Source organism: Roseateles chitinivorans, from assembly GCF_050632235.1.
Taxonomy (GTDB): domain Bacteria; phylum Pseudomonadota; class Gammaproteobacteria; order Burkholderiales; family Burkholderiaceae_C; genus Roseateles; species Roseateles chitinivorans_A.
Genome location: NZ_CP192584.1, coordinates 402,119 through 512,035, shown reverse-complemented (window position 1 = coordinate 512,035; position 109,917 = coordinate 402,119). Strand labels below are relative to the sequence as shown.

Genomic DNA, 109,917 nt, shown 5'->3' with positions numbered 1-109,917 from the left:
CAGCCGGTCGGACTGGGCGACGCGGGGCAGTACTGGCACTCGGACCTCTCGTACAAGGAACGTCCGAGCCTGGGCTCGCTGCTGCATGCGCAGGAGCTGCCCTCCGAAGGCGGCGACACGCTCTTCGCCAACCAGCACCACGCCTACGACGGCCTGCCGCTGGCGCTGAAGACGGCGATCGCCGGCAAGCGCGCCGAGCACAGCTACCTTGCGAAGTACGAGGAGCTGCGCGCGCGCAACCCGTGGCGCCCGAAGCTCACACCGGAGCAGATCGCCGAAGTGAAGCCCGCGTCGCAGCCGATCGTGCGCACGCATCCGGAGACGGGCCGCCGCGCGCTCTTCGTCAGCGAGCACTTCACGACGCGCGTGCTCGACGTGCCCGAGGACGAAAGCCGCGACCTGCTGGAACAGCTCTTCGAGCACAGCAGCCGCAAGAGCATCGTCTACCGCCACCAGTGGCTGCCGCACGACCTCGTGTTCTGGGACAACCGCTCGCTGCTGCATCTCGCCACCGGCTGCCCCGATCACCTGCGCCGACACCTCTACCGCACCACCATCGAAGGCGACCTTCCCGCATGAAACCCCACCGCCCCGCTCTCCTGAAATCCCTGCTCATGGGCGCGCTGGCGGCCGGGCTGTCGCTGTCGACGCTCTCCGCGCACGCGGAAGGCAAGATCCGCATCGCCGAGCAGTTCGGCATCGTCTACCTGCTGCTGAACGTCGCGCAGGACCAGCAGCTGATCGAGAAGCACGGCAAGGCCGCAGGCGTCGACATCCAGGTCGAACGGGTGCAGCTCTCCGGCGGCCCGGCGATCAACGAGGCGCTGCTGTCCGGCAGCATCGACATCGCCGGCGCGGGCGTCGGTCCGCTGCTGACGCTGTGGGACAAGACGCAGGGCAAGCAGAACGTGCGCGGCATCGCGTCGCTGGGCAACTTCCCGTACTACCTGACCAGCAGCAACCCCGCGGTCAAGACCATTGACGACTTCGGCGACAAGGACCGCATCGCATTGCCCGCCGTGGGTGTGTCGGTGCAGTCGCGCATCCTGCAGCTGGCCTCGGCCAAGCGCTGGGGCGACGCGCAGTTCAACAAGCTGGACCGGTTGCAGGTCGCGTTGCCGCACCCGGAGGCGACTGCGGCATTGATCAAGGGCGGCACCGAGATCAACGCGCACTTCGGCAACCCGCCGTTCCAGGAGCAGGGCCTGGCGGGCAACCCCAACGTCCACATCGTGCTGAACAGCTACGAGGTGCTGGGCGGTCCTGCGTCGGCGACGGTGCTGTACACGACGGAGAAGTTCCGGCGCGACAACCCGAAGACCTACAAGGCCTTCATCGGCGCGCTGGCCGAGGCGGCGGACTTCATCTCGAAGAACCCGGAACGCTCGGCCGACATCTACATCAAGAACGAGAACTCCAAGGTGCCCAAGGAGCTGCTGCTGAAGGTGATCAAGAACCCGGAAGTGCAGTTCAAGATCACGCCGCAGAACACCTTCGCGCTGGCGACATTCATGCATCGCATCGGCGCGATCAGGAACAAGCCGGCGTCGGCGAAGGATTACTTCTTCGACGATCCGCACAACGCGGCCGGCAGCTGAGCATGAGCGCGGTGCTGGAGCAGCTCGACTCGGTGCCCGCCTGCGAGGCGTGCGACGGCGTGGCAGGTTCGCTCCCGCAGGAGCGCCAGGCGCGCTTGCGGGTCGATGGCGTCAGCCTCGACTACAAGAGCGATCGCGGCGTGGTCCGCGCGACGCACCGCGTCGGATTCGACGTGCTGCCGTCGGAACGCTTCGTGCTGCTCGGCGCGTCGGGTTGCGGGAAGTCCTCGCTGCTGAAGGCGGTCGGCGGTTTCGTCACGCCGGCGGAAGGACGCATCCTCGTCGACGGCAAGCCGGTGAACGGACCGGGGCCGGACCGCATCGCGGTGTTCCAGGAATTCGACCAGCTGCCGCCGTGGAAGACGGTGCTGGAGAACGTCGCGTTCCCGCTGGTCGCGTCCGGGACTGCGTCGCGCAAGCAGGCGCTGGATCGTGCGCGCGATTGGCTGTCCCGCGTGGGGCTGAGCGACTTCGCATCGGCGTATCCGCATCAGCTGTCCGGCGGGATGAAGCAGCGCGTCGCGATCGCGCGCGCGCTGGCGATGAAGCCGCGCGTGCTGCTGATGGACGAGCCGTTCGCGGCGCTCGATGCGCTGACGCGCCGGCGGATGCAGGACGAGCTGCTCGCGCTGTGGGAGCAGGAGCGCTTCACGCTGCTCTTCGTGACCCATTCGATCGAGGAAGCGCTGATCGTGGGGCATCGCGTGCTGGTGCTGTCGCCGCATCCGGGACGGGTGCGCGCCGAGCTGAACGCGCAAGGCCTGACACCGGCGCAGCGTGCCGCGCAGGCGCAACGCATCGAGCATCTGCTCTTCGGCGATGAGCCGATCGCGGAGTCGACGGCTGCGGCCGAAGCCACCGCGGCGGCTGCCTCTGCCGCAGTGGCCCTGAACTGAGGATTCATCGATGACCGTCACCGTGCTGCCGACGCAGCGGCCGCTCGATCCGCCCCTGCGCGCGGAGCGTGAGGAAGCGCTCGCCGATTACGTGCCTGTGCAGGCGACGTCGATTCCGCTGTGGCGCCGCGCGCTGGATTCGAGCGCTTGGCGCCAGGCCGCCTTGCTGGCGCTGCTGGCCATGCTCTGGGAAATCGCTGCGCGCGCGGCGGACAACGATCTGCTGTTCCCCTCGTTCGTCTCCGCGGCGCGGGCGCTGTGGGAAGGCTTGTACGGTGGCGAACTGCTGGTGCGGGCGGGGATCTCGCTGAAGCTGCTGTTGCAGGGCTACGCGCTGGGTGTGGTACTGGCGCTCGGGCTGACCGCGCTGGCGACCTCGTCGCGCTGGGGTCGGGACTTGCTGTCCAGCCTGACGGCGATGTTCAACCCGTTGCCGGCGATCGCCTTGCTGCCGCTGGCGCTGCTGTGGTTCGGCCTGGGTTCGGGGAGCCTGATCTTCGTGCTCGTGCACGCGGTGCTGTGGCCGCTGGCCTTGGCCGCGTCTGCGGGTTTCTCGTCCGTGCCGGAGACGCTGCGCATGGCGGGTCGCAACTACGGACTCACGGGACCGCGCTACGTCGCGCAGATCCTGCTGCCGGCGGCGCTGCCGTCGATCTTGTCAGGCCTGCGCGTGGGCTGGGCCTTCGCATGGCGGACCCTGATCGCCGCCGAACTGTTCTTCGGCGCGTCCTCGGGCCAGGGCGGTCTGGGCTGGTACATCTTCCAGAACCGCAACGAACTGCAGACCGATCGGGTCTTCGCAGGTTTGGCCTTGGTCATCCTGATCGGCTGGCTCGTCGAGCGCCTCGTCTTCAGCACCATCGAGAAGGCGACGGTCACGCGGTGGGGCATGCAGCGATAGGTCCCTGGTCAAAGGGCAGAACACGCATTCGATTTCGGAGCCGCTAGCTTGATCCCAGCACCCTCTCCCGTCACTGACTGGTTCTTGTGCTCCTTGCCAGCGCGCTCACTGGATTCCGTAGTCCCCCTCGCATGAATGCGTGGAACCGATCGATCGCCGAGGGCGCGGTGACAGGTGTTGCGCGCTGTCGGCTGCTTCTCCGCTCGACCGCGTGCGCGAGCCGCGACAGCCCGAAGCACATCACGAAGTAGCACCCGGCCAGCATCCCGTACACCGCCACCGGCTGCACCAGCACCTGCGCGTTGACCTGGCCGGCGATGAAGGACAGTTCCGACAGCCCGATGATCGTGCCGAGCGAAGTCTCCTTGATCGTCGACGCGAACTGGTTGACCAGCGAGGGCAGCATGTGGCGCAGCGCCTGCGGCAGCAGCACCAGCCGCAAGGACTGGCCCCGCGACATGCCCAGCGCCTCCGCGGCCAGGCGCTGACCCGAGGGCAACGACTGCAGACCGGCGCGCACGATCTCGGCCAGGTAGGCGGCGTCGAAGATCACCAGCGCCGCCAGCATCGTGTTGAACTGGTCCGTCTTGTGACCGGTCACCGCCGGCAGGAAGAAATACGCCCAGAACACCACCATCAGCAGCGGCGTGCCGCGCACGACGTAGACCAGCGCGGTCACCGGCCAGCGCAGCCAGGCGCGGCGGCTCACGCGAGCGACGCCGAGCAGCACGCCCAGCGGCAGCGCGAGCAGCAGCCCCAGCGCCGCCAACACCACCGTCAGCGCCAGTCCGCCGAGCGGTCCGTTCGGGTACTGCCCCACCAGCACGTAGAGCCAGTAGGTGTCGATCATCTCGGCGATGCTCATCGCGATGCGCTCCTCGTGCTCCAGGTCATCACGATCGCCTCAATGGCCGGCCGGCCGCACCGGATAGCGCCGCTGGTACAGGACGCCCGCGCCGGTGATCAGCATCGACACGCCTAGGTAGGTCGCCGTCGCCATCGCGAAGGTCTCGAAGCCGCGGAAGGTCGCGGACTCCACGCGCTGCGCCTGGTACATCAGCTCGGCGGCGCCGACGACCGTCGCGATGCTGGTGTTCTTCCAGAGATTCAAGGTCTGCGAGATCAAGGGCGGCACCGTCGCCCGCAGCGCCTGCGGCAGCACGACCCATCGCACCGAGCCGGCGAAGCGCAGGCCCATCGATTTCGCGGCTTCCCATTGTCCCGGCGGCACCGATCGCAGCCCGGAGCGCACGTCCTCGGCCATGAAGGCCGCCGTGTAGACCACCAGCGCGGCGAGCGCCGCCGCGGCCTCGACGTTGCCGGCGTAGAGCCACGCCTTCACGCCGTCGGGCAGCAGCTCCGGCACTGCGAAATACCAGAACAGCATGTGCGCCAGCAGCGGCACGTTGCGCACGGCTTCGACGTAGGTCCAGGCCAGCGCGCGCAGCGGCGGGAACGGCGCCAGGCGGGCGAGCGCGATCAGCGTGCCGAGCGGCAGCGCGATCACCAGCGCGAGCACCGTCAGCGTCAGCGACAGCCGCACGCCGGCCAGCAGCCAGTCGAGGAACTGCCCTTGCAGCAGCACCGAGAAATCGAGATGAGGCATGGAATCGACGCTTCCCGCAATAAACAACGCCCCGGCCTAGGCCGGGGCGTGCTCGCATCGGATGACAAGGTAGATCAGTTCATCTGGGTCGTGCTCAGCCCTCCACTTGGTCGCTATCGATCTTGAAACTGCGCGTCTGGAACTTCAGACGCGTAGCCGGTCCGTACCACTTGTTGAACAGCTGCTCGGCGGTGCCGTTGGCCTCGAGCTCGCGCAGCGCGCCGTCCACCTGCGCCTTCAACTTGGTTTCGCCCTTGCGCAGGCCCAGCGCCAGCGGTTCGACGCTGAGGTTGGCCGACAGGATCTCGTACTGCGACGCCGTCGGGCCGAGCTTGGCGTACTGGTCGAGCAGCGACACCTCGTCGTTGACGAACGCCACGCCCTTGCCCTGCTGCAGCGCCTGGAAGGCCTGCGGTCCGGTGTCGAAGGTGACGACGTCGACCGACGGCACGGCCTTGCGGACGTTGGGTTCCTGCGTGCCGCCCTTGATGGTCACGACCTTCTTGCCGGCCAGCTGGTTCAGCGCCTTGATGCCGCTGTCCTTCTTGACCAGCACCTTCTGGCCGGTGACGAAGGTGGTCAGCGAGAAGTCGATCACCGCCTCGCGTTCCTTGTTGTGCGTCAGGCTCGCAGCCAGCACGTCCACATGGCCCTGCTGCAGCTCGGGGATGCGCGCGGCGACCGCCAGCTGCTTCAGGCGCAGCTTCACGCCGAGCTTCTGCGCGACCGCCTTCGCCAGATCGACCTCGTAGCCGACGATCTCACGCGTCTTCGGATCGATGAAGCTGTTGGGCTCGTCGGTGCCGAGCACGCCCACCACGAGCTCGCCCTTCTTCCTGATGTCGTCCAGCTGGTCCGCATGGGCCATGCCCAGCATGGCAGCCGAGGTGGCGATCACGAGCAGGGCGCGGCGGGTCACGGTCAGGGTCATGGCGTCGGTGTCCTTTTTGGGAATCGGTTGAGCGGTGGTTCGCGATGGACATCAGCTTAGGAACCGAGGCCTTCACGCGGAACGAACGGATGGGCATATGCATGCGCGGCTTTCGCACGTCCCCTCCCCATCCCCTTCATCGACTCGGAGTCGCGCTTGCGGCATGCTCGGTCCATGACCCTCCTCCACGACCGCGTGCCCGTCATCGACATCTCGGGCCTGCACGACCCGGCGAGTAGTGATCCGGCCTCGCCGGGTGGTCATCGCGCGGCCCTCCAGATCGGCGAGGCCTGCCGCGCGCACGGCTTTTTCTATGTGAGTCACCACGGCGTCGATCCGGCGCTGATCGAACGGCTCGACCGGCTGTCCCGCGAGTTCTTCGCGTGGCCCGAGCCGGAGAAGCGCCGCTGGCCGATGGCCGACGGCGGTCGCGCCTGGCGCGGCTACTTCAGCGCCGGCGGCGAGCTGACCTCGGGCCGGCCGGACTGGAAGGAAGGGCTGTACCTCGGCGCCGAACTGCCGCCGCAGGATCCGCGCGTGCTCGCCGGCACGCCGCTGCACGGCGCCAACCTCTGGCCCGACGTGCCGGGATTGAGGGACACGGTGCTCGAGTACCTCGACGCCGTGACCGCCGTCGGCCAGCGCGTGCTGGGCGGCATCGCGCTCAGCCTGGATCTGCCGGCCCACTACTTCCTGTCGCACCTCACCGCCGATCCGCTGGTGCTGCTGCGGCTCTTCAACTACCCCGTGGTACCGGCCGACCCCGCCGTCGACGCGCCCTGGGGTGTCGGCGAGCACACCGATTACGGCCTGCTCACGCTGCTCTACCAGGACGACAGCGGCGGCCTGGAGGTCCACGGCCGTCGCGGCTGGATCGCCGCGCCGCCGATGCCCGGCACCTTCGTCTGCAACATCGGCGACATGCTGGACCGCATGACCGCCGGGCTCTACCGCAGCACGCCGCACCGGGTGAAGCTCAACCGCGGCACGCGCGACCGGCTGTCGGTGCCGCTCTTCCTCGATCCGTCCTTCACCAGCCGCGTCCAGCCGATCGCCGGCCTGCCGCCCGCCGAGGACGACAGCGCGTCGCGCTGGGACGCCAGCAACGTCCACGTCTTCGCCGGCACCTACGGCGACTACCTGATGGGCAAGGTCGGCAAGGTGTTCCCGGAACTCGGCGCGTCGGTGCTGCCTTGATCGCCCTGAAGTGATCGGTGATCGCCTCGTCGCAGCCGTCCCGCCATGACGACCCTGGCCGCTCATGCCATCCGCGGATAAGCTGCTGCGACAACCGCGCTTGGAGGCCATCGCTTCCAGCGGATAACCTACGCGGTTTGCCCGCGCCTGGCACCACCCCCGCCGGACGCGTCGCCCGACCATCCCACCAGGATCACAAGGAGCGCCCATGAGTGCCAAGGAGACCTCTTCCACCCCGCTGCAGCAGCCGCCTGAACGGCCCGCCGTGCTGGACCTGATCGGCAACACGCCGCTGGTCCCCGTGCACCGGCTCGACACCGGCCCCTGCCAGCTGTTCCTGAAGCTCGAATCGCAGAACCCCGGCGGCTCGATCAAGGACCGCATCGGCCTGTCGATGATCGAGGCCGCCGAGCGCGACGGCCTGCTGCCGCCCGGCGGCACCGTCGTCGAGGCGACCGCCGGCAACACCGGTCTCGGGCTCGCGCTGGTCGCGCGGGCGAAGGGCTACCGCGTCGTGCTGGTCGTGCCGGACAAGATGTCCGCCGAGAAGGTGCTGCAGCTCAAGGCGCTGGGCGCCGAGGTCCACATCACGCGCTCCGACGTGGGCAAGGGCCATCCCGACTACTACCAGGACCGTGCCGCGCGCCTGGTCCAGGACATCCCCGGCGCCTGGTACGCCGACCAGTTCAACAACCCCAACAACCCACTCGCCCACGAGACCACCACCGGTCCGGAGATCTGGCAGCAGGTCGGCCACCGCATCGACGCGCTGGTCTGCGGCGTCGGCTCCGGCGGCACGATCACCGGCCTGTCGCGCTTCTTCGCCAAGGTGCGCCCGGGACTGGACGTGGTCCTGGCCGATCCGGCCGGCTCCATCCTCAAGGACTTCATCGAGACCGGCAGCTTCGGCGAGGCCGGCTCCTGGGCCGTCGAAGGCATCGGCGAGGACTTCATCCCGCCGATCGCCGACCTGAGCGGCGTGCGCCACGCCTACTCGATCACCGACGAGGAAAGCTTCGCCACCGCGCGCGACCTGTACCGCGCCGAAGGCATCCTGGCCGGCTCCTCGACCGGCACGCTGCTGGCCGCGGCGCTGAAGTACTGCCGCGCGCAGACCACGCCCAAGCGCGTCGTCACGCTGGTCTGCGACACCGGCACCCGCTACCTGTCCAAGGTCTACAACGACCCGTGGATGTTCGACCAGGGCCTGCTCAAGCGCGCCACCAAGGGCGACCTGCGCGACCTGATCGCGCGCCTGCCCGAGGACGGCGCCGTCATCAGCGTCAGCCCCGAGGACACGCTGGCCACCGCTTTCTCGCGCATGCGCCAGGCCGAGGTCTCGCAGCTGCCGGTGCTGAAGAACGGCAAGCTCGTCGGCCTGCTCGACGAGTCCGACCTGCTCGCCCAGATGCACATGGACGCGCGCCACTTCAAGGACAGCGTGGACAGCGCGATGAGTCATGATGTGCAGACCCTGCCTCCCGGCGCGCCGCTGTCCGACCTGATCGCGCAGCTGCGCAAGGGCCTGGTGGCCGTGATCGCCGACGATCACGCCTTCCACGGTCTCGTCACCCGTTTCGATCTCTTGAACCACCTGCGAAAGGGCTTGTCATGAGCCACAACGACAAAGACAACCAGGGCCACGCGCCTTTGCACGGCGCCGACCTGCGCTTCGACACCCGCGCCATCCACGGCGGCCAGCACCCCGATCCGACGACCGGTGCGGTGATGCCGCCGATCTACGCGACCTCGACCTACCGCCAGCAGAGCCCCGGCGTGCACCAGGGTTACGAGTACGGCCGCACGCACAACCCGACCCGCCAGGCCTATGAGCGCGCGATCGCCAGCCTGGAAGGCGGCGTGCAGGGCTACGCCTTCTCGTCGGGCCTGGCCGCGATGGCCACGATCCTGGACACGCTGGACGCCGGCTCGCACATCGTCGCCGGCGACGACCTCTACGGCGGCAGCTACCGCCTGTTCGAGCGCGTGCGCAAGCGCAGCGCCGGCCTGCAGGTCACCTACGTCGACAGCAGCAAGCCGGAGAACGTCCGCGCCGCGCTGCGTCCCGAGACCAAGATGATCTGGATCGAGACGCCCAGCAACCCGCTGCTGACGCTGACCGACCTGGCCGCCGTCGCGAAGATCGCGCGCGAGCACGGCGCGCTGGCCATCGCCGACAACACCTTCGCCAGCCCCTGGTCGCAACGTCCGCTGGAGCTGGGCTTCGACGCCGTGATGCACTCGGCCACCAAGTACCTGAACGGTCACAGCGACGTGATCTCGGGCGTGGTGGTGGTCGGCGGCGAGCAGCGCCAGGCGGCGCTGCGCGAGCAGCTCGAGTTCCTGCACAACGCCGTCGGCTCGGTCGCCGGCCCGTTCGACAGCTTCCTCGCGCTGCGCGGGCTGAAGACGCTGGCGCTGCGCATGGCGCGCCACAACGAGAGCGCGCTGGAACTCGCCGGCTGGCTGGAAGCCCAGCCCAAGGTGCGCCGCGTGTACTACCCGGGTCTGGAGAGCCATCCGCAGCTCGCGCTGGCCAAGCGCCAGATGCGTGGCGGCGGCGGGATGATCAGCGTGCAGCTCGACACCGACCTGGCCGGCGCGCGCCGCTTCCTGGAGCGGGTGCAGATCTTCTCGCTCGCGGAAAGCCTGGGCGGCGTCGAGAGCCTGATCTCGCTGCCCGCGCTGATGACGCATGCATCGATCCCGGTCGAGACGCGCAACCGTCTCGGCATCACCGATTCGCTGGTCCGGATCTCCGCCGGCATCGAGGACATCGAAGACCTGCGGGACGACCTGAAGGCGGGTCTCGCCGCCATCTGACGACACCGATCCGACGATTCCTTCGGGACTCTTTGAACGCGCCGAGGCCGGGAGGCCTTCGGCGCGTTCTGCTTTTCCGAACCGCAGTCCGCACAAGAAACGAAGTACGACGTGAAGAATGCGTGAAGATATGCGCGTCAACCGCGCGCTGAGGTGAACCGCCAGGGGCATGGACTCCACCTGATCGGGTCGAAGCGCTGTCGGAAAAACCTTCGCTTGGCTCGTCTTAACTTCCGTTTAAGCGAAGCTCGTTATCATCCAGGTTCGTTTTTCTCGGAGGCCCCGCCATGTCCACCCTCAACTACCGTCACCTCCACTACTTCTGGGTCGTCGCCAAGGAGGGCGGCTTCGCCCGGGCGGCCGACCGCCTGGGCATGGCCGTGCAGACGATCAGCGCGCAGGTGCGGGAGCTGGAGCGGTCGCTGGGCCATCAGCTGCTCAAGCCGGAAGGCCGCGGCCTGGTGCTGACGGAGGCCGGCCAGGCCGCCTTCGCCAGAGCCGAGGAGATCTTCCAGATCGGTCAGATGGTGCCGAACGAGGTCCATGAGGCCGCCACGCAGCGCGTTCAGCGCCTGTCGGTGGGCCTGTCGGACGGCTTGTCGAAGCTGGCCGCGCACGCGCTGCTCGCGCCGGTGCTGGACACCCCGCAGTTGCGCCTGGTGTGCCATGAGGGCGAGGTCGACCAGTTGATCGGCGAACTCGCGCTGCATCACCTGGACCTGGTGCTCACCGACCAGCCCGCGCCGGTCAACCCGACGCTGCGCATCACCAGCCAGTTGCTGGCGAGCACCACGGTGGACTGGTACGGCCCGGCCGAACTGATCGAGCGTGCCAAGCGCGCGCCGAACAAGGGCTTCCCGTACGTCCTCGAGACGCTGCCGGTGCTGCTGCCGACCCGCCACGCCTCGCTGCGCTCGGGCCTGGAGCGCTGGTTCGAGCAGCACCACATCCGCCCGCAGATCGTCGGCGAGTTCGAGGACAGCGCGCTGATGAGCGTCTTCGCCGCCCGCGGCCTGGGCGTGTTCCCGGTCAGCCGCCTGGGCGCCGACGACCTGTCGCTGATGGCCGGCCTGCACCTGCTGGGCCAGACCGAGGTGGTCGAGGACGTCCATGCGATCTACTCGCGCCGCGGTCAGAACCACCCGCTGGTGGCCAAGCTGCTGGAACGTCGCGGTACGCCGATCAACCTGAACGAACTGGAAACGGAAATTGCTGCAGCAAAATGAGTTTTAAGCAGGTTTATTCGATGTGATGGTGGCGTTAAGGTCAGCCCCTCATGCGCGCGCGAGCGTGCTTCCCGTTCGACGGCTTGCTCGGTGCAAGCGGCCTGAACGGCTTCAACGACTTCCCCAGCTTCAGGAGAACTTCTCATGAGCGACTTCCAACGACAACCGGCGTCTCCCCAGAGCTGGACGCCCGCCACCGCGAACGGCGGCGATTCGGTCTTCACCCAGCGCGCCGACGTGGCGCGCGTGCTGCGCAACACCTATGCGCTGCTGTCGATGACGCTGCTGTTCAGCGGCGCCGTCGCGGCCGCCGCAGTCGCGTACAACCTGCCCGCGCCGGGCATGATCATCACGCTGATCGGCTACTTCGGCCTGCTGTTCGCGATCCACAAGACGCAGAACAGCGCCGCCTCGGTGCCGCTGGTCTTCGCGCTGACCGGCTTCATGGGCTACACGCTGGGCCCCTTGCTGGGCGCCATCCTGAAGATGGCGGGCGGCGCCAGCATCATCGCCATGGCGATGGGCACCACCGGCGCGACCTTCCTGGTGCTGTCGGCCTACGTGCTGGCGACCAAGAAGGACTTCAGCTTCATGGGCGGCTTCCTGTTCGCCGGCATGATCATCGCGATCCTGGCGTCGCTGGCCAACCTGTTCTTCCAGCTGCCGATGCTGTCGGTGGTGGTCTCGGGCGTGGTCGCGCTGCTGTCGGCCGGCATGATCCTGTTCCACACCAGCATGATCGTGAACGGCGGCGAGCGGAACTACGTGATGGCCACGGTCAGCCTGTTCGTGTCGCTGTTCAACCTGTTCACCAGCCTGCTGAGCATCTTCGGCTTCGCCGGTTCCAGCGACGACTGATGCCGCTGGTGGTGCAAGCTGAGCAGGACAAGCGATGAAGACCTTCCTGTGGTCCGTGACCGGGCTGTTCGCGCTGCTCTGGAGCGGCCTGGCCTGGGCCACGGCGGGCCTGGTGCGCTGGACGGTGGAGGCCCTCTCCACCGGCCGCGCGGCCGAACTCGGCAAGAGCGCGGTGGAGTTCAAGTTCCCCGCCTGGCTCGAGCCCTTCCTCGACACCGGCCTGCTCGAGGCCGTGCAGGCCGCGGTGCAGTGGCTGCTGGAGATGGCCGGCACGGGCGCGCCGATGGCGGGCACGGCGATCGGCTGGCTCGTGCCGGTGGTCTGGGTGACCTGGGCCTTCGGGCTGACGGTGCTGCTCGTGATCGCGCTGGTGCTCAATCATCTGATCAAGCGTCTGCCGAGCGCCGGGACGACCGGACTTCGCGCGGCGGTACTGCGCTGAACGGCGCAGGCGACACGCATTGAACGACGAGGCGCCCACGGGCGCCTCTCCTGTTTCAGGCGCCGGCAGGGAGCGCGACCATGAAGCGATAGAGACAGCACTCGTCCTCGTGGAGGGTGCGGATCTCGCGGGTGATGTCGCCGACGGCCCGGCCGCGGATGACACCTGGCCAGAACTGCACGGCCGGCGTGTTGGCCATCAGGTGGTAGACCTCCCAGCGGCCGGGGAAGCGGGCCAGCACCTCGCCCGCCGCACGCGCCGCCAGGCCGTGCCCGCGGTAGCCGCGTGCGAGGAAGAAGTAGCCCATGTTGTGATCCGAGTCGGGCTGCTCGCACTCGCCGTCGACGACCGCGAAGCCGGCGAGTTCGTCGCCGACCCAGATCAGGAACGGATGCACGTCGTCCTGGGCCCAGTACGGTGCCTTGGGACGCAGCTGGTACCGGCCCTCGTGCGCGAACGCCACCGGCGTCCATTCGCTGAGGTCGTAGTTGTAGAACTGCATGAGGTTCTCGATGCGCGGCAGGTCGTCGGGCGCCGCGCGCTCGATCCGGAGCGCCGGACTGTCCGGCAACGGGACCGGGATCGAGTCGTCGAATGCTGAGGGTCTTGTCTCCATCGTCGCTTTCTTGTGGCGCTCTTCAGGCGCTTGTGGGGAACGCGTCGTCGAACGGCGATCTCACGCCCGCCAGCGCGCGGATGCGGTCCATCCAGCCCAGCACCGCCAGCGTCTCCGCATGCGGCACCACGGGGCTCTCGATCTCGCCGGCGCGCGCGCAGCGCATCGTTTCGCGGATCTCGTTCTCGAAACCGTTGATCTCGAACGGGCGTTCGATCGTCTCGGACGTGCCGCGGGCCGGCAGCCACTGGGCGCGCGTGGCCTGCCAGAAGGTCTCCGGCAGCACGATCGCACCGGACTCGCCGAAGATGTGCATCGTGTTCGGCGCGAAGGTGTCGATGGCGCACTGGAACTGCGAGGTCAGCCCGTCGCCGAAGTCGAGCGTCACCGCGAGTCCCGCCTCCACGCCGGTCGGCGCGAGCCGCGCTTTCACCGCCAGGTCCACCAGCGGCGGCACCTCGCCGAGCGCGTACTGCAGCACCCAGCGCGTCGACGTCAGGTTGTAGATGCCGACGTCCAGCAGCGCGCCGCCCGCCAGCGCGGGGCTGAAGATGCGGCTGCCGGGGTCGTAGGGCGCGGGGAAGCAGAAGCTCGACTGCATGCCGCGCAGCGCGCCGAGTCGGCCGTCGCGCAGCCAGGCGGCGAGGTCCTGGTACAGGGGCAGGAAGCGCGTCCACACCGCCTCCATCAGGAAGGCTCGGTGCGTGTGCGAGGCCGCCACCAGGCGGCGGCCCATCTCCTGGTTCGGCACCAGCGACTTCTCGCAGAGCACGGCCTTCCCGGCCTGGAGCGCGGCCAGGACGTACTCGTAGTGCTGGCCGTGCGGCGTCGCGACGTAGACGCCGTCGACGGCGGGATCGTTCATCACCGCGGCGGGGTCGGTGTGGGCGAGCACCGCGGGCTCGCCGGGGCTTGACCAGCGTTCGGCGAAGGCGGACGCGCGTTGCGCGTCGCGGCCGCAGACCGCATGCAGGCGGCAGCCGTCGAGCTGCGCGACCGCCTCGGCGAAACGATGGGCGATCGAGCCGGGGCCGATCACGGCCCAGTGGAAAGTGCGTTCAGACATGTGCGGTGATGCTAATCGGGCGGACCCGCCGCGGACGGCTGGCGGTCCTTGATCGCGGGGCTCTCAGGGTTGTCCCGGGGCGGGTTCTCCACGGGGCGGACGGCGCCCATGGCGTTCGGATCCGGCAGGGGCATCGGCTAAGGTGACGACCTCGCACAACACGCATGCCCGCCCACAAGACGGGCCCCGTTCCCATGAGGATTCCCTTCGTCCTGGCCGCCACCGTGGCCCTCGCCGCTCCCGTGATGGCCCAGACGGCGCCGCCCGTCGCGGCCCCCGTCATCAACAATGCCGCCACTGCCAGACCGGCTGGGGACGCGGTCGCGGCGAGCGCACCGGCCGTGGCGAACCTGCTGCTCGCGCCGAGCACGCTGCCGCTGCAGTACCCGCCCTTCGACAAGATCTCCGATGCCGACATCGGTCCCGCGATCGACCAGGGCATGAGCGAGCAGCTCGCCGAGGTCGCCGCGATCGCGAACAACCCCGCGGCGCCGACCTTCGACAACACCATCGTCGCGCTGGAACGCGGCGGCCGCACGCTGGGCAGGGCGACGACGCTGCTGATGAGCCTGACCGGCGCGGACGCCAACCCCGCGCGCCTGAAGCTGCAGGCCGACTACGCGACGAAGCTGGCCGCGCATCGCGACGCGATCCAGCTGAACCCGATGCTGTTCGCGCGCATCGAGTCGCTGTACCAGCGCCGCGCCGCGCTCGGCCTGGGCGCGCAGGAGCAGCGGCTGATCGAGCGCCAGTACAACCAGTTCCTGCGCGCCGGCGCCAAGCTGGACGAGGACGGCAAGGCCCGCATGAAGGCCATCAACGCCGAGATGGCGCAGCTGGGCGCGCGCTTCAACCAGAACGTGCTGGCGGAGGTGAACGACTCGGCCGTGACCGTCGACAGCCTCGACGAGCTGAAGGGCCTGAGCGACGAGCAGATCTCCGCTGCCGCGACCGCCGCGAAGGAGCGGGGCCTGGACGGCAAGTACCTGATCGCGCTGCTGAACACGACCGGCCAGCCGGTGCTGGCGCAGCTGGAGAACCGCGCGCTGCGCCAGCGGATCTACGAGGCTTCGGTGGTGCGTGGTTCGCGCGGCAACGCCTACGACAACACCGCGCTGGTGTCGCGCGTCGTGTCGCTGCGTGCCGAGCGCGCGAAGCTGCTCGGCTTCGCGACGCATGCGGACTTCGTGCTGAAGGACGAGACCGCCCGCAACCAGCAGGCCGTCAACGGCATGCTGCGCCAGCTGGCGCCGGCGGCGGTCGGTGCCGCGCGCCGTGAAGGCGCGGACCTGCAAGCCATCATCGATCGCGAGCAGAAGGCGAACAAGCAGCCGACCTTCCAGCTCGCGGCCTGGGACTGGAGCTTCTACAGCGAGAAGTTGCGGGCCGAGAAGTACGGCTTCGACGAGTCGCAGCTCAAGCCCTACTTCGAGATGAAGAACGTGCTGGAGAACGGCGTGTTCTACGCAGCCGGCCAGCTCTACGGCCTGAAGTTCAAGCAGCGCCACGACCTGCCGGTCTATCACCCGGACGTGCTGGTCTACGACGTGTTCAACGCGGACGGCTCGCAGCTGTCGATCTTCATCGCCGACATGTACGCGCGGCCATCCAAGCGCGGTGGTGCGTGGATGAATGCCTACGTCGACCAGAGCGGGCTGATGAACCAGAAGCCGGTGGTGGCGAATCACCTCAACATCCCGAAGCCCGCGGACGGCAAGCCGACGCTGCTGACGTGGGACGAAGTGACGACGATGTTCCACGAGTTCGGGCATGCGCTGCACGGCATGTTCTCGAACGTGAAGTACCCGAGCATGGCCGGCACCAAGGTGCCGCGCGACTTCGTCGAGTACCCGTCGCAGGTCAACGAGATGTGGGCGGACTGGCCGAGCGTGCTGGCCAACTACGCGAAGCACTACAAGACCGGACAGCCGATGCCGCGCGCGTTGCTGGACAAGGTGCTGGCGGCCAAGCAGTTCAACCAGGGCTTCGCGACGACGGAGTACCTCAGCGCCGCGAGCCTGGACCAGCGCTGGCACCAGCTGCCGCTGGACCAGGTGCCCGGTGCCGACGGCGTGATGGCCTTCGAGGCCCAGGCGCTGCGCGAGGACGGTTATGACTACGACGCGGTGCCGCCGCGCTACCGCACGCCTTACTTCAGCCACATCATGGGCGGCTACGCGGCCGGCTATTACGCGTATGTCTGGTCGGAGGTGCTGGACGCCAACACCGTGCAGTGGTTCAAGGCCAACGGCGGCCTGAAGCGCGAACTGGGCGACGCGTTCCGCGCGAAGCTGCTGTCGCAGGGCGGCAGCCAGGATGCGCTGACGCTGTTCCGCGGCGTCGTCGGCCACGAGCCGCAGATCCAGCCGCTGCTGGAGCGCCGCGGCCTGGTCATCGAGAAGACCAAGACGGCCGGCAAGCCGCAGGCATCGACGCCACAGTAAATGGGGGAGATAGCCCACCCGGAGGTGGGTTGTCACCTGTGATTCGTCAAAGGGCGCTCATCGAGGCGCCCTCTTTCGTTTCTGGGAGGAACTTTCCGCACCAGACTTTCCGCCATGTTGTCGTGGTGGGGCGGTGCGGATGGATGAGATTACGAAGAAGTGGTTTGATGTGTCGACGGTGGAAGTACGTCGGGCGGCGGAACTGGACGGATGGCGCTCAGACGATCGAGCTCCTTGAGGCCAAGCGGCTCGGCAACTTCTCGAGGGTGACGGTCCATGCAGTTGGCGATCGCAGCAGCTTGGACGGACCCATGGCAATGAACGGCTACTTCGTGTGGGCGCGCATGGGGTTCAACGCAGTTCTCCCGGAGGACTTGAAGGAGCATCCGTCGATGCCGCGGGCTGCCTTGGGAAGCTTGGATCTGAAGCAACTCCTCCGAAGCCCTGGGGGTGAGGAATTCTGGTTGCGCTTCGGGCGCAGCATGCATCTAGAGTTCGCACTGAAGGAACCGTCCGACTGCTGGGATCAATTCGAGCGCTACGCTCGCAGCCATAACATTGAGGTCACACCATGAACCCCTGGGAAATCGCCGCGCGCGTATGCCGGCCCATGTCGACCGAAGAGGCGAGGCGTCTTACGCAACAGGAGTGTGGGTCCAAAGAATATGGCGATACCGACCCTTTGCTGGAGGCTGAGATCCAGGAAATGCTCGCTCGCATCAGGGTCGCTGAACGCGAAGATCGCGAGCGCGCTGGCAAGTCTTGAGTGAGGCGACGGGCGCTGAACTCACCCGCCCGTCTTGTCCAGATCGCTCGTGTCCTCCGTCCCCTGCTGCGTGATCAGGCGCTGCATCAACGCGAAGAACCGGTCGTAGAACTGCCCGGCGGGGATGGTTTCCGAGGCGACCTTGACGAGCGACTCCGTCGACGACGACAGCGGCACCGAGATCGAGCCGATCGCGCTCACGCCCAGGCTGGTGGAGTTCGCGCTGCGCTTGACGTTGTAGCGGTCCTGCAGCGCCGACACGTAGGCCGTCGCGAGCTTGCCGCTGCCGCCCTCCGGCACGCACACCACCGTGAAGCTGATCTCCACGTGCACTTCGCCTTCCGGCTGGAAGCGCTTCGTGCCCGAGATCGAATCCGGCAGCGCGATGCCGATCACGTACCCCTGGCTCAGCAGCGCGCGGCGCGCGGCCTCGCAGGTGTCCTGAACGCTCGCATCGAACAGGCGCGAGAAGGTCTCGTCCGAAGCGAAGCGTTCGTTCTGATAGACGGAGTTCTTGCGCTCGGCGGCGGTCGGCCCGAAGGTGCCGCAGCCCGTCATGAACGTCGCAGCGATGGCAGCCATCGCGAGCGGGCGGAACGTGGCGGAGAAAAGGAAGCAGGGCGTCGGATCATCATCGTCGGGCCGTGATCGGCCAGCGACGGATTATCCGCGCCCTGTCTTAGGGAAGTTTGAGGGTGCCGCTCAGTGCGTCGTCTGTGCCGTCAGCACCGTCTGCCATTCGCCATCGACGCAGGCCGACAGGTGTCGGGCACTGCCGCGGCAGCGCTGCCAGTGCTCCGTCGCCGCCGACAGCAGCGCCGGCCAGTACGGATGGTCGCCGGCGCAGCGGCTGCGCGGGATGACCAGGGCGAGCTCCTGGACGTCCGCCCGGCCATCGGCGTCGATGTAGGACAGCTGCGCCTTGACCACCACCGTCAGCGGCGTGGAGAGCAGCAGCTCGGCGTTCACGCAATGGGAAGGGCGGAAGTCCGGATGGGCGGGAGCCGGCGCCTGGGCGGCGCTTCCAACGGCGGCGGAGAAGGTGTTCATCTTGTTCTCGTCTCAGGTCTCTTGTTCGATGCCTGCATCCTAAGAACAGGGGCTCGCCCACCCTGTGGGGGCGTTGCGCGACGCCTTGTAGGACAACGCCTCATTCGACCCGTCGGCATTGCCATTTCCGCTTGTCCTACAAGACATCGCGGACGCGGACGACAGGGCCGGCTGTTCGGCATCCGTAGAGTTGATCCCAGCGCACCACGGGGTGCACAAGGAGCTGACAGATGGGCATCGCCGACCACCATTCCCTCGCCTTGCACGTTCATGAATTCGCCTGCCAGGTCCAATGGACCACGGTCAGCGACCACGAACCGGTGCTGGGTCTGGAAGCGGCGCTTCCTTATCTGCTGGACCATGCCCCCGCGACGTTCGCCGAGCCGGCCCCTGCTGTCGTGTCGTCAGACCGCCACGCCGCGTGAGTCCGAGCCTTTTCATCAATCGAAGGAGATCAACATGATGATTCGAGCCACCGTTCTCGCCCTGGCCACTGCTGTGGGCGCCCTGACCCTGCTGCCCGGCTGCGCCGTGACGCGCGGTCAATCCTCCGTCGGCGAATACGTCGACGACGCGGCGGTCACCACCGCCGTGAAGTCCAAGTTCGTCGAGGCCAAGTCGGTCGACGCCTCCTCCATCCACGTGGAGACGCTGCAAGGCGAGGTGATGCTGTCCGGCTTCGCCAAGAACGCCAACGAGAAGGCCGATGCCGAACGCCTGGCCCGTGAAGTCAAGGGCGTGAAGCGCGTCAAGAACGAGATCGCGATCCGCAACTGATGCGCTGACGCGATTCACCGATCGTGTGTCCGAGGGCGGCCTGACCACCCGTCCCTGGATACACCGCGCAAACGGACGGTCTGCCTGGGCAACCCGTCCGTTTGCGCGTACCCGCTTGTGGTTCCAAGCAGTACGCGAGTCTTTCCATGGACGCCCAGCCCGCCAGCGCCGCCCTCACCTGTTTCCTCGTCGAGGACAACGCCGTCATCCGGGAGAACCTGGTGGCGACGCTCGAGGAGATGGTGGACCTGCGCGTCCTCGGCCATGCGGTCGACGAGAACGGCGCGCTGAACTGGCTGTCGCAGGAGCATGCCGACTGCGATCTGCTGATCATCGACATCTTCCTGGCGCAGGGGACCGGCCTCAACGTGCTGCAGGCCGCCAGCCAGCGCATGCCCGGCGCGCGCCGCGTCGTGCTCAGCAACTACGCCACCCCGGACATGCGCCAGCGCTGCTTCGCGCTGGGCGCCGACAAGGTGTTCGACAAATCGGCCGAGCTGGAGGACCTGCTCGCCTACTGCGGCGGCCTGGCCGACGCGGCCCACCGCGACGCCGGCGATGCCGCTACTCGATCAGCCCGTTCTTGAGGGCGTAATACGTCAGCTCGCTGTTGGTGTTGAGCGAGAGCTTCTCCAGCACGCGCGACCGGTACGTCGACACCGTCTTCACGCTCAGCGACATGCCGTCGGCGATGTGACCGACGGTCTCGCCGCGCGCCAGGCGCAGGAAGACCTGCAGCTCGCGCTCGGACAGCGTGTCGTGCGCCGCCTGGTCGGCCGGGGAGCCCAGGCCCTCGGCCAGCAGCTCGGCCACGGCCGGCGTGATGTACTTGCGGCCGCGGAACACCGTGCGGATCGCCGTGGCGATCTCTTCCGGGTCGCATTCCTTGTTGAGGTAGCCGCTGGCCCCCTGGCGCAGCAGCGTGGTCGCGTAGTGCGTCTCCGGGAAGCCGCTGAGGATCAGCACCGGCAGTTCCGGCTTGCGGGCCTTGATGGCGGCGAGGGTCTCGACGCCGCTCTGGTCGGGCAGCGAGAGGTCCATCAGCATCACGTCGAGCTCGCCGGCGCGCACGAGGTCCAGCGCCTCGCGGCCCGATCCGGCTTCGCCGGTGACGCGCAGGTCGACTTGTTCGGAGAGGAATTGCCGCAGCCCGGCGCGGACAATCGCGTGGTCGTCGACGATGGCGATTCGGATCATGGTGGCGATGGTCAAGTGAGCGAAATCGCTCAGGGAGTGTAGAGGATGAGCCTGAAGGACACCGTCACGAACCTGGGTCGCAAGACGTGGGCGATGCCGCTCGGCGTATTCGTGGCCCTGTTGATGATCCTGATCAGCGAGCTGGCCTACTTCGGCGCCATCTCGCAGATGGACCGTCTGGACACGCTGGGGCGGGCCCGGATGGAACTGCTCCGGCTGATCGCCCGCGTGACCGACGCGGAGTCAGGGCAACGGGGATACCTGATCACCCGCCGACCGGAATACCTGGATCCTTACCGCTTCGCGGCCGAGGACGCCTCGCAGGGCCTGAGCTCCCTGCAGCGGATGTACGCGCAGGTCGGCGCCGACGATGCCGAACGCCGCAGCAAGGAGATCGCCGTCGCCGTCAGCGCCAAGCTGAGCGAGCTGCAGGAGGTGCTCAAGCTCTACGAGAGCGGCCGGGAAACCGCCGGCCGCGAACTCATGATGACCGACATCGGCCGCGACCAGATGGAGCAGATCCGGCGCCGTTCGGCCGAACTGCTGACCGACGAGACCCGGCGGATCGCGCTCGGCACCGGTCAGGTTTACGACACGCTGATGATGAGCCGCATCGGCGTGGCCGGCATGACGCTGCTGAGCCTGATCGTGTTCGTGCTGTTCGTGCGCAAGAGCCGGGCGCTCGACGTCCAGCGCGCCGAGCAGGCGCAGGAGGTGCGATCCGAGCGCGACCGGCTGGAGGTCGAGGTGTCGCGCCGCACCGCCGAGCTGACGCAACTGGCCCGCCACCTGCAGACCGCGCGCGAGGACGAGCGCGCCCGGCTCGCCCGCGACCTGCACGACGAGCTCGGCGCCCTGCTGACGGCGGCCAAGCTCGACGTCGCGCGGCTGCGGCCCAAGCTGCAGGCCGGAGCGCCTGACCTGATGCAGCGCCTCAACCACCTGACCGAGACGCTCAACAGCGGCATCGCGCTCAAGCGCCGGATCATCGAGGACCTGCGCCCGTCCACGCTCGACCAGCTGGGCCTGGTGCCCGCGCTGGAGATCCTCAGCCGCGAGATGTCCGAGCGGCTCGGCGTGCCGATCACGGTGGAACTCGATCCGTCGGTCGATCTGGTGCCCAGCGCCCAGCTGACCGCGTTCCGCCTGGTGCAGGAGGCGCTGACCAACACCGCCAAGTACGCCCAGGCCACCGCGGTGACCGTGGCGCTCAAGCGCGAATACGCGCAGGCGATGGTGATCGTCACCGACAACGGGCAGGGGTTCGACCCCGCCCGCCTGGCGCTCGGTTCTCATGGGCTGCTGGGGATGCGTTTCCGCGTCGAGGCCGAGCGCGGCCAGCTGCGATTGCGCAGCGCGCCGGGGCAGGGCACCGAGGTGTGCGCCTGGCTGCCGCTCAAGCGCGACGAGCCGGACATCCCGCGGATCGATTTCCCGATGCCCGGCCTGTCGGGGGCGCCTGAGGTGGCGACACCGCCGGCGCCTGCCGCGGGTCCCGCGCAGGGCGGACAGTCGCCGGCCGGCGGCGGGCTGTAGCCGGACCGCCGTCGCGCCGTCGTCAGGCGGTGATGGGCTGTAGGTCGGCTCCTACGTCCGGCCGGGACGCCGGGCGACCGCCGCTTCCGGCGGGCACCGACCGGTTGTGGACGACGGGCTGACTAGAGTGAAGTCATGGATCCGCGGCCACCCGCGGAATGTTTGCGGAAGTTCCGCACCCGCGAAAGGAACCTCGCCATGAAGCACTCTTCCCGCCCCGCCGCCCTGTCCCTGCTGTTGCCCGCCGTGGTGGCCGCCGTCGCCCTGACCGCCTGCGGTCGCGAGGATGACGGCCGCACCGCCGGCCAGCGCCTGGACGACGGCATCTCCAAGATGGAGCAGAAGTCCGAAGCTGCCAAGCAGGACACCCAGCAGGCCATGGACAACGCCGGCGCCAAGATGGAGCGCGCCGCCGACAAGGCCGGCGCCGCCATCGACGACGCGCAGATCACGACGGCCATCAAGGCCTCGCTAGCCGGCGATCCGAAGCTGAGCGCGCTCGACGTGAAGGTCGAGACCGAACGCGGCCACGTGACGCTGGACGGCAGCGCGCCGGATTTGGCCGCGCGCGACCGCGCGGGCTCGATGGCGTTGGCCGCCAAGGGCGTCCAGTCGGTGAACAACCGCATCAAGGTCAACGGTTGATCCAGGCCGACGGGCGAACCTCCTCTGCCGCCCGTTGACCGGGGCCCCGGACCGCGTCCCGTGACGCGGCGCCGGGGCTTTCTGCTTTCCAGCCCGCTTGCCGGCGGCCCGAGCGCGTATGCCGTTGCGCTGGACGGGCCCCTGGGGAAATCCCGCCTTCGTGTCGTATTCGTGTCGATTCGTGAAGCCGCTTAACAGCGTCGTCATCAGCGCTGACTAGCGTGCCGCCCTGTCCCGTCGGGCGTGGCCGCGACGGACTTCCTCGATCCACGAAAGCACGACATGAAGAAGACGACCGTCCATTCGGCCGCCGGCATCCGCCGGCTGGGGCAGCCCCTGATGACGCTGATTGCCGTCGCGGCGCTCGCCGCCTGCGGCAGTGGCGACGATCAACCCACGGTGCCCACGATCCAGTCGCGTCTGGTCGACGCGCCGGTGGAAGGCGTCAGTTACACCCTGGCACCGAGCGGCACCAGCGGCAAGACCGCCGCCAACGGCGTCTTCACCTGTGCCACCGGCGACACGGTCGCCTTCACCGTCGGCGGCGTGGCGGTGGGCAGCGCGAAGTGCGGGGAGACGATCTCCGTCGGCGACCTGGCCGGCACCGCCGCGTTGACGGACGACAAGCTCGGCAACCGCCTGGTGTTCCTGCAGGCGCTGGACGAGGACGACGATCCCACCAACGGCATCAGGATCCCGGCGGCGGTGCACGACGCCCTGGCGGGCAAGACGCTGGACTTCGCCGCCGCCGCGGCCGACTTCGACAAGGCCTTCGCCGCGCTGCTGCCGGCCGGGCAGACCGACGTCTACGGACAGGCCTATGCGGCGCGCGCGATGAGCGACAAGCGGCGCGCGGCGGCCGTCGAGCACTACGAATCGACGCTGGCCACGCTGCTGGGCAAGACCGAGACGAGCAGCGCCACGCAAGCCACCGCCGGCGGCGCCGTCGCGATCACCAAGTTCCAGATCAAGGCCGCCGACAACCAGTACGTGCCCTACGAGGGCGCCAACGCCGACGCGAAGAAGGACTTCCCCAAGGGCTTCTATCCGGCCGTCGGCTCCGGCCTGGTCTACAAGGGCAAGAACGCCGCTGGGGCGCTGGAGTTCTGGGGCATCACCGATCGCGGCCCCAACGGCGACAGCCCGAACGCGCCGCGTCCGGACAACGGCGCCGTCGTCACGACGAAGATGTTCCCGGCGCCGAGCTTCTCGCCGTCCATCGGCCTGATCACGCTGGGCAAGGACGGGGCGGTCATCTCCGCGCTGAATCCGCTGAAGAACGCCGACGGCTCCGCCGTCACCGGCCGTCCGCTGCCCTTCGGCACGGTCGGCAGCAGCGCCGAGGTGCCGCTGTCCGACACGCTGAAGTACGACGGCACCAAGGGCGCCTTCGACGCCAACGGCCTCGACAGCGAGACGCTGGTCTACGACGACGCCAACAAGGTGTTCTGGACCTCGGACGAGTACGGCCCCTTCATCGTCAAGATCGACGCCGCGACCTTCAAGATCATCAAGCGTTATGCCCCCGGCACCACCGCGGGCAGCTTGCCGGAGGTGCTGAAGAACCGCCGAGCGAACCGCGGCATGGAGGGCCTGGCGATGGATGTCGCCGGTGGCAAGCTGCACGGCTTCCTGCAGAGCCCGATCGACCCGGTGGACAACGCCGGCAAGAGCATCGAGGTCGTCGACAGCGCCGACATGGACCAGGACACCAAGAACACCGACAAGGTGAAGGTCCGCGATTTCGCGCAGTTCGCGCGCTGGATCGAGTTCGACCCGAAGACCGAGACCTCGAAGCTGTACGCCTACCCGCTGAGCTATCCGCTCGCCGCCAAGGGCGAGAAGTGGGATCGCAACCGCACCGGCAGCGCCAAGCTGGGCGATCTCGTGTCGCTGGGCAACGGCAAGTTCATCGTGGTGGAGCAGGGCGCCGACGCGACCGGCGCGGTGCGCAACTTCCTGATGCTGGTCGAGGTGCCGGCCACGGCCACCGACATCGCCGCGATCGGCATCGAGCTCGAGAAGAACAGCATCGACGGCGTGACCGCTTCGGCAGTGAGCTGGGCGAACGTCGTGAAGCTGAAGAAGACGGTGCTGCTGGACCTGAACGCCGCCGGCTGGAAGGCCGAGAAGGCCGAGGGCCTCGCGATCGTCGACGGCAGCACGCTGGCGCTGATCAACGACAACGACTTCGGCCTGAAGACGGTGCTGGTCGATGCCAAGGGCAAGGTCGTCGCCGGCGATCCGACCGAGTGCACGGTCGACGTCAACGGCGTGATCGCCCAGGACGGTGTCTGCGCGGCCGGCGCGGTGCTGTCGCGCGTGACGCGCGGCAACGAGGTCGACCGCCTCACCCACCTGTGGCTGTTCAAGTTCCCGAAGGCGCTCGCTTCCTTCAGCGTGCAGTGACGGCCGGCGGCGCAGCGCGCACGGTCCGCCGTGCCGCGCGGCGCTTCCGGGGCTAGCATGGGTCCATCCCATCCGATGGAGCGACAACCATGTACGCCAAGATCCTGGTTCCCGTCGACGGCAGCCCCACCTCCAACGCCGGCCTGGCGGAGGCGATCCGGCTGGCCAAGCTCAGCGGCGGCGAGATCCGCCTGCTGCACGCGCTGGACCTGCAGGCCTTCGCGATGATGTCCAGCGCCGGGCTCGGCATCACGCCGGACAACTTCGAGCAGATCCGCGCCGGCGGCCAGAAGGTGCTCGCCGATGCCTCGGCCGCCGTCGGCGCGGCGGGCCTGCGGGTGTCGACGCAACTCAGCGAAAGCCTCTCGTCCCGCGTCAGCGACCTCGTCGCCGAGGAGTGCCGGAGCTGGGGCGGCGAGGTCATCGTGCTCGGCACGCATGGCCGCCGCGGCCTGTCGCGCGCGCTGCTGGGCAGCGATGCCGAGCTGATCGTCCGCTACGCCGAGGTGCCGGTGCTGCTGGTGCGCGGGCCGAAGGAGGGCTGATCCCGGCGCAGGCCCCGCCTGCCAAGACGGGTCTACCCGAGGTGTCGTCCGGCACCCCGCGGGGGTGGGCGGCTGGCGGAGAATGCCCGGCAGCACCCACTTCCCGCTGTCGAGCATGACCTCTCACCTCCTCGCCCGCACCGCCGCGGCCGCGCTCGTCGCGGCCGTTTCCTTTGGCGCCGCCGCCGACGCGCGCGCACAGAACGCCGCTCCGGCTCCCGCCGCGGCGACCCCGGGCCCCGCCGCGGCGCCTGAAGGGCCGCTTGACCAGCTGCCCTACACGCCCAGCCTCGACACCGCCGCGATGGACCGCGGCGCCGATCCCTGCGAGGACCTCTACCAGTACGCCTGCGGCGGCTGGATGGCGGCCAATCCGATCCCGCCGGACCAGGCGCGCTGGTCGGTCTACGCCAAGATGGCCAATGAGAACCAGCGCTACCTCTGGGGCATCCTGGACAAGCTCTCCGCCGCCGATCCGCAGCGCAGCGCGAACCAGGTCCGCATGGGCGACTACTTCGCCGCCTGCATGGACGAATCCGCCGCCGATCGCCACGCGCTCGCGCCGCTGCGCCCGCTGCTCTCGCGCATCGAGGCGCTGAAGGACCGCCGCGACCTGCCGGCGCTGCTGGCCGCGCTGCACCTGGCGACCAACAACGAGCGCGTGCTGTTCCACTTCACGTCGGGCCAGGACATGGCCGATTCGACGCGGGTGATCGCCTTCGCCTACGCGGGCGGACTGAGCCTGCCCGACCGCGAGTACTACTTCAAGACCGACGAGAAATCGCGCACGCTGCGCGAGCAGTTCATCGCCCATGTGGCGCGCAGCTTCGAGCTGCTCGGCGACGCGCCCGAGGCGGCCCGCGCACAGGCCAAGCAGGTGATGGCGATCGAGACCGCGCTGGCGCGGGCCTCGCTGAGCCGCGTCGACAAGCGCGATCCCTACAAGGGTTTCCATCCGATGAACGCGGCGCGCCTGCAGGCGCTGACGCCGGGCTTCGACTGGGCCGCGTACCAGCGCGGACTGGGCCTGGACCCGCAGGCGGCCTACAACGTGACCGAGCCGGCGTTCTTCAAGGCGCTGTCGAAGGAACTGCGCCAGCGCGACCTCGCGCCGCTGCGCCACTATCTGCGCTGGCAGCTGGTCAGCAGCCAGGCGCCGACGTTGTCCGGCGCCGCGGTCCAGGCCAACTTCGAGTTCTTCGGCCAGACGCTGCAGGGCGTGCCGCAGGTGAAGGCCCGCTGGAAGCGCTGCGTCGAACTCGTCGACGCGCAGCTCGGCGAGGCGCTGGGCCAGGAGTTCGTCGCGCGCAACTTCAGCCCGGACCTGAAGGACAAGACGCTGACGATGACCCAGCAGATCGAGGACGCGATGGCCGCACGCATCCAGTCGCTGGCCTGGATGAGCGCGACGACCAAGCAGCGCGCGGTGGAGAAGCTCCACGCGATCGTCAACAAGGTGGGTTATCCGGACCGCTGGCGCGATTACGGCGCATTGACCGTGGCGCGTGACGACTTCGCCGGCAACGTGATGCGCGGCAACGACTTCGAGCTGAAGCGCCAGCTGGCGAAGATCGGCAAGCCGCTGGACCGCGGCGAATGGGGCATGACGCCGCAGACGGTCAACGCGTACTACGACGCGCAGATGAACGACATCAACTTCCCCGCGGGCGTGCTGCAGCCGCCGCTGTTCGACCCGAAGCTGGACGACGCGCCCAACTACGGCAACACCGGCGGCACGATCGGGCATGAGCTGATCCACGGCTTCGACGACGAAGGGCGGCAGTTCGATGCCAAGGGCAACCTGCGCGACTGGTGGACGAAGAAGGACGGTCAGGCCTTCGAGCAGCGCGCGGCCTGCGTGACGAAGCAGTACGCGCAGTACGTGGTCGTCGACGACATCCGCATCAACAGCAAGCTGACGCTGGGCGAGGACCTGGCCGACCTGGGCGGCCTGGTGCTGGCGCATGCGGCCTGGAAGGCGCAGATCGCGGACATGTCGACACCGCCGGGAGACCGCGACGGACTCACGCCGGAACAGCGCTTCTTCGTCGGCTTCGCGCAATGGGACTGCAGCCATGCGCGGCCTGAGTATGCGCGCGTGCATGCATTGACCGACCCGCATTCACCCGGGCGCTACCGGATCAACGGCGTCGCGGTGAACATGCCCGAGTTCGAACAGGCGTTCCACTGCAAGCCGGGGCAGAAGATGGTGAAACCCGACGCGGAGCGCTGCCGGGTCTGGTGAGCCGGCGAGAGCGCCGGGAGGCGCTCTCGCCCCGACTGGCCGATCGTTCGGCCAATCAGCGCGTCAGCCGATCAGCAGGTCCTCGGCCGTCTTCCCGGCGGCCAGGGCGTCCTTGAACCAGTTGGGCCGCTTGCCCACGCCGGTCCAGGTGTGGCCGGCGCCGTCGTGGTACTTCGGGGCGCCCGCACCGCGCGGGGCCTTGACCTTGCGCGCGCCCGCGGAGGCCTTGGCGGTCTTGGCCGCTCTGCCCCGGCCGGCCGGCTTGGTGGCGCCGGCGCCGAACAGCTCCTCAGCCGTGAGTCCGTAATGATCGATGGCCTCGCGGATGCGGGCGACGACGCCGGAGATCTCCTTCGCGCGCAGCGAGTCGGCTTCCTTCTTCAGCTTCTCGATCTGGGACAGGACTTGCTTCAGGGACTTGGCCATTCAACGGGCTCCATTCGGGTGTTTGACATCGGGCATTCGCCTCTGCGTCGCAGACCTCCCGGTCGCGACTGTAGCGCTTGATGGTCACCGATGCGGAAACGACACAGGCCCTGCCCTCGATTCGGGACCGATTCGACTCAATTCAGTAGGCGTCGGCGCGACAAATGCGCCGATGAGGCAGTCGATCCGATGTCCCATTGCGCATTCATTGCGCTTCGGCAAAAACGCCGATTCATGGCCGATTCAATGCGGCGACAGCCGACGACTCCTCCGTAGAGTGAACCGTGATTCACCACATTCACCGGACGGAGTGCCGCGATGGTTCGTTCCACACACCCGATCAATACGCCGACCTATCTGCGGCTGCGCGACCAGATCCGCGCCGACATCGAGGACGGTTGCTGGCGGCTGGGGCAGCACCTGACGCTGCATGAGCTGAGCGTGCACTACCGCGTCAGCAACGTCCCGGTGCGGGAGGCCCTGCTGCAGCTGCAGGGCGACGGCATGGTGGACATGCGGATGAACAAGGGGGCGGTGGTGCGGGCGGTCGACGCGCGGTTCATCGACGAGTACTTCGATGTCCGCGAGGCCTTGCAGGCGATGCTGCTGTCGCAGGCCTGCCGGGCGGCATGGACCGGCTCGGCGCAGACGCTGGCCGGCGTGACGGCATTGCTGCGCCCGCTGGAGGAGGCCACGCGCTTCGGCCGCGTGCGGGAGCTGCTGGCGGCGGACGATGCGTTGCAGGAGCACCTGGGCCGGCTGGGCGGCAATGGCCAGGCCCTGGGCATGCAGGCGTCACGCGGGCGGCTGCTGGAAGCCTTCCGGCGCGCGCGGGTGGCGCTGTGGGCGCCTGAACTCGAAATCCTCGTCGTGCAGGGCGAAGCGATGCTGCAGGCGCTCCGGCACGCCGATCCCGTCATTGCCAGCGAAGCGGTTCGCCGTCACGTGGCGGCGTCGCGCACCTACATGACGAGGTTGCTGAAGGTGCCGGAGACGCCGGCGCCGAAGTGACGACGACCGCTTCAGAGCGGCAGCGAACTCGCCTTCAGGCAGCGCAGCACGAAGCTCGACTTGCTGTGCCGCACGCCGGGGATCTTGTAGAGCTTCTCGCGCAGCAGCCGTTCGTAGTCGCGCGTGTCGCGGACGGACAGGCGCAGGACGTAGTCGTAGTCCCCGGACACGAGATAGGCGTCGATCACCTCGGGGATCGCCTCGAGGTGCCGCGCGAACTCGGCCATCGCGGCATCGGTGTGCTTGTTCAGCGTGAGCTGGACGATCAGCTGCTCCGGGCGGCCGACCTTCTCGGCGTTCACCTTGACGGTGTAGCCCTCGATCACGCCCGATTCCTCGAGGCGCTTGATGCGCGTCCAGCAGGGCGACGTCGTCAGTCCGACCTCTTCGCTGACCTCCTGCAGGCTCGCACGCGCATTGCGCTGCAGGGCCCGCAGGATGGCGCGGTCGAACTTGTCGAGCTTGATTTCCTGATCCATGGCAACTCTGAAGGAAAGTTTGCTGCGATGGCCATTCTAGGAGGTAAGAACGGCAACGCTTCCCGGGGAGGCCCGGGATACTGACCCGCATGAACGCATCGATCGACAGCGCCGTGCTGGGCGCCCCTGAAGTCATGACGCGCAACGGCGCGCAGACGCTGCTGGACACGCTGGTCGCCTGCGGCGTGGACACCGTCTTCGGTTATCCCGGCGGCGCGGTGCTGCCGCTTTACGACGCGCTGCATGGCGAGCCGCGGCTGCGCCACATCCTGGTCCGTCACGAACAGGCGGCGGTGCACGCGGCCGAGGGTTACGCGCGCAGCACGGGACGGCTGGGCGTGGTGCTGGTGACCTCGGGGCCGGGGATGAGCAACACGACGACCGGGCTGCTCGATGCCTTGTGCGACTCGGTCCCCGTGCTCTGCATCAGCGGGCAGGTGAACAGCGCGGTGATCGGCACGGATGCGTTCCAGGAGTGCGACGCGCTCGGCATCTCGCGCCCGGTGACGAAATGGAATGCGCAACTGCGTCCTGGGGACGATGTGGCGGCTCGCGTGCGCCAGGCCGTGGACATCGCGCGCGGCGGACGCCCGGGACCGGTGCTGCTGGACGTGCCGAAGGATGTCCAGCTGGCGCCGACGCGGTCGACGGCGAACCGGCCGATCAAGACGCTCAGGGAAATGCCGGCCGTGGACGTGCGCGCGGTCGAGCTGGCCGCGGACTGGATCGCAGGTGCGCAGCGGCCGGTGTTCTATGGCGGCGGTGGCCTGATCAATGCGGGCGAGACGGCCTGTGCGGCGTTCGCCTCGGCGGTGGCCCTCAGCGGCGCACCGTGCACGCTGACGTTGATGGGCCTGGGCGCGTTGCCGGCGTCGTCGCCGCAGTGGCTGGGCATGCTCGGCATGCACGGCACGCTGGAGGCCAACCTGGCGATGCACCACGCGGACCTGATCGTCTGCGCGGGCGCGCGTTTCGACGACCGGGTGACGGGCCGCCTGGAGAGCTTCGCACCCGGTGCGCGGGTGATCCACCTGGACGTCGATCCGGCGTCGATCGACAAGGTCCGCCGCGCGGATCTCGCGCTCTGCGGCGATGCGCGCGTGCTGCTGCCGCGACTGCGCCATGCGCTGGAGCGCCGCGCGATGCCGCGGGAGCGGCTCGCCGGCTGGTGGACGCGCATCGACGCGTGGCGGGCGCAGCGCTCCCTGGCTTTCGAGGACACCCCCGACGTGATCGCCCCGCAGGCGCTGATGACGCGACTGCAGGCGCAATTGAGGGGCCGTGACGCCATCGTGTCGACCGACGTCGGCCAGCATCAGATGTGGGCGGCGCAGCACCTCGCCTTCGAGCGGCCGCGACGCTGGCTGACGTCCGGCGGCGCGGGCACGATGGGCTACGGCCTGCCCGCCGCGATCGGCGCCCAGGTGGCGCATCCGGACCGGCTGGTCGTCTGCGTCAGCGGCGACGCGTCGATCCTGATGAACCTGCAGGAGATGGCCACGGCGCGCCAGCATCGGGCGGCGGTCAAGGTCGTGCTCTGCAACAACGGGCACATGGGCATGGTGCGCCAGTGGCAGGAGCTGCACCACGGCGAGCGCTACAGCCACAGCTACAACGCGTGCATGCCAGACTTCGTCGCGGTGGCGAAGGGATTCGGCTGGCAGGCCCGTCGCGTCGAGCGGCGCGAGGACCTCGACGCCGCGCTCGCCGGGTGCCTGGCGAGCGACGGGCCGTACTTCCTCGACGTCGCCGTCGCGCCGGCGGAGAACTGCTTCCCGATGATCCCGGCGGGGAAGGGGCATCACGAGGTGATGCTGGGTCGCTGATGCCCTCCCGGGACTCAGTCCGACAACGCCCTCATCACCGCATACAGATCCGACTTCCCCTCGAACCCGATGCCCGGAAGATCCGGCAGGGTGACGTAGGAGTTCTCCACCTTCACGCCGTCCGGGAAGCCGCCGAAGGGCTGGAACAGGTCGGGGTAGGACTCGTTGCCGCCCAGGCCCAGGCCGGCCGCGATGTTCAGCGACATCTGGTGTCCGCCGTGCGGCACGCAGCGGCTCGCGGACCAGCCGTGTTCCTTGAGCATGTCCAGCGTGCGCAGGTACTCGACCAGCCCGTAGCTCAGCGCGCAGTCGAACTGCAGCCAGTCGCGATCCGGCCGCATGCCGCCGTGGCGGATCAGGTTGCGCGCGTCCTGCATGGAGAACAGGTTCTCGCCCGTCGCCATCGGGTTGGCGTAGTAGTTGCGCAGCGTCGCCTGCAGCTCGAAGTCCAGCGGATCGCCGGCTTCCTCGTACCAGAACAGGTCGTACTTCGACAGCGCCTTCGCATACGCGATCGCCGTGTCCAGGTCGAAGCGGCCGTTGGCGTCGACGCACAGCTTCTGGCCGTCGCCGAGCACGCTCAGGATCGAGTCGATGCGGCGCAGGTCCTCGTCCAGCGAGGCGCCGCCGATCTTCTTCTTCACCACCGAGTAGCCCCGGTCGATGTAGCTGCGCATCTCGTCCTTGAGCTTGCCGTGGTCCTGGCCCGGGTAGTAGTAGCCGCCCGCGGCGTAGACGAAGACCTTGCGGTCGGGCGTGCCGGTGCCGTAGCGCTCGGCCAGCAGCTGGAACAGCGGCTTGCCCTCGATCTTCGCGACCGCGTCCCACACCGCCATGTCGATGGTGCCGATGGCGACCGAGCGCTCGCCGTGGCCGCCCGGCTTCTCGTTGGTGAACATCGCGTCCCAGACCTTGTGCGCGTCGAGGATGCCGCGGCTGTCGAGCAGCGAATCGGGGTCGGCCTCGAGGATGCGCGGGATGAAGCGCTCGCGCATCAACGTGCCCTGGCCGTAGCGGCCGTTGGAGTTGAAGCCGTAGCCCACCACCGGCTTGCCGTCGCGGATCACATCCGTGATGACCGCCACGAGGCTCAGGGTCATCTTGCTAAAGTCGATGTAGGCGTTGCGGATGGGGCTGCTGATCGGCAGCGTCTTTTCTCGGATCTCGACGATCTTCACGGGGAACTCCACTTCGGGTTGGCTGGGAACGGGTCGCATGATCCCGCCGGGCCCCCTCGCCAGGCCAATTCAGTTTTCTTAGCTTTTGATGCTTTGCGGGCACCGCCCCGCCCCGCGCCGCCACTCCCCCGCCACGACCGCAACGACCGCCGTACCTTCTCCATGACGCTGAACCTGAGCTGGATCGATGACTTCATGGTGCTGGCCGCCAGCGGGAACTTCTCGCGCGCCGCGGAAGAGCGCCACATGACCCAGCCCGCCTTCAGCCGGCGCATCCGCGCGCTGGAGGAGTGGCTGGGCACGGACCTCTTCGACCGCAGCTCGCAGCCCGCGCGGCTGACCGACGCGGGCCTGTGGTTCCGCAAGACCGCGCAGGAGCTGCAGGCGCAGGTCGCCCGCGTGCCGGGCGAGGCCCGCGCGATCGCGGAGGCTAGCTCGCAGACGCTGCGCTTGGCGGCGACGCATGCGCTGTCGTTCTCGTTCATGCCGCGCTGGCTGCGCGCGCTCGAGGCCCGCACCAGCGTGGGTCCGGTGAACCTCGTCTCCGACACGCAGCAGAAATGCGAGGCGCTGCTGCTGCAGAGCCAGGTGCAGTTCGTGCTCGCGCACGGTCACCGGCAGGTGCCGGGGCCGCTCGACGAGGCGGCGTTCGCCTGCGTCGTCGTCGGCCACGATCAATTGCTGCCGGTCTGCGCGCCCGACGCGACCGGGGAACCGATCCATCCGCTGACGGGCGGCAAAGGCCTCAAGGGTGCCGCGGTGCCGCTGCTCGCCTACAGCTCGGAATCGGGGCTGGGGCGCGTGCTGCGCGAGGTGAAGGGCGCGGCGCTGGACCGGCTCAACGTGCAGCCGGTGTTCACGGCGCACCTGGCGTCGGTGCTGCGCACCATGGCGCTGGACGGGCGCGGCGTGGCCTGGCTGCCGAAGATCCTGATCGGGGACGACCTGGCCGCCGGGCGCCTGGTGGTCGCGGGGGACAAGGACTGGCACCTGGACCTCGACATCCGCCTGCACCGCGACCGCGGTGCCATGGGCGCGGCGGCGGAGACGTTCTGGACGGCGGCGGCCGGAGACAACGGCGCTTCGACCTGATCCCGGGATGAATGCCGCATGAACGCGCGCGTCGCGCAGCGCCCCCGCAGTGCCGGGGCGGCATCAAAGCCAACAAATCCGGCATTGGTGTGAAGCGGTGCGGGTCTCGATGATCGGTGCTGGCCGGGGCGGTCGCCTCGGGCAGAGCCACAGATCCCATCAGAGGACATCGAGGAGACACGCATGAAGAACATCCGCAGGCGGCTGGCGCTGACCGGCCTCGCGGCGGCGCTGGGCGTCGTGACGACGCTGGCGCGGGCCGAGTTCCCGGACAAGCCGGTGACGCTGATCGTGCCGTTCGCGGCCGGCGGGCCGTCGGACAAGATCGCCCGCGACCTGGGCGAGGCGCTGCGCAAGAAGCTCGGCCAGACCGTGATCGTCGAGAACGTCGGCGGCGCGGGCGGCACGCTGGGCACCTCGCGCGTGGCCAAGGCGCCGCCCGACGGCTACACGCTGCTGGTGCACCACATCGGCTTCGCGACCGCGCCGTCGCTCTACCGCAAGCTGCCCTACCAGGGCATCAACGATTTCGCCTTCCTCGGCCTGATCAACGAGGCGCCGTCCACGCTGATCGCCAAGCCGTCCATGCCCGCGAAGACCTTCGACGAGCTGCGCAAGTTCATCGCCGCCGACCCGACGAAGATCAACCTCGCGCATGCCGGCGTGGGCTCCGCGTCGCAGCTGTGCGGGCTGATGCTGCAGTCGGCGCTGAAGACCAACCTGACCTCGGTCCCGTACAAGGGCACCGGACCGGCGATGACCGACCTGATGGGCGGGCAGGTCGACATCATGTGCGAGCAGGCCACCAACGCCGTGCCGCAGATCGAGGGCGGCAAGGTCAAGGCCTATGCGGTGACCAGCTCCCAGCGGATGACGCTGCCCGCGCTCGCGGCGCTGCCGACGCTGTCGGAAGCCGGCCTGAAGGACTTCAGCGTCACCGTCTGGCACGGGCTCTACGCGCCCAAGGACACGCCCGCGCCGGTGCTGAAGAAGCTCAACGACGCGCTCAAGGCGGCGTTGAAGGACCCGGACCTGATCAAGCGCTCGGAAGCGCTGGGCATCAGCGTCGTCAACGACGGCCGCCTCGAGCCGGCCGGCCACAAGCACTTCGTCGAGACCGAAGTCGCGCGCTGGAAGAAGGTGATCGAGGCGTCGGGGCAGTACGCCGACTGAGGCCCGATGCCGCCGCGTCCGACGGAGCGGCGGCTGCTTTCAGCCCATGCTGCGGAGCACGTTCTCCGCCGCCTGCTTCACATGCTCGCCGCACAGCCGCGCGGCGAGCTCGCCGTCGCGCTGCTCGATGGCCGTCACGATCGCGTCGAGTTCCCGCAGCGTCTCGGGCAGCCGTCCCGGCTGTGCCATCGAGATCCGGCGCAGCACCGTCACACGGTTGTTCAGCTGCTTGAGCATCTGCCCCGCCACCGTGTTGCCGCAGCCCTCGACCAGCACGTCGTAGAACTGGTTCTTGATCGTCAGGATCCGGGCACGGTCGCCGGCGCCGTGCGCCTGCGCCAGATCGGTCAGCGTCGCGCGCAGCGCCGCGCGCTGGGCGTCCGACGCGTTCGTCGCGAAGCCGCGCCCGGCCAGGCTTTCCAGGCTGGCGCGGACCTCGTAGATCTCGCGCACCTCGTCGCGGGAGATGCTGGTCACCTCCGGCCCGCGGTGCGGAATGATCGTGATGAGCCCCTCCGCCTGCAGATGCTGCAGCGATTCGCGCACGCAGGAGCGGCTGACGTCCAGGCTCTCGCAGAGCTCCCGCTCCGACAGCTTCTGGCCCGGCGCCAGCACGCCGTCCAGGATGGCGGTGCGGAGCGCTTGCGTCGCGCGCTGGCGCAGTGACGTCTCTTCCCGGGCAACTTTCACGAGGCTCATGGGCCGGATCCTACCTGTGGGCGGGCGATGTCCGGACGTCCGGATCACCTGATGTTCATACAGACTGATTGTCATACAACACGACCAGCCTGCTTTCAATCCACGTATTCCCAATGTCGGATTGTCAGACAATCCGACTACATTGACCCATCGACGCGCGGCAGGCGACGCGTCCCTTCCACCCCCATCACCAGGAGTTTCCGATGACCCGTGCGTACGCCCCGAAGAACCAGGCCCTGTTCGACCAGGGGCTCTCGACCCGGCGCGAGGTGCTCGGCGCCGAGTACGTCGACAACTCGATCAAGAACGCCACCGACTTCAACATCGACATGCAGGAGCTGGTCACGCAGTACTGCTGGGGCGACGTCTGGAACCGCCCGGGCCTGGACCGCCGCACGCGCTCCTTCCTGAACCTGGCCATGATCACCGCGCTGAACCGACCGCACGAGCTGAAGCTGCACGTGCGCGGCGCCATCAACAACGGCCTGACGCGCGACGAGATCAAGGAAGTCTTCCTGCAGACGGCGATCTACTGCGGCGTGCCGGCGGCGATCGACTCGTTCCGCGTTGCCGCCGAGGTGTTCAAAGAGATGGATGCCTGAGGAGCCGCGGCCATGACACAGATCGGATTCATCGGCCTGGGCATGATGGGCACGCCCATGGCCCACCTGCTGCACGCCGCCGGCCATGCGCTGGTCGTGCAGGACGCGCGGCCCGAGGCGGCGGCCCTCTTCGCCGAGGCGCATCCCGGCACCCGCATCGCGAGCGGCGCCGGCGCTCCGGACGACTACGCGGCCTGCGACGTCCTCATCACCATGCTGCCGAACTCGGACATCGTCGATGCCGTCGTCGGGCCGCTGGCCTCGCAGCTCAAGCGCGGCGCGGTGGTCGTGGAGATGAGCTCCGCCGATCCCAACCGGACCCGCGCGCTCGCCGAGCGCCTGGCGGCGTCCGGCATCACGCTGATCGACGCGCCGGTCTCGGGCGGCGTCAAGAAGGCCGTCGCGGGCACGCTCGCCATCATGGTGGGCGGCGACGTCCCGGCCTTCGAGCGCGTCCGTCCGGTGCTGGAGACGCTGGGCAAGGCCATCACGCACGTCGGACCGGTCGGTGCCGGTCATGCGCTGAAGGCGTTGAACAACTACGTGTCCGCCGCCGCCCTGATCGCGACTGCAGAGGCGATCCACGTCGGTGAAGCCTTCGGCATCGCCCCGGCCACGATCGTCGACGTGATCCAGGCCTCGACCGGCCGCAACAACACGACCGAGAACAAGGCCCATCAGTTCATGCTGAACGGCGCCTTCAACTCGGGCTTCTCGCTGGCATTGCAGGCGAAGGACGTCGGCATCGCCGCGTCGCTGGGACGCGCGATGGGCCTGCCGATGGCGCTGGCGCAGGACGTGTATGCGATGACCGCCGAAGCGTCGGAGTCGCTGGGCGCCGGCGCGGACCACACCGAGCTCTACCGCTTCGTCGGCAAGGCCTGAGGCGATGAGCGCCGTGTTCGACGTCGTCAATCCCGCCACCGGCGAGCGCGTCGCGCAGGTCCGCAAGGACTCGGCGCAGGACACGCTGGCGGCCGTCGAGGCGGCGCGCATCGCGCAGGTCGAGTGGCGCCGGCGCGGCGGCCACGCCCGCGCCGAGGTGCTGCTGCGCTGGTTCGATCTCGTGATCGCGGAGACCGAGGACCTGGCGCGCGTCATGGTGTCCGAGCAAGGCAAGCCGTTGGCGGAAGCGCGCGCCGAGATCGTGTATGCCGCGAGCTACATCCGCTTCTATGCGGAGGAGGCCAGGCGGCTGCATGGCGAGACGATCCCGGCGGCCTCGCCGGACCGGCGCCAGCTCGTGGTGCGCGAGCCGGTCGGCGTCTGCGCCGCGATCACGCCCTGGAACTTCCCGGCGGCGATGGTCACGCGCAAGGTCGCACCGGCGCTCGCGGCCGGTTGCACGATGGTGCTCAAGCCGTCGGAGCTGACGCCGTTGACCGCGTTGCGGCTGGCGGACCTCGCCCTCGAAGCCGGACTCCCCGTCGGCGTGCTGAACGTGGTCGTCGGCGACGCGGTCGAGATCGGCGCGGTGCTCACGTCCTCGCCGGCGGTCCGCATGCTCAGCTTCACCGGGTCCACGCCGGTGGGCCGGCTGCTGATGGCGCAATGCGCGCCGACGGTGAAGAAGCTGGGACTGGAACTCGGCGGCAACGCGCCCTTCATCGTCTTCGACGATGCGGACCTCGACGCCGCGGTGGAGGGCGCCATCGCCTCCAAGTTCCGCAACGCCGGCCAGACCTGCGTCTGCGCCAACCGGCTGTTTGTTCAACGCGGTGTCTATGAAGACTTCGCCAGGCGCCTGATCAAGCGCGTCGGCGCGCTGCGGACCGGCAACGGCCTGGACGAGGGCGTGACGCAAGGTCCGCTGATCAACGAGGCGGCGCGGCGCAAGGCGCTGTCGCACGTGCGCGATGCATTGGATCGCGGTGCACGCCTGGGCATCGGCGGCGAGGCGGTCGACGGCCCCGGCTGGTTCATGCAGCCGACCGTGCTGCTCGACGTGAAGGCCGGCATGCGCTGCCTGGACGAAGAGACTTTCGGCCCGGTCGCGCCGCTGGTGGCCTTCGACACCGAAGCCGAGGCCGTCGCCTGGGCCAATGCCAGCGAGTTCGGCCTGGCGAGCTACTTCTACTCGCGCGACGTGGCGCGCTGCTTCCGCGTCGCGGAGGCGATCGAGTCCGGGATGGTCGGCATCAACACCGGCGCGATCTCGAGCGAGACGGTGCCGTTCGGCGGCATCAAGCAGTCCGGGCTGGGGCGTGAGGGCTCGCGGCACGGCCTGGACGAATACACCGAGCTGAAGCTGATGAGCTTCGGCGGCATCGGCGCGGCCTGACAGGTCGCGCCGGGACGCCCTTCACTTCCTGCATCGACAGACACGCAGCAGCCGGCGATGGACCGGCGGCGCACTTCCTTACCCCCTTGGAGCGAGACATGCGAAAGATTGCGAAGAAGGTCCTGGCCGTCACGGTGACGACGGTCTCGATGGCGGTGGCGACGGCAGCGTCCGCCGCCTATCCGGACAAGCCGATCACGATGGTGATCCCGTACGCGACGGGCGGCTCGACCGATGTGATCGGCCGGCTGATCGCGGAGGCGATGACGCGCGACCTCGGTCAGCAGGTGATCGTCGAGAACGCCGGCGGTGCCGGCGGCACGATCGGCACGGCGAAGGTGGTGCGCGCCGCGCCGGACGGCTACACGGTGCTGCTGCACAACATGGGGATCGCGACGGCGCCTGCGCTGTACCCGAAGCTGACCTTCGACGCCAACAAGGACCTGGTGCCGATCAGCCTGGCCGGCGACGTGCCGATGATCCTGGTCGGGAACAAGAACTTCGCGCCGGCGACGGTCGCCGAGGTCATCAAGCAGATGAAGGCCAAGCCGGGCGAGGTGCGCTTCGCCCATGCGGGCGTCGGCGCGACCTCGCACCTCTGCGCGATGCTGTTCAGCCAGACCACGAACACGACGGTGACCATGGTCCCGTACCGCGGCACCGGTCCGGCGCTGCAGGACGTGATCGCCGGCAACGTCGACCTGATCTGCGACCAGCCGGTGGCGACCGGCCCCCACGTGGCGGCGGGGGCATTGAAGGCCTATGCGATGGCGACCAAGGCCCGCGTGCCGCAGCTGCCGAACGTCCCCACCTTCGCCGAGAGCGGCCTCCCGGGCTTCGAGCTGGCCGTCTGGCACGGCGTGTACGCGCCCAAGGGCACGCCTGCGGCGGTGGTGACGCGTCTGAACACGGCGCTTCGCAACGCGCTGGCCGATGCCAACGTCGCGAAGCGCTTCCAGGAGATGGGCGTCGTCGCGCCGCAGGGCGACCGGCTCAAGCCGCAGGCGCTCGGCGCGCAGACGGCCACCGAGATCAAGAAGTGGGATCCGGTGATCAAGGCCGCAGGCGCGAAGGCGGAGTGACGACGGACTGACGGTGTAGCCGACGCCTCAGCCGGCGGTGCCGCGGCACACCGGCGTGTCGCGAATGACCGCCGGGATGTCGCGGTCGACCGTGGCGTCCGGCCCGCCGACCGCCTAGAGTCCAGGCGCATGAACATCGCGCCGACCTCTCCCGTCCCGACGCCGTCCGACGATTCACTGCTCGACCATGTGGTCTGGCATGCGCTCACGGGGAGGCAGGCCGTGCTCGCTGCCGGGGAGGCCGACGCCTGGCGGTTCGCGTCGGACGTCGGTCCCTTCGGCGCCTTGAGGCCCTCGACGATCGGCACCCCCGCGCAGCTCACCGGGCTGCTTCGCATCGGGTCGCCCGTCGTGCTCGTGGTGGCGGAGGACGACCGTCCGTTCGGCGGCCTCGTGCCGTTCAGGCGGGCGCCGGTCGATCAGATGGTGCTGGTGGATCCGTCGGCGATGGCGTCCGTGCCCGACATCGGGACGCTGACGATGGACACGGCCGACGTGCCGGACATCCTCGAACTTGTGCGCGCGACGCAGCCCGGCCCTTTCGGGCAACGCACCCTTGAGCTGGGCCGCTACCTCGGCGTCCGGCTGGAGGGGCGGCTCGTGGCGCTATCGGGCGAGCGGATGAAGGTGCCCGGCTTCACCGAGGTCAGCGCGGTCTGCGTCGACCCGTCCTGTCGCGGCCGCGGATTCGCCGCGTCGTTGATGAAGGCGGTCGCGCAGGGCATCCTCGCTCGCGGGGAGACGCCCTTCCTGCACGTGTTCACCGACAACCTCTCGGCGATCGCGCTCTACGAGCGCCTGGGCTTCCGCCTGCGGCGCCGGTTCAGCGTGAACTTCTTCGACGAGCGTGCGTTCAGCACCGCCGACGCGCCGGATGCGCCCCATGCGCTCAGTGCGCCATCGGATCCATCAGGTACACCCCGTCCGACAGCGCCTTCTTGACCTGGCGCGTCGAGTCATCGACGGTGATCTCGACGGCACCCTGTTCGATCTCGTCGAGCGACTGGCGGACGACGTCCTCCGGCCGGGCCTTCGGCACCTCGAAGTCGCGGATCATGTCCGTGTCGATGAAGCCGCCGTGGAAGCCGGCGACCAGCGTGCCCTGCGGCGCGAGTTCGGCGCGCAGGCTGTTGGTCAGCGCCCAGGCCGCGGCCTTGCTGACGCCGTAGGCGCCGAGCATCGGCGTGTTCACCCAGCTGAGGATGGACAGCATGTTCAGGATCGCGCCGCCGCCGTTGCGGCCCAGTACTGGCGCGAACGCGCGCGCGACGTGGAAGATGCCGAACAGGTTGGTCTCGAGCTGCTCGCGCAGGACGGTCTCCGCGTTGTCGCCCGCGATGCCGCCGACTCGGCCGATACCGGCGTTGTTGATCAGCAGCGTCACGTCGCCGCAGGCACGCGCGGCGGCGGCGGCCTGTTCCGGCCGGGTCACGTCGAGCTGCACCGGCACGACGCCGGGCAGCGTGATGGTCGAGACGTCGCGCGCTGCGGCGTAGACCTTCTTCGCGCCGCGTGCGAGCGCCTGTTTCGCGAATTCGAGCCCGAGGCCCCGGTTCGCGCCGGTGATGAAGACGACGGCATCCTTGATCTGCATGGAACTTCCTTCTGCGCCGCGGCGCGTAGTTTCATATGACGACTGTCATATTGATGGGCAAAGAGAAGGGACCCGGAGGTCCCCGATGGAAAAAGGATCAGCGTGCCGGGCGGATCGGCTGTGAGGCGGCTTCAGCGTGTTGAGCCAGCAGCGAGCGCTTCGTGCTGTCGAGGATGGCGATCGCCTGTTCGCGATCGCCGATGGCGCGGGCCATCTGGAGGGCGCCGACCAGCGTCGCGGCGATCGGCCAGGCGAACTCCGGCGAGGCGCCTTCGCCCAGCGCGTCCAGCACGAGGCCTTGCATGCCCAGCAGCAGTCCGTGGCCCTGGCCGCGCACGGCGTCCGATTGGCGGGGCATCTCGGCCACCAGCGCCGCGACCGGGCAGCCGCAGTCGACATTGTCGATGCCGCTTTCATGCAGATAGGTTTCCACCAGGGCGCGGAACGGCGGCACGCCGGCAGCCACGAGCCGATCGGCATGGCTGTGGTGCACTTGGCGGCTGTCCTGTCCGGCGCGCAGTGCGGCGGCGCACAGCAGGTCGTCGCGGGACGCGAAGTGGGCGTAGAAGCCGCCGTGCGTGAGCCCGGCCTGCTTCATCACGTCGGCGACACCCACGCCGTCGAAGCCGGCGCGGCGGACGGTGCGGGCGGCGACGTCGAGGATGCGGTCGCGGGATTCTTCCTTGCGGGTGGAGCGGGAGGACGACGAGGCGTTCATGGAGCGGAGCGTAATATGATTATCATCATATGTCAACGAGGATCCTCGCGTCCTCGCCGAGCCCGGTCTGCAGGGGCGGCGGTTCGTCCTCGGCGCCCGCCTCGGAGGCTCAGTGGCCGAGCTGTTGCGCGATCAAGTCCCGCATGCGGATCGGCGGGCGACCGAGCAGGCGCTCCAGGGCCGGGTCGACCGTCGAGAACTCTCCCTTGCGGGCGGCGTCGTAGAAGCCCAGCGAGATCGCCACGATCGCCGGAGGCAGACCCCTTTCCTGGAGCTTGGCCCGCAGTGCGTCCACGGGATGGGTGCATCGGACCACGGGCTTTCCCATGAGGGCGGAGGCGATGGCCGCCAGGTCCGACAGGTCCAGCGCCTCCGGACCGGTGAGTGGCGGCGTCGGGCCGCTGTCCCGGGACGTGTCGATCAACACGCGCGCGGCGGCTTCAGCGAGGTCCGCATGGGCCGTCCAGGACACCGGCCCGTCGGCCGCCGTGTCGAAGGCGCCGGACCGCATCCCCTCCGCCAGCATCGCCAGGCCGCTCGATCCGTAGAAGCCGTTGCGCAGTGCGGTCCACGCCAGCCCGCTGGCGCGAAGCATGTCCTCGGTGGCGGCGTGCTCGTGCATCGGCGGAAAGGCGGAGTCATGGCCCGCGGCCATATGACTCGTGTAGACGATGCGCTCGACCCCTGCGTCCCGTGCCGCGGCGAGGGCCACGCGATGCTGTCCGAGCGAGTCTCCGCCGTAAGCCTTCGCATTCGAGGAGATCAACAGGAGCTGCTTTCCACCCTTGAAGGCGGACGCCAGGCTGGGCGGATCCGCGAAGTCGCCCTGCCGGACATCGACGCCGAGCGCGGCGAGGTCCGCCAAGGCGATGGGGTTGCGGCTGACCGCGACGAGGCGCCCGACGGGCACTCGCTGCGCGAGCTGATGAACGATGGCGCGGCCAAGCTTTCCGCTGGCTCCAGTGACGACGAACATGGCTGATCCGATCAATGTTTCCGTTGATAACAGTTGAATGATGCCATTGATACATCAAAGATAGCAAGCGGCTGTTATCGGCGGAAACATCGTGAGGTATCGTGCGAGCCTATGAAACGAGTGCAGCCTGTGGGCGACGATCCGAGTCCCGCCGATCCCAGCCAGGCGGACATCAACCGGGCCCGGATCCTGGAGGCCGCCATGGCCCTGATCGACCGGGAAGGCCAGGAAGCGGCGACGACGCGTGCGGTGGCTGCCGCCGCGGGCGTGCAGGCGCCGACGATCTACCGGCTGTTCGGCGACAAGCGGGGGCTGTTGGACGCCGTGGCGGTGCATCGGCTGAACATCTACGTCGCCGAGAAGTCGACGAGGATGCCGGACCCCGATCCGCTGGAGGAGCTGCGCGCGGGATGGGACCTGCATGTGGCCTTCGGCCTTGCGCATCCGGCGCTCTTCGCGATCCTGAACGGGCAGGGCACGGCCGGCGCGACCGCCGAGATCACGCAAGCGGGATTGGCGGTCCTTCAGCGACGGGTGAGGAACCTCGCCTTGGCGGGGCGCCTGAAGACCAGTGAGGCGCGCGCCATCGACCTGATCAAGTCCGCCGGGACCGGCACGGTGCTGACCTTGCTGTCGCAGCCGGAAGGCGAGCGTGACCCCGGGTTATCCACGGCCGCCCGTGAGGCGGTCATCGCCGCGATCACCGGGGAGGCGGGGGCCGTGTCGGATGCGGGACCGAGCGCGGCGGCGGCGGCGCTTCGGGCGTCGCTGGATCAGACGATGGCACTGAGTGCCGGGGAGCGGCTGCTGCTCAGTGAGCTGCTCGATCGCATCGCCCGGGGTTCCGGGTCTTGATCAGCGGCCTCAGCGCAGCAATTCCGCCAGCGAAGGATCCACACCCGGCGGGGGCGCGTCGCAGTCGCTGCTGATCCACTTGTGAACGGAGGACGAGTCGTAGCTCAGCGGCTGGCCTTGCACGGTCGATCCCTTGAAGGAGACCTTCACCGTGGCGGTCGACTTGTCCTTGACCTCGTAGGTGCCGGCGCCGGTGCCGCTGACCATGTCGCTCTTGCAGCTCATCGTGAAGGTGCCGCTGGCGGCGTCGGCGGGCTTGAGCTGCGTGGTGCATTGCTCGACGCTCTCGGGTTTCGGGAGCGCGAACTCAGCGGACTTCTGGCAGTCCAGGTGCGGGCTGCCGCCTGCGGGCAGACCGAGCTGCGCCATCGCGGCCGACAGGCTGCTCTTCTGCTGCGCGGTGAGCGCGCCCTTGATGTCGAAGATCGTCGGCATCTTGCGGCCGTTGAGCGTGTTGACACTCGCGCTGGCCCACAGGCCGGGCTTGACGCTGATCGACTGGGCCTGGACAGGTGGCGTCGCGGCCAGCAGGCCGAGCGACAGGGCGATCAGGGAAAGGGACGCGGAACGGAAAGCGAGAGCGCACATGCAGATGATCTCGTGGATGTCCGGGGAGGACGACGAGGGCAGTCTACGGAGCGGTCTCGTGCGCGTCCGCCACCGCTGAACCCTTCACAGGGGGCGCGCATGACGGAGGTCATGTCGGCCTCAGGCCCTTGGCGAGCTCTGCAACAAGCGTCAGATGAACCGACCGGAATTTCCGGATGGTTGAAACCTCGATCAGGGCGTCTCGAGCGACGACGGTCCGTCGCAGGACGTCTCCTGGATGCCGCAGATCTTGTCGAGCCAGGCACGGAAGCGACCCTTGGGGAGACCGGTGCGTGCGGAGGGCGAGACCTGCAGCAGCGGCCGTAGGTCCGCGGGGAATCGTGCCTCGTCGTAATCGATCTGCACCCAGGCGCCGCGGCAGTCCACGGGACGACCGGCTTCGATGGCCCCGTCACTGTCGAAGAGCAGCTCGTCCTTGAATCTGACGGACGCGGCGGCGTCCTTCGACGGACGCGTGCGACCCGCACTGGCCTGCGACTTCACGACCAGCTTGCGCCCGCTCACCCAGCCTTCGCCGTCATAGACCGGGCGAGCGGGTTGGCCGGTCAATGCCTCGTCGTCCGCTGCATCGCGGATACGGAACCAGCCATTGGAGGCGGCAGTGACGGTGACGCGGATGCGGACCTGCCAGCCCGTACCGTCGGACCAGACAGGCGGAAGCGTCCCCAGCACGGGCGCCGTGCTCGAAGGGGCCGCGCGCACATTGAGCCCGGCCGCATCGGTCTCTTCGACGAACGCGGAGAAACGACAGCTCGCCGGTTCGGGCGGACCGCCAGACGCGCGGGCCGCGTCGGCGAACACTGCGCAGCCCGCCAATGCCGCCAGCAGCGAGGCGGCGGCGCGGAAGTGTTCATTGACCATCGACCAGCACATAGAGGTAAGAGGGGTTACCTCGTTGATCGGACGGCGGTCACTGGTCATCGGTGCGGTTCATCGTGCCTGTGGAGAACTCATCGGCAAGATGCCGACTGCATCTTGAGCAGGCCACTCGGAGCGGCAGTGGAGATGACCGTGCATTCGCGGTATCCCGCCAGAGGACGGACCAGCGACTGTGTTGTTGCGCGATACAGGCAGATTGCGTATGCGTCTTCGTACTGAGCGACGTTCCAGGTCAACCTCTCTGTCAGGCCGCCTCGCGCATCGCGCTTGTTCGATGCCTTGTCGTTGATCGTGGCATCGGAGACATCGACCGGGCCGAGGTTGACACGAAAACCGGTGAGTTCGTGTCTTGGATAGGGCGTCGACGTCGTCACTGTGAACCCCTCGGGCACCTGGTCGAGCTTCTGCTCGGTCTTCGGCAACTCGACCGGGCACTCGAACGGGGTCGGTGCAGCATGCAGAGGAGACGTCACCAGACTGAGCACGAGCAGCACCGCAACGGACGAAGGCAGAGCGCTCACCATTGGATGGTCGCGTAGGCGCGTCCGTTGTGGAAGTAGCGTTTCGAGCCCTTTGACCATCGTTATGTCCGCGCCCGTTGCGGATTCCAGGCTTGCAACAAGGCCCACAACGCAGCCACCGTCAGCAGGAGCGAGCGTGCCAGATGCGCCAACTGCAACTGCTGGAAGGCGGCGTCGGTGAAGCCGTGCTCCTGCATGTCGCCCTGCGCACCAGCGGCCCAGGGGGTTGTGGCGACGGACAGCAGCCACAAGGTGGCGATGCCCCACAGCGCGCGCCGCGAGAAGCGGCCCGGCGAGGCCCATAGGCCTATCGCGGCGGCCAACGCGCCTACGCCATAAGGCAACACCACCACCGGGAGCTTGCGCGTGTAGCCGCGCGCGAAGGCCTGGAAGGCGGCATCGCTGACGCCGGCCATGTCCACATGGATGCGGTATACGTTGAAGTACAGCAGCCAGCCGACGCCGACACAGGACCAGATCAGCGCGAGATGGGCGGCCTGGAGTGCGTCGGCCGCGCGGCCATTGACGAGGAGCGGCGGCGCCCTGCGGGTGATTCCCGCCGTGACCAATGCGCATGCGTAGAGCAGCAGCGCCGCTCCGAGCATGACCAGAAAGCAGATGAAGTAAAGCGGCATGCGACTCTTTCTTCCGCGCTGAGGCGCCGCGGATGATAGTCGCGCCCTCTTCGTGACGGTCTTTTCTGCAGGCCCTCTTCGAGGGGGTCTACATCCCTGTTGTCGACGACGGGTGTAGCCAATGTGCGGGACCGGGCTCAGTCCCTGTGTCGCGTGCTCAACTGCTTTTCGAGCCCGCTCAAAGCTTCCAATTCGATGCGATCAGCCTCGACGGCATCCGCCTTTCGCCGCATGGAATCGAACCTTTCATAACGCTCGTGCGCGATCTCGGTCATCGTTTGGTGACTGACGCGACCAGCGCCCTGAAGCACGGCTTGCTCGTTGAACTCCATGAAGCTGTCGACGTATTTGCGCCAGTCCGCCATGCGGAGGCTCTTGCGCTGCTGCGCTCGGAGTTCCGCGAATTCGAGGAACGTGCTCACAATGCGGTTGAGGTGTTCGAGTTCGTCGTTCGCCAGATAGTTCTTGGCGACGACGACATCCGATTTCCGAATCCTCTGGCCCTGCCACGAAGTCAGCGCCATTTGCGGATGCTCCGGATCAGCGCGCTGAACGACCAGTTCAGCAGCGGTTTTGCCCGTGACCGCGAAGAACATCTTGTTCTGAACCTCCGCGAAGAAGATGCGAGTCACCTGCTCGTCGTCGGCGTAGTCGACGGAGAGCGAGAAGAGATCTCGCACCTTTTGATAGAAGCGCTTCTCCGACGACCGAATGTCGCGGATGCGTTGAAGCAACTCGTCGAAGTAGTCCGCCTGCTCCGCCCCTTTCAGGCGCTCGTCGTCCATGACGAAGCCTTTGAGGAGGTATTCCTTCAGGTGGGTTGTCGCCCACTGGCGGAACTGCGTGCCGCGCGGGGATTTCACGCGGTAGCCGATCGCCAGGATCATTTCAAGGCTGTAGAGCTTGACGGGTCGCCGGACCTGGCGGGTACCCTCCACTCGAACTATTAAGTCCTCCTTAATAGTTGCCGAACCTTGGAGTTCCCCCTCGTCCAGCACGTTCTTGATGTGGATGTTGATGTTCGGAACCGAGGTCTCGAAAAGCTCTGCCAACTCCAATTGGCTTAGCCAGAGACTGCCTTCTGTGGCCCGAAGGAAAAAGCGGGCAGCGCCATCCGCTGTGGCGTACAGGACCAGTTCGGCTTCAGGCTTTTGCTCGCTCACACCATGACTCCCACGTCGGGCAGAAATGCAGCACTCTGCCGTGACCAGTTTTCACAACCACTACCCAAGAATGCAGAAATGGCCCATCCCGCTAGAGATGAGCCATTCGTTGTAGCAGCGCAAGCTCTGCTGAGTGCCAGGGATGGCCGGGCCGACGATCACACGTCGATATTCGCCGCCCTCAGCGCGTTCTGCTCGATGAACTCGCGGCGCGGTTCCACCTCGTCGCCCATCAGCATCGTGAACACGCGGTCGGCCTCGATCGCGTCCTCGATCTGCACGCGCAGCAGGCGGCGGACCGTCGGGTCCATCGTCGTTTCCCACAGCTGCGCGGGGTTCATCTCGCCCAGGCCCTTGTAGCGTTGGCGGCCGACGCTGGACTCGGCCTGCGTCATCAGCCACGCCATCGCGGCGCGGAAGTCCGCGACCTTGCTTTCTTTGGCCTTCTCGCCCTCGCCCTTGCGGATCACGGCTTCCTCGCCCACCAGACCCTTGAAGGTCTTGCCGGCCTCGGCCAGGACTTCATAGTCCGCACCGTGCACGAAGTCCGCCGTGATGATGCTCGAGCGCACGTTGCCATGGTGACGGCGGCTGATGCGCAGGAACTGCTTGTCGGTGCGCGGATCGACCTCCGCATGCACCACCGCGTCGTGCAGCGCGACCTGCAGCGCCGTCGCGGAGATGTCCGCCGCTTCCTTGGTGTCCAGCCCGAGCGTCAGGCCCGAGGCCAGCAGATGCAGCGCCTCGCCGTCCATCCAGGCAGACAGGCGCTCGATCACGTTCTGCGCCGCCACGTACTGGCGCGCCATCGTCTCGAGCTGCTCGCCCTTGAGCACCGGACCCGTGCCGACGCCCGCCGTGTGCAGCTCGGCGTCGTTCAGCGCGACCTTCAGCAGGAAGCCGTCCAGCTCGTGGCCGTCCTTCAGGTACTGCTCGTGCTTGCCGACCTTGACCTTGTACAGCGGCGGCTGCGCGATGTAGATGTGGCCGCGCTCCACCAGCTCCGGCATCTGCCGGTAGAAGAAGGTCAGCAGCAGCGTCCGGATGTGCGCACCGTCCACGTCCGCGTCGGTCATGATGATGATGCGGTGGTAGCGGAGCTTCTCGGGATTGAAGTCGTCGCTGCCCGCGCCGCGGCCGATGCCGGTGCCCAGCGCCGTGATCAGCGTGATGATTTCATTGCTGGTCAGCAGCTTCTCGTAGCGCGCCTTCTCGACGTTCAGGATCTTGCCGCGCAGCGGCAGGATGGCCTGGAACTTCCGGTCGCGGCCCTGCTTGGCGGAGCCGCCGGCGGAGTCGCCCTCCACGATGTAGATCTCGCACAGCGACGGATCCTTCTCCTGGCAGTCCGCCAGCTTGCCCGGCAGGCCCATGCCGTCCAGCACGCCCTTGCGGCGCGTCATCTCGCGCGCCTTGCGCGCCGCCTCGCGTGCCCGCGCGGCCTCGACGATCTTGCCGCAGATGATCTTGGCGTCGACCGGGTTCTCCAGCAGCCAGTCCGTCAGCTTGCTCGCGACGATGTCCTCCACCGGGCCGCGCACTTCGCTCGACACCAGCTTGTCCTTGGTCTGCGAGCTGAACTTGGGCTCCGGCACCTTCACGCTGATCACGCAGGCCAGGCCTTCGCGCATGTCGTCGCCGGTGACGTCGACCTTGGCCTTCTTGGCCAGCTCGTTGTCCTCGATGTACTTGTTGATCACCCGCGTCATCGCCGCGCGCAGACCCGTCAGGTGGGTGCCGCCGTCGCGCTGCGGGATGTTGTTGGTGAAGCAGAGGACGCTCTCGTTGAAGCCGTCGTTCCACTGCATCGACACCTCGACACCGACGTTGGTGTTCTGGTCCGACATCTTGTCGCCCTGGGCGTGGAAGATGTTCGGGTTCAGCGGCGTCTTGCCCTTGTTGATGAACTCGACGAAGCCGCGCACGCCGCCCGCGAAGGCGAAGTTGTCTTCCTTGTTGTTGCGCTCGTCGACCAGGCGGATCTTCACGCCGTTGTTCAGGAACGAGAGCTCGCGCAGGCGCTTGGCCAGGATGTCGTAATGGAACTCGGAGTTCTGCGTGAAGATCTCCGTGTCCGGCAGGAAGTGCACCTCGGTGCCGCGCTTGTCGGTCTCGCCGACGATCTTCATCGGGCTGGTCTCGAAGCCGTCGCGGACCTCGATCACGCGGTCCTGCGGGAAGCCCTTCTTGAACTCCAGCTGGTGGACCTTGCCCTCGCGGCGCACCGTCAGGCGCAGCGTCTTGGACAGCGCGTTCACGCAGGACACGCCCACGCCGTGCAGGCCGCCCGAGACCTTGTAGCTGTTCTGGTTGAACTTGCCGCCCGCGTGCAGTTCCGTCAGCGCGATCTCGGCCGCCGAGCGCTTGGGCTCGTGCTTGTCGTCCATCTTCACGCCGGTCGGGATGCCGCGGCCGTTGTCGATGACTGAGATCGAGTTGTCCGTGTGGATGGTGATGACGATGTCGTCGCAATAGCCGGCCAGCGCCTCGTCGATCGAGTTGTCGACGACCTCGAACACCAGGTGATGCAGACCCGTGCCGTCCGAGGTGTCGCCGATGTACATGCCGGGGCGCTTGCGCACCGCCTCCAGCCCTTCCAGGATCTGGATGCTGGACTCGCCGTACCCCGCGCCGTCGTTCTGCGGCACAGGCGTCGGGGTGTTCTCAGGAGTGCTGTTATCGGTCATCGGAAGGCTGTTCAAGGCCGCGAGCGGCCGTTTGTCAAACTGTCTGGAACCCCCGCTTGGCGGGGGCCGGGGGTGCGCAACATGCCCGCTCTGCGGAGCGAAGGTTGCGCAGCAACCTTAGATTCGCATCGGCATGACGACGTACTTGAAGCCGCTGTGTTCGGGGATGCTGAGCAGCGCGCTCGACGAGCTGTCGTTCAGGTCCACGCGCACCATGTCCTGCGACATGTTGGCCAGCACGTCCATCAGGTAGGTGACGTTGAAGCCGGTCTCGATCTGGTCGCCGCCGTAGTCGATCTCGAGCTCTTCCTTGGCTTCTTCCTGCTCGGCGTTGCTCGAGGCGATCGACAGCAGGCCCGGGTCGAAGGACAGGCGCACGGCCTTGAACTTCTCGCTGGTCAGGATCGCCGCGCGCTGCAGCGCGGCCAGCAGCGGCTGGCGGCCGATCAGCACATGGAAGCGGTGGTTCTTCGGGATGACGCGGTTGTAGTCGGGGAACTTGCCCTCGACCAGCTTGGTCACGAATTCCATGCCGCTGAAGCTGAACTTGGCCTGGTTGCCGGCGAAGCGCATCTCGATCGGCGCGCTCTCGTCGTCGCCCTTGCCGCCGTCCTTCAGCAGGCGCATCAGCTCCAGCACCGTCTTGCGCGGCAGGATGACTTCCTGCTTGGGCATCTCGGTGTCGGTCTCGGCCTGGGCCAGCGCGAGGCGGTGGCCGTCGGTGGCGACCAGCGTCAGCATCTTGCCTTCGGCCACGAACAGGATGCCGTTCAGGTAGTAGCGGATGTCGTGCACCGCCATCGCGAAGTGGACCTGGTTGATCAGGCCCTTCAGCGTCTTCTGCGGCACGTTGAACGCGGGGCCGAAGTCGGCCGCTTCCTGCACCAGCGGGAAGTCGTCCGACGGCAGCGTCTGCAGCGTGAAGCGGCTCTTGCCGCCCTGCAGCGTCATCTTGCTCTGGTTGGACGTCAGGCTGACCGTCTGGTCCGACGGCATCGAGCGCAGGATGTCGATCAGCTTGCGCGCGCCGATGGTCGTGGAGAAGTCGCCGTCGTCGCCGTCGAATTCGACCGTGGTGCGGACCTGGATCTCCAGGTCGCTCGTGGTCAGCTCGACCTGGCGGCCCTGCTTGCGGACCAGCACGTTGGCCAGGATGGGCAGCGTGTGGCGCCGTTCCACGATGCCGGACACGGCCTGCAGCGCGGCAAGCACTTTGTCCTGGCTGTCTTTCAACACGATCATGTCAACCTCTCTCCACTGTTGGCTGTACGGGCGAACGCGGCATTTTCGCTGAAGGCGAAGGCGTTTTTCCTCATCCCTTCAGCGTTTGCTCCAGGACGTGCAACTGCTGGTTCAACTCGGTGTTCTTCTGGCGCTCGCCGCCGATCTTGCGGACCGCGTGCAGCACCGTGGTGTGGTCGCGGCCGCCGAACAGCTCGCCGATCTCCGGCAGGCTCTTCTGCGTCAGTTCCTTGGCCAGGTACATCGCGATCTGGCGCGGGCGGGCGATGCTCGCCGGGCGCTTCTTCGAGTACATGTCCGCGACCTTGATCTTGTAGAAGTCGGCCACGGTCTTCTGGATGTTCTCGACCGAGATCTGCCGGTTCTGGATCGACAGCAGGTCCTTGAGGGCCTCGCGCGCCAGCTGGATGTTGATTTCCTTGTGCGAGAAGCGGCTGTAGGCCAGCACCTTGCGCAGCGCGCCTTCCAGCTCCCGCACGTTGGCGCGCACGTTCTTCGCGATGAAGAAGGCCACGTCCTCGGGCATGGGCGCGTTCTCGGCGTCGGCCTTCTTGATCAGGATCGCGACGCGCATCTCCAGCTCGGGCGGCTCGATCGCCACCGTCAGGCCGGCGTCGAAGCGGCTGGTCAGGCGCTCGTCGATGTCCACCAGGCCCTTCGGGTAGGTGTCCGACGTCATGATGATGTGGGCGCGCTTGGCCAGCAGCGCCTCGAACGCATTGAAGAATTCTTCCTGCGTCCGGTCCTTGCCGGCGAAGAACTGCACGTCGTCGATCAGCAGCAGGTCCAGCGAGTGGTACTTCGCCTTGAGCTCGTCGAAGGTCTTGCGCTGGTAGTTCTTGACGACGTCGGAGATGAACTGCTCGGCGTGCAGGTAGAGCACGCGGGCGTCGGGGCGGTCCTTCAGCAGCGCGTTGCCGACGGCATGGATCAGATGGGTCTTGCCCAGGCCGACGCCGCCGTAGATGAACAGCGGGTTGTACATCTGGCCCGGCGCGCCGGCGACGTGCAGCGCTGCGGTGCGCGCCATCTGGTTGGCGCGGCCCGGCACCAGCGTGTCGAAGGTCAGGCTGGTGTTGATGCGGTGGCGCGTGGCGCTGGGCGGGAGATTGGCCGGGACATTGGGGGCCGCGCCCTGGATCAGGCTGGCGGCGGTCGCCGGCGCGGCGGGCGCGGCCGCCGCGGCCGGACGCGCCGCAACCGCCGCGTGGTCGGGGGCCAGTTGCGCGGCGCCGGGGCCGCCACGCAGGCCGTGCTGCTGAAGCACCTGGCCCATCGTCATGCCGGACGGCGAGGTGCGGGGCAGCGGCGCGATGGCCTCGCGCGGCGCCAGCGACAATTCCAGGCGCGCGGGTTTTCCGGCGAGTTCGGTCAGGATGGCCTCGATCCGGCCGGCGTACTGGCTGCGGATCCAGTCCAGCTTGAATCGGTTGGGAACGCGGAGCGACACCAGGACGGCCTCGTGGCCGTTCTCGTCCTGCTGGGCGACCTCCGCGGGGGCAGCGGCCGGATCCAGGTATTGAATTGCTGTTCAGGCAGTTCGGCGGCCAGGCGTTCGCAACCGCGCTGCCACAGGGCCGCACCTGACAAGTCTGCGCTCATTGTGGAAAACTTATTCTTCGAGCGGCCCGATTGTACCGATCCGGTGCCGCGGAGTCTGGGTTATCCACAGATTTTTTCCCCCGGTCAAGTGCTGGTAATCCCCGTGGCGACCTGCATCCGGATTGACCCTGACGCAAATCTTTGCTGTAATCGCGGGTTTTCCGGACGCCCGGACGTAGCTGCGTGGACTCTCGCCTGGGTTCGTTGCTTGGGCCTCCGCTTTTTCGAGCGGCTTCCGACATCCCCCGATGTCCGTGCGCGGTGCCACAGGCCAACAGGCCAGTGGCGCGAGGCGGCGGGAAGTACCGAGATTTCCTAGAGGTTGAACATGAAACGCACTTATCAAGGCTCCAAGACCCGTCGCGCCCGTACCCACGGCTTCCTGGTTCGCATGAAGACGCGTGGCGGCAAGGCCGTCATCGCTGCTCGTCGCGCCAAGGGCCGCAAGCGCCTGGCCGTCTGAGCGACACGCCAGACGTCCTTGCCCGCACCGTGATCGGCCGCGTCGTACGATCGGCCGATTTCGAGCGCGTGCTGGGTACGCCCAGCCGCGCACGCAGCGCGCACTTCGCCGTGCACCACCTGGCCGACAGCCCCACGCTGCCCAAGCGCCGTCCATCCACAGGACCGGCTGACTTGTCCACAGGTGATGCACCGATTCATCCCCAAGCTGTGGATGAAACGCCGATGGCGACAGTGCCGCCCACTTCTGCAGCACCCGCTCCAGCCGCGCCCGACCGGGCCTGGCTGGGTTACGTCGTGCCCAAGCGGCATGCGAAGCGCGCCGTCACGCGGACGCTGCTGAAGCGCCAGATCCGCGCGGTGTTCGGCGATCTGCCTGAACTGCCGCCCGGCCTGTGGGTGGTGCGCCTGCGCATGCCTTTCGACCGCAAGCAATTCCCCAGCGCCTCTTCGGACGCGCTGCGCACGGCTGCGCGCGCGGAACTGCTGCAGCTGACGCGCAAGCTGGCACGACCGCCGGCTTCGGCGCCGGTCGGCTGACCGGACCCGGGTTCGGAAAAACGACCATGGATCCCCGCCCCGGCCTGTCGACGCGTTTGCTGATGGGGCTGGTGCGCGGCTACCAGTTGCTGTTCAGCGCCTGGCTGCGAGCGGGTTGCCGCTACAGCCCGAGCTGTTCCAACTACGCGATGCAGGCGCTCCGGCAGCACGGCGCCGCCGCCGGCACCTATCTGGCGGCCGCACGGATCCTGCGTTGCAACCCATTCTGTCTGGGCGGACACGATCCCGTGCCCGACAATCCGCCCCGCCTGTTCACCCGATTGCTGCGTCCGTCCGGATGCCGGCCGGGGGCAGCCTCTTCAACCGCCAATCCAAAAGCTTCCCATGACTGATATTCGCCGCACCATCTTGTGGGTGGTGTTCACGATGTCGCTGGTCCTTCTGTGGGACGGCTGGCAGCGGCACAACGGACAGCCGTCGCTGTTCCACCCGGCGCCGGCGAAGGTCGCCACCGCGCCGGCCGGTCCGGCGTCGGCCGCTTCCGCCGCCGCGTTGCCGGCGGCTGCCGGCGCTTCCGCCGCCGGAACGACCGCCGCGGCCCCGGCCCCGATCAAGAACGAGCTGGTCACCTTCACGACCGACGTCGTCAAGGCCACGATCGACACGCGCGGCGGCAGCCTGGTCCGCGTCGAGCTGCTCAAGCACGCCGACGACACCAACGCCAGCGGCCACGTCGTCATCCTGGACCCGATCCGCAACTACAGCGCCCGTTCCGGCCTGCTGAACGTGCCGAACGCGCCCAGCGACCAGACGGTGCTGACGCTGGTCGACGGGCCGCGCGAGCTCAAGGACGGCCAGGACGCGCTGACCGTGCGTCTGGAAGCCGACCAGGGCGGCGTGAAGCTGGTCAAGACCTACACCTTCAAGCGGGGCGACTACGCCATCGGCGTGAACCACGAGGTGACCAACACCGGCGCCGCGCCGGTGACGCCGCAGCTGTACCTGCAGCTGGTGCGTGACGGCCACATCGACCACACTGGTCCGTCGTTCGCGCCGACCTCGTTCTCGGGCCCGGCGATCTACACGGACAAGGCGAAGTACCACAAGCTGTCCTTCGACGACCTGAAGAAGGGCAAGGCCGAGTACGAGAAGAACGCGGAGGACGGCTGGGTCGCGATGGTCCAGCATTACTTCGTCAGCGCCTGGATCCGCAACGACGCCGGCCCGCGCGAGTTCAACGTCCGTCCGCTCAACGAGAACCTGTACACCGCCGGCGTGGTGATGAACTTCGCCACCGTCGCGCCTGGCGCGTCGGCCAAGCTGGACGACGTGCTGTACGTCGGTCCCCAGGAAGAGAAGAAGCTGGAAGTCCTGGCCCCCGGCCTGGAACTGGTGAAGGACTACGGCATCTTCAAGATCCTGTCCAAGCCGCTGTTCTGGCTGCTGGACGTGCTGCACTCGCTGCTGGGCAATTGGGGCTGGGCGATCATCCTGCTGGTCGTGATGCTGAAGGCCGCGTTCTACGGCCTGAACGCCAGCGCGTACCGCAGCATGGCCAAGATGAAGGCGGTGAACCCGCGCATCCAGGAAATGCGCGAGCGCATGAAGGACAAGCCGCAGCAGATGCAGCAGGAGATGATGCGCATCTACAAGGAAGAGAAGATCAATCCGCTGGGCAGCTGCCTGCCGATCTTCCTGCAGATGCCGTTCTTCATCGCGCTGTACTGGGTGCTGCTGTCGAGCGTCGAGATGCGCGGCGCCCCCTGGGTGATGTGGATCCACGACCTGTCCAAGCCGGACAGCCTGTTCGGTCACCTGTTCGGCGCGCCGATCGGTCCGCTGCCGCTGCTGATGACGGCGTCCAGCCTGCTGCAGGTGTGGCTGAACCCGCAACCGGCCGACCCGGTGCAGGCCAAGATGATGTGGATCATGCCGTTGGCCTTCAGCGTGATGTTCTTCTTCTTCCCGTCCGGCCTGGTGCTGTACTGGCTGGTGAACAACATCCTGTCGATCGCCCAGCAATGGATGATCAACAAGCAGATCGGCGGAGCCGCCGTGAAGAAATAAGGGCGACCGGCGCGGGAGGCATTCGGCAATTCCTCACGCGCTTCCCCGAGCCCCCGCACCCCGGGGGCTTTTTTCGCCTGTTCACGGGCGCTTAATGGGGGCCATGCGGGGGTCGCTTCTCCACCCGGCTTGAGGTGGTGGAGAACCGGAGGCGCCAGGCGCCGGCTCACGAGAGTCGGCGACGAGGCCTACCCCGCGCCATTCACGACAACGGCGATGCCGCCCCTGGGCGCATCGCCGTTTTTCATGGGCGCTGCGAGACAATCGCGGCCATGCTGTCGCGCCATCAGGATCCCATCGCCGCCATCGCCACCGCGCCAGGACGAGGGGCGGTCGGCATCGTGCGGGTGTCCGCGCCTCAAGACCTGACCCCGCTGGTGATGGCGATCTGCGGTCGCGCGCTGAAGCCGCGCGAGGCGACCTATCTGCCGTTCCGCAGCGCGCAGGGCGAGGCGATCGATCACGGCCTGGCGCTGCTGTTCCCGGCGCCGCACTCGTACACCGGAGAGCATGTGCTGGAACTGCAGGCCCACGGCGGTCCGGTGGTGCTGCAGCTGCTGCTGGCGCGCTGCCTGGAAGCCGACCCCGCGCTGAGGATGCGCCTGGCCGAGCCCGGCGAATTCACGCGGCGCGCGTTCCTGAACGGCAAGCTGGACCTCGCGCAGGCCGAGGCGGTGGCCGACCTGATCGATGCGAGCACCGAGGCGGCCGCCCGCAGTGCCGGCCGTGCGCTGGCCGGCGCGTTGAGCGGCGAGGTCGGCGGGCTGCGCGATGGACTGATCCAGTTGCGCATGCTCGTCGAGGCGACCTTGGATTTTCCGGAGGAAGAGATCGACTTCCTGGAGCAGGCCGACGCACTGGGCAAGCTGCGCCGCCTGCTGGTCCGCGTGGAAGCCTTGCTCGACCGCAGCCGGCAGGGTGCGATCCTGCGTGAGGGCATCAAGGTGGTGCTGGCGGGACAGCCCAACGTCGGCAAGAGCTCGCTGCTGAACGCGCTGGCCGGTGCCGAGCTGGCGATCGTGACGGCGATTCCCGGCACGACGCGGGACAAGTTGAGCCAGACCATCCAGATCGAAGGCGTACCGCTGCACATCAGCGACACGGCGGGCCTGCGCGACACCGAGGACGAGGTCGAGCGCATCGGCGTGGCGCGCAGTTGGGATGCGATCGCAGATGCGGACGTGGTGCTGTTCCTGCACGACCTGACGCGGGTCGGCCATGCTGACTACGAGTCGGAAGATGCCGAGATCCGCCGACGGCTCGCGAGTGTCGATCCGGCGCGGATCCTGCAGATCTACAACAAGGCCGATGCGCACGCACCGGCGTCCTTGCCGGCGGGGGCGCTGACGCTGTCGGCGAAGACGGGCGAGGGCCTGGACGTGCTGCGCCGCCAGCTGCTGCAGCAGGTCGGATGGCACGCGGTGCCGGAAGGGCTCTTCATCGCCCGCGAGCGCCATGTGCAGGCGCTGCGTCGCACGCGCGAGCACATCGAGCTGGCGCTGCTCCAGGCCGAGGCGCAGCCGCCGGCGCTGGATCTGATGGCGGAGGAATTGCGCCTCGCGCATGACGCGCTCGGCGAGATCACGGGCGCGTTCACCGCCGACGACCTGCTGGGGGAGATCTTCAGCCGGTTCTGCATCGGCAAGTGATCCGGGCTCAATGTCCGTCGAAGTCGACCAGCGAGAAGACCTTCAGTCCCCCGTCACGCAGCCGCTTCGAGCCGCCCAGCTCCGGCAGGTCCACGATGGCCGCCCCTTCGATGACTTCGGCCCCCAGGCGCTCCAGCAAGCGCTTGCCGGCCATCATCGTGCCGCCGGTCGCAATCAGGTCGTCGATCAGCAGCACGCGATCGCCCGCCTTCACCGCGTCGGTGTGCATCTCCACGGTGGCGCTGCCGTACTCGAGCTCGTAGGTCTCCTGCACCGTCGTGAACGGCAGCTTGCCCTTCTTGCGGATCGGCACGAAACCGACATTCAGCTCATACGCCAGCACCGAGCCGATGATGAAGCCCCGCGCATCCAGGCCGGCGATCGCATCCGGGCGCTCGTCGAAGTAGCGGTGAACGAACTGGTCGATCAGCACCCGGAAGGCGCGCGGATTCGAGAGCAGCGGCGTGATGTCGCGGAACTGCACGCCTGCGGACGGCCAGTCCGACACGGTGCGGATCTGCTGCTTCAGGAAAACGATCGGATCCTGGGTGGGGTCGGCGTGCGGCATGGACGCGATTGTCGCGCCGTGGCCGCGTGGGCGGTTCAGGCCGTCTGCTGCTGGCAGATGAGGCGCGCCCTGCCCGCCTGCTTGGCCTCGTAGAGCGCCGCGTCCGCCGTCTGGATCAGGCGCTGTGCCGCGTCGCCGTTCTGCGGGATGAGGGACGCCACCCCGATCGACAGGCTCACCGAGCGTCTCACTGGCGAGCCCACATGCTCGATCGCCGCCAGCCGCACGCTGTCGAGGCAGCGCTGCGCCACCACCTGCGCGCCCGCCAGGTCGGTGTCGACCAGCAGCACCGCGAATTCCTCGCCGCCGTAGCGGCAGATCGATTCGCCGCCGCGGCCCGCGCAGCTGCGCAACAGCGTGGCGACGCGTCGCAGGCAGTCGTCGCCGGAGACATGGCCGTAGCAGTCGTTGTATTGCTTGAAGTGGTCGATGTCGACCATCAGCAGCGCCAGCGGCCGGTTCGCGCGGGTGGCGCGGTGCCATTCCGTCTGCAGCAGCTGGTCGAAGAGCCGCCGGTTGCCCACGCCCGTCAGGCCGTCGGTCGTCGACTGCCGCGCGAGCAGCTCGTTGGCGCGACGCAGCCGCTCCTCCTGGCGCTTGCGCTCGGTGAGGTCGGTGACGATGCAGACGTACAGATGGATCGTCTCGGTGCGGACCTCGGCGATCGCCAGCTGCAGGTGCAGCGCCTCGCCGCTGCGATGCCGCGCGGTGAATTCGCGTGGCTGGCCGAGCAGCGCGCGCGGGTCCAGCGGCGCCTCCGGCGTCGCGCCGGGTTCGGGCACGGTCGAAGCCGCCGTCCCCAGCAGCATGCCCAGGTGCACGCCTTGCAGTTCAGGTGCCGTGAAGCCGAACAGCAGCTCGCAGCTCGGGTTGGCCTCGAGCACGTGCCCGCCCGAATCCAGCGTCAGGATCCCGTTGGCCGCCGATTCGATCGTCGCCCGCAGCTGCGCCCGGCTGGCGGCCAGCCGCTGCTGCTCATGGATCAGGTCCGTCACGTCCATCCGGACGCCGACGATGCCGCCCGAGGGGGTGCGCGACTCGTAGATGCGCAGCCACATGTCGTCATGCACGCGCTGCAGCAGGGGCGTCATCTGCTGGCCGCGCGCCTGCTTGCGCTCCTCCAGCCATTCGGGCTCGCGGCCGCGGGCCTCGGGGATGCCGCCGCGGGCCAGCGACTCGCGCACCAGGTCCTCGAAGGTGCTCTTGTGCTGGAAGTGCCGCAGCATGTGCGGATAGATCTCGACCAGCCGCTTGTTGTAGGCGATCAGGCGGTCGCCGGCGTCGAAGATCTCGACACTGGCCGGCAGGGCATCGATGGCTTCCTCCATCGTGCGCTGCGCGAGCTTCGCCCGGGCCTGCGCGCGCGCCAGGGTCGACACCACCGCGACCGCCAGCACCACCGTGAGCACCAGCGAGGCCATGCCGACCCAGGCCAGCCACCCGTCGACCGCATATCCGCCCAGCGTGACCGTCAGCACGATGGCCTGCAGGCCGACCAGCAGCGCGAACGCGAGCAGCGGCCAGGTGCGGACTTCGGCGAATCGGTTCATCGCGGGAGCGGCGCGTGGGAAGGCGCCCGGAAAAATGGGTGGCTGATCCTAGCCACCGGGCCCCGTGATGAAAACCGCTCTCCCGGGGGAGAAGCAGGTTCCTGCGACGTCCCCCCGTTGGTGTGATGCCACGCTTTGTGCGTGACGGTGTACGACAGTCTCAGCCGCCGCGGGTGATCGGCATGTCGCCGGCGTTGGGCAGGGTCATGTGACGGGAGAGTTCCAGCTTCGCCAGCGAGTTGCGGTGGACCTCGTCCGGACCGTCGGCGAAGCGCAGCGTGCGCTGCCCGGCCCACATGTAGGCCAGCGGCGTGTCGTCGCTGACGCCCATCCCGCCGTGCACCTGCATCGCCCAGTCGATGACCTTGAGCGCCATGCTCGGCGCCACGATCTTGATCATCGCGATCTCGGCCTTGGCGACCTTGTTGCCGACGGTGTCCATCATGTAGGCCGCCTTCAGCGTCAGCAGGCGGGCCTGCTCGATGCTGCAGCGCGCCTCGGCGATGCGTTCCTGCGTCACCGTCTGCTGCGCGATCGTCTTGCCGAAGGCGACCCGCGAGATCGCCCGCTTGCACATCAGCTCCAGCGCCCGCTCCGCCGCGCCGATCGAGCGCATGCAGTGGTGGATGCGTCCCGGGCCGAGGCGGCCCTGGGCGATCTCGAAGCCGCGGCCCTCGCCCAGCAGGATGTGGTCCACCGGCACGCGCACGTCCTTCAGCTCGATCTCCATGTGGCCGTGCGGCGCGTCGTCATAGCCGAAGACGCTCAGATGGCGCTTGACCGTCAGGCCCGGCGTGTTGGCCGGCACCAGCACCATCGACTGCTGCTCATGGCGTCCCGCGTCGGGATTGGTCTTGCCCATCACGATGTACAGCGCGCAGCGCGGATCGCCGGCGCCGGACGACCACCACTTCGTGCCGTTGATGACGTACTCGTCGCCGTCGCGGTCGATGCGGCACTGGATGTTGGTCGCGTCCGACGAGGCCACGTCCGGCTCCGTCATCAGGAAGGCGGAACGGATCTCGCCGCGCAGCAGCGGCTCCAGCCAGCGGTCCTTGTGGGTCTCGCTGCCGTAGCGCTCGATCGTCTCCATGTTGCCGGTGTCCGGCGCCGAGCAGTTGAAGACCTCGGGCGCCCAGTACACGCGGCCCATGATCTCGCACAGCGGCGCGTACTCGAGGTTGGACAGACCTTCCGGCGCGCGCGGCGAACGCGGCAGGAACAGGTTCCACAGGCCGGCGGCACGCGCCTTCGGCTTGAGCTCGTCGATCACCTTCGTCGGGATCCAGGCGTTGCCGCCGCGGCGGTTGGCGGCGATTTCCTCGTGATAGCGCTTCTCGTTGGGATAGATGTGCTCGTCGAAGAAGGCGAGCAGGCGCTCGCGCAGCTGGTCCACCTTGGGGCTGTAGTCGAAGTTCATGGGGAGGTCCTTCAGCCGCGTTGGCTGCGATAGCGGAGGTACTGCGCGTACAGCGCTTCCATCGTGGTGGCCCGCTCATCCGCATGCAGCGGATGCGACGGGGCGAAATTGCAGACACGCAACAGCCAGCTGCCGGGCGAATCCCCGGCCGGTGGTGCGACGTCCAGCACGTTGATGCAGGCTGGCGACTGGACCCAGCTGCCCAGCATCACGCGCTGGCCGCCGGTCACCGCGTGCGAGAGGATCGCGGCGTTGACGACGCCGTGCAGCACCAGCAGCGCGCAGTCCCAGTCGGGATCGGCCTGCAGGCGGGCGACGCCGCCGAGCACGCGGTCGAGCAGCTCGCCGACGCTCTCGCCGTTGAGGAAACGCTGGGACTCCGCGACCGGGCTGCGCTGCAGTCCGTTGAAGGCCTGCGCCAGATCCTCGTTCGGGATCTCGCCGAGGCGGCCCCCGCGGATCTCCTGCCATTCGGGCCAGGTCTGCGGGGTCAGGTCGGGCTGTCTGGAATGACGCAGCACGAGGTCCGCGGTCTCGACGGTGCGCGGCAGGCCCGAGACGATCGCGCGATCGAAGCGCACGCCCGCGGCGCGGAAGGCCTCGCCGGCGGCCCGCGCCTGCGCGAGGCCGTCGTCGTTGAGCCGCACCTGCTCGGGCAGCACCGGTCGGCCGGTCGAGCCGTCGAAGTAGGTCACCGCGCCATGGCGCATCAGATAGATGCGACGGCGTTGCGGGCTGCGGGGCTGGGTGTCCAACATGGCAGGCAGTGTGGCGCAACGAGGCAGACCGCACTGTCACGCAGGCGGCAGGCCTTCACGCGGGCCACAATCCGCCGGACGCGCGATGCGCGCGCCATTCTGTTCTTCCTGCTGCTGTTCTGACGCCTTGGTGACAAGCCCATCCCCGACGCCCTTCCATCGCCCCCACGGTCCGCATGCAGTCGGCGAGGTTCCGCTGCGCGACGACATCCAGGCACTGCGCGCGATCGCCGTGTTGTGGGTGCTGCTGTACCACGCCCAGATCCCGGGCGCGTCGGGCGGCTACCTCGGCGTCGACATCTTCTTCGTCATCTCCGGTTACCTGATCACCGGCCTGATCCAGCGTGCGCTGCAGCGGGGCGACTTCTCCTTCCGCGCGTTCTACGGGCGTCGTGCACGACGCCTGCTGCCGGCCGCGTACGTCGTGCTCGGCGCGACCCTGCTCGCGGCGCCATGGGCGCTCAACCGCAGCGAGCAGATCGACTTCGTCGGCCAACTGCTCGGTGCGCTGGGCTTTGCCAACAACGTCGTGCTGTGGCGGCAGACCGGCTATTTCCAAGGTGCGTCCGACCTCAAGCCGCTGCTGCACTTCTGGTCGCTGGCGCTCGAGGAGCAGTACTACCTCCTGCTGCCGGCGCTGCTCTTCTTCAGCCCCGCGCGACTGCGGGCCGGCGCCGCGCTGCTGGTCACGGCCGCCAGTCTCGGCCTGCTGATCTGGTGGCAGCCCGTCGATGCCAGCGGCGCGTTCTACCTGCTGCCGACGCGCGCGTGGGAGCTGGGCCTCGGCTCGATCGGCGCGTTGATGGGCCTCGCTGGCGCGAGATCGGTGCAGCGGGTGTTGCGATGGCTCACATGGCCGGCGTGGGTGTTGCTCCTCGTCGTGCCTGCCGCGCCGCAATGGTTCGGCACCGCGCATCCCGGGCCGGCGGCGCTGGTCGTCGGACTCGGGACGCTGGTCCTGCTGCTGCGCGAACCCGTCGGCCTCCCGCGCGCGGCCGCGCCGCTGATCCGCGTCGGCGACTGGTCCTATGCGCTCTACCTCGTCCATTGGCCGCTGATCGCGATCCTGCACAACGCCTGGGTCGGACTAAAGGCTGATTCGCACGCGTTGATGGCGTGGCGCATCGGTGCCGTGCTGATGGCGTTCCCGTTGGCGTGGGCGCTGCACCGCGCGGTCGAACGACCCGCCAAGGCGCTGCTGACAGGCCGACGGGGCGCGCTCATCCTGGGCACCTCCACCTTGGCGCTCGCAGCCGGCGGTATCGCGCTGGCGTTGCACAAGCCGGCGCCGGGCTCGATCGACTTCGTCGAGCTGCGCAAGGCCAACTACGGCCTGTCCGCCAACTGCGACGCCGAAGAGCCGTTCGACGGTCGCGAGGATTGCCGCACGCGTCCCGGCGCGCGCTGGATGGTGTGGGGCGACTCCTACGCCATGCATCTGGTGCCGGGACTTGTCCGGGTGGCCAGCGACCAGGGCCTGGTGCAGGCGACGAAGTCCTCCTGCGGCCCCTTCCCGGGACTGACGCCGGTGCGGCCGTCACTCGGCCGCGGCAACAGCTTCGCCTCCCCTGGATCGAGCAATGCCAGGCCTTCAATGCATCCGTGCTGCGCTGGCTGGAACGGCACCCGGAGATCGACACGGTGGTCCTGTCGAGCCTGCTGACGCAGTACCTGGATGATTCGAAGTACGAGCTCCAGCGCACCCGCAGCGGCGAGCGCCTGCGCGGCGGGCCGGCCATGCGCGCCGCGCTGCTCGACGACATGACCGCGACGGTGAAGCGGCTGCGCGCGATGGGCAAGCGGGTGATGGTGGTGGCGCCGCCGCCGTCGGCGCCCTTCGACATCGCGGGCTGCCTGGAGCGGCGACAGGCGCGTCGTTGGACGATCGGCGCGACGCCGGGTTGCGTGATCGACGAGGCGGACGATGCACACCGCCGCGCTGCCGAGCACCGCTTCGTCGCCGACCTGGCGAAGTCCGACGCGCGCCTGCCGGTGCTGCGTTTCGAGCCGCTGCTGTGCGACGGGACGACGTGCCAGGTGGAGCGCGACGGCGTGCCGCTCTATCGCGACCAGGGCCACCTGAGCCACGAGGGCTCGCGCCTGCTCATGCCGGCCGTGATGTCCGAACTACTCGGCGAACGGCAGATCGCCCTCGCCCGAGGTCCTCGGCAGCAAAACCGTTGAAGGACGGGGCTGATGGGGGACGGCATTGCTGGGGGTTCAGGCGCTGGCCGCCTGTGGCCCCCTGCAATGGCGGCCAACGCCCCGGCCTGTGCACGCGGTCGGTCTTCAGCCGACCAACAACCCGTGTTCAGCGCGCGCCAGCGCCTCGGGCGTCCCTGACACGACGAGGGTGTCCCCGCCCTGGAGCACCAGGTCATCGCTCGCGTCCTTCACGGCCCCGTTGGGCCGGCGCACGGACACCACGCTGACGCCCCAGCCCACAAGACCGATCTCACCGAGCGTGCGTCCTTCGAGGATGCTGGCCATCGGCAGACTGATCGATTGGAGCCTGGCCTGATCGCGTTCTTCCGACGTATCGTCGTCGGCCCCGTGGAAGTAGCCGCGCAGCAACCCGTAGCGGCGATCCCGCGCGTCCCGCGCGATGCGCAGCACCCGTCGCATCGGCACGCCGACGAGCGCGAGCGCGTGGCTCGCGAGCATCAGCGAGCCCTCGATCGCTTCCGGCACGACCTCGGTCGCGCCGGCGGCGCGCAGCTTCTCGAGGTCGGTGTCGTCGATGGTGCGCACGACCACCGGCACATGCGGCGCATGGCCGCGGACCTCGTGCAGCACCTTCAGCGCCGACGGCGTGTCGTGGTACGAGATCACCACCGCGCTCGCCCGCGTCAGGCCGGCCGCGATCAGGCTGGGCAGCCTCGCTGCGTCGCCGAAGACGACGCTCTTGCCCGCCGCCGCGGCCTGCCGCACCCGGTCCGGATCCAGGTCCAGCGCCATGTAGGGGATGTGCTCCGTCTCCAGCAGCGTGGCCAGGTTCTGCCCGCTGCGGCCGTAGCCGCATATGATCACGTGCGCATCGGTCTTGATCGACTTCTTCGCGATCGTCGTCAGCTGCACCGACTGCAGCAGCCAGTCGCTCGCGGACAGCTTCATGACGATGCGGTTGCTGTGTTCGATGATCAGCGGCGTCACCAGCATCGACAGCACCATCGCCGCCAGCACCGGGCTGACCCACTGCGCCGCGATCAGGTTCTGCTGGGCGCCCAGCGTCAGCAGCACGAAGCCGAATTCCCCGCCTGCGCCAGGTACAGCCCGGTACGCAACGCGACGCCGGTGGGCGCGCGGAACAGCTTGGCCAGCCCCGCCACCAGCACGAACTTCGCCAGCGTCGGCACCAGCGCCAGGATGATGACCAGCGGCCACTGGAAGACCAGTGTCTGCCAGTCCAGGCGCATGCCGATGGTGATGAAGAAGAGCCCGAGCAGCACGTCGTGGAAGGGCCGGATGTCCAGTTCCACCTGGTGCTTGTATTCGGTCTCCGCGATCAGCATGCCCGCGACGAACGCGCCCAGCGCCAGCGACAGTCCCGCATGCTCGGTCAGCCAGGCCAGGCCCAGCGTGACCAGCAGCAGGTTCAGCATGAAGAGCTCCTGGCTCTTGCGCCGCGCCACCAGGGTCAGCCAGCGCCGCATCACGTGCTGGCCGCCGGTCAGCAGCAGCACCAGCAGCACCACGGCCTTCAGCCCGGCCCAGCCGAGCGACTCGATCATCTCGGCGCCGCTGCCGCCCAGCGCCGGGATCAGCACCAGCAGCGGCACGACGGCCAGATCCTGGAACAGCAGCACGCCGATGACGCGCCGGCCATGTTCGCTTTCCAGCTCGAGCCGTTCGGACATCAGCTTCACGACGATGGCTGTCGAGCTCATCGCCATCGCTGCCCCGAGCGCCAGCGACCCCTGCCATCCCAGGTCCCAGGCCCAGCCCATCCAGCCGAACAGCCAGCGCAGGAAGACGTTGCCCAGCATCGTCCCGCCTATGGTCACGACCACCTGCAGCAGGCCGAGCCCGAACACCATCGACCGCATGCTGTGCAGCTTGGGGAGGTTGAACTCCAGGCCGATCACGAACATCAGGAACACCACGCCGAACTCGGCCAGGTGCTGGACGCCGGGCACGTCGCTGGCGAGCGCCAGCGCGTTCGGTCCGATCACCACGCCGACGACCAGGTAGCCCAGGATAGGGGGCAGCTTCAGCGAGCGGCAGACCACCACGCCCAGCACGGCGGCGATCAGGTAGATGAGGGTCAGGTCCAGCGCGGTGAGCATGGCGGCGATGGTACTGGCGGGCCGCGACCGGCTGGGGCCGGCCGAGTGGGGTTTGCGCAACCCGGAGCTCTCCGACGGGGGCTCGCGGGCGTCCGGGACCCTGGGCGTTCATCGGCCGGGGACTTGGCTTTGGTCATGTCCCGGGCGCAAACTAGCCCCCTTATGCATGGGGCGCATGCCCGCATGTGCACTCGGCTTTGCCGCACGTGGCGGACGGGCAGGGCTTCGGGGTACCGTTCGCGCCACCGAAAAGTTACGGAGCATTTCATGCCCAACCTGTCTTTCGTTTCCCCCACGCGCAACAGTCCCTGGGGCACCTACCTGTCCCAGATCGACGCCGTCGAGCCCTATCTGGGCAAGCTGGCCCGCTGGGTGGAAACGCTGCGCCGCCCCAAGCGCGCGCTGATCGTGGACATCCCCATCGAACTCGACAACGGCACCATCGCCCACTTCGAGGGCTATCGTGTCCAGCACAGCCTGACCCGCGGTCCCGGCAAGGGCGGCGTGCGCTACCACCCGGACGTCACGCTGGAAGAAGTGATGGCGCTGTCGGCCTGGATGACGGTCAAGAACGCGGCGGTGAACCTGCCGTACGGCGGCGCCAAGGGCGGCATCCGCCTGGACCCGAAGACGCTGTCGATGAAGGAACTGGAGAAGGTCACCCGCCGCTACACCAGCGAGATCGGCATGATCATCGGCCCGACCCAGGACATCCCCGCGCCTGACGTGAACACCAACGGCCAGATCATGGCCTGGATGATGGACACGTACTCGATGAACGTCGGCGCGACCGCCACCGGCGTCGTCACCGGCAAGCCGATCGCGCTGGGCGGTTCGCTTGGCCGCGTGGCCGCCACCGGCCGCGGCGTGTTCGTCGTCGGCCGCGAAGCGATGCGCCGCCTGAACGTGAACCTGGAAGGCGCGCGCGTCGCCGTGCAGGGCTTCGGCAACGTGGGTTCCGTGGCCGCGAAGATGTTCGCCGCCAACGGCGCGATCGTCGTCGCGGTGCAGGACCACACCGGCACCATCCTGAACGAGAACGGCCTGGACATGACCGACCTGCTGGACCACCTGGCCCGCACGGGCGGCGTGGGCGGCTTCAAGGGCGCCGACCGCATCGACAACGAGAACTTCTGGGACGTGAAGTCGGACATCCTGATCCCGGCCGCCCTGGAAGGCCAGATCACCGGTGAACGCGCCAAGCGCGTGCAGACCCGTGTCGTCATCGAAGGCGCCAACGGCCCGACCACCCCGGACGGCGACGCCGTGCTGGCCGACCGCGGCATCATCGTCGTCCCCGACGTGATCGCGAACGCGGGCGGCGTGACGGTCTCCTACTTCGAGTGGGTGCAGGACTTCTCGTCGTTCTTCTGGACCGAAGACGAGATCAACGTCCGTCTGGACAAGATCCTCGTCGGCGCGTTCAAGGGCATCTGGGATACCGCGGAACAGCACAAGATCCCGCTGCGCACGGCGGCGTTCACCGTGGCCTGCACGCGGGTGCTGGAAGCGCGCGAAGAGCGCGGTCTGTACCCCTGATCCAGCGACCGCGGTTTCTCGCGGTTACAGCGGAACGGGCGCCTCGGCGCCCGTTTTTTCGTTGTCGGTGGAGCGCACGACTGCATCGGTCCGGGCGTTGGCCGCCATTGCAGGGGGCCACAGGCGGCCAGCGCCTGAACCCCCAGCAATGCCGTCCCCCACCACCTCCGTCCTTCCACGGTTTTGCTACCGAGGACGTCGGGAGAGGGTCAGTGGGTGATCTTCGTGCCGAGCACTTGCAGGAACTGCGCAATCCAGGCGGGATGGGCGGGCCAGGCCGGCGCGGTGACGAGCTTGCCGTCGGTGACCGCCTGGTCGACCGGGATGTCGGCGTAGCTGGCGCCAGCCAGCTCGACTTCCGCCGCGCAGGCGGGGTAGGCCGAGACCTTCTTGCCGCGGATGATGCCGGCCGCCGCCAGCAGCTGCGCGCCGTGGCAGATCGCGGCGATGGGCTTGTCGGCCTGCGAGAAATGCTGCACCAGCGGCAGCACGCCCGGCATCGTGCGCAGGTACTCCGGCGCACGGCCGCCCGGGATCACGAGCGCGTCGTAGTCCTGCGGCTTGATGTCGTCGAAGCTCGCGTTCAAGGTGAAGCGGTGTCCCGGCTTCTCGGAGTAGGTCTGCGCGCCCTCGAAGTCATGGATCGCCGTCAGGACGTAGTCCCCGGCCTTCTTGCCGGGACAGACCGCGTGGACCTGGTGGCCCACCGCCTGCAGCGCCTGGAACGGCACCATCAGCTCGTAGTCCTCGACGTAATCGCCGGCCAGCAGCAGCAGCTTCTTGCCCATCGCATCTCTCCAGAGTCGTTGCAGGAGCGCCGATTCTGGGAGGTCGCGTTCGTCAGGGCGATGAATCCGTCATGTAACCGCGTCGGCGTCGCGGGCTCGCAGCCACGGCGCCGCGGCGACCGCCAGCGTCCAGCAGATCCAGCCGGTCCACATCGTGTGGCTGGGGTAGTGCGCGCCGCGCGCCATCTGCGCGAAGCCGTAGAGCACGCCCATCGTCACGACCGCCCCCAGCGCGAACCGTGCCTGCCGCGGATAGGCGCGCCGCAGCATGAAGAACACGCTGAAGAAGGCGAAGGCGGAACTCGCGTGTCCCGAGGGGAAGCAGTGGCCGGGGCCGCCGTCGCGCAGGCCGAAGCGCCAGTGCGACACGTAGTGCGCGACGCCGCCGAACTCGGCCAGGTCCCAGGGGCAGCTCGTGGTGCTGCCCTGCTTCATCAACGGGATCAGGATCAGGCTGACCGCCGTGAGTGCCACCGCACCCCAACGCTCGCGCCGCGTCAGTCCGGGCCACAGGGGCCGGACGGCGTTGATCAGCAGCATCACTGCCAGCCCCGTGGCAACCCAGCGTCCGCCTTGATGCAGCAGGCCGGAGGTCATCCAGTGGTCGCGCAGTGCGAAGCCGCGCGCATCGGCGAAAAGCCGCACGACGGCCAGGTCCCACCCGGCCAGGTCCCAGAGCAGCAGCGCCGCCAGGCCCGCCAGTGCGACCAGCCAGCCGCGTCGCAGCGCCGGGAGCGACATCGCCCCGACGGGCGACAGGACCGGCGTCGCGGTCGAGCCGGCGCCGAGCTGGAGGGAGGACAGGGGATGCGGCTTCACGGCTCGCAGTGGGCGCCGCGGCGCTGAAGTCGCCCTGAAGTGAAGCTGAAGCTCGGCTGAAGACCCGCGCCGTTTCGCACATCGAGGCGGGTGCTCGCGCGCCGTGTCGGCGGCTGCTATCTTTCCCGTCCGGCGATCCGGCCTGAAGGCCGCCCTCATTCCATGCGACTGCTGCTGCTCGAAGACGACGAACTCCTGGGAGAAGGCCTGCGCGACTTCCTGCGCGCCGAGGGCCATGCGGTGACCTGGGCCCGAAGGCTGTCCGAAGTGCTGCCACGCCAGCATGAGGAGTTCGAGGCGCTGCTGGTCGACTGGCAACTGCCGGACGGCTCGGGCCTGGACTGGCTGCGCGGGCTGCGCCAGCGCGGCGTGTCGACGCCGGCGCTGATGCTGACCGCGCGGGATCTGCTCGCCGACCGCCTGCAGGGGCTGGACAGCGGCGCCGACGACTATCTGGTCAAGCCCTTCGCGCCGGAGGAACTCGCCGCCCGCCTGCGCGCGGTCAGCCGCCGCCATGTCGGCGCCAGCAGTTCGCAGCGGCGTTACGGGGACGTGGTGCTGGACCTCGCCTCGAAGCGCGCGACGCGGGACGGCCACGCCGTCGAGCTCACCGCCCGTGAATGGGCCGTGCTGGAGGCGCTGGCGCAGCGCGCCGGCCGGCTGTACCCGAAGCGCGACCTGGAGCTGCAGGTGCTCGGCGACGACGCCGAGGTCCTGAGCAACGCGCTGGAGGTCCATGTGTCGAGCCTGCGCCGCAAGCTCGGCCGGGAACTGATCGAGACCGTCCGCGGCCTGGGCTACCGGCTCGGGCCGGAGGCCGCCTGAACGTGGCGGAGCACGCGCCCACGGGTCCGCGCCGACCGTCGATCGCCGGGCGCCTGGCGCGCCAGCTGCTGATGATTTCCGCCTTCTGGGCGCTGTTGGCGGGCGTCAGCGTCTGGCTGGTCGTGCAGGAGGAAGTCGACGAGCTGCTCGACGAGACCCTGCAGGCGTCCTCGCAGGTGCTGGGGCAGCTGCTGCGCCAGAGCAGCGCGATGCCGGCGGAGATCGCCGACAACGACGACCTCAGCACCCACTTCGCCTGGCAACTGGTCGGAGCGGACGGGGCGCTGCTCCACCGCTCGCCGCTGGCGCCGGTGAACGCGTGGAAGCTGCCGCCCGGCTTCAGCGACTGGCAGGACGACGGCACGGACGGCGACGACTGGCGCGTGCATGTGCGCCCGCTGCCGACCGTGGCCGGACCGGGCTGGCTGATGGTGGCGCAGACCAGTGCCGAGCGGAAGGAGGTGCGCAGCCGCGTCGGTCTCGCCAGCGCCCTGTCGGCCCTGCTGGTCGGGGGCCTGTGCATGATGTGGATGAACCGGCGCGCGCGGGCGGAACTGGCCCCGCTGGCCGAGTTGTCCAGCGCGCTCGCCGATTACGACCCGCTCGATACCCGTCAGATGCTGCCCGAGCAGCACCGCCAGGAACTGGCCGGGATCCGAGCGGCGGTGCTGGACCTCGGTCAACGCCTGGCACAGCGCGTGGCCAACGAGCGCGCCTTCAGCGCCCATGCGGCGCATGCGTTGCGAACGCCGCTCGCGGGCATGGACGCGCAGCTCGCGATGGCGCTGCGGGAGGCGCCGCCCGAATCGCGCGCCCGGCTGCAGCGCACCCGCGAGGCGGCCGACCGGTTGCGCCGGGTGGTGACCGCGCTGCTGACGCTGTTCCGCACCGGGATGAGCCTGCGCTGGCAGCGCCTGGACCTGAACGAGCTGCTGTCGCTGCTGCCGCTGCCGGACGGCCTCGCGCTCGACCTGCCCGGGGACGACGCCGCCATCGACGCCGATCCCGACCTGCTCGCCGCCGCGTTGATCAACCTGATCGACAACGCCTTCCGGCATGGGGCGTCGCAGATGCACCTGCGCCTGCATCGCCTGTCGGACCGCGGCCTGCTGCTGGTGCTGACCGACAACGGCGAGGGGTGCCGGACTGGCAGCGCGTGGACCTGAACGATGCGCTCGAGCGCCAGCAGTACGAGGGACGCATGGGGCTGGGGCTGATGATGGCCGACCTGGTGGCCCGCGCCCATGGCGGAAGCCTGTCGCTGCCGTCCATGACGGCGGGCTTCTGCGTGGCGATGCGCCTGGGTCCGGCGCCGGACTGATCCGACCCCGGCGGCTACACTTTCGCCCTTATGACGACCCATGCCGCCCTCACCCATTCCCGCGCGCTCGACGTGGCCCGCGCCGCCTTGAAGGTCGAGGCCGACGCGCTGCTGGCGCTCGGTCCGCGCCTCGGTGAATCGTTCGAGCAGGTGGTGCGGACGATCCTCGACAGCGCCGGCCGTGTCGTGGTGATGGGCATGGGCAAGAGCGGCCACGTCGGCCGCAAGATCGCCGCCACGCTGGCGTCCACCGGCACGCCCGCGTTCTTCGTCCATCCGGGCGAGGCCAGCCACGGCGACCTCGGCATGGTCACCCCCGGCGACATCGTGCTGGCACTGTCCAATTCCGGCGAGAGCGACGAGCTCAACGCCATCATCCCGGTGCTCAAGCGCCTGGGCGTGACGCTGATCGGGATGACGGGCGGCCTGTCCTCGTCGCTGGCCAAGCATTCGGACTTCGTGCTGGACTCGCGCGTGGAGCAGGAGGCCTGCCCGCTGAACCTGGCCCCGACCGCGAGCACCACGGCGCAGATCGCGCTCGGCGACGCGCTGGCCGTGGCGCTGCTCGACGCCCGCGGCTTCCGCGCCGAGGACTTCGCGCGGTCGCACCCGGGCGGCTCGCTCGGCCGCCGCCTGCTGACGCACGTCCGCGACCTGATGCGCAGCGGTGACTCGCTGCCCCGCGTCGGCGCGGACATGCCGCTGCTCGACATGATGCGGGTGATGTCCGACAAGGGCCTGGGCTGTGCCGTGCTGGCCGATGCCGACGGCAAGGTCGGCGGCATCTTCACCGATGGCGACCTGCGCCGCCTGATCGAGCGCGGCACCGATCTGCGCGGCCTGACCGCCGGGCAGGTGATGCATCCGAATCCGCGCACGGTCGCCGCCGACGCGCTGGCCGTCGTCGCGGCCGACCTGATGGAGCAGGCGCGCATCACGCTGGTCCTGGCGGTCGACGACGAGCAGCGCCTCGTCGGCGCGATCAGCATCAACGACCTGATGCGCGCGAAGGTGATCTGATGAGCGGCTCTTCTCCGGTGGTGCGCGAACTCAAGCCCGCGCTGTCCTTCCCCCCGAGCTGCTGCTGAAGGCGCAAGGCCCGGCGCTCGGGCTCAAGGCCGCGATCTTCGATGTCGACGGCGTGCTGACCGACGGCCGCATCTACCTCAGCGAAGCCGGCGAGACCATCAAGGCCTTCGCCACGCTGGACGGCCATGGCATGAAGCTGCTGGCGCAGGGCGGGATCGTTCCCATCGTCATCACCGGCCGGGACTCGCCGGCGGTGCGGCGCCGGGTGGCCGATCTCGGTTTGCCGCATGCGGTCTACGGCGCGAAGAACAAGCTGGCCGCGGCGCAGCCGCTGCTCGATCAACTGGGGCTGCACTGGGACGAGGTGGCGGCGATCGGCGACGACTGGCCGGACCTCCCGCTGATGGTGCGCGCGGGCTTCGCCTGCGCGCCGGCGCAGGCCCATGCCGAGGTCAAGGCGGTGGCGCACCACGTCACCGCCGCCGCCGGCGGACACGGGGCCGCGCGCGAGTTCTGCGACCTGCTGCTGATCGCGGCCGGCCAGTACGCGAAGCTGTTGAACGGCCACCTCGAGACCCTGGACGGGAGCGGTCACTGATGGCGGCACTCGTTCCGCCGCCGACCGCCCCGCGCCGCCGCGCGCAGCCGTTGCTGTGGCGCCTGCAATCGATGCTGGCCAATTACGTGCCGCTGCTGCTGATGGCGATGCTGGCGGGCTTTACCTGGTGGCTCATCAAGAACACGCCGCAGCTCGAGGCGCCGCGCGAGAAGGTCGCGCCCAAGCATGAGCCGGACTACCGGATGAACGGCTTCGAGGTGCAGCGGTTCAGCAGCGACGGCCGGCTCACCGGCCGGATCACCGGCACCGAGATGCGCCATTACCCGGACAACGACACGCTGGAGATCGATACCCCGGAACTGCGCGCCTACGGCAAGCTGGACGAACTGCTGGTCGCCGATTCGCAACGCGGCGTGTCCAACGGCGACGGCAGCGAGGTGCAGCTGCTCGGCGACGTGAAGGTCAAGCGCTACCCGAATGGCGACACGTCGAAGGCGCCCGATCTGGAGCTCTACGGCGAGTTCCTGCATGCCTTCGTGCCGCAGCAGCAGATCCGCTCCCACCTGCCGGCGCGCGTCGTCGGGATGGGCGGCGAGATGCAGGTGAAGAGCTTCGTCTACGACCAGCTGACCGGTCGTCTGACCTTCAGCGGCGGCGGTCGCGCGACCTTCGCGGCGCAGCCCGGCGTGCGCCCGTCGCTGCAGCCCGCCAAGGCCGCGGCAAAGGCCGCCGAGAAGGCTTCCGGCAATGCCGCCAACGCCGCGACGGGTACTGCCGGCACGGCTGCCAAGCCGGCGGCGAGACCCGCCAAGGCGGCTTCCGGCACCGCGACCTTCAGCAGCAAGCCATGACCCGACTTGTCTACATCACCGGTGCCTCCAGCGGCATCGGTCAGGCGCTCGCGCTGCAGTACTACCGCGAGGGCTGGAATCTGGCGCTGGTCGCGCGCCGTGTCGAGGAGCTGGCGGCCTGGGCTGAACAGCAGCGCCTGGCGCCGTCCCGGTGGCGGGTCTACCGCGCCGACGTCAGTGACATCGAGGTCATCGCGGCGACGGGCCGCCAGTGCATCGCCGAGCAGGGCCTGCCGGACGTCGTCATCGCCAACGCCGGCATCAGCATCGGCATGGACACGGCGATCTACGAGGATCTCGCCGTGATGCAGCGCCTCTATGCCACCAACAACATCGGCCTGGCCGCGACCTTCCATCCGTTCATCAGCGCGATGCGGGCGCGACGCAGCGGCACGCTGGTGGGCATCGCCAGCGTCGCGGGTATCCGTGGGCTGCCGGGACATGGCGCTTATTGCTCGAGCAAGGCCGCGGTGTTCAGTTATTGCGAGAGCCTGCGCGGGGAATGTCGGCCCGACGGCGTGAAGGTCGTGACGATTGCACCAGGGTATGTCGATACTCCGCTGACGCGCGAGAACCGCTATGGGATGCCCTTCCTGATGCAGCCGGAAGACTTCGCGCGCAAGGCCTATGCGGCCATCGAGGCGGGGGCGCGGGTGCGCTTCATCCCGTGGCAGATGGGCGTCGTGGCGCGCCTCATGCGGCTGCTGCCGGGCGCGGTCTTCGATCGGCTGCTGGCGGGGCGTCCGCGCAAGCATCGTCAGGGCGAGAGCTGACCCTGGCGCACTGCCACGGCCACTGGCCCTCACCCCAACCCTCTCCCGCAAGCGGGAGAGGGAGCAAGACAAGGCCTGGCACTGCCTGAGGCCCCACCCGGCGAACGGGTCGGCGAATCAAGAGCCGATCACCCAAAGAAAAAGGCGCTCCGAGGAGCGCCTTTTTCATTGCGAAGCGGGATGGACCCGCCTGCCGTGCGTGGCTCAGTAGCCGCCGCGACCGCCGCCGTAGCTGCCGCCGCCGCCACCACCGTAGCCGCCACCGCCGCCGCCGCCGTAACCGCCGCCGCCGCTACGGCCACCGCCGTAACCGCCGCCGCCGCCACTGCGACCACCGCCGCCGCCACCACCGTAGCCGCCGCCGCCACCACCGCCGTAGCCGCCGCCACCGCTGCGGCCACCGCCGCCGCCGAAGCCGCCACCACCGCTGCGGCCGCCGCCGAAGCCGCCACCGCCGCCCGGACGGTCTTCACGCGGACGAGCCACGTTGACGACGATCGCGCGGCCGTCGAGGGCCTGACCGTTCATGCCGTTGATGGCAGCCTGCGCTTCATCGTCCGTCGACATTTCCACGAAGCCGAAGCCCTTGGAACGTCCGGTCTCACGATCCATCATGACCTTGGCGGAAATGACGGTGCCGAATGGCGCGAATGCCTCCTGGAGCGACTCATCTCGCACGCTGTAAGCGAGGTTGCCCACGTATAGCTTGTTTCCCATGGGGGAAGCCCTTTCAAAACCAAATAACCCAATGTGCTGCTTCAACCCATCGTGAACCACTCATACGAAGGCGCTGCATTCAGGCGATCCGATTATGTGTGACAGGATTGGCGGTTCGCAACGCGTCAAGCTGGTTGTTGTTTTTCAGCTTATGCGCACAAACCCCGAGCAGTGTCAGAGGCGCTCAACAATTTCCGCCTCCGGCCCTTTGGAGGGGCAAATCAGACTCCCGAGTCCCTCGATTCGTGCTCGGTGTTTTCCACTATGCGGATGCAACCCTGCTGAAATCGCACATCGTGTCGCCCATCGCCCCACCCCACCCACTTCCGGACAAGGCCCTTGCCACGCCGCGCCTGCGCATCGTCTCGCTCGTCCCGTCCGTGACGGAACTGCTGTTCGCACTTGGATTGGGACCCTGGATCGTCGGCCGCACCGGTTTTTGCATTCACCCCGCGCCGGCGGTGTCAGCAATATCAAAGATCGGGGGGACGAAGGACGTCAACCTCCCGAAAGTGAGAGCGCTGGCGCCCACGCATGCGGTGGTCAACGTGGACGAGAACCGCCTCGAGACGGTCGACGCCCTGCGAGACTTCATCCCCCATTTGGTGGTGACCCATCCGTGCGGTCCGGAAGACAACCTCGGCTTGATCGCGCAGATCGTCGAGATGGTGGAGGTTTTTGCCGCCGAACAGGGGGTCAGGTCTGAACCCGCCGGAAGAAATGTCACTCGACGGGAGGAAATTTCCTACCTCGACGGGGCGTTGCCGGATGTCCCCGAACTCCGTGACCGCGCCGACCGCCTCGCCGCCCGGCTGCAGGAGGCGCTGGCCGCCTGTCGGTCCTTCCTCGCCGATCGACCGCCGGCGCAGGGCCCGCGTCGCGTGCTCTATCTGATCTGGCGCGCGCCCTGGATGACGGTGGCGCGGGACACCTACATCGCGCGCATGCTCGCCGAAGTGGGCTGGGACACCTGGCCCCCGGTCGACGGCGGCCCGCACGGCGCGGCGCGGTACCCGGTCGTGACGGGTGAGGAGCCCTGGCTGGCGGAGATCGACGAGCTGCTGCTCAGTTCCGAGCCCTACCGCTTCGGTGAGGAACATCTGGCCGAAGCGCAGGCGCTCTGTCCGAACGCCCGGGTGCGGCTGGTCGACGGCGAATTGATCAGCTGGTACGGGCCGCGTGCCGCCGACGGGTTGCGTTACCTCCGCGAGCTGGCGGAGGCGAAGCGCTGCACAACTCCGCGATGATCGCGGACATGAGCACGTCTTCCGCCGCCGCGCCTTCCGCCATGTCTCCTGTGTCGACACCGTCGCCCGCGCCGTTCGCCGGCCAGGTCCTGCTGCTGGAGGACGACCCCGCCATCGCCCAGACCGTCAGCTTCGTGCTGGAGCGGGAGGGCTACCGGGTCCGCGCCTGCGGCTGGCTGCACGAGGCACGTTCGGCGCTGGCCTCCAACGCGCCGGACCTGGCGATCCTCGACGTCGGCCTGCCGGACGGCAACGGCCTGGACCTGTGCCGCGAACTGCGCCAGGGCCCGCTGGCGCGGCTGCCGGTGCTGGTGCTGAGCGCCCGCAGCGAGGAGGGCGACAAGGTGCTCGGCCTGGAGCTCGGCGCCGACGACTACCTGGCCAAGCCCTTCAGCAACCGCGAGCTGGTCGCGCGGGTCCGGGCGCTGCTGCGCCGCGCCCAGGCGCCGGTGGCGCCGGCCGCGCCAGCCATCGCCGGCTTCGTCGTCGAAGCCGAAGGCTCCCGGGTGCGCTTCCACGGGGAACTGCTGCCGCTGACGCGCCGCGAGCTCGGCCTGATGCTGCGCCTGCTGAAGGCGCCGGGACGCATCCACAGCCGCGACAGCCTGCTGGACGCGGTCTGGGGCATGGACGCCGACAGCGGCGACCGCACGGTGGACACCCACATCAAGACGTTGCGGGCCAAGCTGCGCCAGGTGCGGCCCGACCTCGACCCGATCCGCACGCACCGCGGCATGGGCTATTCGCTGGAGTAAGGGCGGATGCGCCTCGGCCTGCGACTGTTCCTCGGCTTCTTCCTGGTGGCGGGGCTGAGCGCCTTCATCCTGCTGCGCGTCGTGCTGGGCGAGTTCAAGCCCAGCGTGCGCGAGGTGATGGAGGACATGATGGTCGACACCGCCAACCTGGTGGCCATGCTGGCGCGCGATGAACTCGCCGCGATGCCGCCGGGCGGCAACCTGAGCGGCACGCGTTTCGCGCAGCGGGTCCGCGACTACGCGGAGCGGCCCGTGGACGCTCGCATCCTCAGTGCCCGCAAGCGCTCGCTGGATTTCCGCATCTACGTCACGGACGCCACGGGACGGGTGGTGCTCGACACCAGCCCGACATCGGCGGTGGGACAGGATTACTCGGCCTGGAACGACGTCGCGCGCACGCTGCGCGGCGAATACGGCGCGCGCACGACGCCGGAGCAGCTGACGCCTTACGGCAACGCGGGCGATCTGGGCAATGGCAAGGACGCGCAGGGCAGTCCGGTGATGTACGTGGCCGCGCCGGTGCGTGTCGGGAACCGCACGATCGGCGTCGTCACCGTCGCCAAGCCGGCGGCGGCGGTCCAGCAGATCATCTTCCGTGCCGAGCGCCGCATCTGGATCGCCGGCCTGTCGCTGCTGGCGGTGTCGCTGGCGGTGGGCGTCGCGGTGACCGTGTGGATGATCGCGGCGGTGCGGCGCCTGCGGCGCTACGCCCAGGAAGTCCAGATGGGCCAGCGGCAGGTGCCGCCGAAGGTGCCCGGCGAGCTGGGCGATCTGGCGCATGCGATGGAGGCGATGCGGGAACGGCTGGACGGGCGCGAGCGGCTCGAGCACATGGCGCGGGCGCTGACGCATGAGCTCAAGAGCCCGCTGGCCGCGCTGCGCGGCGCCGGCGAACTGCTGCAGGACGAGCTGCCCGACGCGGACCGGCAGCGCTTCGCCGCGCAGGTCGTGTCGCAGAGCGAGCGCATGACGGAGCTGGTCGAGCGGCTGCTCGCCCTGTCCACGCTGGAACTGCGGCGCGGACCGGCGCATCCGCGTCCGGTGGCGCTGGTCGGCGCGGTCGACGAGGCCCTCGCGTTGCTCGGCGACCGGCTGACGCAGCAGGGGCTGACTGTGCGCTGGCTGCGCCGCGATGCCGTGGAGCTGCAGGCCGACGCGGAAATGCTGGCGCTGGCCATCAGCAACCTGTTGACGAACGCGATCGACTTTGCGCCGTCCGGCTCCGAGCTGACGCTGCAGGTCGGCGTCGCGTCCGCGAGCGGCACTCACGGCGCCAGCGCCTTCTTCGAACTCCGCGACCATGGCCCCGGCGTGCCGGCGGGCGCGTTCGCGCAACTGGGCGAGCGCTTCTTCTCGACGGCCCGGCCGGGCAGCCTGCGCAAGGGCTCGGGCCTCGGGCTGGCCATCGTGCGCCAGATCGCCGGCCTGCATCGCGGCGAGTTGCGCTTCGAACCCGCCGAGCCCGGCCTGCGCGTGAGGCTCGCCTTCCCGCTCTTCACGGCCGCTTCACAAACTTCGTCCTGAACTCACCGCCGCTCCCGAGACTGCCGCCTTCCGTGGACCGCCGAGGGGCGAGGTGAAGGAGATGCAGATGAAGGCGCTGTGGTGGAAGCTGGTGATCCTGGGCGGCGTGACGCTGCTGTTGCTGTTCGTGCTGTTGCGGATCGGCTGGCTGGTGGACGAGCGCCAGGAGCGCCAGCGCGCCGCCGAGGCCGGCGTGGCCGCGGCGCAATCGGGCCCGCAGGTGTTGCTCGGACCGCTGGTGCAGCGCAGCTGCTCGGAGGAATGGGAGTCCGTCAGCGGCACGGGCAAGGACCTCACGAAGACGCCGGAACGGCGCGACTTCGTGCTCTCGGCGGTTCCCGCCGAACTCAAGGTCGACGGCACGCTGAACCAGGAGCAGCGCGAGCGCGGCCTGTTCAAGGTGAACGGCTATGCGGGCGAGGTGACGTTGCAGGCGCAGTGGGCCTCGCTGGGCGCGCTGACGCCCGTGGCGGAGCACAAGGGCAAGCTGAGCTGCGAGGACCCGCGCGTGATGTTCGCCGTCAGCGACGCTCGCGGGCTGCGTGCCGTGACGGTCAAGCAGGGCAATCAGGCGCTGCCGGTCCGGCCCGGGACGCGCCACGACAGCTACCCGCACGGCTTCCATGCCTCGCTGCCGAACCTGGCGCCGGACCAGGCGCTGACGCTGTCGTTCGCGATCAACCTGGTGGGGATGACCGACTTCGGCATCGTGCCGGCCGCCTCCGCGACGCAGGTCAAGCTGCGCTCGAACTGGCCGCATCCGAGCTTCGGTGGTCGTTTCCTGCCGATGTCCAAGCTGATCGACGAGCGCGGCTTCGAGGCGCAATGGCAGGTGACCGAGCTCGCCACGACGGCGCCGCGCGACGTCCTGGCCGGGTACGCGCTCCCGGGGGTCCAGCGCGATCCGGAGGCAGGCCGTGCCTACGCACCGAATCCGGTGCCGGGCCGTGAGGGCAGTCCGGGCGTCGTGGCCGACACGCTGGCGTTCTCGATGATCGATCCGGTCAACCCGTACGTGATGAGCGACCGCGCGATCAAGTACGGCCTGCTGTTCATCGTGCTGACCTTCGTCAGCGTTGGTCTGCTGGAACTGCTGTCCGGCAAGCGCGTGCACCCGGTGCAGTACCTGCTGGTGGGCCTGGCGATGACGCTGTTCTTCCTGCTTCTGCTGAGCTTGTCCGAACACCTGGGCTTCGCGCTGTCCTACGGGATCGCGGCGGGCGCGGCGATCGGGCTGCTGAGCTTCTACGGCGCGGCGATGCTCGGCGCGGCCCGTCGCGGGCTGGGTTTCGGCGCGCTGGTCACGGTGCTCTACGGCGCGCTGTTCGTGCTGCTCAACCTGGAGAAGGCCGCCCTGCTGGTCGGCGCCTCGCTGCTCTTCGCGGTGCTGGCGGCGGTGATGGCGCTGACGCGACGCATCGACTGGTACGCGCTGAACGGGCGCACTGCGGATCTGCCGGAAGCGGAGCCCCTCGCCACTCGGTGACAACGTGGTTGCCGGCCGCCCGTGGCTCGGTCAGCATGGGTCTTCACAGACCCATCACGACAAGAGAGACATGGGCGGAGACAACCCAAGCAGCGACCGCGACGCGGCGCCCGAGACCGCCTCGGGCCGCTTCGACATCATCATCGTGGGCGCCGGCACCGCCGGCTGCCTGCTGGCCAACCGGCTCAGCGCCGACACGTCCAAGCGCGTGCTGCTGCTCGAGGCCGGCGGCCGCGACGATTACCATTGGATCCACATCCCCGTCGGCTACCTGTACTGCATCGGCAATCCGCGCACGGACTGGCTGTTCAAGACGGAGCCCGACGCGGGCCTGAACGGACGCAGCCTGCGCTACCCGCGCGGCAAGGTGCTGGGCGGGAGCTCGAGCATCAACGGGATGATCTACATGCGGGGCCAGCGCCGCGACTACGACGGCTGGGCCGAGGCGGCCGGCGACGGCGCGTGGCGCTGGGACGCGGTGCTGCCGTACTTCCGCGAGCATGAAGACCATTGGCGCCTGGACGAGGGCGCCGAGCGGCCACCCGGGTTCGACCCCGCGATGCACGGGCACGGCGGGGAGTGGCGAGTCGAGAAGCAGCGCCTGCGCTGGGCGGTGCTGGACGCGTTCGCGGCGGCGGCCCAGGAAGCCGGCATTCCCGCGACGCCCGACTTCAATCGCGGCAACAACGAGGGCGTGGGTTATTTCGAGGTCAACCAGCGCAACGGCTGGCGCTGGAACACGGCGAAGGCTTTCCTGCGGCCGGCCTGCTACCGGCGCCCCAACTTCGAGATGTGGACGGGCGCGCACACGCAGCGGCTGCTGTTCGAGCAGACCGACGGTGAGCTCCGGTGCGACGGCGTGCTCGTGCGCACGCCGCATGGGCTGGAGACGGTGCGCCTGAATCCGGGTGGCGAAGTGCTGCTCGCGGCCGGCGCGATCGGTTCGCCGCAGCTGCTGCAGCTGTCAGGCCTCGGGCCGGCGGCACTGCTGCAACGCCACGGCATCGAGGTCGTGAAGGACCTGCCCGGCGTCGGCGCCAACCTGCAGGACCACCTGCAGATCCGCGCGGTCTTCCAGGTCGACGGCGTCAGCACGCTCAACACGCTGGCGTCGAGCTGGTTCGGCAAGGCGCGCATCGGACTCGAGTACGCGCTGCGCCGCACCGGACCGATGAGCATGGCGCCGTCGCAGCTCGGCGCGTTCGCGAAGAGCGGACCGGACAAGGCGTGGCCCGATCTGCAGTACCACGTGCAGCCGTTGTCGCTCGAAGCGTTCGGCGAGCCGCTGCACGCGTTCAACGCGTTCACGGCGAGCGTCTGCAACCTGAATCCCACCAGCCGAGGCACGGTCGCGATCCGCAGCGCGGACGCCGCCGATGCGCCGTTGATCGCGCCCAACTACCTCAGCTCCGCCGAGGACCGCGAGATCGCCGCCCGCAGCCTGCGCCTGACGCGGCGCATCGTCGAGCAGCCGGCGCTGTCGCGCTACCGGCCGCGCGAACACAAGCCCGGTGTCGAGTTCCAGACCGACGAGGAACTGGCCCGCCTGGCCGGCGACATCGCCACGACGATCTTCCACCCGGTCGGCACCTGCCGCATGGGCCGGGCCGACGACGAGACGGCCGTCGTCGACAGCCGCCTGCGCGTGCGCGGGGTGGCCGGCCTGCGCGTCGTCGACGCGAGCGTGATGCCGACGATCACCAGCGGGAACACGAACTCGCCCACGCTGATGATCGCGGAGCGCGCCGCCGCCTGGCTGCGCGCCGGGGAGTGATCGGGCGCCGGTCAGGCGCCGATCACAGGACCGTCAGGCGCTGAAACGTTCCTCGATGTAGGCCAGCAGCGTGCGGATCGTCTGGGCCTCGCCGCCGACCGGCCGGCCCGGACGCGCGATGTCGTTCCAGGCGAACAGGTCGATGTGCAGCCAGTCCTGCTCGGGCGGGATGAAGGCCTCGAGGAACAGCGCCGCGTTGATCGCGCCGGCCAGCGCGCTGCGGCCGGTGTTCACGATGTCGGCGATGCTCGAGGTGATGCCTTCCTTGTAGGGCGACCACAGCGGCATGTGCCACAGCGGGTCGTCCATCTTCAGGCCCAGGTCGACCAGGTCGCGCCCGGTGTCCATGTGCTTCGAGAACAGCGCCGGCAGCTGCGCGCCCAGCGCGATGCGGGCCGCGCCGGTCAGCGTGGCCAGGTCGATGATCAGTTCGGGCTTGGACTCGGTGGCGTAGGCGAGCGCGTCGCACAGGATCACGCGGCCTTCGGCGTCGGTGTTGCCGATCTCGATGTGCAGGCCCGCGCGGGTCTTGATCACGTCGCCCGGACGGTAGGCGTTGCCGCTGATCGAGTTCTCCACCGCCGGGATCAGCACCTGCAGGCGCACCGGCAGCTTCAGCGCCATGATCAGCGTGGCCAGGCCCAGCGTGTTGGCCGCGCCGCCCATGTCCTTCTTCATCTGGCGCATGCCGTCGGCGGGCTTGATGTCCAGGCCGCCGGTGTCGAAGCACACCCCCTTGCCGACCAGCGTCAGTCTGGGGTGCTTGTCGCTGCCCCAGTTCAGCTCGATCAGGCGCGGCGCGCGGGTGCTCGCGCGGCCGACCGCGTGGATGGCCGGGAAGTTCTTCTTCAGCAGGTCGTCGCCGACGATCTCCTTGAACTTGGCGCCGTGCTGTTTGCCGACGACGGCCGCGGCCTTGGACAGCTCTTCCGGACCCATGTGCTCGGCGGGCGTGTTGACGAGGTCGCGCACCGCGGTCATCGCGGTGGCGATCGCCAGACCGCGCTGGCCGTCCGGGCTGCTCTTGATCAGCAGCTGCGCCGGCTCACGCTTGCGCGGCTTGTAGAGGTCGAACTGGTAGCAGCCCAGTTCCCAGGACATCGCGGCCGCCTCGTCCTGCAGCGGCAGGCCGTCGGGCGACAGGGTGTAGACGCCTTCCGGCAGCGCGAGCGGCAGCGCCGCCAGCGCGAACGGGTGGGCGGCATGGGCCACGCCGGCGAAGACCTGCGCCAGCTTGCCGTCCTCCCCAGGCACCAGGGCGAAGGTGTCCGGGGCCGCGGAGAAGCCCAGCGTCGCCAGCCATTGCTGGGTGCGCTTGGGCAGCTTAGTCGCGAGGGCCTGGTAGGCGGCGCGGTCGAGCGCCAGGATGGGCGTGGCGCGGGCCACCGAGTTCTTGAATTGGACGTTCATCGATGCAGCGGCTCGCCGCGGGTCGCGCGGGGAGCCGGCCTTGGGGGTTGGCGGTGAGCCATTCTCGCTCGGGCTGCCGTACTTCCGCCGCCGCTGGCCCTCACCCCCACCCTCTCCCGCAAGCGGGAGAGGGAGCAAGAAGAGCGCCGGCGAGCCTCCGTCTCCCGCTCGCGGGAAAGGGGGTAGGAAGGGTGTTGGGGCGGCCCCTCTCCCGCATCGCGGGAGTGGGGGTGAGGGCCCGGGGTCCGGGAACCGCTCAGCAGGACTGTCGCAGACGCGACAGCAGCGACTGGGCCGCGGCGGTCGTGCCGGCCGGCGCATTGGGGCTGGCGGCGGACATCGCCGGATTGTCCTGGGCCGCCTGGATCAGCCGCTGCGCCGCCGCCGGTCCCGGCAGCACCGGCCCGATGAAGCAGACGCGTTCGCCCTGACCGATCAGCAGCGTCGGGAAGGTCTCGACCTCCAGGTCGTCGACCAGCTCCGAGTCGTCCTCGATGTCCACCCACAGGAAACGGGCCCCCGGATGCTGCTGACGCAGCACGGCGAAGTCTTCCCGATAGGTGTCGCAGGTCCGGCACCAGGCGGCGCACAGGCAGGCGACCAGCAGGTCGGACGACCCCTCGGAAGCGGGGGCCGGCACGGGCGACGAGGAGGAAACGGCGGACATGGGACCGGAGCTTAGCCGAGTTGCCCGGAGGGCGAATGCGTTCGCTATACGTCCAAAGCACCATCCTGGTGCCAGGTGCGTGACGATGGCGCGAGCTTTGTTCAGATTTGTGAGCAGGCTGTCAACGGAGTCCCGAAGGCCTGCGTTAGCTGGCACAAAGCGGTCATTGCCAGCGGTCTTCCCCCGCTCGATGCCGCCGAAAGCCAAGAAGGTCCCCGACCATGATGAAGTCCCATATCCGTACCGAATCCCAGCCGCGCCGCCTCCCGATGCCGGAACTGGCGCAGCACGACAAGGGCCGCAAGCACGAGGCCTTCGAAGTCCCCAGCCTGGGCTGCGACCGCCGCAGCGTCGCGCGCGCCCTGCGCTTCGACCGCAAGCGCTGATCCCCGGCGCGGGGCCGCCCCGACTCCGGGCGGCGGCCTCGCCCCTCGCGCCCGTCAGTCCTCGTCGTCCGGGGACTGCAACGGCGCCAGCAGCCGATCGATCTCGTCGGCGCTGAACTTCTCCAGACGTTCCCCTCCGTCATGGCCCAGCAGGCCGTCCGCCAGCGCCCGCTTGCGGGCCTGCAGTTCGAGCATGCGCTCCTCGATCGAGCCCTCGATCGCCAGCTGATGGACGAACACCGGCCGGGTCTGGCCGATCCGGTGCGCCCGGGCATGCGCCTGCGCGTCGACCGCCGGGTTCCACCAGGGGTCCACCTGGATGACGGTGTCCGCGGCAGTCAAGGTCAGCCCCACCCCGCCCGCCTTCAGGCTGACCAGCATCAGCGGCGCCTCGCCCGCCTGGAAGCGCCGCACCACGTCGCCCCGTTTGCCTTCCGGTGTGTCGCCGGTCAGCTTCATCAGCGGGATCCGCAGGGCCCCCATCGCGGCCTCGATCAGATCCAGCATGCCGGTGAACTGCGAGAACACCAGGATCGTCCGGCCCTGGGCAATCATTTCGGGCACCTTCTCCTGGATCCATTCCAGCTTGGCGGCCTCCATGCCGTGGGGCAGCGCGATGCCCGGCACCAGCCGCGGATCGCAGCAGACCTGACGCAGCTTCAGCATCGCGTCCAGCACCGACATCAGCCCGGATCCGAAGATCTCCGAGTCCTTCAACAGCCGCCGCACCAGGTGGTCGGCGCCGATGCGGACGCTTTCGTACAGCTGGCGCTGACGACCCTGCAAGGGAATGCGCTGGACGAGGACGGTCATCGGCGGCAGGTCCTTGGCGACCTCTTCCTTCAGGCGCCGCAGGATGAACGGTCGCACGCGAGTCGCCAGCTCCCGGGCGCGGCGGGCGTCGCCGGTCTGCTCGATCGGCTTGCGCCAATGGCGGGCGAAGGACCGTGACTCGCCGAGGTAGCCCGGCATCAGGAAGTCGAACTGGGTCCAGAGCTCGCCCAGGTGGTTCTCGAGCGGGGTGCCGGTGAGCACGACGCGCTGGTCCGCCTGAAGCCGGCGCAGCGCCCGCGCCGCCCGCGAGCGGGGTTCTTCACCGCCTGCGCCTCGTCCAGCACCAGCACCGAGAACCGCGGCTTCGACAGTGCCCGCACCTCGCGCCAGGCCAGGCCGTAGCTGCACAGCAGCAGGTCGATGTCGCCGAGCGTCTTCATCACCTGGGCCCGCTCGGCCGGATCGGACAAGGTGGCCACCCGCAGGTCGGGCGCGACGCGCGCGGCCTCCTGGGTCCAGTTGAAGATGAGGGAGGTCGGCGCGACGACCAGCGCGGGCGATGTCAGCCGACCGGCCTGCTTCTCGACCAGCAGGTGTGCCAGCGCCTGCGCGGTCTTGCCCAGGCCCATGTCGTCCGCGAGGATGCCGCCGAGCTCCTGGCGCGCCAGATATTGGAGCCACGCCAGGCCTTGCAGCTGGTAAGGACGCAGCGTGATGCCCAGACCTTCCGGCGCCGTCGACGCCGGCGGCGGGCCGGCGTCGCGCAGGCGCTCCCACATCGTCCGCAGTTCGTCGGCGCCGAAGACCTGCCAGCGGCTGTCCGGCCGGTCGAGCGCCGCCAGCCGCGCCGCCTCCCACGAGGTGAGCTTCACCGGCCCGCGCCGTGAGCGCTGGGCGACCAGGACGTCGAGCAGGTTGAGCATCAACCGCTTCAGCGGCGCCGCCGTCGAATGCAACCGGCGTCCGCCGGGCGCCTTCAGGCTGATGATGGCGTCATCGTCGATGCCGGCGATCGCGTCGGCGTAGAGCCAGCGGCGGTCCTTGCGCAGCAGGTCCCAGATCATGGGTGCGAGGTCGACCCGCTGGCCCTGCACCGTCACGCCCAGGCTCAGCATCCAGGAGCCCTTGCGGCGCGAGAGCGCCAGCGCCGGCAGGCGGTCGCCGCTGCCGGGCGCGATCGCGGTCCCGACGTCGACCGGCACCTCGTCCTCCGGCTGGATCTCCAATGACCACGCGTCGATCGCGACGCTGTGGTGCGCGAAGCCGGGCAGGAAGTCGATCTCCCAGCCGAGCTTGCGCAGCCGGGGCACCTCGTCGGCCGCGAAGTCGGGGAACAGGTCTTCCTGCGCCAGCGTCCAGCACGGGGTCAGGCCTCGCCCGAAGGAGGCGTCGCGCCACTGCAGCATCTCGACGTCCACCGGGTGCAGCGGCAGCGCCTGCCATTGCTCGAGCGACGCCGGATCGGCCGGCCAGCGTTCCAGCCTCAGCAGCGACACGCGATCGCCGCGCGGGCCCAGCTTGCCGTGCGGCCGCAGGCCGAGCAGGCCGTCGCCGCGGTTGAGCGTCTGCAGGATCAGTTTCGGCGGGAGCGGGGACGGCGGCGCGGTCATCGGGGAGGCATTGTCGACGCGCCGCCGACCTCCCGGCTCAAGGCGCCGGCCGGATGCAACCGGCTCAGCCTTCCTTGTTCTCCCTGGGCTCCCTGCCGTCCTTCGGCGCGCGCGGCTTGGGCAGGCCCGTCTTCGCGAAGTCCGCCGGCACGCGCATCAGCGCGGCCTCCGGTTCGGCGCGGCGGATGTTGCGCAGCTGGTAGTTCTGTTCGCCGCTGCGCGGATCCTTGGTCTGGACGCTGACGGTGACCTTGAGGTCCGGGGAGGTCCACACCTCTCGCGAAATGACGATCGGCTTCTCGTTGCCGATCTTGCCCGCCGGGATCGTGCGCGTCGTGCGTCCGCCGGTGACCTTGAGTCCGTCGATCTCCTTGGGGGGCAGGGCGTTCGGTGGCGCGTCCTGACCATTGAGCTGATCGTTCAGGATCAGCGGTTCGATCCGCATCGCCACGGCCGGTGGCAGGGGCGACATCGGCGTCAGCGGGCCCAGCGGGCCTGGCGGCGTTTCGATGCGGATCACGCGGACCTCCTGGCCGCCCTCGCCCGGGGCGACCACCACGGGGGTCGCCACGCGCACGCGGGTCGAGGCGGTCGACGGCGCGGCCGGCGGCGACGGTGGCTTCGGCGCGTCCACGCGTTGCGCCGTGTCACCACGACCGAGGTTCTCGCGCGCCCAGTCGCGCATCTTCCGGCCGTATTCGCGCATCTTGTCGTTGTAGTCCCGCATCTTGTCCTGGTACTCGCGCATGCGTTCGCCGTACTCGCGCTGGGCCTCGGCGTCCACGCGCCCGCCGCCGAGATAACGCGCGGTCTTGCGCTCGGGATCGAGCAGCCAGTTCTCGCCGCTGACCGCATCGCGCAGGTAGACCATCTTGCGCCCCTGGCGTTCGACTTCCTGGCGCGTCCGGCCTTCGCCGTCGCGGCACAGCTGGCTGGTCTGCTGATGGACGATGCGATTGCCGTCGGCCAGCGGCTGGACGGTTTCATGCACCGCCTGGGCGCAGTACGGCGCGCCCTTGACGATGCGCTCGGTGCTCAGGATGTGCATCGCGACGCCGGATTCGGCGATCAGCTCGGCGACGTCGGGCACCGGAGGGACCGGCGGCACCGGCGGGACGACGGCGGGCATCACGGGGGCGCGGGCGGCGCCGGCTGCGCGCCCGGGTCCGGCGACGCGTGTGCGGCGGGCTGGGCCTGGACCGCGAGGGCGGTGAACGCCAGGGCGAGCGTGGTGAGGGAAGTCTTCATGGCGGTCTCCAGGGAAGGAAGCAGGTCGTCGTTCAAGGGAGCGAAGGGGAATGGCCGGTCTCGGATCGATCAAGGCATGACGCGCATGGCGAGCACATCACCGGAGGCGTGCACCAGCAGTTCGGCGCGTACCGGTGCGGCGGCCTCCGCGGGGTCGTAGGGCAGACCCAGCAGCGCGAGGCGTTCACGCGGGACCTCCGCAGGAACCAGCCACGCGGTGCCGGTGCCGGCCTTTTCGAAAGCGGCCCAGCGATCGGCGGACACGAGCACGATGAAGCCGCTGCCAGGGTTGGCCATGACGGTGGCGCCCGACTCGCCCGGCGGCGCGGAGCCCAGCAGCCAGACGCAGGCGACCAGGACCGACGCGCACAAGGCCGGGCCGGCGAGCGCCCATCTCCAGCGGCCGGCCTTGCCGGCCTTCTGCCGTGCGGCGAACTGCCGGCGCATCGCACCGAGGACCGCGTCGTCGCGCTCGAGCGGCGGCGTGCGCTGGCGCAGGTCCTGGGCGACCGCCCACAGCCAGTCGGCCAGGCGCGCGGTGCGGGGCGGGGAGGGGTCGGTGGTCTTCATCATGCGGACTTCGATGAGCGTTCGATGGCGTCCGCGGCGGCGGACGACCGGGGCGGGCTCTCCTCCTGCAGCGCGGCCAGCAGGCGCGCCCGGCCCCGGTGGAGGCGGGTGCGCAAGGTGTTGAGTTCGACACCGGCGATGCGGGCGGCCTCGGCATAGGCCCGCTCCTGCAGGTCGACCAGCACGATGGCTTCGCGGAAGGGCCAGGGCAGGGTCTGCAGGGCGGCCCAGACGCGTGCCTGGTCCTGCGCACGGACCAGCTGCTGTTCGGGCGCGTCGGCGGGGTCGTGGGGACGGTCGTCGGCGTCCTCGTCATGGGCGACCGGCAGGTCCCGCCAGCGTGCCAGCAGGTGATGCCGCGCCATCCCGGCGAGGTAGGCGCCGAGCGGGCCTCTGCCGGCGTCCCAGCCCTCAGGCCGGCCGGCGAACTGGACGAAGGCCTCCTGCATCGCGTCCGCCGCCCAGTCGGACTGGCCGCACAGCGCCAGCGCGTAGCGGTAGACGCCCGGCGACTCGTTGCGGTACAGCGGTTCCAGCGCGCTGGCATCGCCCTGGCGCAGGCGGCGCACCAGCGCTTCGCTGACGGCGACGTGGGTGGGCGGGCGCTCGGGCCCCTCACCGTCGGCAGGCGCGGCGGCGGGGTCGGGGCGGGCGCGGCCAGCCAGGCGGGTCCAGAAGCTCATCGGGCGTTCGGCGTGCGATGCGTCGTGGGAATGGCCAGCGACGGTCGTCGCCGGGACGTCAACAGCGCGAGTCGTTTCCGCGCAGCATGAACGTATTGCGGGAGAAGTCCGGAAAGTTCCCGGCTCGCACACAAGAATTTCGCCAGACCGAGCCGAGGCCTGCGAATCGGTCAGTCATGCCCCATGTTTCAGGGGAATGACACTTCCACGCCACACCGGGCGACCCTCGCCCGAAGGTCGAGAACAGTGCAGCGTGCGATGTGCGCAAATCGTTTTCGATGGGGCCATTTCACGCAAGTGAGCGCCGGCTAACCGTTCCATCTTGGTGCATGCGCCGAGTGGAAACCCCAAGTGCGTGCATGGGGGACGAGTCCTAGGATCCACCCCACTCGACGCGACACCCGTCCCAGGCCGGCGACAAGCCGGCACAAATGGGGGTTGCCTACGGGGGCTGAGGAGACAAACAGATCAAACCAACACCAACGAATAACAGTGACACTGTCACAATTCGCGGGCACCTGAATCAGGTGCCCGTTTTGTTTTCGTGGCCTGGTTTTGCGCGCATCCCGCGATCGTTCTCGGCCCGTCTTCGCGGCCCCGGGGCCGCCTTTGCGAGTCGTTGCTGATGATCGAGTTGTTGACCGCGGCCGTGGCGTCGCTGCTGGCCGGATTTGTCGATGCCGTCGTCGGCGGCGGCGGACTGATCCTGGTGCCCGCGCTGTTCAGCGTGTATCCGAACGCCGCGCCGGCCACCCTCTTCGGCACCAACAAGGGTGCCGCCATCTGGGGGACGGCCTGGGCCACCCACCAATATGCCAAGCGCGTGACGCTGCCGTGGCTGGCGCTGATGCCGGCGGCCGCCGCCGCGCTGGCCGGCAGCTTCGCCGGCGCCTGGGCCGTCACGCAGGTGGACCCGAGCGGCCTGCGCAAGGCCTTGCCGGCGATCCTGCTGGGCGTGCTGCTGTACACGCTGGCGAAGAAGGACCTCGGCCGTCACCACGCACCGCGCCACGAGGCCGCGACGCAGACGCTGATCGCCAGCGTCATCGGCTTGACGATCGGTTTCTACGACGGCTTCTTCGGGCCGGGCACGGGCAGCTTCTTCGTGTTCCTGTTCGTGCGCCTGCTGGGCTTCGACTTCCTGCATGCGTCCGCGACCGCCAAGCTGATGAACACCGCGACCAACTTCGCGGCGCTGGTGCTGTTCGCCTACAAGGGCCACGTCTGGTGGCACGTCGCGGCGGTGATGGCGGTGGCCAACGTCGTCGGCAGCCTGGTCGGCACGCGCATGGCGCTGGCCAAGGGCGCGGGCTTCGTGCGCGGCATGTTCGTCGTCGTCGTCTCGCTGCTCATCCTCAAGACCGGCTACGACGCCTTCCTGCGCTGACCTCCGGGCGTCGCGTGCCGCCCCGCGGGCACGCCAGACGCCCTCCGAACAACACCTCCATCGCTTTCCGCCAAAGGCGGGATGCCGGCGGCCCATTGCCCGGGCTACCATCCGTCCAAACAACCGCTGACCACCATGCCTGTCGATCCTCAACTCCGTGCGCTGGATATCGAGATCCCCACCCAGCCGGACGTGCTGGTCAAGCTCTCGCTGCTGATGGCGGACGAGGACATCGACCTCCAGGCCGTCTCCGGCCTGGTGGAGACCGACATGGCGCTGGCCGCCGCCGTGCTGAAGGCGGTGAATTCGTCGCTGTACGGCCTGCGCGGCCGGGTGCAGACGGTGCACCAGGCGCTGACCTACCTGGGCATGCGCGAGGTCGCCGCGATCACCTTCGAGATGGGCTTGCGCGCCGCCTTCCCGCCGGCCGTCGAGCTGGAACCGGTCTGGACCCGCGCGGCCAAGCGCGGCCTGCTGATGGGACGGATGGGTCAGATGCTGGGCGTCGATCCCTGGGCCGCGCACTCGGCGGGCCTGTTCGAGGAATGCGGCAAGGCGGTGCTCTACCGCCATGCGCCGGGGCACTATCCCGCGATGCTGCGCGCCACCGCGAGCGACAAGGAGCTGGTCCAGCTGGAGCACACCGCCTTCGGCGTCAGCCACGACGCGCTGGGCGCGGCGCTGTGCGAGAGCTGGGGCCTGGCGCCCGCTGCCGTCGCCAGCGTGCGCTACCACGTGCAGTTGCAGCACGAGCTGGTGATGCCCGAAGCGATGCAGCGACGCGGCGTCGGCGCGATCTCGCTGGTCGCCTGGACGCTGATGAACAAGCCGGAAGCGCTGGACGAGACGGTGATGGAGATCGCCCCTCAGGCGCAGCTCGACGAGACGCTGATGCTGCGCGCCGCGCGCCGTGTCGAGGAGCAGCTGCAGCAGGCCGAGACCCGCGGCCGCTGAGGCCCGACGCCGGGCGCGCTCCCGGCCCCCTCTGACTCAGGATGCGAGGCAGATCCGGTCGCGTCCCATGTGCTTGGCCAGGTAGAGCGCTTCGTCCGCCGCCTGCAGCAGCGCCTGCGGGCTCAGGTAGGGATGGCCCGGCTGAGAGGCGGCGAGGCCGGCGCTGATCGTCACGATCCCGTCGTCCGGCATGCCGTCCGGCAATGCGCCATGCGGCACCGCGAGCGCACGCCAGCCTTCGCGCAAGGTGTCCAGCAGGCCCTGCGCGGCGTCGATGTCGAAGCCGGGCAGCAGCACCGCGAACTCCTCGCCGCCGAGGCGGGCGACCAGGTCGGTGTCGCGCTGGAAGTGCTCGGCGAGCAGCCGGGCGAGCCGTCGCAGCACCTCATCTCCCGCGCCGCGCCCGTGGTGCTCATTGAACGGCTTGAGGTGGTCGACGTCGAGGATCGCCAGCGCCAGCCGTCCCTGGTCGCGCTGGGCCCGCTTGAACTCGCGCCGCAACGCGGCGTCGAACTCCCGCCGGTTGGCGATGCCCGTCAGCGCGTCGTGACGTTCCATCGAGGCCAGTTCACGCCGCTTCACCTCCAGGGAACGTTCCGCCTGCTGCAGTGCGCGGTGCTGGCGGGCGATCTCTTCACGCAGTTCGCGCCCGCGTGACTGCTCGCGATGCAATTCGTCGCCCAGCGAGGTCCGGACATGGTCCAGCGCCTGCTCCAGCTGCAGCAGTTCGCGGGGTCGCGGTTCACCGGGTTCGAGCCAGGTCAGGCTCTGCGGCGGCAGCGTGGGATCGAAGCGGCTCGCCTGCGCCGACAGGTGGCTCAGCTGCCGCAGCAGCCAGCGGTCCAGCATGAGCGCGGCCAGCAGGCCCAGCGCCGTGGCGAGGGTCAGGTGGATCAGCGCCGATCTCAGCAGCGGATCGCGGCGCAGCGTGTCGCCTATCGTCGAGGCCGACGCCTGCAGGCGCAGCTCGCCGCTGCCGGCCAGCGAGAACTCGGCGCTCTGGCCCGGTTCACCGTCGTCGTCGGAGAGCGCGCGGAACTGCTCGCCCTCGCGGGTGCGCAGCTCGACGCGGCGGAGGTTGTGGCGGGTGAGGATGTGATGCAGCAGGCCGTGCAGCGCCTCGGGCCGTTCCAGCCGCTGCTGGAGGCTGTAGGCCAGCGGACCGGCATAGAGCAGCGGAATGGCGCTCAGGTCCGCGTCGGCCTCCGCGGCACGGCGCTGCGTCGTCTCGCGCAACTGCCAGCCGCTGGACAGCGCGACGAGCAGCAGCCCGAACACGAACAGCGCCAGCAGCGGGCGGGCGCCTACCGAGATGCGGATGGCCTTGTGGGTCATGCGTGGATGCCAAGCCTGCGACAGAAGTCGCGCTATACACCGTCAAGTCCTCGTCGGACCATTGTGCCGAGCCGTGCTCGCTGGCTTCCCAGGGGAAACTCCAAGCCGGGACGGGCCGCAGATTTGCCCCCCACACCTCAGGGGGAGGCGATGAAACGAACTGCCGTGGCCGCGTGGCTGCTGCTCGGGGCCGGCGCGGTGAGCGCCGATCCGGGCTATTACCTGGTGCGTCCGTACAGCGAGGCGGGGCAGACCACGCTCGACCTGCGCTACTGGCATGTCGATCCGCCGGACGAGCCCGCGACGCTGTGGCCCGAGGTCGGCCTGCGCTACGGCGTGAACGCGCGATGGAGCACCGAACTGCTGCTGAGCTGGATCGGGCCGACGCTGCACGAGCAGACCTTGAGCTCGATCAACTGGGTCAACCAGATCCTGTTCACGCAGGGGGACACGCCCTACGACCTGGGCCTGCACCTGCAGGTCATCCGCAATCGCGGACAGGGCAATGCCGTGGAAGCGGGCCCCATCTTCCAGACGGAATGGGGGATGACGCAGTTCAACCTCAACGTCTTCTTCAGCCATGACGCGGGAGCGCGCCGCCAGAACCCGACGAAGCTCCAATGGCAGGCGCTGCACCGCTGGCAGCCGGGCTGGCGCTTCGGCGTCCAGGGCTTCGCCGAGCCCCGGTCGTGGCGCGCGGGACCGGTCGCGAAGTTCGACCTCGGCGGACGGGCTGAGTTGACGGCGGCCTACCTCTGGGGGAACACCTACCGCAGCCGTGGGGACATGCTGAGCGCCTCGCTCCAGGTCGGTTTCTGAAACCTAGAATCCGCCCGCCCCGCTCACCTTCCTTCCGAAGGCGCGCGAGGCAGCGTTCTCAGGGCGGGGTGGAAGTCCCCACCGGCGGTATCCGGGGCGCGGTCGACAGACCGACGACCCCGGGAGCCCGCGAGCGCCCGGCACCGCCCTTGCGGCGCCGGGGTCAGCAGACCTGGTGAGAAGCCAGGGCCGACGGTCATAGTCCGGATGAAAGAGATCGCGTCCATCGTCGGCCTCGCGGGCCGGCGCAAGCGTTCGCGCCTGCGCCGCCGGGCGGCCGCGGTGTGCGTGCGCGCCCTGATTCATCGTTCCAACCGAAGGGTTCACATGAATCAGACCAAACTCCACTCTCCCTCCTCCGCCGCTCCCCGCGTGGCCATCGTGTCCGCGAGCTGGCATGCCGACCTGGTCGGCCGATGTCGCGAGGCCGCCATCCGCGGCCTCGAAGCCGGCGGGCCCGTCCGCGTCGAGACCTTCGACGTGCCCGGCGCGTTCGAGATTCCGCTCCATGCGATGAAGCTCGCCCGCAGCGGGCAGTTCGATGCGGTGCTCGCGTGCGCGCTTGTCGTCGATGGCGGCATCTACCGCCACGACTTCGTCGCGCAGGCCGTCATCGACGGCCTCATGCGGGTGCAGCTCGATACCGGCGTGCCGGTGTTCTCCGCCGTGCTCACGCCGCTGGCGTTCCACGAGCACGCGACGCATCACGGGTTCTTCCATGAGCACCTCGTGATCAAGGGCACCGAGCTCGCCGGCGCCTGCCGGGCGACGCTCGAGGCGTTGCGCAAGTTGGATGCCTTGAGTGCTTGAGCGCCTGAGTGCGTGAGCGTCTTGCCGGCGGCGCTCGCGTGCCGTCGTCAGGCGCGGCCCTGCACAGGATGGGAGGCCTCGCGTCCGCGAACCTCCCACCCTGTTCCGGGCCCAGTGACATTCGCGGTGCGCGCTATGAGCGCGGCGCTGCGGCGGTCAGTTGGCGTGAGGTCACGAACCTCCGCGGCTGGCCGGTCACCGGATCGGTGAAGGCGATCTCGCGCGCGAGCAATTGCAGCGGCCGCGTGAAGTCCACCGTGTCCTCGACAGGCTGCAGCACCGGATAGATGCGGTCGCCCTCGATGGGCAGATCCAGCGCGCACAGCTGGGCACGCAGCTGATGCTTGACGCCACTGTGTGGCCGCAGCTCGTAGCGGGCGCGATCGATACCGAGGCGCTCGATCAGCGCGATGCGCGTGCGCGCATTCGGTACCGCCCCCGCCTCTTCGATCGTGCGCATCTGCATGAAGTCGACGGGGTGTTCTTCGAGTCGACTCTCATAGTCGAAGGGCAGGCGCGCGCCGATGTCGTCGCGCCACGGCGCGATGGCCTCGTAGACCTTCTCGACATCGCGATCACGGAACAGGCGCTGGTACGCGTCGCGCGTGGCCGGTTGCACGGAGAACAGGGTCAGCCCCGCCGTTTCGCGATCGAGCCGGTGCACCGGACTCAGGTCCGCCAGGCCCGTCTCGCGACGCAGGCGCGTCAGCAGCGTCTGTTGCACGTAGCGGCCCTTCGGCGTCACCGGGAGGAAGTGCGGCTTGTCGGCCACGAGCAGGTGCTCGTCGAGATGCAGGATGCGCGCCTCGAAGGGCACCTGGGGTTCGTCCTCGAGCCAGCGCCAGTAGTAGACGCGGCGTTGTGCGCGATACGGCGCATCGGGCGCGAGCGGCGCGCCGGCGTCGTCGAGCACGTCGCCGCGCGCCATCCTTTCAGCCCAGTCGTCGCGGGCGACCAGCGGCAGGCGTTCGGCGAGGAAGTCCAGCACCCGCGTCCACGGTCCTGGCGGGCAGGCCAATGCGCTGGCGGCGACACCGTCGCGCAGCGGCAGGGCGAGCTTCAGCGGGCGGGCCATGTCGACAGGCAGGGGTCAGCCGGTGGCGGCATTCACTCGATCTGCGCCGGACCCCGCGCGCGCTCGTCGAGGAACCGGTTCAGGCGTTGCAGGTCGTCGGCGTCGATCGGCACACTGTTGCGCCACGACTTGATCCACGCCTCGCGCTGGGGGTCGGCGGCGAGCTGCCGCACCGCCTGGTCCATCGCCTCGATGGCGCGGCGGCCCTCCGGCGTTCGGCTGCAGCCGGCGGTGGCGATCGATGTGCTGCGGCCCTCGGCCAGCGGCAGTTTCGCGAGTTCGGGAGCGCCGGGATGCGCGGCGTTGTACTCGTCGACGGTGATCGGGTACTCGAGCGTGTAGTCCATCCGCTTGGCCCGCAACATCGGCAGCAGCTGGGCGCCACGGCCGGCGACGATCGAACGCGGCGCGCGTTCCGGATTCGCGGCGAGCAGCTTGTCGATGCGCGGTCCGTAGCTGCGGTCACGCGGCAGCAGGCCGGTGAGATCCGTGCGGCGCAGCAGGTCGGCGAGTTGCAGCGGCTGGCCGTTGGCCTCGAAGCGCGACAGATCGTCGCGCCGTACGACCACATGGATCTGGCGCGACATCATGGCCGGGTGCAGCGTCGTGAAGTACAGCCACTGCAGCCGTTCGGGCGTGCGCACATGCAGCACCGAGCACAGCGTCTCGCCCTGCCGCACCTGCGCTTCGAAGCGCGGCAGGCTGAGCTCGATGAACTCATGCCGGAACTGCGGCATGCGCTCGATGAGCAGCTTGAGGAAACCGTCGACCTCGCCCTGGCCGAGCTCGTCGGCACGTTGCGGCGGCTTGCCGTCGCGATAGACGAAATGCGGCGGCATGTCCTGCACCATCCAGCGCAGGAGCGGCGGGGCCGGAGGGGGCGATGGCTGCGCCGCGGCAGGCGCGACGGCCCCGAGCGTGCCGAGCGCGGCGACGATCCCGGCCATGACGACCGCGATCGCCGACGCCAGGCAGCCCGCGGCGGCGCGGACGCGGCGGCGGGCGGGCGTCGGATGACGGTCGGGGGTCAGTCGCCCTCGACCCATTCCACCTTGGCGCCGAGGCGGGTGATGTTCTCGGCGAACTGCGGATGGGCGCGGCGGACCGGCGTCGCGTTGCGGATCACGGACTTGCCGGGGATGCTGGCCGCGACCATCAGCAGCGCGATCGCGACGCGGATGATGTAGGGGCTCTCGACCTCGGCGGGGCTGAGCGTCTTGCCGCCGAAGGTCACCATGCGGTGCGGGTCGGACAGGAAGGCATGGGCGCCGAACTTGGACAGCTCGGTGGTCCAGCCCATCGCGCCGTCGTAGACCTTGTTCCAGAACATCACGCTGCCCTCGGCCTTGACGCCGAGCGCGACGAAGATCGGCAGCAGGTCGACCGGCAGGTAGGGCCAGGGTGCCGCTTCGACCTTCTGCAGGATGTTGCGGGTGAAGGGTTCCTTGACCTTGAGCTGGCCGTCGACGACGGAGCGCGACCAGCCGTCCTCGTGGAGGATCTGGACGCCGAACTTGGCGAAGGTGCGGTCGATCAGCGGGAACTGCTCGGGCTGGGAATTCTTGACCCGGACGTCGCCGCCGGTGATCGCGCCCAGCGCCAGGAAGGTGACGATCTCGTGGAAGTCCTCGGCGAAGGTGAACTCGCCGCCGCCCAGGGATGCGACGCCGTGGATCGTCAGCCGCGAGGTGCCCAGGCCTTCGAGCTTCGCGCCGAGCATCTGCATGAACTGGCAGAACTCCTGCACGTGCGGCTCGCTGGCGGCGTTCATCAGCGTCGAGGTGCCATGGGCGAGCGCCGCGCAGAGGACGAAGTTCTCGGTCGTGGTGACGGAGGCGTAGTCGGTCCAGTGGTCGTTGGCGCGCAGCTGGCCCTCGACCTTGACGACCAGGCCGTCGGCGGCGCGGTCGACGTTGGCGCCGAATCGCTGGAAGACCTCGACGTGCGGATCGATCTCGCGGGCGCCCAGGGTGCAGCCCTTGACGTCGTCCTCGATGCGGGCGGCGCCGAAGCGCGCCATCAGGCCGGGGACCAGCATGATCGAGGAGCGCATCTCCTCGGGCAGGTGGTCCTTGGCCGGGTCGAAGTGGGTGTCCAGGTGGTGCAGGTCCAGCACGCCGCTCTTGAAGTCCACGGACACGCTGCTGCCCAGCTTGCGGAAGACCTCGAGGATCTTCTTGACGTCGGTGATCTCGGGCACGCCGTGCAGCCGCACCGGCTCGCGCGTCAGCAGGGTCGCGCAGAGGATGGGCAGGACGGCGTTCTTGTTGGCCGAGGGAACGATGCGGCCCTTCAGGGGCGAGCCGCCGTGGACGATGAGGTTGGACATGGCCTGGCGCGGGCGCGCGGGTGGAATTCGGTGGACGAGCGCGAATTATCGGGGGTCGCGGAATGCCCCGGCGCTCGAACGGGACACGGGATTGCATCTTGCAACCTCACCCCGGGGCGACGCCAGCGAAGGTGTGCTCCGGCGACGGAGGAAATCCTCCGGACTCGCCGCGCCGGGCCGTCGCCCCGAGGCGACGGATGTAGGGAAGTCATGGGCGTCGGACGAGGAACGCCCTCGCCACAATCCCGCCCCATGATCCCGCCCGTCGATCCGTCCCCCTCCGCGGCCGTGCCCTCGGTGCCGGAGGCGTCCGTGCCTTTGCCTTCCCCGGCGTCCCCGGTGTCCGCGGCGTCTCCGGCATCCTCGCCGGTCCGCCGGCTGCTCGCGAAGCGCCGCGGCGCTTCGGAGGCCGCCGAGGACCCGCGCGACTGGATCACGCCCGAGGATCTCAACGTCGCCCCGGCGCTGCTCGGCCTGCCGCTGGCCTCGCCCTGGCAGCGCGCGAAGGCGATGGCCGTCGACGTGGGGCTGGTGACGGTGCTCTCGAACTTCGGCAACACGCCGCTGCTGGGCGGTTGCTGCTGGGTGGCGTATCGCTGGTACAAGCGGCAGCGCGCCTCCCGCGGGGAGGTCCAGCAGGAGTCCGGCTGGCTCGGCTGGGCGCCGGCGCTGTGCCTGGTCGCGTTCGGGCTCTACACGAGCACGATGGAACACATCGACGAGCCGACGAAGCGGGCCCGGCGCGAGGCCGTCGCCGCCGCTGCCGTGGACAAGGCCGATCGCCACGACGACACCGACACCACCGACGTCCACGAGGACGTCAAGGACCTCGTGAAGCACGCGGTCGCGACCGCCACGGCGGCGGCCTCGGCCGCGTCCGGATCGGCGTCCGGCGGGCTGGAGCAGGAAGTGATTCGGCGGGTCGAGCAGGACGGCGAGCTCCAGCGCAAGGCGGATCGCGTGCGCATCAAGGCGCTGCAGGAAGAGGTCCGCACACTCAAGGACGAGGCCAAGCGCTCGCCGCTTGAAAAGCTCCGCCATTGGTGGGAGGTCGTGGGCCTGAACCTGGTCTGGGCCTTCGTCTACTTCGTGGCCTTCCCGCTGATCTGGCCGGGCCAGACGCCGGGCAAGAGGCTGATGGGCCTGCGCATCGTGGAGCTGACCGGCAAGCCGCTCAAGCCGATGCTCTGCGTGCGCCGCTACGGCGGCTACGCGGCCGGCGCGACGACCGGCGGCATGGGCTTCCTGCAGATCCTGTGGGACGCCAACCGCCAGGGCCTGCACGACAAGGCCGCGCATACCGCCGTCATCGACACGCGCAATCCACGCCGCCTGCGCCTGACCGGAGACCTGACGGGCTGAGCTCAGCCCTTGGGATCGAGCCGCTTCGCCCGCGCGAGGCGCCAGGCCTCCGCCGGATCGTCGCCGTAGACCTCTTCGGCCGTCGTCGCGGTCTCGCGGCGGTGCGTGTCGATCGCGATCCGCTTGTCGAAGACGAAGCACTCGCCGCGCCAATCCGCGTCGGCATCGGGCATCTGCTCGAAGTAGTTGAGGATGCCGCCGTCGAGCTGCCGCACGGTCAGCCCGCGGTCGGTCATCCAGCCGGACAGCTTCTCGCAGCGGATGCCGCCGGTGCAGTACATCGCGACGGTCTTGCCTTCGCGCTGCCAGGCCTCGGCGTGAGCGTCGATGTAGGCCGGGAAATCGCGGAAGTGCCGCACGCCCGGATCGATGGCCCCATCGAAATGACCGAGCTCGAATTCGAAGTGGTTGCGGTTGTCGAGCACGACGACGTCGTCGCGCCGGATCAGGTCGCGCCACTCGCGCGGTGAGACATGCGTGTCGCGCGTGTCGGCCAGCCCGGTCACGCCGTCCAGGCCGAAGGCGACGAGCTCCGGCTTCTCATGCACCTTCAGCAGCGTGAACGGGCGCGTCGCGCAGAAGCTGCGCTTGAAGTGCAGGTCGGCGAACGGCGGCTCGGCACGCAACGCGGCTTCGTAGGCATCGAGGGCTTGGGGCAAACCGCCGATCGCGCCGGTGATGCCCTCCGGGGCCAGGAGCAGGTTGCCGCCGATGGCGCGTGCCAGCGATTCGTTGAGGTCGCGCAGCCGCTGCGCGAGCGCCGAAGTCTCGTCCAGCCGGACGAACTTGTAGAACGAGCTGTGCTCGTGAGATTGCTGGTGCGATTGCGCTTGCGGTGACGCGGCGGAGGACATCGGAGGGACCACGGAAGACGGACGCCGTAAGGCAATGAGGAACGGGAAGCAGAGCGGATGGTACCGAGGTCCGATCCGACGTTGCGGTGGCGCCGGTTCAGTGGCCACGCGATGCCCGGGAGCAACCCGGGTGCGGGACCCGTACTTGCCCGCCTAGAATCCGCCACTCTTTTTCGCCCTTCCGGGGGCCCACCGCCGTGTCCGATCGCCTCGCCGTCCTGCCCCAATACCTGATGCCCAAGGGGGCCATGACGCGGTTGGCCGGTCGCCTGGCGGGCGCGGAACTGGGCGGTTTCACGACCTGGACGATCCAGCGCTTCATCGCCAAGTACGGCGTGAACATGGCCGAGGCGGCCGAGTCCGATCCGACCGCCTACTCGACCTTCAACGACTTCTTCACGCGGGCCCTGAAGCCCGGCGCGCGACCGCTGGCCGACGCGCCGCTGATCTGCCCGGTCGACGGCGCGATCAGCCAGTTCGGCCCGATCCGCTCGGACCAGATCTTCCAGGCCAAGGGCCACCAGTACTCGACCACCGCGCTGCTCGGCGGCGACCAGCAGCTGGGCGCGCAGTTCCGCGACGGCCACTTCGCGACGATCTACCTGAGCCCGCGCGACTACCACCGCATCCACATGCCCTGCGCCGGGCGTCTCGTCCGCATGGTGCATGTGCCGGGCGACCTGTTCTCGGTGAACCCGACGACCGCGCGCGGCGTGCCGGGCCTGTTCGCCCGCAACGAGCGCGTGGTCTGCCTGTTCGAGGGCGAACACGGTCCGTGGGTGCTGGTGCTGGTGGGGGCGACGATCGTCGGCTCCATGGCCACGGTGTGGCATGGCGTCGTCAATCCGCCGCGGCCGGGCCGGCTGCGCACCTGGCATTACGAGAACGAGCACTTCGCCTACAAGCAGGGCGAGGAGATGGGCCGTTTCCTGCTCGGTTCCACCGTCGTGCTGCTGTTCCCCAAGGACCTGCCGATGCAGTTCAACGCGCAGTGGCAGCCCGGCGGCGCGGTGCGCCTCGGCCAGTCGATGGCCACGCTGGGCTGATCGCCCGGGCCCTGGCAACCCCTGTCCCTCCGACGGGGGCCCGCCTTTGCGGGACAATCGCCGTTTTGCGAAACGACGGCGACGAGCTCCCATGACCCTGCGTGTCCTGACCGGCATCACGACCACCGGCACCCTGCACCTCGGCAACTATGTCGGCGCGGTGCGCCGCGCCATCGCGGCCAGCCGCGAGCCGGGCGCCGAGAGCTTCTTCTTCATGGCCGACTACCACGCGCTGATCAAGTGCGACGAGCCGGCCCGCATCGAGGCCTCGCGCCTGCAGATCGCCGCGACCTGGCTGGCCGCCGGCCTGGACACGAGCCGGGTCACCTTCTACCGCCAGAGCGACATCCCCGAGATCCCCGAACTGACCTGGCTGCTGACCTGCGTCACCTCCAAGGGCCAGATGAACCGCGCGCATGCCTACAAGGCGTCCGTCGACGCGAACGTCGCCGCGGGCGAGGACCCGGACGCCGGCATCACGATGGGCCTGTACAGCTATCCGATCCTGATGGCCGCGGACATCCTGATGTTCAACGCGCATCGCGTGCCGGTCGGCAAGGACCAGGTCCAGCACATCGAGATGGCGAGGGACGTCGCGCAGCGCTTCAACCACACCTTCAAGACCGAGCTCTTCACGCTGCCCGACGCCAGCGTCGACGAGGAGATGGAGCTGCTGCCCGGGCTGGACGGCCGCAAGATGTCCAAGAGCTACGACAACTCGATCCCGCTGTTCGAAGGCGGCGAGAAGGCGCTGCGCGAGGCGATCTCCAAGATCGTCACCGACTCGCGTCTGCCCGGCGAGCCCAAGGAGACCGAGGGCTCGCACCTGGTCCAGATCTACGACGCGTTCGCGACCCCGGAGCAGCGCAGGAACTTCCGTGCGGCGCTGCAGGCCGGCCTGGCCTGGGGGAGGCCAAGGACCAGCTGTTCGCCCTGATCAACGCGGAGATCGGTCCGATGCGCGCGACGTACGAGGCGCTGATGGCCAATCCCGAGAAGATCGAGGCCATCCTGATGGAAGGCGCCGCCAAGGCGCGCGCGATCGCGGGTCCGCTGCTGGCGCAGGCGCGCGAGGCGGTCGGCCTGCGCCGCTTCAAGGCCCTTGCCGCGCCGGTCGCTCAGGCGGCCAAGGCGAAGTCGACCGTGCCGTCGTTCAAGCAGTACCGCGAGACCGACGGACTCTTCTACTTCAAGCTGCTGGCGGCCGACGGCACGCTGCTGCTGCAGAGCACCGGCCTGTCGCAGGGCAAGGAAGCCGGGCAGTGGGTCGCGAAGCTCAAGCGTGAAGGCGCGGCGGCCTTGGGCGATGCGCCGGTGTCGAAGGAGACCGGCGACGAGGTGCTGCTGCCGGCGCTCGAGGCGCTTGTCGCCGCCGAGCTGGAAGCGGCGGCGGCAAAGGGCTGAACGAAGCACCGAGCGCGTCGGCGAGAGCCGGGGTGCCCCCGGGCTCATACGCTCGGCAGGCTCCGCTGAATCGCCCGGGGGCACCCCGGCTCCCGCCGACCGGGAGACCGGGAGATCGAGCGGTGTCGAAAGGAAACCCTGGTTTAGGGTGCCAAGTCGATCACGTTCATCGAAGAAACCCGCTCGTTCGGCGACGTCAGGCGTCGTAGTCTCCGGTGTTGATTCCGTCACGATTCAACACCACAAAAAAGGAGACCACCGATGTCCACGACGACCCGCCTGCCTGCCGATTCCCTGGCGCTGCAACGCCTCTATGCCTGGGAGCTCGACACGCCGGACCGGGTCACGCTGCGCCAGCCCCTGGGCGGCGGCGTGGTCAAGGACTTCACCTGGAAAGAGGTCGCCGATCAGGCGCGCCGCATGGCCGCGCACCTGAAGACGCTGGGCCTCGAACAGGGCTGGGAACCCGGCGCCCGCGTCGCCATCCTGTCCAAGAACTGCGCGTGGTGGCTGATGAGCGACCTCGCGATCTGGATGGCCGGGTATGTCAGCGTGCCGCTGTACCCGACGCTTGCCTCCGACACCGTCCATCAGATCCTCAGCCACAGCGAGGCCAAGCTGCTGTTCGTCGGCAAGCTCGACGGCTGGGAAGGCATGCGCCCCGGCGTGCCGCTCGGGCTGCCCTGCATTTCCTATCCGGTCTCCCCCGAGGACGTCCAGGACACCTACGACCACTGGGATGCGATCTGCTCGGAGACCCCGCCGCTCAAGGGCAAGCCGATCCGCGCCGCCGACGACCTGGCCACCATCATCTACACGTCGGGCACGACGGGCACGCCCAAGGGCGTGATGCACTCGTTCGGCAACTTCGCCTGGGCCATCGCCACCGGGCTCAAGCGCATCCCGCTGACCGAGCGCGACCGCATGCTGTCCTACCTGCCGCTGGCGCACGTCGTGGAACGCGCGCTGGTCGAGCACGGCTGGCTGCACACCGGCATGACGGTCTACTTCGCCGAGAGCCTGGATACCTTCGCCGCCGACCTGCAGCGCGCGCGGCCGACGGTGTTCTTCTCGGTGCCGCGGCTGTGGACCAAGTTCCAGCAGGGCGTGCAGGCCAAGCTACCGCAGCCCAAGCTGGACCTGCTGCTCAAGCTGCCCGTCATCGGCAACCTGATCCGCAAGAAGATCCTCAAGGCGCTGGGCCTGAACGAATGCACCTTCGCCGCCGGCGGCGCCGCGCCGATGCCGGTCGCGCTGCTGAAGTGGTACCGCACGCTGGGCCTGCCGATCAACGAGGGCTACGGCATGACCGAGAACCTCGCGCTGTCGCACATCACCGTGCCGGGACGGGATCAGATCGGCAGCGTCGGCCCGGCCTATGACGGTGTGCAGACGCGCCTGGATCCGATCACCGGCGAGCTGCAGATGAAGAGCCAGGCGCTGATGCTGGGCTACTACAAGCAGCCCGATCTGACCGCCGAGACGCTGACCGCCGACGGCTGGCTGAAGACCGGCGACAAGGCGGAGATCTCCGACAAGGGCGCGCTGGCCGGCTGCGTGCGCATCACCGGCCGGGTGAAGGACCTGTTCAAGACGAGCAAGGGCAAGTACGTGTCGCCGGCGCCGATCGAGGACCGCCTGGCGACGAACGCCGCCATCGAGGCCTGCGCGGTGACCGGCGCGAACTTCGCGCAGCCGGTGGGCATCGCGATGCTCTCGCCGGAGGCCGCCGCGCGCGATCGCGCCGGACTGGAGCAGGAACTGGCCGCGCATCTGGAGAAGGTCAACGCGCGGCTCGACCCGCATGAGCAGCTCGAGTGCCTCATCGTCACGGCGACGCCGTGGACCGTCGACAACGGCCTGATCACGCCGACCTTCAAGGTGCGCCGCAACCGCGTGGACGAGGTCTACGGGCCGCGTCTGGAAAACTGGATCGCCCAGCGCCGGAAAGTCATCTGGGCGGACTGACACGCCCTGCCCGCGGCTGACGCATGATGGGCGGATGAAACGCGGATCCCTCAAGCGCTGGGCCGCCCTGCTCAAGGGCGAACTGCTCACCGTCTTCTACGCGGCTCGCGACCCGGAGGCCCCCTGGCTGGCGCGCTTCGTGGCGATCGCGGTCGCCGCCTACGCGCTCAGCCCGATCGACCTGATCCCCGACTTCATCCCGGTGCTGGGGCTGCTCGACGATCTCATCCTGGTGCCGCTCGGCTTCTGGCTCGTGCTCCGGCTGATGCCGCCGCAGGTGATCGTCCGGGCGCGTCTGCGCGCCGCCGAGCAGCGCGGCCGGCTGCCGCGCAACCTGAAGGTCGGCGCGGCCATCGTCGTGCTGTGGGTGCTGCTGATGGTGCTGCTCGTCGTGTGGCTGGTGGGCCGTGGCGGTGCGCCCGCAGGCGCCATCTGAACGGGCGCCTCAATCCGCGCATCAGCCAGCAGCTCAGTCCGGGCCGAGGCCCTTCTTCGCCAGCGTCTCCGCCACCCACTCGATGAACACGCGCATGCGCGCGGACACGTAGCGGTTGGGCGAATAGACCAGGTAGACCGGCACCGCGTTGTGGTGCCACTCGGGGAACAGCGGCACCAGCTCGCCGTTGTCGAGCTGCTCCTGGACCGCGTACTTCGCCAGCTGCACGATGCCCAGGCCCGCGAGCCCGGCCGCCACATAGGCGTTGCTGTCGTTGACGTCGAGGCGGCGGCGGCCCTCGACCTCGATGCGCTCGTCGCCGCGGTGGAACACGAACGGGAACACGCGCCCGGTCCGCGACGAGAAGTAGCCCACGGCCTGGTGCGGCTCGAGGTCGAGCTCCTGCGGCGTGGCCGGCGTGCCGTGCCGGGCCAGATAGGCCGGCGACGCGCAGGTGCAGAACTGGATCTGCCCGACGCGCCGAGCCACGAGGCCGGCGTCCTGCACCGCACCGACACGCAGCACGAAGTCGACGTTGTCGACCAGCAGGTCGATGGCGCGGTCGCTGACCCCCAGCGCGATCTGGATGTCGGGGTAGCGTTCGTGGAAGTCCCCCAGCGCGGGGATCAGTACCCGCGATCCGGTCAGCGTCGTCACGTCGACGCGCAGCCGGCCGCGCGGCTTGCTCTGGTCGTGGAGCATCCCCTGGTCGATGGCCTCGAGCTCGCTCAGGAGGGCCATGGTCCGCTCGTAATAGGCGGCGCCGTCCTGGGTGACCGTCACCTTGCGGGTGGTGCGCGTCAGCAACTGCACCCGCAATCGCGCTTCGAGCGCCTGCACCAGCCGCGTCAGGCTGGCCTTGGGGAGATCCATCGAGTCGGCCGCCTTGGTGAAGCTGCCGGTTTCCACCACCCGGGCGAACGCCCGCATTTGCACGATCCGGTCCATCCGATGCCCTTGATCTGGCGGCCCGGGAGGGGACTGCTGGGGGCCGCGGCGCGATTCTCCGGGATTCCGCACGGTCGTGCGCGTTGCGCGCCCATTTCCCGGGTCACGAGCCGTGTCGCCCTGTTTCGGGCGAATGTCGGATGAATATGTCGCTTGCGCCTGTTGAATAACCGATGGGTACCCGATAGGGAAGCGGCGATGCGGATACTTAATCCCGGCTTAGGCAAAGAAAACCCCCTCGGCGAGTAGTGGCTCATCCGAGGGGGTATAGGCGGTCGATGACGGACAGGAGGGAGGAGTGCGGAGAACCGCCACCGACCAGGGCCGGAGCCCTTGACCTCAAAAAGTGCTCTCTACCAATCTATTGTTCGAGTTCTCTCTCAGGGGGTTGCTTGCAGGCGGGTATCAGGAAACAGGAAACGGGAGTTCAGCGGCCGGCGACGGCGGTGGCCGGGGCGCTGCCGCCGAACTTCTTCACCAGGGTCGCGTAGTACGGCGAGCTGCGCAGTTCGGCGTACTTGGCCTTGGCGGCGTCGCGGCGCGCGTTGTCGTAGCCGTAGGTTTCCGACTGCTCGACGGCGGCCAGGCCGGACTCGCGGTAGATCTCCAGGTCGGCCAGCACTTCGGCGCGGCTCACGGCGCTGGCGGTGTTGACGGGCTGGGTGTGCGGGTTGTCGTTGGCCATCGCGCTGCCGGCCACCAGGGCGGCGGAAGCGAACAGGACGGAAGCCAGGATGTTCTTGGAGGTCATGATCTTTCCTTTCAGATTCGGTCCCAGGGCAACAGCGAAGGGGCACGGGGTGGATGATTCGGCCCGTCGATGGCGCCAGGGTTTCATTCCGGTGTCGTTTTGAAATCCGTCGGTTTCCCGGAGGTTTCAAACCGTCGCCTGGAGGAGATTCCCGGGAGCGGTGTCGATGTGTCGATGGGATGAACTATGAACGATAAGGGTTCACCCTTAAATCCATTCCTTCGCAACAGTCCGTTGAAAAGATCGGAACAATCACTGCGCGAATATCGCGCGGCGCGCGCCGGGGGCGGGCATGATGGCGGCCTTTCGGGAGATGACTTCGATGCTTGGCACCCACGATCTCGGCCTCTTCATCGCCTCCGGCCTGCTGCTCAACATGACGCCGGGTCCGGACTCGCTGCTGATCATGGCGCGCAGCGCCACGCAGGGCTTCCGCGCCGGATCGGCCGCGGCACTGGGCATCGGCGCCGGCACCTGCGTCCACATCCTGGCGGCGGCGCTGGGGCTGTCGGCGCTGCTGTCCGCCTCCACGGCGGCGTTCACCGTGGTGAAGCTGCTCGGCGCGGCCTACCTGGTCTACCTGGGCGCCGGCATGCTGTTCAAGCGCCGCGCCGCCGAGGACGGGGCTGGTGACGGGGGCGACAGGAAAACGCTGGCGGTTCCGACGGCGCCTCCCGCGGCCCCGCTGCGGAAGATCTTCGCGCAGGGTTTCCTGACCAACGTGCTGAACCCCAAGGTCGGACTGTTCTTCCTGGCCTTCGTCCCGCAGTTCATCTCGGCCGACGCGCCGAGCACGGCGGCGGCGTTCCTGTTCCTCGGCGCCGTGTTCAACGTGAACGGGATGCTGTGGTGCCACCTGCTCGCCTGGTCGAGCGCGGTGGCGGGCGCCCGTGCACGTGGGCAGGGGTGGGCGCGCACGCTCGGCCGATGGCTCAACCGCGGCATCGGCGCACTGTTCCTGGCCTTCGGCGTGCGACTGGCGATGGCGGAGATGGCCTGAGCGCTCATGCCGTGCGCGTGGCGTTCGGTTTGTCCGAACCGCGTCTGCGGGTTTTCCATCGCGGGAGTAGGCTCCCGCCATGACTGCCAAGACCCCTCCCCTTGCCGGTGGCCCGACGCCGGCGTCCGGCGTCTCCGGACACTACACCGCGCACGAGAAGCGTGACCGCATCCTGGCCATCGTCGGCGCATCCTCCGGCAACCTGGTCGAGTGGTTCGACTTCTACGTCTACGCCTTCACCTCGATCTACTTCGCACACGCGTTCTTCCCGAAGGGCGATCCGACGGTCCAGCTGCTGAACACGGCGGGCGTGTTCGCCGCAGGTTTCCTGATGCGTCCGATCGGCGGCTGGCTGTTCGGCCGGATCGCCGACCGCCAGGGCCGCAAGACGGCCATGATGATCTCGGTGCTGATGATGTGCGGCGGCTCGCTGGCCATCGCCTGCATGCCGACCTACGAGACCATCGGCGTGCTGGCGCCGGCGCTGCTGCTGGCGGCGCGGCTGTTCCAGGGCCTGTCCGTCGGCGGCGAGTACGGCACCAGCGCCACCTACATGAGCGAGGTCGCGCTGCGCGGCCAGCGCGGGTTCTATGCGTCGTTCCAGTACGTGACGCTGATCGGCGGCCAGTTGCTGGCGGTGCTGGTCGTGGCGATCCTGGAGCAGACGCTGACCGATACGCAGATGCACGACTGGGGCTGGCGCATCCCGTTCGCGGCGGGCGCGGCGACGGCGGTGATCGCGTTCTACCTGCGCCGTTCGCTGGCCGAGACCGCGAAGGCCGAGCAGCTCGACCGCAAGGAATCGGGCTCGATGCGCGAGCTGTTCAGCAAGCACATGCGGTCGTTCCTGATCGTGCTGGGCTTCACCGCGGGCGGATCGCTGGCCTTCTACACCTACACGACCTACATGCAGAAGTACCTGGTGCTGAGCGTGGGCATGGACAAGAAGGTGGCGAGCACGGTGATGACGGCGGCGCTGTTCGTCTACATGTGCATGCAGCCGCTGTTCGGCGCGTTGTCGGACCGCATCGGGCGGCGCACGTCGATGCTGTGGTTCGGCATCCTGGGGGCGGTGTGCACCTGGCCGATCCTGTCGGCGCTCAAGGGCGTGCAGAGTCCCTACGCGGCCTTCGGCCTGATCATCGTGGCGATGGCCATCGTGTCGCTGTACACCTCGATCGGCGGCCTGATCAAGGCGGAGATGTTCCCGCCCGAGATCCGCGCGCTGGGCGTGGGCCTGTCGTATGCGATCGGCAATGCGATCTTCGGCGGCTCGGCGGAGTTCGTCGCATTGAGCCTCAAGTCCGCGAACGTCGAGAGCGCGTTCTACGTCTACGTCTCGGTGATGTGCCTGTTCGCGTTCCTCGTCTGTTTCCTGATGCCCGACCTGCGCAAGCATGGGCATCTGAACGAGGTGCACTGAGCGTCAGTCCGCGTCCCTCATGCCCAGGTGGTGGGACAGGTACATCTTCCCGCGGAACCACGACTCCCACCTGCCGGCCTTGAGCCGGTCGAGCACCGGTCCCTTGACCTCGCTGAGGTCCAGGCGCCGGCCCTGGCGCTCCAGTGTCTCGTGCAGCTCCTTCAGCGCGCTCAGGCCGCTGAAGTCGATGCTGTTGACCGGTGACATCTGCAGCAGCACGCGCCGCGTGGTCGGGTGCGTGTCGAGGTGTGCCTGGACGACGTCGGCCAGGCTGCGACCGTTGAGGAACAGCAGGC

Annotated in this window: 107 protein-coding genes, 3 pseudogenes and 1 riboswitch (2 of these 111 only partly in view); of the genes and pseudogenes, 63 read left to right on the top strand and 47 right to left on the bottom strand. The window is 68.9% G+C overall.

What is annotated here, in order from left to right:
* The 4 genes in view from ACQ859_RS02200 to ACQ859_RS02185 are tightly spaced (at most 35 nt apart) and all read left to right on the top strand, a layout consistent with a single transcriptional unit that may run on beyond the window.
* Window positions 1-579, top strand: partial view of a TauD/TfdA dioxygenase family protein gene (locus ACQ859_RS02200; RefSeq protein ID WP_431264423.1) — the 3' portion only. Its footprint begins 351 nt before the window's first position; 579 of the gene's 930 nt are visible here — the last part of the coding sequence; its start codon lies beyond the left edge, outside the window; it ends in the stop codon at window positions 577-579.
* 35 nt (window positions 580-614) lie between these two features.
* Window positions 615-1,598, top strand: coding sequence for an ABC transporter substrate-binding protein (locus ACQ859_RS02195; protein WP_431264422.1), 984 nt, complete (start codon window positions 615-617; stop codon window positions 1,596-1,598).
* Window positions 1,599-1,600: 2 nt separating this feature from the next.
* Window positions 1,601-2,494 (top strand): ABC transporter ATP-binding protein, encoded by an 894-nt coding sequence (locus ACQ859_RS02190; RefSeq protein ID WP_431264421.1) that lies wholly within the window; start codon window positions 1,601-1,603, stop codon window positions 2,492-2,494.
* A 10-nt stretch (window positions 2,495-2,504) separates the two neighbouring features.
* On the top strand, window positions 2,505-3,395 hold the full coding sequence (locus ACQ859_RS02185) for an ABC transporter permease (protein ID WP_431264420.1): 891 nt from the start codon (window positions 2,505-2,507) through the stop codon (window positions 3,393-3,395).
* 70 nt (window positions 3,396-3,465) lie between these two features.
* On the opposite strand, the gene ACQ859_RS02180 is transcribed toward ACQ859_RS02185, so the two are convergent.
* The 3 genes from ACQ859_RS02180 to ACQ859_RS02170 form a co-directional block, all read right to left on the bottom strand.
* Window positions 3,466-4,260 carry an amino acid ABC transporter permease gene (locus ACQ859_RS02180; protein ID WP_431264419.1) on the bottom strand — a complete coding sequence of 265 codons (795 nt, stop codon included), beginning with the start codon at window positions 4,258-4,260 and terminating at the stop codon, window positions 3,466-3,468.
* A 39-nt stretch (window positions 4,261-4,299) separates the two neighbouring features.
* Window positions 4,300-5,001, bottom strand: a complete 702-nt coding sequence (locus tag ACQ859_RS02175; RefSeq protein ID WP_431259948.1) for an amino acid ABC transporter permease — start codon at window positions 4,999-5,001, stop codon at window positions 4,300-4,302.
* A gap of 94 nt (window positions 5,002-5,095) precedes the next feature.
* On the bottom strand, window positions 5,096-5,932 hold the full coding sequence (locus ACQ859_RS02170; protein WP_431264418.1) for an ABC transporter substrate-binding protein: 837 nt from the start codon (window positions 5,930-5,932) through the stop codon (window positions 5,096-5,098).
* Window positions 5,933-6,106: 174 nt separating this feature from the next.
* On the opposite strand from ACQ859_RS02170, the gene ACQ859_RS02165 reads away from it, so the two are divergent.
* The 6 genes from ACQ859_RS02165 to ACQ859_RS02140 all read left to right on the top strand — a co-directional run bounded on the left by ACQ859_RS02165 (window position 6,107) and on the right by ACQ859_RS02140 (window position 12,478).
* On the top strand, window positions 6,107-7,129 hold the full coding sequence (locus tag ACQ859_RS02165; RefSeq protein ID WP_431264417.1) for an isopenicillin N synthase family dioxygenase: 1,023 nt from the start codon (window positions 6,107-6,109) through the stop codon (window positions 7,127-7,129).
* Window positions 7,130-7,337: 208 nt separating this feature from the next.
* The gene (locus ACQ859_RS02160; protein WP_431264416.1) at window positions 7,338-8,744 is read left to right on the top strand and encodes a pyridoxal-phosphate dependent enzyme; all 1,407 of its coding nucleotides are present in this window, start codon (window positions 7,338-7,340) and stop codon (window positions 8,742-8,744) included.
* A complete protein-coding gene (locus ACQ859_RS02155; protein ID WP_431264415.1) occupies window positions 8,741-9,952 on the top strand; it encodes a trans-sulfuration enzyme family protein in 1,212 nt (403 codons plus the stop codon). Before ACQ859_RS02160 ends, ACQ859_RS02155 begins: the two co-directional genes overlap by 4 nt.
* Window positions 9,953-10,239: 287 nt before the next feature.
* Window positions 10,240-11,178 carry a LysR family transcriptional regulator gene (locus ACQ859_RS02150; RefSeq protein ID WP_431264414.1) on the top strand — a complete coding sequence of 313 codons (939 nt, stop codon included), beginning with the start codon at window positions 10,240-10,242 and terminating at the stop codon, window positions 11,176-11,178.
* Between the two features lie 144 nt (window positions 11,179-11,322).
* Window positions 11,323-12,036: a Bax inhibitor-1/YccA family protein gene (locus tag ACQ859_RS02145; protein ID WP_431264413.1), complete on the top strand. Its 714-nt coding sequence runs from the start codon at window positions 11,323-11,325 to the stop codon at window positions 12,034-12,036.
* A gap of 34 nt (window positions 12,037-12,070) precedes the next feature.
* Window positions 12,071-12,478 (top strand): hypothetical protein, encoded by a 408-nt coding sequence (locus ACQ859_RS02140; protein WP_431264412.1) that lies wholly within the window; start codon window positions 12,071-12,073, stop codon window positions 12,476-12,478.
* 55 nt (window positions 12,479-12,533) lie between these two features.
* Here the strand turns inward: ACQ859_RS02140 and ACQ859_RS02135 are convergent, their stop codons facing one another.
* Together ACQ859_RS02135 and ACQ859_RS02130 are read right to left on the bottom strand one after the other, a co-directional pair.
* Window positions 12,534-13,094, bottom strand: a complete 561-nt coding sequence (locus ACQ859_RS02135; RefSeq protein ID WP_431264411.1) for a GNAT family N-acetyltransferase — start codon at window positions 13,092-13,094, stop codon at window positions 12,534-12,536.
* Between the two features lie 22 nt (window positions 13,095-13,116).
* Window positions 13,117-14,160, bottom strand: coding sequence for a Gfo/Idh/MocA family protein (locus ACQ859_RS02130; RefSeq protein WP_431264410.1), 1,044 nt, complete (start codon window positions 14,158-14,160; stop codon window positions 13,117-13,119).
* A 194-nt stretch (window positions 14,161-14,354) separates the two neighbouring features.
* Between ACQ859_RS02130 and ACQ859_RS02125 the strand changes: the two genes are divergently transcribed.
* The 3 genes from ACQ859_RS02125 (at window position 14,355) to ACQ859_RS02115 (ending at window position 17,370) form a co-directional block, all read left to right on the top strand.
* Window positions 14,355-16,604 (top strand): M3 family metallopeptidase, encoded by a 2,250-nt coding sequence (locus tag ACQ859_RS02125; protein ID WP_431264409.1) that lies wholly within the window; start codon window positions 14,355-14,357, stop codon window positions 16,602-16,604.
* 317 nt (window positions 16,605-16,921) lie between these two features.
* Window positions 16,922-17,179: a hypothetical protein gene (locus ACQ859_RS02120; RefSeq protein WP_431264408.1), complete on the top strand. Its 258-nt coding sequence runs from the start codon at window positions 16,922-16,924 to the stop codon at window positions 17,177-17,179.
* The gene (locus ACQ859_RS02115; RefSeq protein WP_431264407.1) at window positions 17,176-17,370 is read left to right on the top strand and encodes a hypothetical protein; all 195 of its coding nucleotides are present in this window, start codon (window positions 17,176-17,178) and stop codon (window positions 17,368-17,370) included. The genes ACQ859_RS02120 and ACQ859_RS02115 overlap by 4 nt, the downstream gene beginning before the upstream one ends.
* Before the next feature lie 21 nt (window positions 17,371-17,391).
* Here the strand turns inward: ACQ859_RS02115 and ACQ859_RS02110 are convergent, their stop codons facing one another.
* Window positions 17,392-17,952, bottom strand: a complete 561-nt coding sequence (locus tag ACQ859_RS02110) for a DUF2242 domain-containing protein (RefSeq protein WP_431264406.1) — start codon at window positions 17,950-17,952, stop codon at window positions 17,392-17,394.
* Between the two features lie 120 nt (window positions 17,953-18,072).
* Window positions 18,073-18,420 (bottom strand): hypothetical protein, encoded by a 348-nt coding sequence (locus ACQ859_RS02105; protein ID WP_431264405.1) that lies wholly within the window; start codon window positions 18,418-18,420, stop codon window positions 18,073-18,075.
* Between the two features lie 230 nt (window positions 18,421-18,650).
* Between ACQ859_RS02105 and ACQ859_RS02100 the strand changes: the two genes are divergently transcribed.
* The 3 genes from ACQ859_RS02100 to ACQ859_RS02090 all read left to right on the top strand — a co-directional run bounded on the left by ACQ859_RS02100 (window position 18,651) and on the right by ACQ859_RS02090 (window position 19,784).
* On the top strand, window positions 18,651-18,845 hold the full coding sequence (locus ACQ859_RS02100; protein WP_431264404.1) for a hypothetical protein: 195 nt from the start codon (window positions 18,651-18,653) through the stop codon (window positions 18,843-18,845).
* A gap of 37 nt (window positions 18,846-18,882) precedes the next feature.
* Window positions 18,883-19,197 carry a BON domain-containing protein gene (locus tag ACQ859_RS02095; RefSeq protein ID WP_231993337.1) on the top strand — a complete coding sequence of 105 codons (315 nt, stop codon included), beginning with the start codon at window positions 18,883-18,885 and terminating at the stop codon, window positions 19,195-19,197.
* Between the two features lie 146 nt (window positions 19,198-19,343).
* Window positions 19,344-19,784 (top strand): response regulator transcription factor, encoded by a 441-nt coding sequence (locus tag ACQ859_RS02090; protein ID WP_431259960.1) that lies wholly within the window; start codon window positions 19,344-19,346, stop codon window positions 19,782-19,784.
* Here ACQ859_RS02090 and ACQ859_RS02085 read toward each other — a convergent pair.
* Window positions 19,762-20,394 carry a response regulator gene (locus ACQ859_RS02085; protein WP_067283393.1) on the bottom strand — a complete coding sequence of 211 codons (633 nt, stop codon included), beginning with the start codon at window positions 20,392-20,394 and terminating at the stop codon, window positions 19,762-19,764. The two genes, ACQ859_RS02090 and ACQ859_RS02085, sit on opposite strands and share 23 nt — an antisense overlap.
* Window positions 20,395-20,439: 45 nt before the next feature.
* On the opposite strand from ACQ859_RS02085, the gene ACQ859_RS02080 reads away from it, so the two are divergent.
* The 5 genes from ACQ859_RS02080 to ACQ859_RS02060 all read left to right on the top strand — a co-directional run bounded on the left by ACQ859_RS02080 (window position 20,440) and on the right by ACQ859_RS02060 (window position 27,774).
* Window positions 20,440-21,930: a CHASE3 domain-containing protein gene (locus ACQ859_RS02080; protein WP_431264403.1), complete on the top strand. Its 1,491-nt coding sequence runs from the start codon at window positions 20,440-20,442 to the stop codon at window positions 21,928-21,930.
* Window positions 21,931-22,128: 198 nt separating this feature from the next.
* Window positions 22,129-22,575, top strand: a complete 447-nt coding sequence (locus tag ACQ859_RS02075; RefSeq protein ID WP_431264402.1) for a BON domain-containing protein — start codon at window positions 22,129-22,131, stop codon at window positions 22,573-22,575.
* A 282-nt stretch (window positions 22,576-22,857) separates the two neighbouring features.
* Window positions 22,858-24,984 carry an esterase-like activity of phytase family protein gene (locus tag ACQ859_RS02070; RefSeq protein ID WP_431264401.1) on the top strand — a complete coding sequence of 709 codons (2,127 nt, stop codon included), beginning with the start codon at window positions 22,858-22,860 and terminating at the stop codon, window positions 24,982-24,984.
* Window positions 24,985-25,073: 89 nt separating this feature from the next.
* Window positions 25,074-25,529 (top strand): universal stress protein, encoded by a 456-nt coding sequence (locus tag ACQ859_RS02065; RefSeq protein ID WP_431264400.1) that lies wholly within the window; start codon window positions 25,074-25,076, stop codon window positions 25,527-25,529.
* A gap of 115 nt (window positions 25,530-25,644) precedes the next feature.
* Window positions 25,645-27,774: a M13 family metallopeptidase gene (locus ACQ859_RS02060; RefSeq protein WP_431264399.1), complete on the top strand. Its 2,130-nt coding sequence runs from the start codon at window positions 25,645-25,647 to the stop codon at window positions 27,772-27,774.
* Window positions 27,775-27,837: 63 nt separating this feature from the next.
* On the opposite strand, the gene ACQ859_RS02055 is transcribed toward ACQ859_RS02060, so the two are convergent.
* Window positions 27,838-28,200, bottom strand: coding sequence for an H-NS family nucleoid-associated regulatory protein (locus ACQ859_RS02055; RefSeq protein WP_431264398.1), 363 nt, complete (start codon window positions 28,198-28,200; stop codon window positions 27,838-27,840).
* Window positions 28,201-28,518: 318 nt separating this feature from the next.
* Between ACQ859_RS02055 and ACQ859_RS02050 the strand changes: the two genes are divergently transcribed.
* Window positions 28,519-29,211 (top strand): GntR family transcriptional regulator, encoded by a 693-nt coding sequence (locus ACQ859_RS02050; RefSeq protein WP_431264397.1) that lies wholly within the window; start codon window positions 28,519-28,521, stop codon window positions 29,209-29,211.
* An 11-nt stretch (window positions 29,212-29,222) separates the two neighbouring features.
* Here the strand turns inward: ACQ859_RS02050 and ACQ859_RS02045 are convergent, their stop codons facing one another.
* Window positions 29,223-29,690: an Lrp/AsnC family transcriptional regulator gene (locus ACQ859_RS02045; protein ID WP_297532034.1), complete on the bottom strand. Its 468-nt coding sequence runs from the start codon at window positions 29,688-29,690 to the stop codon at window positions 29,223-29,225.
* An 89-nt stretch (window positions 29,691-29,779) separates the two neighbouring features.
* On the opposite strand from ACQ859_RS02045, the gene ilvB reads away from it, so the two are divergent.
* On the top strand, window positions 29,780-31,516 hold the full coding sequence (gene ilvB, locus ACQ859_RS02040; protein ID WP_431264396.1) for a biosynthetic-type acetolactate synthase large subunit: 1,737 nt from the start codon (window positions 29,780-29,782) through the stop codon (window positions 31,514-31,516).
* A 14-nt stretch (window positions 31,517-31,530) separates the two neighbouring features.
* Here the strand turns inward: ilvB and ACQ859_RS02035 are convergent, their stop codons facing one another.
* Complete coding sequence (locus ACQ859_RS02035) at window positions 31,531-32,694, bottom strand: mandelate racemase/muconate lactonizing enzyme family protein (RefSeq protein ID WP_431264395.1); 1,164 nt, start codon at window positions 32,692-32,694, stop codon at window positions 31,531-31,533.
* Window positions 32,695-32,856: 162 nt separating this feature from the next.
* Between ACQ859_RS02035 and ACQ859_RS02030 the strand changes: the two genes are divergently transcribed.
* Together ACQ859_RS02030 and ACQ859_RS02025 are read left to right on the top strand one after the other, a co-directional pair.
* Entirely contained in the window at window positions 32,857-33,786 is a 930-nt protein-coding gene (locus ACQ859_RS02030) for a LysR substrate-binding domain-containing protein (RefSeq protein ID WP_431264394.1), read from the top strand.
* Window positions 33,787-33,969: 183 nt separating this feature from the next.
* Complete coding sequence (locus ACQ859_RS02025) at window positions 33,970-34,959, top strand: tripartite tricarboxylate transporter substrate-binding protein (RefSeq protein ID WP_431264393.1); 990 nt, start codon at window positions 33,970-33,972, stop codon at window positions 34,957-34,959.
* 39 nt (window positions 34,960-34,998) lie between these two features.
* Here ACQ859_RS02025 and ACQ859_RS02020 read toward each other — a convergent pair whose 3' ends face one another.
* Window positions 34,999-35,658, bottom strand: coding sequence for a GntR family transcriptional regulator (locus ACQ859_RS02020; protein ID WP_431264392.1), 660 nt, complete (start codon window positions 35,656-35,658; stop codon window positions 34,999-35,001).
* A gap of 203 nt (window positions 35,659-35,861) precedes the next feature.
* On the opposite strand from ACQ859_RS02020, the gene pcaC reads away from it, so the two are divergent.
* The 5 genes from pcaC to ACQ859_RS01995 all read left to right on the top strand — a co-directional run bounded on the left by pcaC (window position 35,862) and on the right by ACQ859_RS01995 (window position 40,565).
* Complete coding sequence (pcaC, locus tag ACQ859_RS02015) at window positions 35,862-36,260, top strand: 4-carboxymuconolactone decarboxylase (RefSeq protein ID WP_067280375.1); 399 nt, start codon at window positions 35,862-35,864, stop codon at window positions 36,258-36,260.
* Between the two features lie 12 nt (window positions 36,261-36,272).
* Window positions 36,273-37,145, top strand: coding sequence for an NAD(P)-dependent oxidoreductase (locus tag ACQ859_RS02010; protein ID WP_431264391.1), 873 nt, complete (start codon window positions 36,273-36,275; stop codon window positions 37,143-37,145).
* A 4-nt stretch (window positions 37,146-37,149) separates the two neighbouring features.
* The gene (locus ACQ859_RS02005; RefSeq protein WP_431264390.1) at window positions 37,150-38,541 is read left to right on the top strand and encodes an NAD-dependent succinate-semialdehyde dehydrogenase; all 1,392 of its coding nucleotides are present in this window, start codon (window positions 37,150-37,152) and stop codon (window positions 38,539-38,541) included.
* Window positions 38,542-38,639: 98 nt separating this feature from the next.
* Entirely contained in the window at window positions 38,640-39,623 is a 984-nt protein-coding gene (locus ACQ859_RS02000; protein WP_431264389.1) for a tripartite tricarboxylate transporter substrate-binding protein, read from the top strand.
* A gap of 129 nt (window positions 39,624-39,752) precedes the next feature.
* Window positions 39,753-40,565, top strand: a complete 813-nt coding sequence (locus tag ACQ859_RS01995; RefSeq protein WP_431264388.1) for a GNAT family N-acetyltransferase — start codon at window positions 39,753-39,755, stop codon at window positions 40,563-40,565.
* Here the strand turns inward: ACQ859_RS01995 and ACQ859_RS01990 are convergent.
* The 3 genes from ACQ859_RS01990 to ACQ859_RS01980 form a co-directional block, all read right to left on the bottom strand.
* Window positions 40,513-41,217 carry an SDR family oxidoreductase gene (locus tag ACQ859_RS01990; protein ID WP_431264387.1) on the bottom strand — a complete coding sequence of 235 codons (705 nt, stop codon included), beginning with the start codon at window positions 41,215-41,217 and terminating at the stop codon, window positions 40,513-40,515. The two genes, ACQ859_RS01995 and ACQ859_RS01990, sit on opposite strands and share 53 nt — an antisense overlap.
* 97 nt (window positions 41,218-41,314) lie before the next feature.
* The gene (locus tag ACQ859_RS01985; RefSeq protein ID WP_431264386.1) at window positions 41,315-41,935 is read right to left on the bottom strand and encodes a TetR/AcrR family transcriptional regulator; all 621 of its coding nucleotides are present in this window, start codon (window positions 41,933-41,935) and stop codon (window positions 41,315-41,317) included.
* Between the two features lie 109 nt (window positions 41,936-42,044).
* Window positions 42,045-42,911, bottom strand: coding sequence for an NAD(P)H-binding protein (locus tag ACQ859_RS01980; protein WP_431264385.1), 867 nt, complete (start codon window positions 42,909-42,911; stop codon window positions 42,045-42,047).
* Window positions 42,912-43,022: 111 nt separating this feature from the next.
* Here ACQ859_RS01980 and ACQ859_RS01975 point away from each other — a divergent pair, with 111 nt between their 5' ends.
* The gene (locus tag ACQ859_RS01975) at window positions 43,023-43,766 is read left to right on the top strand and encodes a TetR/AcrR family transcriptional regulator (RefSeq protein WP_431266440.1); all 744 of its coding nucleotides are present in this window, start codon (window positions 43,023-43,025) and stop codon (window positions 43,764-43,766) included.
* 9 nt (window positions 43,767-43,775) lie between these two features.
* Here ACQ859_RS01975 and ACQ859_RS01970 read toward each other — a convergent pair whose 3' ends face one another.
* From ACQ859_RS01970 to ACQ859_RS01930, 9 genes are all read right to left on the bottom strand, one after another.
* On the bottom strand, window positions 43,776-44,354 hold the full coding sequence (locus ACQ859_RS01970) for a DUF3617 domain-containing protein (RefSeq protein WP_431264384.1): 579 nt from the start codon (window positions 44,352-44,354) through the stop codon (window positions 43,776-43,778).
* A gap of 192 nt (window positions 44,355-44,546) precedes the next feature.
* On the bottom strand, window positions 44,547-45,296 hold the full coding sequence (locus ACQ859_RS01965) for an SH3 domain-containing protein (protein WP_431264383.1): 750 nt from the start codon (window positions 45,294-45,296) through the stop codon (window positions 44,547-44,549).
* Window positions 45,297-45,325: 29 nt separating this feature from the next.
* Window positions 45,326-45,778, bottom strand: coding sequence for an STY0301 family protein (locus tag ACQ859_RS01960; protein ID WP_431264382.1), 453 nt, complete (start codon window positions 45,776-45,778; stop codon window positions 45,326-45,328).
* Window positions 45,779-45,837: 59 nt separating this feature from the next.
* On the bottom strand, window positions 45,838-46,410 hold the full coding sequence (locus ACQ859_RS01955) for a hypothetical protein (RefSeq protein ID WP_431264381.1): 573 nt from the start codon (window positions 46,408-46,410) through the stop codon (window positions 45,838-45,840).
* A gap of 137 nt (window positions 46,411-46,547) precedes the next feature.
* Window positions 46,548-47,573, bottom strand: coding sequence for a virulence RhuM family protein (locus tag ACQ859_RS01950; RefSeq protein WP_431264380.1), 1,026 nt, complete (start codon window positions 47,571-47,573; stop codon window positions 46,548-46,550).
* 158 nt (window positions 47,574-47,731) lie between these two features.
* Window positions 47,732-50,260 (bottom strand): DNA topoisomerase (ATP-hydrolyzing) subunit B, encoded by a 2,529-nt coding sequence (gyrB, locus tag ACQ859_RS01945; RefSeq protein ID WP_088408117.1) that lies wholly within the window; start codon window positions 50,258-50,260, stop codon window positions 47,732-47,734.
* Window positions 50,261-50,377: 117 nt separating this feature from the next.
* On the bottom strand, window positions 50,378-51,502 hold the full coding sequence (gene dnaN / locus ACQ859_RS01940; RefSeq protein WP_331612699.1) for a DNA polymerase III subunit beta: 1,125 nt from the start codon (window positions 51,500-51,502) through the stop codon (window positions 50,378-50,380).
* A gap of 70 nt (window positions 51,503-51,572) precedes the next feature.
* Window positions 51,573-52,952 carry a chromosomal replication initiator protein DnaA gene (gene dnaA, locus ACQ859_RS01935; protein ID WP_431259984.1) on the bottom strand — a complete coding sequence of 460 codons (1,380 nt, stop codon included), beginning with the start codon at window positions 52,950-52,952 and terminating at the stop codon, window positions 51,573-51,575.
* Window positions 52,874-53,104: a DnaA N-terminal domain-containing protein gene (locus ACQ859_RS01930; protein WP_431264379.1), complete on the bottom strand. Its 231-nt coding sequence runs from the start codon at window positions 53,102-53,104 to the stop codon at window positions 52,874-52,876. The genes dnaA and ACQ859_RS01930 overlap by 79 nt, the downstream gene beginning before the upstream one ends.
* A 328-nt stretch (window positions 53,105-53,432) precedes the next feature.
* Here ACQ859_RS01930 and rpmH point away from each other — a divergent pair, with 328 nt between their 5' ends.
* The 5 genes from rpmH to mnmE all read left to right on the top strand — a co-directional run bounded on the left by rpmH (window position 53,433) and on the right by mnmE (window position 57,783).
* Window positions 53,433-53,567: a 50S ribosomal protein L34 gene (rpmH, locus tag ACQ859_RS01925; protein ID WP_067065970.1), complete on the top strand. Its 135-nt coding sequence runs from the start codon at window positions 53,433-53,435 to the stop codon at window positions 53,565-53,567.
* A 224-nt stretch (window positions 53,568-53,791) separates the two neighbouring features.
* Window positions 53,792-54,106 carry a ribonuclease P protein component gene (locus ACQ859_RS01920; protein ID WP_431264378.1) on the top strand — a complete coding sequence of 105 codons (315 nt, stop codon included), beginning with the start codon at window positions 53,792-53,794 and terminating at the stop codon, window positions 54,104-54,106.
* Between the two features lie 26 nt (window positions 54,107-54,132).
* Entirely contained in the window at window positions 54,133-54,459 is a 327-nt protein-coding gene (gene yidD / locus ACQ859_RS01915) for a membrane protein insertion efficiency factor YidD (RefSeq protein WP_431264377.1), read from the top strand.
* The gene (gene yidC, locus ACQ859_RS01910; protein ID WP_431264376.1) at window positions 54,452-56,134 is read left to right on the top strand and encodes a membrane protein insertase YidC; all 1,683 of its coding nucleotides are present in this window, start codon (window positions 54,452-54,454) and stop codon (window positions 56,132-56,134) included. Before yidD ends, yidC begins: the two co-directional genes overlap by 8 nt.
* Before the next feature lie 272 nt (window positions 56,135-56,406).
* Window positions 56,407-57,783, top strand: a complete 1,377-nt coding sequence (gene mnmE, locus ACQ859_RS01905; protein WP_431264375.1) for a tRNA uridine-5-carboxymethylaminomethyl(34) synthesis GTPase MnmE — start codon at window positions 56,407-56,409, stop codon at window positions 57,781-57,783.
* 7 nt (window positions 57,784-57,790) lie between these two features.
* Here the strand turns inward: mnmE and ACQ859_RS01900 are convergent, their stop codons facing one another.
* The 4 genes from ACQ859_RS01900 to ACQ859_RS01885 form a co-directional block, all read right to left on the bottom strand.
* Window positions 57,791-58,351 (bottom strand): adenine phosphoribosyltransferase, encoded by a 561-nt coding sequence (locus ACQ859_RS01900; protein ID WP_431264374.1) that lies wholly within the window; start codon window positions 58,349-58,351, stop codon window positions 57,791-57,793.
* Window positions 58,352-58,386: 35 nt separating this feature from the next.
* The gene (locus ACQ859_RS01895; protein WP_431264373.1) at window positions 58,387-59,901 is read right to left on the bottom strand and encodes a sensor domain-containing diguanylate cyclase; all 1,515 of its coding nucleotides are present in this window, start codon (window positions 59,899-59,901) and stop codon (window positions 58,387-58,389) included.
* Between the two features lie 160 nt (window positions 59,902-60,061).
* Window positions 60,062-61,321, bottom strand: coding sequence for an acyl-CoA dehydrogenase family protein (locus ACQ859_RS01890; protein WP_431264372.1), 1,260 nt, complete (start codon window positions 61,319-61,321; stop codon window positions 60,062-60,064).
* Window positions 61,322-61,332: 11 nt separating this feature from the next.
* Entirely contained in the window at window positions 61,333-62,079 is a 747-nt protein-coding gene (locus ACQ859_RS01885) for a histidine phosphatase family protein (protein ID WP_431264371.1), read from the bottom strand.
* A gap of 130 nt (window positions 62,080-62,209) precedes the next feature.
* Between ACQ859_RS01885 and ACQ859_RS01880 the strand changes: the two genes are divergently transcribed.
* Window positions 62,210-63,742 (top strand): acyltransferase family protein, encoded by a 1,533-nt coding sequence (locus ACQ859_RS01880; protein WP_431264370.1) that lies wholly within the window; start codon window positions 62,210-62,212, stop codon window positions 63,740-63,742.
* Window positions 63,682-64,263 (top strand): SGNH hydrolase domain-containing protein, encoded by a 582-nt coding sequence (locus ACQ859_RS01875; RefSeq protein ID WP_431264369.1) that lies wholly within the window; start codon window positions 63,682-63,684, stop codon window positions 64,261-64,263. The genes ACQ859_RS01880 and ACQ859_RS01875 overlap by 61 nt, the downstream gene beginning before the upstream one ends.
* 105 nt (window positions 64,264-64,368) lie before the next feature.
* Here ACQ859_RS01875 and ACQ859_RS01870 read toward each other — a convergent pair.
* Window positions 64,369-66,365: pseudogene (locus tag ACQ859_RS01870) on the bottom strand (cation:proton antiporter).
* 267 nt (window positions 66,366-66,632) lie between these two features.
* Between ACQ859_RS01870 and ACQ859_RS01865 the strand changes: the two are divergent.
* Window positions 66,633-67,904 (top strand): Glu/Leu/Phe/Val family dehydrogenase, encoded by a 1,272-nt coding sequence (locus ACQ859_RS01865; protein WP_088408129.1) that lies wholly within the window; start codon window positions 66,633-66,635, stop codon window positions 67,902-67,904.
* 209 nt (window positions 67,905-68,113) lie between these two features.
* On the opposite strand, the gene ACQ859_RS01860 is transcribed toward ACQ859_RS01865, so the two are convergent.
* Together ACQ859_RS01860 and ACQ859_RS01855 are read right to left on the bottom strand one after the other, a co-directional pair.
* Window positions 68,114-68,692, bottom strand: coding sequence for a DJ-1/PfpI family protein (locus tag ACQ859_RS01860; protein ID WP_431264368.1), 579 nt, complete (start codon window positions 68,690-68,692; stop codon window positions 68,114-68,116).
* Between the two features lie 69 nt (window positions 68,693-68,761).
* Window positions 68,762-69,511, bottom strand: coding sequence for a phosphatase PAP2 family protein (locus ACQ859_RS01855; RefSeq protein ID WP_431264367.1), 750 nt, complete (start codon window positions 69,509-69,511; stop codon window positions 68,762-68,764).
* Window positions 69,512-69,673: 162 nt separating this feature from the next.
* Here ACQ859_RS01855 and ACQ859_RS01850 point away from each other — a divergent pair, with 162 nt between their 5' ends.
* The 7 genes from ACQ859_RS01850 to ACQ859_RS01820 all read left to right on the top strand — a co-directional run bounded on the left by ACQ859_RS01850 (window position 69,674) and on the right by ACQ859_RS01820 (window position 74,869).
* Window positions 69,674-70,336, top strand: coding sequence for a response regulator transcription factor (locus ACQ859_RS01850; RefSeq protein WP_431264366.1), 663 nt, complete (start codon window positions 69,674-69,676; stop codon window positions 70,334-70,336).
* Between the two features lie 2 nt (window positions 70,337-70,338).
* On the top strand, window positions 70,339-71,502 hold the full coding sequence (locus ACQ859_RS01845) for a histidine kinase dimerization/phospho-acceptor domain-containing protein (RefSeq protein WP_431264365.1): 1,164 nt from the start codon (window positions 70,339-70,341) through the stop codon (window positions 71,500-71,502).
* Window positions 71,493-71,657 carry a hypothetical protein gene (locus ACQ859_RS01840; RefSeq protein ID WP_431264364.1) on the top strand — a complete coding sequence of 55 codons (165 nt, stop codon included), beginning with the start codon at window positions 71,493-71,495 and terminating at the stop codon, window positions 71,655-71,657. Before ACQ859_RS01845 ends, ACQ859_RS01840 begins: the two co-directional genes overlap by 10 nt.
* Before the next feature lie 30 nt (window positions 71,658-71,687).
* Window positions 71,688-72,677, top strand: coding sequence for a KpsF/GutQ family sugar-phosphate isomerase (locus ACQ859_RS01835; protein ID WP_431264363.1), 990 nt, complete (start codon window positions 71,688-71,690; stop codon window positions 72,675-72,677).
* 121 nt (window positions 72,678-72,798) lie between these two features.
* Entirely contained in the window at window positions 72,799-73,284 is a 486-nt protein-coding gene (locus tag ACQ859_RS01830; RefSeq protein WP_431264362.1) for a KdsC family phosphatase, read from the top strand.
* The gene (gene lptC / locus ACQ859_RS01825; protein ID WP_431264361.1) at window positions 73,284-74,096 is read left to right on the top strand and encodes an LPS export ABC transporter periplasmic protein LptC; all 813 of its coding nucleotides are present in this window, start codon (window positions 73,284-73,286) and stop codon (window positions 74,094-74,096) included. The genes ACQ859_RS01830 and lptC overlap by 1 nt, the downstream gene beginning before the upstream one ends.
* The gene (locus ACQ859_RS01820; protein ID WP_431264360.1) at window positions 74,093-74,869 is read left to right on the top strand and encodes an SDR family oxidoreductase; all 777 of its coding nucleotides are present in this window, start codon (window positions 74,093-74,095) and stop codon (window positions 74,867-74,869) included. Before lptC ends, ACQ859_RS01820 begins: the two co-directional genes overlap by 4 nt.
* Window positions 74,870-75,073: 204 nt before the next feature.
* Here ACQ859_RS01820 and ACQ859_RS01815 read toward each other — a convergent pair whose 3' ends face one another.
* Window positions 75,074-75,586: an RNA recognition motif domain-containing protein gene (locus ACQ859_RS01815; protein WP_431049239.1), complete on the bottom strand. Its 513-nt coding sequence runs from the start codon at window positions 75,584-75,586 to the stop codon at window positions 75,074-75,076.
* A gap of 296 nt (window positions 75,587-75,882) precedes the next feature.
* On the opposite strand from ACQ859_RS01815, the gene ACQ859_RS01810 reads away from it, so the two are divergent.
* From ACQ859_RS01810 to ACQ859_RS01790, 5 genes are all read left to right on the top strand, one after another.
* Window positions 75,883-76,833 carry a helical backbone metal receptor gene (locus tag ACQ859_RS01810; protein ID WP_431264359.1) on the top strand — a complete coding sequence of 317 codons (951 nt, stop codon included), beginning with the start codon at window positions 75,883-75,885 and terminating at the stop codon, window positions 76,831-76,833.
* Window positions 76,834-76,874: 41 nt separating this feature from the next.
* Entirely contained in the window at window positions 76,875-77,588 is a 714-nt protein-coding gene (creB, locus tag ACQ859_RS01805; RefSeq protein ID WP_431266439.1) for a two-component system response regulator CreB, read from the top strand.
* Between the two features lie 6 nt (window positions 77,589-77,594).
* A complete protein-coding gene (gene creC, locus ACQ859_RS01800) occupies window positions 77,595-79,112 on the top strand; it encodes a two-component system sensor histidine kinase CreC (protein WP_431264358.1) in 1,518 nt (505 codons plus the stop codon).
* Between the two features lie 67 nt (window positions 79,113-79,179).
* The gene (gene creD / locus ACQ859_RS01795) at window positions 79,180-80,598 is read left to right on the top strand and encodes a cell envelope integrity protein CreD (protein WP_431264357.1); all 1,419 of its coding nucleotides are present in this window, start codon (window positions 79,180-79,182) and stop codon (window positions 80,596-80,598) included.
* A 70-nt stretch (window positions 80,599-80,668) separates the two neighbouring features.
* Window positions 80,669-82,372 (top strand): GMC family oxidoreductase, encoded by a 1,704-nt coding sequence (locus ACQ859_RS01790; protein ID WP_431264356.1) that lies wholly within the window; start codon window positions 80,669-80,671, stop codon window positions 82,370-82,372.
* 33 nt (window positions 82,373-82,405) lie between these two features.
* On the opposite strand, the gene ACQ859_RS01785 is transcribed toward ACQ859_RS01790, so the two are convergent.
* On the bottom strand, window positions 82,406-83,782 hold the full coding sequence (locus ACQ859_RS01785; protein WP_431264355.1) for a leucyl aminopeptidase family protein: 1,377 nt from the start codon (window positions 83,780-83,782) through the stop codon (window positions 82,406-82,408).
* 256 nt (window positions 83,783-84,038) lie between these two features.
* A complete protein-coding gene (locus ACQ859_RS01780; RefSeq protein ID WP_431264354.1) occupies window positions 84,039-84,449 on the bottom strand; it encodes a thioredoxin family protein in 411 nt (136 codons plus the stop codon).
* 221 nt (window positions 84,450-84,670) lie between these two features.
* On the opposite strand from ACQ859_RS01780, the gene ACQ859_RS01775 reads away from it, so the two are divergent.
* Complete coding sequence (locus ACQ859_RS01775; RefSeq protein ID WP_431260009.1) at window positions 84,671-84,835, top strand: hypothetical protein; 165 nt, start codon at window positions 84,671-84,673, stop codon at window positions 84,833-84,835.
* Between the two features lie 54 nt (window positions 84,836-84,889).
* On the opposite strand, the gene ACQ859_RS01770 is transcribed toward ACQ859_RS01775, so the two are convergent.
* The 5 genes and pseudogenes from ACQ859_RS01770 to ACQ859_RS01750 form a co-directional block, all read right to left on the bottom strand.
* Window positions 84,890-85,390: a helicase-related protein gene (locus ACQ859_RS01770; RefSeq protein WP_431266438.1), complete on the bottom strand. Its 501-nt coding sequence runs from the start codon at window positions 85,388-85,390 to the stop codon at window positions 84,890-84,892.
* A 132-nt stretch (window positions 85,391-85,522) separates the two neighbouring features.
* Window positions 85,523-86,388 (bottom strand): annotated as a pseudogene (locus tag ACQ859_RS01765) (SNF2-related protein); the annotation flags it as partial.
* Between the two features lie 895 nt (window positions 86,389-87,283).
* Window positions 87,284-88,348, bottom strand: a complete 1,065-nt coding sequence (locus tag ACQ859_RS01760; RefSeq protein WP_431264353.1) for a hypothetical protein — start codon at window positions 88,346-88,348, stop codon at window positions 87,284-87,286.
* Window positions 88,349-88,536: 188 nt separating this feature from the next.
* Window positions 88,537-89,040, bottom strand: coding sequence for a hypothetical protein (locus ACQ859_RS01755; RefSeq protein WP_431264352.1), 504 nt, complete (start codon window positions 89,038-89,040; stop codon window positions 88,537-88,539).
* Window positions 89,037-89,720, bottom strand: a complete 684-nt coding sequence (locus ACQ859_RS01750) for an RNA polymerase sigma factor (RefSeq protein ID WP_431264351.1) — start codon at window positions 89,718-89,720, stop codon at window positions 89,037-89,039. The genes ACQ859_RS01755 and ACQ859_RS01750 overlap by 4 nt, the downstream gene beginning before the upstream one ends.
* Before the next feature lie 625 nt (window positions 89,721-90,345).
* On the opposite strand from ACQ859_RS01750, the gene ACQ859_RS01745 reads away from it, so the two are divergent.
* Entirely contained in the window at window positions 90,346-91,107 is a 762-nt protein-coding gene (locus tag ACQ859_RS01745) for a TSUP family transporter (RefSeq protein ID WP_431264350.1), read from the top strand.
* 135 nt (window positions 91,108-91,242) lie between these two features.
* Window positions 91,243-92,061, top strand: coding sequence for an HDOD domain-containing protein (locus ACQ859_RS01740; protein ID WP_431264349.1), 819 nt, complete (start codon window positions 91,243-91,245; stop codon window positions 92,059-92,061).
* A gap of 36 nt (window positions 92,062-92,097) precedes the next feature.
* On the opposite strand, the gene ACQ859_RS01735 is transcribed toward ACQ859_RS01740, so the two are convergent.
* On the bottom strand, window positions 92,098-93,396 hold the full coding sequence (locus ACQ859_RS01735; RefSeq protein WP_431264348.1) for a diguanylate cyclase domain-containing protein: 1,299 nt from the start codon (window positions 93,394-93,396) through the stop codon (window positions 92,098-92,100).
* A gap of 150 nt (window positions 93,397-93,546) precedes the next feature.
* Here ACQ859_RS01735 and ACQ859_RS01730 point away from each other — a divergent pair, with 150 nt between their 5' ends.
* Complete coding sequence (locus tag ACQ859_RS01730) at window positions 93,547-94,215, top strand: hypothetical protein (protein ID WP_431264347.1); 669 nt, start codon at window positions 93,547-93,549, stop codon at window positions 94,213-94,215.
* A 50-nt stretch (window positions 94,216-94,265) separates the two neighbouring features.
* Window positions 94,266-94,438: riboswitch (FMN riboswitch) on the top strand.
* Between the two features lie 104 nt (window positions 94,439-94,542).
* Window positions 94,543-95,025, top strand: a complete 483-nt coding sequence (locus ACQ859_RS01725; protein WP_431266437.1) for a 6,7-dimethyl-8-ribityllumazine synthase — start codon at window positions 94,543-94,545, stop codon at window positions 95,023-95,025.
* A 133-nt stretch (window positions 95,026-95,158) separates the two neighbouring features.
* Here the strand turns inward: ACQ859_RS01725 and ACQ859_RS01720 are convergent, their stop codons facing one another.
* The 3 genes from ACQ859_RS01720 to ACQ859_RS01710 are packed head-to-tail and all read right to left on the bottom strand — an operon-like array spanning window position 95,159 to window position 98,429.
* The gene (locus ACQ859_RS01720) at window positions 95,159-96,100 is read right to left on the bottom strand and encodes a pseudouridine synthase (protein ID WP_431264346.1); all 942 of its coding nucleotides are present in this window, start codon (window positions 96,098-96,100) and stop codon (window positions 95,159-95,161) included.
* 32 nt (window positions 96,101-96,132) lie between these two features.
* Entirely contained in the window at window positions 96,133-97,146 is a 1,014-nt protein-coding gene (locus tag ACQ859_RS01715; protein ID WP_431264345.1) for a TIGR02285 family protein, read from the bottom strand.
* Window positions 97,128-98,429, bottom strand: coding sequence for a UDP-N-acetylglucosamine 1-carboxyvinyltransferase (locus ACQ859_RS01710; protein WP_431264344.1), 1,302 nt, complete (start codon window positions 98,427-98,429; stop codon window positions 97,128-97,130). Before ACQ859_RS01710 ends, ACQ859_RS01715 begins: the two co-directional genes overlap by 19 nt.
* Window positions 98,430-98,681: 252 nt before the next feature.
* Between ACQ859_RS01710 and ACQ859_RS01705 the strand changes: the two genes are divergently transcribed.
* A complete protein-coding gene (locus tag ACQ859_RS01705) occupies window positions 98,682-99,791 on the top strand; it encodes an RDD family protein (protein ID WP_431264343.1) in 1,110 nt (369 codons plus the stop codon).
* Window positions 99,792-99,793: 2 nt separating this feature from the next.
* On the opposite strand, the gene ACQ859_RS01700 is transcribed toward ACQ859_RS01705, so the two are convergent.
* Entirely contained in the window at window positions 99,794-100,645 is an 852-nt protein-coding gene (locus ACQ859_RS01700) for a rhodanese-related sulfurtransferase (RefSeq protein WP_431264342.1), read from the bottom strand.
* Window positions 100,646-100,842: 197 nt separating this feature from the next.
* Between ACQ859_RS01700 and asd the strand changes: the two genes are divergently transcribed.
* The 4 genes and pseudogenes from asd to ACQ859_RS01680 all read left to right on the top strand — a co-directional run bounded on the left by asd (window position 100,843) and on the right by ACQ859_RS01680 (window position 105,499).
* On the top strand, window positions 100,843-101,691 hold the full coding sequence (gene asd / locus ACQ859_RS01695; protein ID WP_431264341.1) for an archaetidylserine decarboxylase: 849 nt from the start codon (window positions 100,843-100,845) through the stop codon (window positions 101,689-101,691).
* A 91-nt stretch (window positions 101,692-101,782) separates the two neighbouring features.
* Window positions 101,783-103,095: pseudogene (locus ACQ859_RS01690) on the top strand (tryptophan--tRNA ligase).
* Window positions 103,096-103,356: 261 nt separating this feature from the next.
* The gene (locus tag ACQ859_RS01685; protein WP_431264340.1) at window positions 103,357-105,063 is read left to right on the top strand and encodes an AMP-binding protein; all 1,707 of its coding nucleotides are present in this window, start codon (window positions 103,357-103,359) and stop codon (window positions 105,061-105,063) included.
* 34 nt (window positions 105,064-105,097) lie between these two features.
* Window positions 105,098-105,499: a YkvA family protein gene (locus ACQ859_RS01680; protein WP_431264339.1), complete on the top strand. Its 402-nt coding sequence runs from the start codon at window positions 105,098-105,100 to the stop codon at window positions 105,497-105,499.
* A gap of 33 nt (window positions 105,500-105,532) precedes the next feature.
* On the opposite strand, the gene ACQ859_RS01675 is transcribed toward ACQ859_RS01680, so the two are convergent.
* Together ACQ859_RS01675 and ACQ859_RS01670 are read right to left on the bottom strand one after the other, a co-directional pair.
* Window positions 105,533-106,429 (bottom strand): LysR family transcriptional regulator, encoded by an 897-nt coding sequence (locus tag ACQ859_RS01675; protein ID WP_431264338.1) that lies wholly within the window; start codon window positions 106,427-106,429, stop codon window positions 105,533-105,535.
* A 445-nt stretch (window positions 106,430-106,874) separates the two neighbouring features.
* Window positions 106,875-107,198: a DUF4148 domain-containing protein gene (locus tag ACQ859_RS01670; RefSeq protein ID WP_431264337.1), complete on the bottom strand. Its 324-nt coding sequence runs from the start codon at window positions 107,196-107,198 to the stop codon at window positions 106,875-106,877.
* A 322-nt stretch (window positions 107,199-107,520) separates the two neighbouring features.
* Here ACQ859_RS01670 and ACQ859_RS01665 point away from each other — a divergent pair, with 322 nt between their 5' ends.
* Together ACQ859_RS01665 and ACQ859_RS01660 are read left to right on the top strand one after the other, a co-directional pair.
* Window positions 107,521-108,198 carry a LysE family translocator gene (locus ACQ859_RS01665; RefSeq protein WP_431264336.1) on the top strand — a complete coding sequence of 226 codons (678 nt, stop codon included), beginning with the start codon at window positions 107,521-107,523 and terminating at the stop codon, window positions 108,196-108,198.
* Window positions 108,199-108,277: 79 nt separating this feature from the next.
* The gene (locus ACQ859_RS01660) at window positions 108,278-109,621 is read left to right on the top strand and encodes an MFS family transporter (protein ID WP_431264335.1); all 1,344 of its coding nucleotides are present in this window, start codon (window positions 108,278-108,280) and stop codon (window positions 109,619-109,621) included.
* 3 nt (window positions 109,622-109,624) lie between these two features.
* On the opposite strand, the gene ACQ859_RS01655 is transcribed toward ACQ859_RS01660, so the two are convergent.
* A protein-coding gene (locus tag ACQ859_RS01655) for a SulP family inorganic anion transporter (protein ID WP_431264334.1) crosses the window boundary here: on the bottom strand, window positions 109,625-109,917 show its 3' end. The gene runs 1,351 nt beyond the window's last position; only the last 293 of its 1,644 coding nucleotides appear in the window; its start codon lies off the right edge, out of view; it ends in the stop codon at window positions 109,625-109,627.

Excerpts from the sequence above, each read along its gene's own strand:
- ACQ859_RS02195 (WP_431264422.1), top strand. The coding sequence starts at position 615 with ATGGGCGCGCTGGCGGCCGGGCTGTCGCTGTCGACGCTCTCCGCGCAC.
- ACQ859_RS02190 (WP_431264421.1), top strand. The coding sequence starts at position 1,601 with ATGAGCGCGGTGCTGGAGCAGCTCGACTCGGTGCCCGCCTGCGAGGCG.
- ACQ859_RS02185 (WP_431264420.1), top strand. The coding sequence starts at position 2,505 with ATGACCGTCACCGTGCTGCCGACGCAGCGGCCGCTCGATCCGCCCCTG.
- ACQ859_RS02180 (WP_431264419.1), bottom strand. The coding sequence starts at position 4,260 with ATGAGCATCGCCGAGATGATCGACACCTACTGGCTCTACGTGCTGGTG.
- ACQ859_RS02175 (WP_431259948.1), bottom strand. The coding sequence starts at position 5,001 with ATGCCTCATCTCGATTTCTCGGTGCTGCTGCAAGGGCAGTTCCTCGAC.
- ACQ859_RS02170 (WP_431264418.1), bottom strand. The coding sequence starts at position 5,932 with ATGACCCTGACCGTGACCCGCCGCGCCCTGCTCGTGATCGCCACCTCG.
- ACQ859_RS02165 (WP_431264417.1), top strand. The coding sequence starts at position 6,107 with ATGACCCTCCTCCACGACCGCGTGCCCGTCATCGACATCTCGGGCCTG.
- ACQ859_RS02160 (WP_431264416.1), top strand. The coding sequence starts at position 7,338 with ATGAGTGCCAAGGAGACCTCTTCCACCCCGCTGCAGCAGCCGCCTGAA.
- ACQ859_RS02155 (WP_431264415.1), top strand. The coding sequence starts at position 8,741 with ATGAGCCACAACGACAAAGACAACCAGGGCCACGCGCCTTTGCACGGC.
- ACQ859_RS02150 (WP_431264414.1), top strand. The coding sequence starts at position 10,240 with ATGTCCACCCTCAACTACCGTCACCTCCACTACTTCTGGGTCGTCGCC.
- ACQ859_RS02145 (WP_431264413.1), top strand. The coding sequence starts at position 11,323 with ATGAGCGACTTCCAACGACAACCGGCGTCTCCCCAGAGCTGGACGCCC.
- ACQ859_RS02140 (WP_431264412.1), top strand. The coding sequence starts at position 12,071 with ATGAAGACCTTCCTGTGGTCCGTGACCGGGCTGTTCGCGCTGCTCTGG.
- ACQ859_RS02135 (WP_431264411.1), bottom strand. The coding sequence starts at position 13,094 with ATGGAGACAAGACCCTCAGCATTCGACGACTCGATCCCGGTCCCGTTG.
- ACQ859_RS02130 (WP_431264410.1), bottom strand. The coding sequence starts at position 14,160 with ATGTCTGAACGCACTTTCCACTGGGCCGTGATCGGCCCCGGCTCGATC.
- ACQ859_RS02125 (WP_431264409.1), top strand. The coding sequence starts at position 14,355 with ATGAGGATTCCCTTCGTCCTGGCCGCCACCGTGGCCCTCGCCGCTCCC.
- ACQ859_RS02120 (WP_431264408.1), top strand. The coding sequence starts at position 16,922 with ATGAACGGCTACTTCGTGTGGGCGCGCATGGGGTTCAACGCAGTTCTC.
- ACQ859_RS02115 (WP_431264407.1), top strand. The coding sequence starts at position 17,176 with ATGAACCCCTGGGAAATCGCCGCGCGCGTATGCCGGCCCATGTCGACC.
- ACQ859_RS02110 (WP_431264406.1), bottom strand. The coding sequence starts at position 17,952 with ATGGCTGCCATCGCTGCGACGTTCATGACGGGCTGCGGCACCTTCGGG.
- ACQ859_RS02105 (WP_431264405.1), bottom strand. The coding sequence starts at position 18,420 with ATGAACACCTTCTCCGCCGCCGTTGGAAGCGCCGCCCAGGCGCCGGCT.
- ACQ859_RS02100 (WP_431264404.1), top strand. The coding sequence starts at position 18,651 with ATGGGCATCGCCGACCACCATTCCCTCGCCTTGCACGTTCATGAATTC.
- ACQ859_RS02095 (WP_231993337.1), top strand. The coding sequence starts at position 18,883 with ATGATTCGAGCCACCGTTCTCGCCCTGGCCACTGCTGTGGGCGCCCTG.
- ACQ859_RS02090 (WP_431259960.1), top strand. The coding sequence starts at position 19,344 with ATGGACGCCCAGCCCGCCAGCGCCGCCCTCACCTGTTTCCTCGTCGAG.
- ACQ859_RS02085 (WP_067283393.1), bottom strand. The coding sequence starts at position 20,394 with ATGATCCGAATCGCCATCGTCGACGACCACGCGATTGTCCGCGCCGGG.
- ACQ859_RS02080 (WP_431264403.1), top strand. The coding sequence starts at position 20,440 with ATGAGCCTGAAGGACACCGTCACGAACCTGGGTCGCAAGACGTGGGCG.
- ACQ859_RS02075 (WP_431264402.1), top strand. The coding sequence starts at position 22,129 with ATGAAGCACTCTTCCCGCCCCGCCGCCCTGTCCCTGCTGTTGCCCGCC.
- ACQ859_RS02070 (WP_431264401.1), top strand. The coding sequence starts at position 22,858 with ATGAAGAAGACGACCGTCCATTCGGCCGCCGGCATCCGCCGGCTGGGG.
- ACQ859_RS02065 (WP_431264400.1), top strand. The coding sequence starts at position 25,074 with ATGTACGCCAAGATCCTGGTTCCCGTCGACGGCAGCCCCACCTCCAAC.
- ACQ859_RS02060 (WP_431264399.1), top strand. The coding sequence starts at position 25,645 with ATGACCTCTCACCTCCTCGCCCGCACCGCCGCGGCCGCGCTCGTCGCG.
- ACQ859_RS02055 (WP_431264398.1), bottom strand. The coding sequence starts at position 28,200 with ATGGCCAAGTCCCTGAAGCAAGTCCTGTCCCAGATCGAGAAGCTGAAG.
- ACQ859_RS02050 (WP_431264397.1), top strand. The coding sequence starts at position 28,519 with ATGGTTCGTTCCACACACCCGATCAATACGCCGACCTATCTGCGGCTG.
- ACQ859_RS02045 (WP_297532034.1), bottom strand. The coding sequence starts at position 29,690 with ATGGATCAGGAAATCAAGCTCGACAAGTTCGACCGCGCCATCCTGCGG.
- ilvB (WP_431264396.1), top strand. The coding sequence starts at position 29,780 with ATGAACGCATCGATCGACAGCGCCGTGCTGGGCGCCCCTGAAGTCATG.
- ACQ859_RS02030 (WP_431264394.1), top strand. The coding sequence starts at position 32,857 with ATGACGCTGAACCTGAGCTGGATCGATGACTTCATGGTGCTGGCCGCC.
- ACQ859_RS02025 (WP_431264393.1), top strand. The coding sequence starts at position 33,970 with ATGAAGAACATCCGCAGGCGGCTGGCGCTGACCGGCCTCGCGGCGGCG.
- ACQ859_RS02020 (WP_431264392.1), bottom strand. The coding sequence starts at position 35,658 with ATGAGCCTCGTGAAAGTTGCCCGGGAAGAGACGTCACTGCGCCAGCGC.
- pcaC (WP_067280375.1), top strand. The coding sequence starts at position 35,862 with ATGACCCGTGCGTACGCCCCGAAGAACCAGGCCCTGTTCGACCAGGGG.
- ACQ859_RS02010 (WP_431264391.1), top strand. The coding sequence starts at position 36,273 with ATGACACAGATCGGATTCATCGGCCTGGGCATGATGGGCACGCCCATG.
- ACQ859_RS02005 (WP_431264390.1), top strand. The coding sequence starts at position 37,150 with ATGAGCGCCGTGTTCGACGTCGTCAATCCCGCCACCGGCGAGCGCGTC.
- ACQ859_RS02000 (WP_431264389.1), top strand. The coding sequence starts at position 38,640 with ATGCGAAAGATTGCGAAGAAGGTCCTGGCCGTCACGGTGACGACGGTC.
- ACQ859_RS01995 (WP_431264388.1), top strand. The coding sequence starts at position 39,753 with ATGAACATCGCGCCGACCTCTCCCGTCCCGACGCCGTCCGACGATTCA.
- ACQ859_RS01990 (WP_431264387.1), bottom strand. The coding sequence starts at position 41,217 with ATGCAGATCAAGGATGCCGTCGTCTTCATCACCGGCGCGAACCGGGGC.
- ACQ859_RS01985 (WP_431264386.1), bottom strand. The coding sequence starts at position 41,935 with ATGAACGCCTCGTCGTCCTCCCGCTCCACCCGCAAGGAAGAATCCCGC.
- ACQ859_RS01980 (WP_431264385.1), bottom strand. The coding sequence starts at position 42,911 with ATGTTCGTCGTCACTGGAGCCAGCGGAAAGCTTGGCCGCGCCATCGTT.
- ACQ859_RS01975 (WP_431266440.1), top strand. The coding sequence starts at position 43,023 with ATGAAACGAGTGCAGCCTGTGGGCGACGATCCGAGTCCCGCCGATCCC.
- ACQ859_RS01970 (WP_431264384.1), bottom strand. The coding sequence starts at position 44,354 with ATGTGCGCTCTCGCTTTCCGTTCCGCGTCCCTTTCCCTGATCGCCCTG.
- ACQ859_RS01965 (WP_431264383.1), bottom strand. The coding sequence starts at position 45,296 with ATGACCAGTGACCGCCGTCCGATCAACGAGGTAACCCCTCTTACCTCT.
- ACQ859_RS01960 (WP_431264382.1), bottom strand. The coding sequence starts at position 45,778 with ATGGTGAGCGCTCTGCCTTCGTCCGTTGCGGTGCTGCTCGTGCTCAGT.
- ACQ859_RS01955 (WP_431264381.1), bottom strand. The coding sequence starts at position 46,410 with ATGCCGCTTTACTTCATCTGCTTTCTGGTCATGCTCGGAGCGGCGCTG.
- gyrB (WP_088408117.1), bottom strand. The coding sequence starts at position 50,260 with ATGACCGATAACAGCACTCCTGAGAACACCCCGACGCCTGTGCCGCAG.
- dnaN (WP_331612699.1), bottom strand. The coding sequence starts at position 51,502 with ATGATCGTGTTGAAAGACAGCCAGGACAAAGTGCTTGCCGCGCTGCAG.
- ACQ859_RS01930 (WP_431264379.1), bottom strand. The coding sequence starts at position 53,104 with ATGAGCGCAGACTTGTCAGGTGCGGCCCTGTGGCAGCGCGGTTGCGAA.
- rpmH (WP_067065970.1), top strand. The coding sequence starts at position 53,433 with ATGAAACGCACTTATCAAGGCTCCAAGACCCGTCGCGCCCGTACCCAC.
- ACQ859_RS01920 (WP_431264378.1), top strand. The coding sequence starts at position 53,792 with ATGGCGACAGTGCCGCCCACTTCTGCAGCACCCGCTCCAGCCGCGCCC.
- yidD (WP_431264377.1), top strand. The coding sequence starts at position 54,133 with ATGGATCCCCGCCCCGGCCTGTCGACGCGTTTGCTGATGGGGCTGGTG.
- yidC (WP_431264376.1), top strand. The coding sequence starts at position 54,452 with ATGACTGATATTCGCCGCACCATCTTGTGGGTGGTGTTCACGATGTCG.
- mnmE (WP_431264375.1), top strand. The coding sequence starts at position 56,407 with ATGCTGTCGCGCCATCAGGATCCCATCGCCGCCATCGCCACCGCGCCA.
- ACQ859_RS01900 (WP_431264374.1), bottom strand. The coding sequence starts at position 58,351 with ATGCCGCACGCCGACCCCACCCAGGATCCGATCGTTTTCCTGAAGCAG.
- ACQ859_RS01895 (WP_431264373.1), bottom strand. The coding sequence starts at position 59,901 with ATGAACCGATTCGCCGAAGTCCGCACCTGGCCGCTGCTCGCGTTCGCG.
- ACQ859_RS01890 (WP_431264372.1), bottom strand. The coding sequence starts at position 61,321 with ATGAACTTCGACTACAGCCCCAAGGTGGACCAGCTGCGCGAGCGCCTG.
- ACQ859_RS01885 (WP_431264371.1), bottom strand. The coding sequence starts at position 62,079 with ATGTTGGACACCCAGCCCCGCAGCCCGCAACGCCGTCGCATCTATCTG.
- ACQ859_RS01865 (WP_088408129.1), top strand. The coding sequence starts at position 66,633 with ATGCCCAACCTGTCTTTCGTTTCCCCCACGCGCAACAGTCCCTGGGGC.
- ACQ859_RS01860 (WP_431264368.1), bottom strand. The coding sequence starts at position 68,692 with ATGGGCAAGAAGCTGCTGCTGCTGGCCGGCGATTACGTCGAGGACTAC.
- ACQ859_RS01850 (WP_431264366.1), top strand. The coding sequence starts at position 69,674 with ATGCGACTGCTGCTGCTCGAAGACGACGAACTCCTGGGAGAAGGCCTG.
- ACQ859_RS01835 (WP_431264363.1), top strand. The coding sequence starts at position 71,688 with ATGACGACCCATGCCGCCCTCACCCATTCCCGCGCGCTCGACGTGGCC.
- lptC (WP_431264361.1), top strand. The coding sequence starts at position 73,284 with ATGGCGGCACTCGTTCCGCCGCCGACCGCCCCGCGCCGCCGCGCGCAG.
- ACQ859_RS01820 (WP_431264360.1), top strand. The coding sequence starts at position 74,093 with ATGACCCGACTTGTCTACATCACCGGTGCCTCCAGCGGCATCGGTCAG.
- ACQ859_RS01815 (WP_431049239.1), bottom strand. The coding sequence starts at position 75,586 with ATGGGAAACAAGCTATACGTGGGCAACCTCGCTTACAGCGTGCGAGAT.
- creB (WP_431266439.1), top strand. The coding sequence starts at position 76,875 with ATGTCTCCTGTGTCGACACCGTCGCCCGCGCCGTTCGCCGGCCAGGTC.
- creC (WP_431264358.1), top strand. The coding sequence starts at position 77,595 with ATGCGCCTCGGCCTGCGACTGTTCCTCGGCTTCTTCCTGGTGGCGGGG.
- creD (WP_431264357.1), top strand. The coding sequence starts at position 79,180 with ATGAAGGCGCTGTGGTGGAAGCTGGTGATCCTGGGCGGCGTGACGCTG.
- ACQ859_RS01790 (WP_431264356.1), top strand. The coding sequence starts at position 80,669 with ATGGGCGGAGACAACCCAAGCAGCGACCGCGACGCGGCGCCCGAGACC.
- ACQ859_RS01785 (WP_431264355.1), bottom strand. The coding sequence starts at position 83,782 with ATGAACGTCCAATTCAAGAACTCGGTGGCCCGCGCCACGCCCATCCTG.
- ACQ859_RS01780 (WP_431264354.1), bottom strand. The coding sequence starts at position 84,449 with ATGTCCGCCGTTTCCTCCTCGTCGCCCGTGCCGGCCCCCGCTTCCGAG.
- ACQ859_RS01775 (WP_431260009.1), top strand. The coding sequence starts at position 84,671 with ATGATGAAGTCCCATATCCGTACCGAATCCCAGCCGCGCCGCCTCCCG.
- ACQ859_RS01770 (WP_431266438.1), bottom strand. The coding sequence starts at position 85,390 with ATGATTGCCCAGGGCCGGACGATCCTGGTGTTCTCGCAGTTCACCGGC.
- ACQ859_RS01760 (WP_431264353.1), bottom strand. The coding sequence starts at position 88,348 with ATGCCCGCCGTCGTCCCGCCGGTGCCGCCGGTCCCTCCGGTGCCCGAC.
- ACQ859_RS01755 (WP_431264352.1), bottom strand. The coding sequence starts at position 89,040 with ATGATGAAGACCACCGACCCCTCCCCGCCCCGCACCGCGCGCCTGGCC.
- ACQ859_RS01750 (WP_431264351.1), bottom strand. The coding sequence starts at position 89,720 with ATGAGCTTCTGGACCCGCCTGGCTGGCCGCGCCCGCCCCGACCCCGCC.
- ACQ859_RS01745 (WP_431264350.1), top strand. The coding sequence starts at position 90,346 with ATGATCGAGTTGTTGACCGCGGCCGTGGCGTCGCTGCTGGCCGGATTT.
- ACQ859_RS01740 (WP_431264349.1), top strand. The coding sequence starts at position 91,243 with ATGCCTGTCGATCCTCAACTCCGTGCGCTGGATATCGAGATCCCCACC.
- ACQ859_RS01735 (WP_431264348.1), bottom strand. The coding sequence starts at position 93,396 with ATGACCCACAAGGCCATCCGCATCTCGGTAGGCGCCCGCCCGCTGCTG.
- ACQ859_RS01730 (WP_431264347.1), top strand. The coding sequence starts at position 93,547 with ATGAAACGAACTGCCGTGGCCGCGTGGCTGCTGCTCGGGGCCGGCGCG.
- ACQ859_RS01725 (WP_431266437.1), top strand. The coding sequence starts at position 94,543 with ATGAATCAGACCAAACTCCACTCTCCCTCCTCCGCCGCTCCCCGCGTG.
- ACQ859_RS01720 (WP_431264346.1), bottom strand. The coding sequence starts at position 96,100 with ATGGCCCGCCCGCTGAAGCTCGCCCTGCCGCTGCGCGACGGTGTCGCC.
- ACQ859_RS01715 (WP_431264345.1), bottom strand. The coding sequence starts at position 97,146 with ATGGGTCGAGGGCGACTGACCCCCGACCGTCATCCGACGCCCGCCCGC.
- ACQ859_RS01710 (WP_431264344.1), bottom strand. The coding sequence starts at position 98,429 with ATGTCCAACCTCATCGTCCACGGCGGCTCGCCCCTGAAGGGCCGCATC.
- ACQ859_RS01705 (WP_431264343.1), top strand. The coding sequence starts at position 98,682 with ATGATCCCGCCCGTCGATCCGTCCCCCTCCGCGGCCGTGCCCTCGGTG.
- ACQ859_RS01700 (WP_431264342.1), bottom strand. The coding sequence starts at position 100,645 with ATGTCCTCCGCCGCGTCACCGCAAGCGCAATCGCACCAGCAATCTCAC.
- ACQ859_RS01685 (WP_431264340.1), top strand. The coding sequence starts at position 103,357 with ATGTCCACGACGACCCGCCTGCCTGCCGATTCCCTGGCGCTGCAACGC.
- ACQ859_RS01680 (WP_431264339.1), top strand. The coding sequence starts at position 105,098 with ATGAAACGCGGATCCCTCAAGCGCTGGGCCGCCCTGCTCAAGGGCGAA.
- ACQ859_RS01675 (WP_431264338.1), bottom strand. The coding sequence starts at position 106,429 with ATGCGGGCGTTCGCCCGGGTGGTGGAAACCGGCAGCTTCACCAAGGCG.
- ACQ859_RS01670 (WP_431264337.1), bottom strand. The coding sequence starts at position 107,198 with ATGACCTCCAAGAACATCCTGGCTTCCGTCCTGTTCGCTTCCGCCGCC.
- ACQ859_RS01665 (WP_431264336.1), top strand. The coding sequence starts at position 107,521 with ATGCTTGGCACCCACGATCTCGGCCTCTTCATCGCCTCCGGCCTGCTG.
- ACQ859_RS01660 (WP_431264335.1), top strand. The coding sequence starts at position 108,278 with ATGACTGCCAAGACCCCTCCCCTTGCCGGTGGCCCGACGCCGGCGTCC.